The sequence below is a fragment of the Pacificimonas sp. ICDLI1SI03 genome, assembly GCF_054740865.1.
Map to the genome: position 1 here is coordinate 908,778 of NZ_JBSQAU010000001.1, position 114,171 is coordinate 1,022,948.

The 114,171-nt window shown below is 60.5% G+C and carries 108 protein-coding genes (1 of these 108 cut by a window edge); 59 read left to right on the forward strand and 49 right to left on the reverse strand.

Annotation, left to right across the window (positions count from 1 at the left end; genetic code table 11):
- The 11 genes from bamA to ACSMXM_RS04390 all read right to left on the reverse strand — a co-directional run.
- A protein-coding gene (gene bamA / locus ACSMXM_RS04340; protein ID WP_460314269.1) for an outer membrane protein assembly factor BamA crosses the window boundary here: on the reverse strand, positions 1-2,286 show its 5' portion. It extends 462 nt beyond the left edge of the window; the window shows 2,286 of its 2,748 coding nt (coding positions 1-2,286); its start codon is at positions 2,284-2,286; the stop codon falls past the left edge of the window.
- Between the two features lie 65 nt (positions 2,287-2,351).
- Positions 2,352-3,500 (reverse strand): RIP metalloprotease RseP, encoded by a 1,149-nt coding sequence (gene rseP, locus ACSMXM_RS04345; protein WP_460314270.1) that lies wholly within the window; start codon positions 3,498-3,500, stop codon positions 2,352-2,354.
- 4 nt (positions 3,501-3,504) lie between these two features.
- Positions 3,505-4,665 (reverse strand): 1-deoxy-D-xylulose-5-phosphate reductoisomerase, encoded by a 1,161-nt coding sequence (gene dxr, locus ACSMXM_RS04350; protein WP_460314272.1) that lies wholly within the window; start codon positions 4,663-4,665, stop codon positions 3,505-3,507.
- Positions 4,665-5,477 carry a phosphatidate cytidylyltransferase gene (locus ACSMXM_RS04355; protein WP_460314274.1) on the reverse strand — a complete coding sequence of 271 codons (813 nt, stop codon included), beginning with the start codon at positions 5,475-5,477 and terminating at the stop codon, positions 4,665-4,667. The genes dxr and ACSMXM_RS04355 overlap by 1 nt, the downstream gene beginning before the upstream one ends.
- Positions 5,464-6,189, reverse strand: a complete 726-nt coding sequence (locus ACSMXM_RS04360; protein WP_460314276.1) for an isoprenyl transferase — start codon at positions 6,187-6,189, stop codon at positions 5,464-5,466. Before ACSMXM_RS04360 ends, ACSMXM_RS04355 begins: the two co-directional genes overlap by 14 nt.
- Complete coding sequence (gene frr, locus ACSMXM_RS04365) at positions 6,186-6,746, reverse strand: ribosome recycling factor (RefSeq protein ID WP_460314278.1); 561 nt, start codon at positions 6,744-6,746, stop codon at positions 6,186-6,188. The genes ACSMXM_RS04360 and frr overlap by 4 nt, the downstream gene beginning before the upstream one ends.
- A 15-nt stretch (positions 6,747-6,761) precedes the next feature.
- The gene (pyrH, locus tag ACSMXM_RS04370) at positions 6,762-7,478 is read right to left on the reverse strand and encodes a UMP kinase (protein WP_460314280.1); all 717 of its coding nucleotides are present in this window, start codon (positions 7,476-7,478) and stop codon (positions 6,762-6,764) included.
- A gap of 223 nt (positions 7,479-7,701) precedes the next feature.
- Complete coding sequence (tsf, locus tag ACSMXM_RS04375; protein WP_460314282.1) at positions 7,702-8,628, reverse strand: translation elongation factor Ts; 927 nt, start codon at positions 8,626-8,628, stop codon at positions 7,702-7,704.
- A 90-nt stretch (positions 8,629-8,718) separates the two neighbouring features.
- Positions 8,719-9,501, reverse strand: coding sequence for a 30S ribosomal protein S2 (rpsB, locus tag ACSMXM_RS04380; RefSeq protein WP_460314284.1), 783 nt, complete (start codon positions 9,499-9,501; stop codon positions 8,719-8,721).
- Between the two features lie 127 nt (positions 9,502-9,628).
- Positions 9,629-10,816: a class I SAM-dependent RNA methyltransferase gene (locus tag ACSMXM_RS04385; RefSeq protein ID WP_460314285.1), complete on the reverse strand. Its 1,188-nt coding sequence runs from the start codon at positions 10,814-10,816 to the stop codon at positions 9,629-9,631.
- The gene (locus ACSMXM_RS04390) at positions 10,816-12,168 is read right to left on the reverse strand and encodes an NAD(P)H-hydrate dehydratase (protein WP_460314287.1); all 1,353 of its coding nucleotides are present in this window, start codon (positions 12,166-12,168) and stop codon (positions 10,816-10,818) included. Before ACSMXM_RS04390 ends, ACSMXM_RS04385 begins: the two co-directional genes overlap by 1 nt.
- 56 nt (positions 12,169-12,224) lie before the next feature.
- Here ACSMXM_RS04390 and ACSMXM_RS04395 point away from each other — a divergent pair, with 56 nt between their 5' ends.
- On the forward strand, positions 12,225-12,476 hold the full coding sequence (locus tag ACSMXM_RS04395) for a hypothetical protein (RefSeq protein WP_460314289.1): 252 nt from the start codon (positions 12,225-12,227) through the stop codon (positions 12,474-12,476).
- 16 nt (positions 12,477-12,492) lie between these two features.
- Here ACSMXM_RS04395 and ilvD read toward each other — a convergent pair whose 3' ends face one another.
- Together ilvD and ACSMXM_RS04405 are read right to left on the reverse strand one after the other, a co-directional pair.
- Positions 12,493-14,205: a dihydroxy-acid dehydratase gene (ilvD, locus tag ACSMXM_RS04400; RefSeq protein ID WP_460314291.1), complete on the reverse strand. Its 1,713-nt coding sequence runs from the start codon at positions 14,203-14,205 to the stop codon at positions 12,493-12,495.
- The gene (locus ACSMXM_RS04405; protein ID WP_460314293.1) at positions 14,202-14,951 is read right to left on the reverse strand and encodes an N-formylglutamate amidohydrolase; all 750 of its coding nucleotides are present in this window, start codon (positions 14,949-14,951) and stop codon (positions 14,202-14,204) included. Before ACSMXM_RS04405 ends, ilvD begins: the two co-directional genes overlap by 4 nt.
- A 124-nt stretch (positions 14,952-15,075) precedes the next feature.
- Between ACSMXM_RS04405 and argC the strand changes: the two genes are divergently transcribed.
- The 4 genes from argC (at position 15,076) to ACSMXM_RS04425 (ending at position 17,457) form a co-directional block, all read left to right on the forward strand.
- Positions 15,076-16,119: an N-acetyl-gamma-glutamyl-phosphate reductase gene (gene argC, locus ACSMXM_RS04410; protein WP_460314295.1), complete on the forward strand. Its 1,044-nt coding sequence runs from the start codon at positions 15,076-15,078 to the stop codon at positions 16,117-16,119.
- Positions 16,116-16,649 carry a GNAT family N-acetyltransferase gene (locus tag ACSMXM_RS04415; RefSeq protein WP_460314297.1) on the forward strand — a complete coding sequence of 178 codons (534 nt, stop codon included), beginning with the start codon at positions 16,116-16,118 and terminating at the stop codon, positions 16,647-16,649. The genes argC and ACSMXM_RS04415 overlap by 4 nt, the downstream gene beginning before the upstream one ends.
- Positions 16,650-16,657: 8 nt before the next feature.
- The gene (locus tag ACSMXM_RS04420; protein ID WP_460314299.1) at positions 16,658-17,176 is read left to right on the forward strand and encodes a gamma carbonic anhydrase family protein; all 519 of its coding nucleotides are present in this window, start codon (positions 16,658-16,660) and stop codon (positions 17,174-17,176) included.
- 98 nt (positions 17,177-17,274) lie between these two features.
- Positions 17,275-17,457: a DUF1328 family protein gene (locus ACSMXM_RS04425; protein ID WP_460314301.1), complete on the forward strand. Its 183-nt coding sequence runs from the start codon at positions 17,275-17,277 to the stop codon at positions 17,455-17,457.
- A gap of 54 nt (positions 17,458-17,511) precedes the next feature.
- Here ACSMXM_RS04425 and ACSMXM_RS04430 read toward each other — a convergent pair whose 3' ends face one another.
- Positions 17,512-18,513: a YVTN family beta-propeller repeat protein gene (locus tag ACSMXM_RS04430; RefSeq protein WP_460314303.1), complete on the reverse strand. Its 1,002-nt coding sequence runs from the start codon at positions 18,511-18,513 to the stop codon at positions 17,512-17,514.
- Positions 18,514-18,614: 101 nt separating this feature from the next.
- Here ACSMXM_RS04430 and ACSMXM_RS04435 point away from each other — a divergent pair, with 101 nt between their 5' ends.
- The 3 genes from ACSMXM_RS04435 to ACSMXM_RS04445 are packed head-to-tail and all read left to right on the forward strand — an operon-like array spanning position 18,615 to position 21,641.
- Positions 18,615-19,901, forward strand: coding sequence for an MFS transporter (locus tag ACSMXM_RS04435; RefSeq protein WP_460314305.1), 1,287 nt, complete (start codon positions 18,615-18,617; stop codon positions 19,899-19,901).
- Entirely contained in the window at positions 19,898-20,818 is a 921-nt protein-coding gene (gene cysK / locus ACSMXM_RS04440) for a cysteine synthase A (RefSeq protein WP_460314307.1), read from the forward strand. Before ACSMXM_RS04435 ends, cysK begins: the two co-directional genes overlap by 4 nt.
- A 19-nt stretch (positions 20,819-20,837) precedes the next feature.
- The gene (locus ACSMXM_RS04445; RefSeq protein ID WP_460314309.1) at positions 20,838-21,641 is read left to right on the forward strand and encodes an SDR family oxidoreductase; all 804 of its coding nucleotides are present in this window, start codon (positions 20,838-20,840) and stop codon (positions 21,639-21,641) included.
- Positions 21,642-21,698: 57 nt separating this feature from the next.
- Here ACSMXM_RS04445 and ACSMXM_RS04450 read toward each other — a convergent pair whose 3' ends face one another.
- From ACSMXM_RS04450 to carA, 4 genes are all read right to left on the reverse strand, one after another.
- Complete coding sequence (locus ACSMXM_RS04450) at positions 21,699-22,331, reverse strand: rhomboid family intramembrane serine protease (RefSeq protein WP_460314311.1); 633 nt, start codon at positions 22,329-22,331, stop codon at positions 21,699-21,701.
- 123 nt (positions 22,332-22,454) lie between these two features.
- A complete protein-coding gene (greA, locus tag ACSMXM_RS04455; RefSeq protein ID WP_460314313.1) occupies positions 22,455-22,934 on the reverse strand; it encodes a transcription elongation factor GreA in 480 nt (159 codons plus the stop codon).
- 84 nt (positions 22,935-23,018) lie between these two features.
- Entirely contained in the window at positions 23,019-26,276 is a 3,258-nt protein-coding gene (gene carB, locus ACSMXM_RS04460) for a carbamoyl-phosphate synthase large subunit (protein WP_460314315.1), read from the reverse strand.
- An 86-nt stretch (positions 26,277-26,362) separates the two neighbouring features.
- Complete coding sequence (carA, locus tag ACSMXM_RS04465) at positions 26,363-27,520, reverse strand: glutamine-hydrolyzing carbamoyl-phosphate synthase small subunit (RefSeq protein WP_460314317.1); 1,158 nt, start codon at positions 27,518-27,520, stop codon at positions 26,363-26,365.
- Positions 27,521-27,657: 137 nt separating this feature from the next.
- Here carA and ACSMXM_RS04470 point away from each other — a divergent pair, with 137 nt between their 5' ends.
- From ACSMXM_RS04470 to rpoD, 3 genes are read left to right on the forward strand one after another with little or no spacing between them, the layout of a single operon-like run.
- Positions 27,658-28,116 (forward strand): GatB/YqeY domain-containing protein, encoded by a 459-nt coding sequence (locus tag ACSMXM_RS04470; RefSeq protein ID WP_460314319.1) that lies wholly within the window; start codon positions 27,658-27,660, stop codon positions 28,114-28,116.
- A gap of 52 nt (positions 28,117-28,168) precedes the next feature.
- Positions 28,169-30,040, forward strand: a complete 1,872-nt coding sequence (dnaG, locus tag ACSMXM_RS04475) for a DNA primase (protein WP_460314321.1) — start codon at positions 28,169-28,171, stop codon at positions 30,038-30,040.
- Positions 30,041-30,070: 30 nt separating this feature from the next.
- Positions 30,071-32,086, forward strand: coding sequence for an RNA polymerase sigma factor RpoD (rpoD, locus tag ACSMXM_RS04480; protein WP_460314323.1), 2,016 nt, complete (start codon positions 30,071-30,073; stop codon positions 32,084-32,086).
- 61 nt (positions 32,087-32,147) lie between these two features.
- On the opposite strand, the gene ACSMXM_RS04485 is transcribed toward rpoD, so the two are convergent.
- A complete protein-coding gene (locus tag ACSMXM_RS04485; RefSeq protein ID WP_460314325.1) occupies positions 32,148-33,878 on the reverse strand; it encodes a M20/M25/M40 family metallo-hydrolase in 1,731 nt (576 codons plus the stop codon).
- A gap of 97 nt (positions 33,879-33,975) precedes the next feature.
- The gene (locus ACSMXM_RS04490) at positions 33,976-34,068 is read right to left on the reverse strand and encodes a hypothetical protein (protein WP_460314326.1); all 93 of its coding nucleotides are present in this window, start codon (positions 34,066-34,068) and stop codon (positions 33,976-33,978) included.
- On the opposite strand from ACSMXM_RS04490, the gene ACSMXM_RS04495 reads away from it, so the two are divergent.
- The 3 genes from ACSMXM_RS04495 to ACSMXM_RS04505 all read left to right on the forward strand — a co-directional run bounded on the left by ACSMXM_RS04495 (position 34,032) and on the right by ACSMXM_RS04505 (position 36,912).
- Complete coding sequence (locus tag ACSMXM_RS04495) at positions 34,032-34,730, forward strand: DUF6975 family protein (protein ID WP_460314327.1); 699 nt, start codon at positions 34,032-34,034, stop codon at positions 34,728-34,730. The two genes, ACSMXM_RS04490 and ACSMXM_RS04495, sit on opposite strands and share 37 nt — an antisense overlap.
- A 107-nt stretch (positions 34,731-34,837) precedes the next feature.
- Positions 34,838-35,686: an AAA family ATPase gene (locus ACSMXM_RS04500; protein ID WP_460314329.1), complete on the forward strand. Its 849-nt coding sequence runs from the start codon at positions 34,838-34,840 to the stop codon at positions 35,684-35,686.
- 50 nt (positions 35,687-35,736) lie between these two features.
- Positions 35,737-36,912, forward strand: a complete 1,176-nt coding sequence (locus tag ACSMXM_RS04505; protein WP_460314331.1) for a vWA domain-containing protein — start codon at positions 35,737-35,739, stop codon at positions 36,910-36,912.
- Positions 36,913-36,940: 28 nt separating this feature from the next.
- On the opposite strand, the gene ACSMXM_RS04510 is transcribed toward ACSMXM_RS04505, so the two are convergent.
- Positions 36,941-37,789 carry a class I mannose-6-phosphate isomerase gene (locus tag ACSMXM_RS04510; protein ID WP_460314333.1) on the reverse strand — a complete coding sequence of 283 codons (849 nt, stop codon included), beginning with the start codon at positions 37,787-37,789 and terminating at the stop codon, positions 36,941-36,943.
- 189 nt (positions 37,790-37,978) lie between these two features.
- Here ACSMXM_RS04510 and ACSMXM_RS04515 point away from each other — a divergent pair, with 189 nt between their 5' ends.
- Positions 37,979-38,677 (forward strand): extensin-like domain-containing protein, encoded by a 699-nt coding sequence (locus tag ACSMXM_RS04515; RefSeq protein ID WP_460314335.1) that lies wholly within the window; start codon positions 37,979-37,981, stop codon positions 38,675-38,677.
- Positions 38,678-38,683: 6 nt separating this feature from the next.
- Here the strand turns inward: ACSMXM_RS04515 and ACSMXM_RS04520 are convergent, their stop codons facing one another.
- Positions 38,684-38,911, reverse strand: a complete 228-nt coding sequence (locus ACSMXM_RS04520) for a hypothetical protein (protein ID WP_460314337.1) — start codon at positions 38,909-38,911, stop codon at positions 38,684-38,686.
- Positions 38,912-39,020: 109 nt separating this feature from the next.
- Here ACSMXM_RS04520 and ACSMXM_RS04525 point away from each other — a divergent pair, with 109 nt between their 5' ends.
- Positions 39,021-39,659, forward strand: coding sequence for a hypothetical protein (locus tag ACSMXM_RS04525; protein ID WP_460314339.1), 639 nt, complete (start codon positions 39,021-39,023; stop codon positions 39,657-39,659).
- On the opposite strand, the gene gp17 is transcribed toward ACSMXM_RS04525, so the two are convergent.
- On the reverse strand, positions 39,656-40,045 hold the full coding sequence (gene gp17 / locus ACSMXM_RS04530) for a tail completion protein gp17 (protein WP_460314341.1): 390 nt from the start codon (positions 40,043-40,045) through the stop codon (positions 39,656-39,658). The genes ACSMXM_RS04525 and gp17 overlap by 4 nt on opposite strands.
- A gap of 321 nt (positions 40,046-40,366) precedes the next feature.
- On the opposite strand from gp17, the gene ACSMXM_RS04535 reads away from it, so the two are divergent.
- A complete protein-coding gene (locus ACSMXM_RS04535; protein WP_460314343.1) occupies positions 40,367-41,053 on the forward strand; it encodes a S24 family peptidase in 687 nt (228 codons plus the stop codon).
- 36 nt (positions 41,054-41,089) lie between these two features.
- On the opposite strand, the gene ACSMXM_RS04540 is transcribed toward ACSMXM_RS04535, so the two are convergent.
- Together ACSMXM_RS04540 and ACSMXM_RS04545 are read right to left on the reverse strand one after the other, a co-directional pair.
- Positions 41,090-41,335, reverse strand: coding sequence for a hypothetical protein (locus ACSMXM_RS04540; protein WP_460314345.1), 246 nt, complete (start codon positions 41,333-41,335; stop codon positions 41,090-41,092).
- A gap of 110 nt (positions 41,336-41,445) precedes the next feature.
- Entirely contained in the window at positions 41,446-42,417 is a 972-nt protein-coding gene (locus ACSMXM_RS04545) for a bile acid:sodium symporter family protein (RefSeq protein ID WP_460314347.1), read from the reverse strand.
- Between the two features lie 167 nt (positions 42,418-42,584).
- Here ACSMXM_RS04545 and ACSMXM_RS04550 point away from each other — a divergent pair, with 167 nt between their 5' ends.
- Genes ACSMXM_RS04550 through ACSMXM_RS04560 form a run of 3 tightly spaced genes read left to right on the forward strand, consistent with a single transcriptional unit; the run spans position 42,585 to position 45,720 of the window.
- Positions 42,585-43,916, forward strand: a complete 1,332-nt coding sequence (locus ACSMXM_RS04550) for a S41 family peptidase (RefSeq protein WP_460314349.1) — start codon at positions 42,585-42,587, stop codon at positions 43,914-43,916.
- A 3-nt stretch (positions 43,917-43,919) separates the two neighbouring features.
- Entirely contained in the window at positions 43,920-44,903 is a 984-nt protein-coding gene (locus tag ACSMXM_RS04555) for a divergent polysaccharide deacetylase family protein (RefSeq protein ID WP_460314351.1), read from the forward strand.
- Positions 44,875-45,720 carry a precorrin-2 dehydrogenase/sirohydrochlorin ferrochelatase family protein gene (locus ACSMXM_RS04560; RefSeq protein WP_460314353.1) on the forward strand — a complete coding sequence of 282 codons (846 nt, stop codon included), beginning with the start codon at positions 44,875-44,877 and terminating at the stop codon, positions 45,718-45,720. Before ACSMXM_RS04555 ends, ACSMXM_RS04560 begins: the two co-directional genes overlap by 29 nt.
- Positions 45,721-45,723: 3 nt before the next feature.
- Here ACSMXM_RS04560 and ACSMXM_RS04565 read toward each other — a convergent pair whose 3' ends face one another.
- On the reverse strand, positions 45,724-47,376 hold the full coding sequence (locus ACSMXM_RS04565; RefSeq protein ID WP_460314355.1) for a putative bifunctional diguanylate cyclase/phosphodiesterase: 1,653 nt from the start codon (positions 47,374-47,376) through the stop codon (positions 45,724-45,726).
- Positions 47,377-47,526: 150 nt separating this feature from the next.
- On the opposite strand from ACSMXM_RS04565, the gene ACSMXM_RS04570 reads away from it, so the two are divergent.
- Complete coding sequence (locus ACSMXM_RS04570; RefSeq protein ID WP_460314357.1) at positions 47,527-48,669, forward strand: phospholipase D-like domain-containing protein; 1,143 nt, start codon at positions 47,527-47,529, stop codon at positions 48,667-48,669.
- Positions 48,670-48,732: 63 nt separating this feature from the next.
- On the opposite strand, the gene ACSMXM_RS04575 is transcribed toward ACSMXM_RS04570, so the two are convergent.
- Together ACSMXM_RS04575 and polA are read right to left on the reverse strand one after the other, a co-directional pair.
- On the reverse strand, positions 48,733-49,026 hold the full coding sequence (locus ACSMXM_RS04575) for a DUF3297 family protein (protein ID WP_460314359.1): 294 nt from the start codon (positions 49,024-49,026) through the stop codon (positions 48,733-48,735).
- Between the two features lie 17 nt (positions 49,027-49,043).
- Positions 49,044-51,839: a DNA polymerase I gene (gene polA / locus ACSMXM_RS04580; protein ID WP_460314361.1), complete on the reverse strand. Its 2,796-nt coding sequence runs from the start codon at positions 51,837-51,839 to the stop codon at positions 49,044-49,046.
- A gap of 226 nt (positions 51,840-52,065) precedes the next feature.
- On the opposite strand from polA, the gene ACSMXM_RS04585 reads away from it, so the two are divergent.
- On the forward strand, positions 52,066-52,707 hold the full coding sequence (locus ACSMXM_RS04585; protein ID WP_460314363.1) for a PEP-CTERM sorting domain-containing protein: 642 nt from the start codon (positions 52,066-52,068) through the stop codon (positions 52,705-52,707).
- A gap of 48 nt (positions 52,708-52,755) precedes the next feature.
- Here ACSMXM_RS04585 and ACSMXM_RS04590 read toward each other — a convergent pair whose 3' ends face one another.
- A complete protein-coding gene (locus ACSMXM_RS04590; RefSeq protein WP_460314365.1) occupies positions 52,756-53,694 on the reverse strand; it encodes an L-threonylcarbamoyladenylate synthase in 939 nt (312 codons plus the stop codon).
- A 46-nt stretch (positions 53,695-53,740) separates the two neighbouring features.
- On the opposite strand from ACSMXM_RS04590, the gene ACSMXM_RS04595 reads away from it, so the two are divergent.
- Both ACSMXM_RS04595 and ACSMXM_RS04600 read left to right on the forward strand, forming a co-directional pair.
- On the forward strand, positions 53,741-55,522 hold the full coding sequence (locus ACSMXM_RS04595) for an acyl-CoA dehydrogenase (RefSeq protein ID WP_460314367.1): 1,782 nt from the start codon (positions 53,741-53,743) through the stop codon (positions 55,520-55,522).
- A 262-nt stretch (positions 55,523-55,784) separates the two neighbouring features.
- Positions 55,785-56,468, forward strand: a complete 684-nt coding sequence (locus ACSMXM_RS04600; protein WP_460314369.1) for an Npun_F0296 family exosortase-dependent surface protein — start codon at positions 55,785-55,787, stop codon at positions 56,466-56,468.
- A 95-nt stretch (positions 56,469-56,563) separates the two neighbouring features.
- Here the strand turns inward: ACSMXM_RS04600 and ACSMXM_RS04605 are convergent, their stop codons facing one another.
- The gene (locus tag ACSMXM_RS04605) at positions 56,564-57,985 is read right to left on the reverse strand and encodes an FAD-binding oxidoreductase (RefSeq protein WP_460314371.1); all 1,422 of its coding nucleotides are present in this window, start codon (positions 57,983-57,985) and stop codon (positions 56,564-56,566) included.
- A gap of 427 nt (positions 57,986-58,412) precedes the next feature.
- On the opposite strand from ACSMXM_RS04605, the gene ACSMXM_RS04610 reads away from it, so the two are divergent.
- The 3 genes from ACSMXM_RS04610 to tgt are packed head-to-tail and all read left to right on the forward strand — an operon-like array spanning position 58,413 to position 61,429.
- On the forward strand, positions 58,413-59,213 hold the full coding sequence (locus ACSMXM_RS04610; RefSeq protein ID WP_460314373.1) for a peptidylprolyl isomerase: 801 nt from the start codon (positions 58,413-58,415) through the stop codon (positions 59,211-59,213).
- A gap of 15 nt (positions 59,214-59,228) precedes the next feature.
- Positions 59,229-60,257 carry a tRNA preQ1(34) S-adenosylmethionine ribosyltransferase-isomerase QueA gene (gene queA, locus ACSMXM_RS04615; protein WP_460314374.1) on the forward strand — a complete coding sequence of 343 codons (1,029 nt, stop codon included), beginning with the start codon at positions 59,229-59,231 and terminating at the stop codon, positions 60,255-60,257.
- 44 nt (positions 60,258-60,301) lie between these two features.
- On the forward strand, positions 60,302-61,429 hold the full coding sequence (gene tgt / locus ACSMXM_RS04620; RefSeq protein WP_460314376.1) for a tRNA guanosine(34) transglycosylase Tgt: 1,128 nt from the start codon (positions 60,302-60,304) through the stop codon (positions 61,427-61,429).
- Positions 61,430-61,563: 134 nt separating this feature from the next.
- On the opposite strand, the gene ACSMXM_RS04625 is transcribed toward tgt, so the two are convergent.
- From ACSMXM_RS04625 to secB, 4 genes are all read right to left on the reverse strand, one after another.
- Positions 61,564-62,226, reverse strand: a complete 663-nt coding sequence (locus ACSMXM_RS04625) for a DUF4136 domain-containing protein (RefSeq protein ID WP_460314378.1) — start codon at positions 62,224-62,226, stop codon at positions 61,564-61,566.
- Between the two features lie 139 nt (positions 62,227-62,365).
- On the reverse strand, positions 62,366-63,382 hold the full coding sequence (trpS, locus tag ACSMXM_RS04630; protein ID WP_460314379.1) for a tryptophan--tRNA ligase: 1,017 nt from the start codon (positions 63,380-63,382) through the stop codon (positions 62,366-62,368).
- Positions 63,383-63,395: 13 nt separating this feature from the next.
- The gene (gene murJ, locus ACSMXM_RS04635; protein ID WP_460314381.1) at positions 63,396-64,958 is read right to left on the reverse strand and encodes a murein biosynthesis integral membrane protein MurJ; all 1,563 of its coding nucleotides are present in this window, start codon (positions 64,956-64,958) and stop codon (positions 63,396-63,398) included.
- Between the two features lie 42 nt (positions 64,959-65,000).
- Positions 65,001-65,540, reverse strand: coding sequence for a protein-export chaperone SecB (gene secB, locus ACSMXM_RS04640; RefSeq protein ID WP_460314383.1), 540 nt, complete (start codon positions 65,538-65,540; stop codon positions 65,001-65,003).
- 158 nt (positions 65,541-65,698) lie between these two features.
- On the opposite strand from secB, the gene ACSMXM_RS04645 reads away from it, so the two are divergent.
- Together ACSMXM_RS04645 and ACSMXM_RS04650 are read left to right on the forward strand one after the other, a co-directional pair.
- Entirely contained in the window at positions 65,699-66,379 is a 681-nt protein-coding gene (locus ACSMXM_RS04645; protein ID WP_460314385.1) for a Tim44/TimA family putative adaptor protein, read from the forward strand.
- 96 nt (positions 66,380-66,475) lie between these two features.
- Positions 66,476-67,138: an NnrU family protein gene (locus ACSMXM_RS04650; RefSeq protein WP_460314387.1), complete on the forward strand. Its 663-nt coding sequence runs from the start codon at positions 66,476-66,478 to the stop codon at positions 67,136-67,138.
- A 27-nt stretch (positions 67,139-67,165) separates the two neighbouring features.
- On the opposite strand, the gene ACSMXM_RS04655 is transcribed toward ACSMXM_RS04650, so the two are convergent.
- Positions 67,166-68,602: an alanine/glycine:cation symporter family protein gene (locus ACSMXM_RS04655; RefSeq protein WP_460316355.1), complete on the reverse strand. Its 1,437-nt coding sequence runs from the start codon at positions 68,600-68,602 to the stop codon at positions 67,166-67,168.
- A gap of 115 nt (positions 68,603-68,717) precedes the next feature.
- Here ACSMXM_RS04655 and glmM point away from each other — a divergent pair, with 115 nt between their 5' ends.
- From glmM to ACSMXM_RS04685, 6 genes are all read left to right on the forward strand, one after another.
- On the forward strand, positions 68,718-70,055 hold the full coding sequence (glmM, locus tag ACSMXM_RS04660) for a phosphoglucosamine mutase (protein ID WP_460314389.1): 1,338 nt from the start codon (positions 68,718-68,720) through the stop codon (positions 70,053-70,055).
- A gap of 7 nt (positions 70,056-70,062) precedes the next feature.
- Positions 70,063-70,854: a bifunctional hydroxymethylpyrimidine kinase/phosphomethylpyrimidine kinase gene (gene thiD, locus ACSMXM_RS04665; protein WP_460314391.1), complete on the forward strand. Its 792-nt coding sequence runs from the start codon at positions 70,063-70,065 to the stop codon at positions 70,852-70,854.
- Positions 70,851-71,456 (forward strand): ribonuclease HII, encoded by a 606-nt coding sequence (locus tag ACSMXM_RS04670; RefSeq protein ID WP_460314392.1) that lies wholly within the window; start codon positions 70,851-70,853, stop codon positions 71,454-71,456. Before thiD ends, ACSMXM_RS04670 begins: the two co-directional genes overlap by 4 nt.
- Positions 71,457-71,647: 191 nt before the next feature.
- On the forward strand, positions 71,648-72,739 hold the full coding sequence (locus ACSMXM_RS04675) for a DNA methyltransferase (protein WP_460314394.1): 1,092 nt from the start codon (positions 71,648-71,650) through the stop codon (positions 72,737-72,739).
- Positions 72,708-73,811: a dihydropteroate synthase gene (gene folP / locus ACSMXM_RS04680; protein ID WP_460314396.1), complete on the forward strand. Its 1,104-nt coding sequence runs from the start codon at positions 72,708-72,710 to the stop codon at positions 73,809-73,811. The genes ACSMXM_RS04675 and folP overlap by 32 nt, the downstream gene beginning before the upstream one ends.
- Before the next feature lie 57 nt (positions 73,812-73,868).
- Positions 73,869-75,107 (forward strand): hypothetical protein, encoded by a 1,239-nt coding sequence (locus ACSMXM_RS04685; RefSeq protein WP_460314398.1) that lies wholly within the window; start codon positions 73,869-73,871, stop codon positions 75,105-75,107.
- A 4-nt stretch (positions 75,108-75,111) separates the two neighbouring features.
- On the opposite strand, the gene ACSMXM_RS04690 is transcribed toward ACSMXM_RS04685, so the two are convergent.
- Both ACSMXM_RS04690 and ACSMXM_RS04695 read right to left on the reverse strand, forming a co-directional pair.
- The gene (locus tag ACSMXM_RS04690; RefSeq protein ID WP_460314400.1) at positions 75,112-76,026 is read right to left on the reverse strand and encodes a radical SAM protein; all 915 of its coding nucleotides are present in this window, start codon (positions 76,024-76,026) and stop codon (positions 75,112-75,114) included.
- 49 nt (positions 76,027-76,075) lie between these two features.
- Positions 76,076-76,627: a DUF882 domain-containing protein gene (locus ACSMXM_RS04695; RefSeq protein WP_460314402.1), complete on the reverse strand. Its 552-nt coding sequence runs from the start codon at positions 76,625-76,627 to the stop codon at positions 76,076-76,078.
- Between the two features lie 161 nt (positions 76,628-76,788).
- Between ACSMXM_RS04695 and ACSMXM_RS04700 the strand changes: the two genes are divergently transcribed.
- From ACSMXM_RS04700 to ypfJ, 3 genes are all read left to right on the forward strand, one after another.
- A complete protein-coding gene (locus tag ACSMXM_RS04700) occupies positions 76,789-77,436 on the forward strand; it encodes a M23 family metallopeptidase (protein ID WP_460314404.1) in 648 nt (215 codons plus the stop codon).
- Positions 77,433-77,891: a YaiI/YqxD family protein gene (locus tag ACSMXM_RS04705; RefSeq protein ID WP_460314405.1), complete on the forward strand. Its 459-nt coding sequence runs from the start codon at positions 77,433-77,435 to the stop codon at positions 77,889-77,891. The genes ACSMXM_RS04700 and ACSMXM_RS04705 overlap by 4 nt, the downstream gene beginning before the upstream one ends.
- Before the next feature lie 374 nt (positions 77,892-78,265).
- Positions 78,266-79,138, forward strand: a complete 873-nt coding sequence (gene ypfJ, locus ACSMXM_RS04710) for a KPN_02809 family neutral zinc metallopeptidase (protein WP_460314407.1) — start codon at positions 78,266-78,268, stop codon at positions 79,136-79,138.
- 11 nt (positions 79,139-79,149) lie between these two features.
- Here the strand turns inward: ypfJ and ACSMXM_RS04715 are convergent, their stop codons facing one another.
- Entirely contained in the window at positions 79,150-79,518 is a 369-nt protein-coding gene (locus ACSMXM_RS04715) for a ribose-phosphate pyrophosphokinase (RefSeq protein WP_460314409.1), read from the reverse strand.
- Between the two features lie 69 nt (positions 79,519-79,587).
- On the opposite strand from ACSMXM_RS04715, the gene ACSMXM_RS04720 reads away from it, so the two are divergent.
- Positions 79,588-79,809 (forward strand): hypothetical protein, encoded by a 222-nt coding sequence (locus ACSMXM_RS04720; RefSeq protein WP_460314410.1) that lies wholly within the window; start codon positions 79,588-79,590, stop codon positions 79,807-79,809.
- Positions 79,810-79,812: 3 nt separating this feature from the next.
- The gene (locus ACSMXM_RS04725; protein ID WP_460314412.1) at positions 79,813-80,268 is read left to right on the forward strand and encodes a hypothetical protein; all 456 of its coding nucleotides are present in this window, start codon (positions 79,813-79,815) and stop codon (positions 80,266-80,268) included.
- Between the two features lie 54 nt (positions 80,269-80,322).
- Here ACSMXM_RS04725 and ACSMXM_RS04730 read toward each other — a convergent pair whose 3' ends face one another.
- Complete coding sequence (locus ACSMXM_RS04730) at positions 80,323-83,058, reverse strand: TonB-dependent receptor domain-containing protein (RefSeq protein ID WP_460314414.1); 2,736 nt, start codon at positions 83,056-83,058, stop codon at positions 80,323-80,325.
- A gap of 306 nt (positions 83,059-83,364) precedes the next feature.
- Here ACSMXM_RS04730 and ACSMXM_RS04735 point away from each other — a divergent pair, with 306 nt between their 5' ends.
- Entirely contained in the window at positions 83,365-84,831 is a 1,467-nt protein-coding gene (locus tag ACSMXM_RS04735) for an NAD-dependent succinate-semialdehyde dehydrogenase (RefSeq protein ID WP_460314416.1), read from the forward strand.
- 41 nt (positions 84,832-84,872) lie between these two features.
- Here ACSMXM_RS04735 and ACSMXM_RS04740 read toward each other — a convergent pair whose 3' ends face one another.
- Complete coding sequence (locus ACSMXM_RS04740; RefSeq protein ID WP_460314418.1) at positions 84,873-85,436, reverse strand: manganese efflux pump MntP; 564 nt, start codon at positions 85,434-85,436, stop codon at positions 84,873-84,875.
- Between the two features lie 172 nt (positions 85,437-85,608).
- Here ACSMXM_RS04740 and ACSMXM_RS04745 point away from each other — a divergent pair, with 172 nt between their 5' ends.
- Positions 85,609-86,139, forward strand: coding sequence for a PEP-CTERM sorting domain-containing protein (locus ACSMXM_RS04745; protein WP_460314420.1), 531 nt, complete (start codon positions 85,609-85,611; stop codon positions 86,137-86,139).
- Between the two features lie 125 nt (positions 86,140-86,264).
- On the opposite strand, the gene typA is transcribed toward ACSMXM_RS04745, so the two are convergent.
- Positions 86,265-88,109 carry a translational GTPase TypA gene (typA, locus tag ACSMXM_RS04750; protein WP_460314421.1) on the reverse strand — a complete coding sequence of 615 codons (1,845 nt, stop codon included), beginning with the start codon at positions 88,107-88,109 and terminating at the stop codon, positions 86,265-86,267.
- A gap of 192 nt (positions 88,110-88,301) precedes the next feature.
- Positions 88,302-89,828, reverse strand: coding sequence for a glucose-6-phosphate isomerase (gene pgi, locus ACSMXM_RS04755; protein ID WP_460314423.1), 1,527 nt, complete (start codon positions 89,826-89,828; stop codon positions 88,302-88,304).
- A 72-nt stretch (positions 89,829-89,900) separates the two neighbouring features.
- Between pgi and lepB the strand changes: the two genes are divergently transcribed.
- From lepB to ACSMXM_RS04785, 6 genes are read left to right on the forward strand one after another with little or no spacing between them, the layout of a single operon-like run.
- The gene (gene lepB / locus ACSMXM_RS04760) at positions 89,901-90,704 is read left to right on the forward strand and encodes a signal peptidase I (RefSeq protein WP_460314425.1); all 804 of its coding nucleotides are present in this window, start codon (positions 89,901-89,903) and stop codon (positions 90,702-90,704) included.
- On the forward strand, positions 90,701-91,375 hold the full coding sequence (gene rnc / locus ACSMXM_RS04765) for a ribonuclease III (protein WP_460314426.1): 675 nt from the start codon (positions 90,701-90,703) through the stop codon (positions 91,373-91,375). Before lepB ends, rnc begins: the two co-directional genes overlap by 4 nt.
- Positions 91,372-92,274 (forward strand): GTPase Era, encoded by a 903-nt coding sequence (era, locus tag ACSMXM_RS04770; RefSeq protein WP_460314428.1) that lies wholly within the window; start codon positions 91,372-91,374, stop codon positions 92,272-92,274. Before rnc ends, era begins: the two co-directional genes overlap by 4 nt.
- Positions 92,275-92,327: 53 nt before the next feature.
- On the forward strand, positions 92,328-93,062 hold the full coding sequence (gene recO, locus ACSMXM_RS04775) for a DNA repair protein RecO (protein ID WP_460314429.1): 735 nt from the start codon (positions 92,328-92,330) through the stop codon (positions 93,060-93,062).
- Between the two features lie 6 nt (positions 93,063-93,068).
- Positions 93,069-95,336, forward strand: coding sequence for a DNA topoisomerase IV subunit A (gene parC / locus ACSMXM_RS04780; protein ID WP_460314431.1), 2,268 nt, complete (start codon positions 93,069-93,071; stop codon positions 95,334-95,336).
- 52 nt (positions 95,337-95,388) lie between these two features.
- Positions 95,389-97,131 carry a putative bifunctional diguanylate cyclase/phosphodiesterase gene (locus tag ACSMXM_RS04785; protein WP_460314433.1) on the forward strand — a complete coding sequence of 581 codons (1,743 nt, stop codon included), beginning with the start codon at positions 95,389-95,391 and terminating at the stop codon, positions 97,129-97,131.
- Here the strand turns inward: ACSMXM_RS04785 and ACSMXM_RS04790 are convergent.
- Both ACSMXM_RS04790 and ACSMXM_RS04795 read right to left on the reverse strand, forming a co-directional pair.
- Complete coding sequence (locus ACSMXM_RS04790; RefSeq protein WP_460314435.1) at positions 97,109-97,810, reverse strand: DJ-1/PfpI family protein; 702 nt, start codon at positions 97,808-97,810, stop codon at positions 97,109-97,111. The two genes, ACSMXM_RS04785 and ACSMXM_RS04790, sit on opposite strands and share 23 nt — an antisense overlap.
- 29 nt (positions 97,811-97,839) lie before the next feature.
- A complete protein-coding gene (locus ACSMXM_RS04795) occupies positions 97,840-98,901 on the reverse strand; it encodes a beta-N-acetylglucosaminidase domain-containing protein (RefSeq protein ID WP_460314436.1) in 1,062 nt (353 codons plus the stop codon).
- A gap of 99 nt (positions 98,902-99,000) precedes the next feature.
- On the opposite strand from ACSMXM_RS04795, the gene ACSMXM_RS04800 reads away from it, so the two are divergent.
- The 4 genes from ACSMXM_RS04800 (at position 99,001) to ACSMXM_RS04815 (ending at position 101,991) form a co-directional block, all read left to right on the forward strand.
- Positions 99,001-99,732 carry a hypothetical protein gene (locus ACSMXM_RS04800; RefSeq protein ID WP_460314438.1) on the forward strand — a complete coding sequence of 244 codons (732 nt, stop codon included), beginning with the start codon at positions 99,001-99,003 and terminating at the stop codon, positions 99,730-99,732.
- A gap of 41 nt (positions 99,733-99,773) precedes the next feature.
- Positions 99,774-101,135 (forward strand): phospholipase D-like domain-containing protein, encoded by a 1,362-nt coding sequence (locus ACSMXM_RS04805; RefSeq protein WP_460314439.1) that lies wholly within the window; start codon positions 99,774-99,776, stop codon positions 101,133-101,135.
- Between the two features lie 69 nt (positions 101,136-101,204).
- A complete protein-coding gene (locus ACSMXM_RS04810; protein WP_460314441.1) occupies positions 101,205-101,633 on the forward strand; it encodes an OsmC family protein in 429 nt (142 codons plus the stop codon).
- 13 nt (positions 101,634-101,646) lie between these two features.
- On the forward strand, positions 101,647-101,991 hold the full coding sequence (locus ACSMXM_RS04815; protein WP_460314443.1) for an Mpo1-like protein: 345 nt from the start codon (positions 101,647-101,649) through the stop codon (positions 101,989-101,991).
- Between the two features lie 49 nt (positions 101,992-102,040).
- Here ACSMXM_RS04815 and bla read toward each other — a convergent pair whose 3' ends face one another.
- Together bla and ACSMXM_RS04825 are read right to left on the reverse strand one after the other, a co-directional pair.
- The gene (gene bla / locus ACSMXM_RS04820) at positions 102,041-103,054 is read right to left on the reverse strand and encodes a class A beta-lactamase (RefSeq protein WP_460314444.1); all 1,014 of its coding nucleotides are present in this window, start codon (positions 103,052-103,054) and stop codon (positions 102,041-102,043) included.
- A 227-nt stretch (positions 103,055-103,281) separates the two neighbouring features.
- Entirely contained in the window at positions 103,282-104,028 is a 747-nt protein-coding gene (locus ACSMXM_RS04825; protein ID WP_460314446.1) for a class I SAM-dependent methyltransferase, read from the reverse strand.
- 223 nt (positions 104,029-104,251) lie between these two features.
- Here ACSMXM_RS04825 and katG point away from each other — a divergent pair, with 223 nt between their 5' ends.
- Entirely contained in the window at positions 104,252-106,516 is a 2,265-nt protein-coding gene (gene katG / locus ACSMXM_RS04830) for a catalase/peroxidase HPI (RefSeq protein ID WP_460314447.1), read from the forward strand.
- Between the two features lie 163 nt (positions 106,517-106,679).
- Here the strand turns inward: katG and ACSMXM_RS04835 are convergent, their stop codons facing one another.
- The gene (locus tag ACSMXM_RS04835) at positions 106,680-107,774 is read right to left on the reverse strand and encodes a tyrosine-type recombinase/integrase (protein WP_460314449.1); all 1,095 of its coding nucleotides are present in this window, start codon (positions 107,772-107,774) and stop codon (positions 106,680-106,682) included.
- Positions 107,771-108,445, reverse strand: coding sequence for a hypothetical protein (locus tag ACSMXM_RS04840; protein ID WP_460314451.1), 675 nt, complete (start codon positions 108,443-108,445; stop codon positions 107,771-107,773). Before ACSMXM_RS04840 ends, ACSMXM_RS04835 begins: the two co-directional genes overlap by 4 nt.
- Before the next feature lie 105 nt (positions 108,446-108,550).
- Here ACSMXM_RS04840 and ACSMXM_RS04845 point away from each other — a divergent pair, with 105 nt between their 5' ends.
- The 6 genes from ACSMXM_RS04845 to ACSMXM_RS04870 all read left to right on the forward strand — a co-directional run bounded on the left by ACSMXM_RS04845 (position 108,551) and on the right by ACSMXM_RS04870 (position 113,809).
- Positions 108,551-108,733: a helix-turn-helix domain-containing protein gene (locus tag ACSMXM_RS04845; RefSeq protein ID WP_460316357.1), complete on the forward strand. Its 183-nt coding sequence runs from the start codon at positions 108,551-108,553 to the stop codon at positions 108,731-108,733.
- 419 nt (positions 108,734-109,152) lie between these two features.
- Positions 109,153-110,076 (forward strand): hypothetical protein, encoded by a 924-nt coding sequence (locus tag ACSMXM_RS04850; RefSeq protein ID WP_460314453.1) that lies wholly within the window; start codon positions 109,153-109,155, stop codon positions 110,074-110,076.
- Entirely contained in the window at positions 110,073-110,960 is an 888-nt protein-coding gene (locus ACSMXM_RS04855) for a DUF7146 domain-containing protein (RefSeq protein WP_460314454.1), read from the forward strand. Before ACSMXM_RS04850 ends, ACSMXM_RS04855 begins: the two co-directional genes overlap by 4 nt.
- Positions 110,957-112,138 carry an AAA family ATPase gene (locus ACSMXM_RS04860; protein ID WP_460314456.1) on the forward strand — a complete coding sequence of 394 codons (1,182 nt, stop codon included), beginning with the start codon at positions 110,957-110,959 and terminating at the stop codon, positions 112,136-112,138. The genes ACSMXM_RS04855 and ACSMXM_RS04860 overlap by 4 nt, the downstream gene beginning before the upstream one ends.
- A gap of 482 nt (positions 112,139-112,620) precedes the next feature.
- On the forward strand, positions 112,621-113,343 hold the full coding sequence (locus tag ACSMXM_RS04865; protein WP_460314457.1) for a hypothetical protein: 723 nt from the start codon (positions 112,621-112,623) through the stop codon (positions 113,341-113,343).
- Between the two features lie 4 nt (positions 113,344-113,347).
- The gene (locus ACSMXM_RS04870) at positions 113,348-113,809 is read left to right on the forward strand and encodes a terminase small subunit-like protein (RefSeq protein ID WP_460314458.1); all 462 of its coding nucleotides are present in this window, start codon (positions 113,348-113,350) and stop codon (positions 113,807-113,809) included.
- Here ACSMXM_RS04870 and ACSMXM_RS04875 read toward each other — a convergent pair.
- On the reverse strand, positions 113,782-113,964 hold the full coding sequence (locus ACSMXM_RS04875) for a hypothetical protein (protein ID WP_460314459.1): 183 nt from the start codon (positions 113,962-113,964) through the stop codon (positions 113,782-113,784). The two genes, ACSMXM_RS04870 and ACSMXM_RS04875, sit on opposite strands and share 28 nt — an antisense overlap.
- Positions 113,965-114,171 lie beyond the last annotated feature (207 nt).

Below are 114,171 nucleotides of genomic sequence, written 5' to 3' on the forward strand. Positions count from 1 at the left end.
GTCGCCAATGTTGACGGCATTCGGTCCGTCTTCGGTGCCTGTGACATAGCGTGTGCGGATAACGCGGGGGCCAACGCCCCGAATGTCAAAGCCGCGCATCCTTGGTTCGCCGAGGAAATAGCGGTCGTTGATGCGGATATCATCGCCACCGAAGCCGCGAATATAGCCGCCCTCGACCCCGACTCCGAGTACAAAGTTCGTGCGGCCAAAGCGGAAATATTTGTCCGCGTCCAAGCCTGTACGGATATATTTCACACCGCCAAGGCCGGCGACGTCCTGACTGAAGACGACGCGCTGCCCGCGAGTGGGGCGAATCCGGTTGTCGGTATTGTCGAAGGCGATGCTGTAGCCCAGCGCCGACGTCGTTCGCTTGCCGATGGCATCGCACAGGAACCGTCCCGCTCTAAGCGGGTCACACACTGGCTCCAGAGGGCCCGAGGCACCATCCGGGTCTGTGAAGAATGCCCCTTCGTCCAGAAAGATGTCGTCTAGCTGCAAATTGTATCGCAGCGATGCGGACCAGAATTCCGTAATCGGGAAGCCGGTGCGAAGCTGGAAACCGGTCGAAACCTGCTCGTACGTGGTGTCGCGATTGCCACTGCCGTCGAAGCGGAAATTGTTGAAATCGCGGCGGAAGACGTCGAAACCAAGCGCAAGGTTCCGGTTGAACAAATAAGGCTCGGTAAAGCCGACGTCCACGGACCGTGAATAGCTGGACAGGTTCGCCGATGCGCGCAATTCCTGCCCCAGACCTCGGAAATTTCGCTGACGGATCGACGCCGAAACCAGAAAGCGTTCAAGCGAGGAAAAGCCCGCAGACAATTGCAGCTCGCCGGTCGCCTGTTCCTGTGCGTTAACCTCCAATATTACCTTGTCCGGACCGGAACCGGGCTTCTGCTCGATTTCCAGCCCTTCCTGGAAGAAGCCGAGGCTCTGGATACGCGCCTGGCTGCGCTGCACCTTAAAGGTGTTGAAGGCGTCACCTTCGAGAAGACGGAACTCTCTGCGAACGACCTTGTCACGGGTGATGACGTTGCCGTTAATGTCTACGCGCTCAACGTAAACGCGCGGTGCTTCGCGCACGACGAAGGTCACATCCATGGTCAACGATTCGCGATTACGCACGAACTGAGGCTGAACATCAGCAAAGGCATAGCCAAGCAGGCCGGCAGTTTCCTGCAATACGGTAATCGTGTCTTCGATCCGTTTGGCGTTGTAATCATCGCCTTGCTGAATCGAAATCAGGTTACGGAAATTTTCTTCATCGATATCACGAATTTCGGATTCGAGTGCCACCTCACCGAAATTATACTTCTGCCCCTCTTCGATGACATAGGTTAGGACGAAATCCTCATTGTCCGGCGTCAGTTCCGCAACAGAGGACGCGACACGGAAATCGGCGTAACCCTCAGTCAGGTAGAACTGCCGCAGCACCTGCTGATCATAGGCCGAGCGGTCAGGATCATATGTATCGTTGGAGGTAAACAGGCGATACCATTTCGCTTCGCGTGTCGCGATTTCGCCACGCAGCTTGCCATCGCTGAATTCGGTATTGCCGAGAAAATTGATACGGCGGACCTTCGATTTCGGTCCTTCCTGAATCTCGAACACGACATCGACGCGGTTCTGATCCAGTGGCACGATCAATGGCTCGACGGAGGCAGCGAAGCGGCCCTGGCGACGATAAAGTTCGACGATACGCGCAACGTCGCTCCGCGCCTTGGCGCGGGTAAAAATCTGGCGCGGCGCGAGGCGGATTTCAGGAGAGATCTTGTCTTCCTTGACCCGCTCGTTTCCTTCCAGAACGATGCGGTTCACGACCGGGTTTTCCTGGACCTGAACGACCAGATTTCCCGTGTCGGATCCAAGGATGATAACGTCCGCGAACAGGTCTGTGGCGTATAGCGCCTTCAGTGCCTCATCCAGCCGATTGCGATCATACGCTTCGCCAGCCGAAAGACCGACATAGGATGCAACGGTTTCCGCCTCCAGTCGTTCATTGCCCCGTACCGTAATAGAGCGGACACGCCCCGCATTGTTGGGGTCGGTGGCTGTAACGCTGGCTTCGGGATCCGCCTCGGCTGCGGATGTTTCCGGTGACACTGGAGCGGCCGCGTCGGATGTTGGCACTGCCTCTTCCGCCGCTTCCGCGTCGAGAGGATTCACTGCCTCGGTCTCTTGAAGTGGCGCGTCCTGTGCAAAAACAGCTGCCGGGGTCAGAAGCGTCGTGCTGCCCAAAAGCAGCCCCGTCACCAGACGCTGGCGCGCCGCGGAAAAAGCTGACATCTAACCCCTTACCCTTATCATTTTGCGTTCTACGCATGCCGTACGCTGCGTCACCCGCCGCAAGTCTAACCTATTAGTGAGAGGGCATGACGCCAGAGCCCGAAAGAAGCAAGGTCGTTGAATGTCACCACCACCATGAACGAGACCACCAGTGCAAAGCCGCCCATGAACGCCCATTGTTGCGCACGTTCCGGCAGCGGCTTTCCGCCCCTGATGCCTTCGGCTGCATAAAGCGCAAGATGGCCGCCGTCGAGCATTGGAATGGGCAGCAGGTTGATGAAACCCAGGTTGATGGAAATAAGCGCCATAAAGCTGATGAACGCTTCTGGCCCCAAGCTGCCGATCTGCCCCGACATCTGACCAATTTTCAGCGGTCCGCCAAGTTCTGTGACAGACCGTTCTCCCATGATCAGATGGCCAATCAGGTCGAACATGGAACGGACCGTCCGCACTGTTTGCATCGTGCCGATCTGCACGCTTTCGAACAGACCGACTTCGCGAACTTCGGGTGTGGTCGCCGAGTAGACACCCAATTGCCCGACCTTGCCGCGATTGCCGAAGCGGTCGACCATCTCGACGACCTTGGGTGTCAGAACGACGTCGACAGGACGACCGGCCCGCTGGACCACCAGGTCCATGGGAGCGCCGGGGTTCATGCGCACCTCCTGCACCAGCGTTTCCCACTCTGAGATTGAACGACCGTCTATTTCCACGATCCTGTCATCGGGAAGAAGGCCTGCCTCCGCCGCCGCACTTTCCTCCACGACGCCGCCGACGACTGGCGGCACGGTCGAGTGGCCCATGGTAAAGGCAAACCCGGCAAAGATCAGAATGGCGAACAGGAAATTGATCATCGGGCCAGCAAGCACGATCAGGGCGCGTTGCCACAGAGGCTTGAACGCAAAATACTGATCCCGCTCCGTCGCCGGAATGTGGTCGAGGCCCTCCGACCCGGCGCCGGCGGCATTCGCATCGCCCGCGAACTTCACATAGCCGCCAAGCGGCAGCCAACCGAGTGCCCACACCGTCCCCCGTCGGTCCGTCCAGCCAGCCACCTGCTTGCCGAAACCAATGGAAAAGCTGTCAACCTTCGTACCGAACAAGCGGCCCATCAGGTAATGACCCATTTCGTGCACGAACACGAGCGGGCCGATCATCAACACGAACATGATGATGGTAAACAGAAACCCTGGCTGCTCGAAACCGGTCTGCACTCTCTTACCTCCGCTGCCGTGCCGACACGGCGTCCCCGGCCAGTACCCGCGCAGCGCTGTCCGCTTGCTGAACGTCTTCCAGAGTCGCGGCGGCGGCGCCGCTCATGCGGCCCATCACCTCTTCGTTGATGGCGCAGATGTCCAGGAAGCCGATGCGCTTCTTCAAAAAGGCCTCGACAGCGACTTCGTTTGCGGCATTCAAGGCGATGGGGGCACCGCCATCCATCTCCAGCGCTTCTCGGGCCAGACGGAGCGCTGGAAAGCGCTGCGGGTCAGGCGCCTCGAAATCGAGCCGGCCCGCAGATACCAGGTCCAGACGCTCGACCGGGGTGGATATGCGTTCTGGATAGGCGAGCGCATAGGCGATCGGCGTTTTCATGTCTGGCGATCCGAGCTGCGCCAAGACGGAACCGTCTATATATTCCACGAAACTGTGGACGATCGATTGCGGATGAACGACGACGTCGATCTGGTCCGGGCCGACCGGGAACAGCCGCGCCGCTTCGATCATCTCTAGACCCTTGTTCATTAAGGTCGCACTGTCGACGCTGATCTTGGCGCCCATTGACCAGACCGGATGTGCAATGGCTTGGTCCTGCGTCATCGTGCGCATCTGTTCGCAGGAAAGCGTACGGAACGGTCCCCCGCTCGCAGTCAGAATGATGCGCGCGACGCTTTCGGGTGCATCGAAATCGAAGACTTGGAAAATCGCATTATGTTCGCTGTCGACCGGCAGCAGTCGCGCGCCGGACGCTTGCGCCGCAGCCGTTACGAGAGGCCCTGCGCAAACGAGTGTTTCCTTGTTCGCAATCGCGATGATACCGCCCTGCTCCACTGCGCGCAAAGTGGGAAGAAGCCCTGCCGCCCCCACGATGGCTGCGAGCGTGACGTCGGCAGAGCGCATCGCCGCCTCCTCCAGCGCCGCTGCGCCTGCGGCACATTCTATACCGGTACCGGATAAGGCATCTTTCAGCTCCGCATAGGCGCTGTCGGCGGCAACGACCGCCATATGCGCGCCGCAGGCCTTTGCCTGCCGGGCAAGTAGTTGCGCGTTGGAATTCGCCGTCAGAGCCTCGACCGACCAGCGATCCGGCTCGTGCGCGATCAGTTCCAGTGCGGAAACGCCGACCGATCCGGTGGCGCCAAAGATGGAGACGCTGCGCATCAGTTGCCCAGCAGCCAGACCGCACCCGCGACCACCACCGACACAGGCACCAATCCGTCCAGCCTGTCCATCACACCGCCATGGCCGGGTAGCAGATGACCGCTGTCCTTGACCCCGGCCTGGCGCTTCAAGTGGCTCTCATAAAAGTCGCCAGCCTGAGCGATCACTGCGAGACCCGCCCCGAGAAGTGCGGCCTGCACCGCATCGAAGGGGAGAGAAAACAGATGATCGACCAGAGCGCCGATGGCGCCGGCGGCAACCATGCCGCCCGCCAATCCGGCCCAGGTCTTCGACGGGCTGATGGACGGTGCGATCTTTGGGCCACCAATTGTACGCCCGCTGAAATAGGCGCCGATGTCGGTCGCCCAAACCACCGCCAACGTCCACACAATCAGGCCAAATCCACTCTCCTGGAATCTCAGCCAAATTAGCGATATGACGGGAATTCCTGCATAAAGAACGCCCAACGCCGCTCGTCTGTCGCTGAACAGATACCATAAGGCCGCAACAGCAAGTACCACGAAGCCGAACGTCGTCATTGCCTCGTCACCCAGCACGACTGCTGCCGCAATACCGACGAAGCCTACCATCCGCGCATTCCCGCGCGTGGTTCCCACCATGCGGGTCCATTCCCGAAAGATCAGCATGGCGGCGACGCCCATCAGGAAGTTGAAAAACAAGCCCCCCTGCCAGCCGCCGAACAGCGCGATCGCGATCAGCAGTGCGCCGACGATCGCACGCGGCAACAAATCCTTGTAACGAACCTTCAGTCGCTGACGTCGCGTGTCCTGCTGCATATCAAAGGCCACCATAGCGGCGCTCGCGGGCGGCGAAGGTCTCGCACGCCTTTGCCAGCTCTTCCGCGCCGAAGTCGGGCCAAAGGGTCGACGTGAATACGAATTCGGCATAGGCCGACTGCCACATCAGGAAGTTGGACAGGCGCTCTTCGCCCGAAGTACGCACGATCAGGTCGGGCGCCGGCAGGCCCGCCGTGTCAAGCCGCGCCTCTATCGCTTCTTCGGTGACCTCATCGTCAGAAAGGCCATCGGCAAGGCACGCACGCGCGGCACGTACAAGTTCATCGCGACTACCGTAGTTGAGGGCCAATACCAGCGTCAGCCCCTCATTATTCCGCGTTCGATCTATTGCGCCATCGATCAGCTTTACCAGATCGGCGGGAAGCAAGCGCCATTGTCCAATGACCCGGATGCGCACGTCTTTCGCATCCAGTTCGGCGATTTCCGCATGAAGATAGGTTTTGAGCAGGCCGAAGAGGAAGCCAACCTCCTCTTGGGGCCGCTTCCAGTTTTCCGAGGAAAAGGCATAAAGCGTCAGAACATCGATACCGAGGTCCGGCGCAGCGCGAACGACCGCGCGCACCGACTCCATGCCCGCCTTGTGGCCCGCCATGCGAGGCAGGCGGCGCGCCTTAGCCCAGCGGCCATTGCCATCCATGATGATGGCCACGTGCCGTGGCACACTGGCAGCACTACCCGCTAGATCGCTGGCGGGCGCTACGGTCACTGGCTCATAATTTCCTTTTCTTTCGACGCCATGACCGTGTCGACTTCGGCGATCTTGGCATCGGTCAGCTTCTGCACCTCTGCTTCGCCCTTCTTCTGCTCGTCCTGGCTAATATCGCCCTTCTTTTCGGCAGATTTGAGCGATTCCATACCGTCGCGACGCACGTTGCGGACGGCGATTTTCGCTTTCTCACCATATTGCGAGCAAAGCTTCACCAGTTCCTTGCGACGATCCTCCGTCATGTCCGGCAGCGGCAGACGGATATTCTGGCCGTCAGTCACGGGGTTCAGTCCCAGGCCCGCAGCGCGGATTGCCTTTTCCACCGGCTGCAGATTGGACTTGTCCCAGACATTCACCGCCAGCATGCGCGCATCCGGCGCAGTAACCGTCGCGACCTGGTTCAGAGGCATTTTTGCGCCGTAAACCTCAACGACGACAGGATCGAGCAGTGCCGTATTGGCGCGACCAGTCCGCAGACCACCCAGATCGCCCTTCAGGCTTTCCAGGGCGCCTTCCATGCGGCGTTCGATATCGGCTTTGTCATATCCGGCGGACATAGGTCTATCCTTCGATCAATTGCTGACTGTTGTGGAAACGCCGTTGCCGGCAAGAACGCGGGCCAGATTGCCCCGTTCGCGAATGTTGAAGACGACGATCGGGATATTGTTGTCGCGGCACAAGGCCACCGCGGAGGCATCCATGACTTTCAGATTGTCGCTGAGAACCCGATCATAGCTGAGCGTATCGTAGCGGGTCGCGTCATCGTCCTTCTTTGGATCTGCGGTATAAACGCCGTCTACACTCGTCCCCTTGAACAGTGCGTCGCATTCCATTTCTGCAGCACGCAGCGCCGCGGCGGTGTCGGTCGTGAAATACGGATTGCCGGTTCCGGCGGCGAACATGACGATCCGGCCCTTTGACATATGCCGGGCGGCTTTGCGGCGGATATAAGGTTCGCAAACGCTTGCCATTGGAATGGCGGATTGGACGCGCGTATCAACGCCCTGCTGCTCAAGGGCGTTCTGCACCGCCAACGCGTTCATGACGGTCGCGAGCATGCCCATATAATCGGCATTGGCCCGGTCGAATCCCTGTTCGGCAGCCGCCAGGCCACGAAAAATATTTCCGCCCCCCACTACCAGGCAAAGTTCGAATCCCGCCTCGCGTGCCAGTCGAATCTCAGAGGCAATGGCAGAAACGGTTTCGCTGTCGATCCCAAACTGACCGTCGCCCATCAGCGCTTCGCCGCTGAGCTTCAGAAGAATACGCTTATACGGTCGGGACGGCATTTGGCCGGATTGCTCCTCTGAAAGGCGAAGTATGTGGGGGTCTTAGAGCGACGCGCGCACAGCGGCAAGCGCGGCTGCAAGGTCGAAGTTGACCCCGCAATAGCAGGATAGAGAGGTAAAAATCAGCGAATGACCGCAGATGCGCAGCAAAATTCGCCCACGCCGACGAACATTGGATCAGGTCACGCCAGCCGCATCAGGGGCTGGCGTGACCTGACGCAGATCAGCCTCCGACTGCTGCGGCGACCTCTGCCGCAAAGTCGCTTTCCTCGCGCTCAATGCCTTCGCCCAGTTGAAAACGGACATAGTCGGCGATCTTCACCGGCGCCCCAAGTTCCTTTGCCTTCGCGGCCACGACGTCGCTGACGCGGGTTTTGCCGTCGATGACGAAAACCTGGCCCAGAAGGGTGTTTTCGCTAACGAATTTGCGGACCGAGCCTTCCACCATCTTCTCGACGATATTGTCGGGCTTGCCGCTTTCCTTCGCCTTTTCGGTGGCAATAGCGCGCTCGCGCTCTACCGTTGCCGGATCGACGCCGCTTTCGTCCAGCGCCAGCGGCGCGGCCGCGGCGATGTGCATGGCCAATTGCTTCGCGAATGCATCCAGCTCGTCCTTGTCGGCAGGCGATTCCAGCGCGACCAGCACGCCGATTTTGCCGAGGCCCGGTGCCGCCTGATTGTGGACATAGGGCGTTACCACCCCCTGCTCCACAGAGATTGTGGCCGCACGGCGCAGCGACTGGTTTTCACCGATCGTGGCGATATTGTCGGTCAGGACGTCCTCGACGCTCTTGCCATTCGCCATCTGGTCGGTCTTGATCGACTGAATGTCGCTGGTGCCCTTTGCAAGGACCAGATTGGTGACTTCCTCGACAAAGCCCTGAAACCTCTCGTTCTTGGCAACGAAGTCCGTCTCGGAATTCACTTCGACCGCAGATCCCTTTGTGCCTTCGGTTGCGACGCCGATTAGGCCCTCCGCTGCGGTACGCGATGACTTTTTCGCCGCCGCGGCGAGGCCCTTCGTGCGCAGCCAGTCGACCGCCGCTTCGAAGTCGCCATTGGTTTCATTCAGCGCCTTCTTGCAGTCCATCATTCCCGCGCCGGTCTTGTCGCGCAGGTCCTTGACGAGTTTCGCCGTGATCTCGGCCATGGTAATCATCCTTCTCTAAATGCCGGGAGGCGCCGACGACTATGTGCCGCCTGCGCCTGCCACCGGTTTGTTACAAGCGCGTTGGGCAGGTCAGGCAGTCGCCTCCGCCGCAGGTTCTGCGGCTGTCGCTTCGCCTTCTTCACTCGCTGCAGCCTTGGCTGCCATATCGGAGCCAAGATCAGCCTGACGACCGTCGGACCCGCCAGCGCAGGCATCCGCAACCATGTCGCAATACATACGGATGGCGCGCGCCGCATCGTCATTGCCCGGAACCGGGAACGCAATGCCGCTGGGGTCGGAGTTCGAATCGAGAACCGCGATCACGGGAATGCCGAGGACGTTGGCTTCCTTGACGGCGAGGTCTTCCTTGTTCGTGTCGATGACGAACATCAGGTCAGGCAGGCCACCCATGTCGCGAATACCGCCCAAAGACGCCTCGAATTTGTCGCGCTGGCGCGTCATCTTCAGGACTTCCTTCTTCGTGAAGCCCGACGTATCGCCCGCCAGTTGCTCTTCCAGTTCCTTGAACTTACGGATCGATTCCGAAATCGTCTTCCAGTTCGTCAGCATGCCGCCCAGCCAGCGGTGATTGACATAATGCTGGCCTGCACGACGCGCAGCTTCCGCGATCGGCTCTGCGGCCTGCCGCTTCGTGCCGACGAACAGCACCTTGCCGCCCGCCTTTGTCGTGGCCTCGACGAAATCGAGCGCGCGCTGGAACAGCGGCACGGTCTGCGACAGGTCGATGATGTGGACGTTATTGCGGTCGCCGAAAATATACGGCTTCATCTTCGGGTTCCAGCGGTGCGTCTGGTGTCCGAAATGGGTGCCAGCCTCAAGCAGGGCCGACATTTGCACGACGGGTGCAGCCATGGATCAATTCCTTCCAGTTAAGCCTCGGCGCAAGGGAAAGGCGATCACCTGACCGCCCACCGGATATGTATCTCACGCCTGTGGGATGGCGCGCCGACTAACGGCACGCCCTTCTAATTGCAACCTGTCATCGCACGAAACGTGCGGCCAGTTCCACATGGGTGGACCAACGGAATTGCCCTACCGGCCACAGCTCGGCAATGCGAAAGCCGGCTTCAGCCAAAATCTTCGCATCGCGTGCGAACGTGTTCGGATTGCACGAAACATAACAAAACCCCTGCAGCTTTGAGGGGCCGATCATGGCAATTTGCTCCTTTGCGCCTGCCCGCGGCGGATCGAGGACAATGCTGTCAAACTTCGAAAGCTCTGCGGCAGAAAATGGCCGCCGAAATAGATCTCGGTGCTGGGTTTCGATACGAAGCTTCTTCCGCTTGGCCGCCTTTTCCAGCGCCTGGATGGAGGCGCGGGCGGCATCGGCGGCAACAACGCGCGCCCGCTCCGCCAGCGGAAACGCAAAGGTTCCCAGCCCCCCGAACAGGTCGGCAACCGACTTCGCACCTTCAGTTGCAGAAAGAACCGCTCGCACAAGCGCGGCTTCGCCGTCTTCCGTCGCTTGCAGGAATGCGCCAGGCGGAAAGTCGACCTGAGTGCCGGCAAAACGCACGGCCGGCACCGCACGCTGCACAACAGGATCAATGCCGCCGGGGGTTTCCAGCGACACGCGGGCAACGCCTGCGGCCTTTGCCCATTCCGCCAGCCGGGCAATCGTATCGCTATCCGCTTTCACATTCGTCAGCAGCGCATCGAACCCAACGGGCGTCGCCGTCAGGGTAATGCCGCTGACCCACCCCTGCGGCAGCAGGTCAGCCAGATAGGGCCTCAAGGATTGCGCGCAGAAGAACAGGTTCGGCGTCAGGACATGGCATTCATGCAGGTCGACGACGATCCGGCTGCCCTCCTCGTTGAAACCCAGCTCTATTCCGTCAGGCGTCCGTACGGCGCGCAGCGACGCACGCCGCCGCGACAAGGGCGGCGAAAGATGAACGTCGTGCACATGTTCCGGCGCGATCTGCGCGCTGGCCAGCGTGCCCAAAATCCGACCGCGGGCAAATCCGGCCAGCACCTCCTCGTCCGCATGCTGAAGCTGACAGCCGCCACATATTCCGAAATGCACGCATGGCGGAACGACATGATGCGGTCCGGCAGTGATCGTCTCACCCTCGACAATGTCGCCGGGCACGGCGCCCGTAATGAAATCGCCGTCGGCCGAAACACCGTCACCGCGCGCCGCCAGCCTCACGATCTCCTTTGCCATCAGCGGATCAGTTCCAGCAGATCCTCGGCAATCATGCCATCGCGCGCCTTCAGTCCCCCGTCGCCATGCCGCCAAACGCCGGCAGAGGCGGCATCGAACGGCGAGCGGCCCCGGGCGATCTCCGCCGCGATAATGCCTGCGAGAATGTCACCACTCCCCGCGACCGCCAGGCGGGGATGAGCATGATCGTTGACGGCCACATCGCCTGTCGGAGATGCGATCACCGTATCGGCACCTTTAAGGACGATGACATTGCCGCTGCGCGCCGCTGCGGTACGGGCCCGGTCGATCTTCGATCCGGAAAGGTCGCCGAAAAAGCGTCCGAACTCGCCTTCATGCGGCGTCATGACGTCACCTCGGCCGAATAATTGATCAGGCTTGTCAGCAAAGATTGAAAACATGTCGCCATCGATCACCAGCGGCACGCCAAGGTCCAGGAACGGCGCAACCAGTGTCTCCGCCATATCGCCGGTGCCCAGCCCAGGGCCGATGACCCCAGCATCAGTCCGGCGGGCGTCGAGGTCTGTGACTTCCCGCATGACGAGCGAGGAGGGCGGAAAAGGTGAGGTATTTCCCGCCAGCGTGACAAACCCCGCCCCCGCCCGTTGGGCCGCGCGGGCAGCAAGGCCCGCGGCCCCCGGCATGTCACCTGCGGCGACGGCGACCGAGCCACGCTGATACTTATGGGCGGTGGGGTCGACGCTGATCCGTTCGGGCGCGGCAAGAGCGAAAGTGCGGGCATTCGAAGGGTCTATGTCGATCGGCACCACATCGACCCGGCCGCAGAATTGCGCGGCAGGATAGAGCAGGTGTGACGGCTTCAATGCGCCAAATGCGAAGGTGCGGTGGAATTCCGGAACGGATGACAGACACCGTCCAGTGTCGCTGTCCACCCCACTGGGAAGGTCGAACGCGATCCGCTGCTGGCTCCCCTCTGACAGACGCAGAAGTGCCGCATAGGCCGCCCCCTCCAATGGTCGTGACAAACCGGTGCCGAACAGAGCATCGACAAACACCGCGCCGGGATCAGCCCATTCCGGGGAAATGGTTTCGCCGTTCCAGTAATTTGCAGCGGTCTTTGCAGGCTCCCTCTCAGGTTGGCCGAATGCAGCGACACGAACATTGCATCCGATACGGCGCAGGGTTTCGGCAGCGACATAGCCATCACCGCCATTATTGCCGGTTCCGCATAGAACCAAAATCGGCAACCCGTTCGCTGAGGCGGCCATCGCCTGCCCCGCACCCCTGCCCGCCTGCTGCATCAGCACCCATTCCGAAATGCCGTTCTCGGCGGCCTGCTCCTCCGCCGTGCGCATTTCCTGGCCGGTCAATATCGTTCGCTGCCGGTTCATCGCACGGATTTATCTTTGACTGGCGATGTCGGTCGTGAATGTGATAGCTGCGCGGCATGCGTACGATATTCCTGTTGGCTGCGGCCAGTCTCGCAATTTCCGCCTGTGCACCCTCCCCGAACTATGCGGGCGGGCGCTCGCTTACGCCGGGCGAGGTTCCACGCAACGAATATGGAGCGCCTGTGTTCGAGGCGATGGGAGAGGCTCCGCCTGCGGAAGTACGCGCAACCGCCCTTCCGCCTGAAATGCTGGCGGACATTCCGCCGGCAAAGCCACTGCCGACCCAGCCCGATCGCCCGCTGCCTTAGCCGACGGGAGTCGGACTTACGTATCGGCATAAATATGCGTCTCTTGGCGCGCGCCGGGGTGCGTGCATGCTCCAGTGCGGGCGGGCCCAACCCCTTGCGCATATTTCCACAGCGCGCCCGCCTGATAGTCGTTCATACGCGGTTGCCACTCGGCGCGCCGCTGGTCCAGAACCGCCTCGTCCACCAGCAGGTCGATAGTTCCCGCCTGGGCATCAATGGCAATCAGATCGCCATTTTCCACCAGCCCGATGGGTCCGCCGTCCGCTGCCTCTGGCCCGACATGACCTATGCAGAAACCGCGCGTGCCGCCTGAAAAACGTCCGTCCGTGATCAGCGCAACCTTGTCACCCATGCCCTGACCATAGAGCGCTGCCGTCGTGGACAGCATTTCGCGCATACCGGGTCCGCCCTTCGGACCTTCATATCGGATGACCAGGACCTCGCCCTCCTTATATTCGCGCGCCTCGACCGCGGCAAAGCAGTCCTCCTCGCAATCGAACACACGGGCCGGGCCTGTGAACGTCAGTCCCTTCAGACCGGCCACTTTCACTATGGCGCCATCGGGAGCAAGCGACCCCTTGAGGCCGACGACCCCTCCTGTCGGAGAGAGGGGCGCCTTCACGTCGTAAATAACATCCTGATCGGAGTTCCAACGGATCTCCTCCAGATTTTCCGCCAGCGTTTTTCCGGTAACCGTCATGCAGTCACCGTGCAGCAAATTGTTCGCCAGCAACGTCTTCATCAGCATGTAAATGCCGCCTGCGGCATGCATATCCTTTGCCACATATTTACCACCCGGCTTTAGGTCGGCAATATAAGGCGTTGTTTTGAATATCTCTGCGACGTCGAACAGGTCGAAATCAATGCCTGCCTCCGCCGCCATGGCGGGCAGATGCAGGGCGGCGTTCGTCGATCCGCCCGTCGCCGCGACGACACGTGCAGCATTTTCAAAGGCTTCACGCGTGCAGATGTCACGCGGCCTGATGTTTTTCTCCAGCATGTGCATGACTGCCTTGCCGGCCGCGATGGCATAATCTTCCCGGCTTTCGTGCGGGGCCGGAGCCATGTTGGAATTTGGCAGCGAAAGACCAATCGCCTCCGCGACGCATGCCATTGTATTCGCAGTGAACTGCCCACCACATGCGCCATGGCCCGGACAGGCAACCTTTTCCAGCGCGATCAATTCCTGCAACGGGCAGCTGCCGGCGGCATGCGCGCCCACAGCCTCGAAAACGTCGACCACGGTGACATCCTTGTCGTGGAAGCGCCCCGGCAGGATCGACCCGCCATAGACAAAGACCGACGGTACGTTCAGCCGCAACATGGCCATCATCATGCCAGGAAGGCTTTTGTCACAGCCGGCAAAGGCAACCAGCGCGTCGTAACAATGGCCGCGAACGCTCAGCTCGACGGAATCGGCAATGACCTCGCGACTGGCCAGAGACGCCTTCATGCCCTGATGTCCCATGGCGATGCCGTCCGTGACGGTAATCGTGTTGAACCGGCGTGGCATACCACCCGCGGCATTGACGCCCTCCCGACACGCATCGGCCTGCACGTCGAGCAGCGTGTTGCAGGGGGCGGAATCATTCCCGGCAGAAGCAATCCCTACGAAAGGCCGCGCGATTTCTTCCTCGGTCAGACCCATCGCATAATAATAGGAGCGGTGCGGCGCGCGCTCCGGTCCAACGGAGACGTGGCGGCTGGGAAGTTTCGATTTATCGATCACGGAGCGGTCTTTCCTTCTGTCGTGCCGTCGTTCTGCAGCACCTTCTGCGTGTGACGGATCAGCCTCGCAACCCTGTCCGCCCAAATCTCTATGCTGTCATCGTCCTGCAGATGATCGTTCCTCACCTCCAGAAACAGCGACGGAATTGCGTTGTTCTCCGCGTGGCGGATAATGGTGTATCCGGTCAGCGCACCGGAATAGGGCTGATTATCGCCGACCGTCAGCCCCTCGCCGCGCAGGAAATCAATGCCAATTTGAGCGGTGGCGTCATCCTCATTGTATAAAAGACCCGCGTCCCACGGCCGCTGAACTTCGGGGTCGGTCTTCAAGGACTGCGTAAAACTGTGCAGCGACACCAAAAGAGCGGGTCGGCGTTCCGCGATCAGCCGCTCAATCTCCGCATGATATGATTGGTGAAAGGCGATCCTCGCCTCGCGCTCTGCCTCATTCATCGCGCGATTGCCGGGCACGGAGGTTCCATCGCTGATTTGAGGTATCAGGCCCGGTTCGCCCAAGGACCGGTTGGGGTCCACGACAAGGCGTGAAAGAGTGGCAAGGACCGCGCGCGCACGAATCAGCTTTGCCACCCGTTCTGTCAGGGCCGCGATGCCGATGTCCACGGCGATGTGACGCCGCATCTCTTCAACGGACAGACCCAGATTCACCTGCGGCGGCACAGAGGTTCCCGCATGGTCGGCAACGATCAGGGCGTCGCCCGCTGCGTGCAAAGTTCGAAATGCCTTCATGGCGCGCCTGATGGCATGGTGAGCCGCGAGAAAAAAGGCCAGCTGTCATGTCAGACCTCGAACTCAGGGGGCGCCGGGATGCGAAAGGGTTGGTATCGTAGGGCCCCTCGGCTAGTCAGCCGCCATGAGCAGCACCATTCGAATCGCGGTCCTCGGCGCCTCTGGATACACCGGCGCGGATCTCGTGCGTCTTGCCCTCGGCCATCCCAATATCAGCATTGCTGCACTCAGCGCCAATGCCAAAGCTGGAAACAAGATGTCCGACATCTGGCCGCACCTGGCGATGTTTCCCGACCTGCCGCCGCTTCAGCGAGCGGATGAGATCGACTGGGACGGCATCGATGTTGTGTTCGGATGCCTGCCGCATGCCACCAGTGCGGAGCTTCTGTCCGGCCTGAATGGCCCCAGGATTATCGATCTCAGCGCTGATTTTCGTCTCGATGACGCGAACACATATGCAGAATGGTACGGCACGGCGCATCCCGCCCCCGGCCTGATGACGGAGGCCGTCTACGGGCTGACCGAATTTGCGCGTGACGCCTTGCCGGATGCTAAGCTGGTTGCCTGCCCCGGCTGCTATCCGACCGCAGCGTTGCTCGCTCTCCTGCCGCTTCTGGAACGCGGCGATATTTCTGCACGTAATATTACCATCAACGCCCTTAGCGGAGTGAGTGGTGCGGGTCGCAGCCTGAAGGAGGCGAACCTGTTCCCCGAAGTGGCAGAGGCGGTTCACCCCTATGGTCTTGGCGGACATAGGCACATGCCGGAAATCGAGCAGGAGCTTGGTAAGCGCGCCGGGACCGAGGTCACGATCAGCTTCGTGCCGCATCTCGTCCCGATGAACCGTGGCGAGTTGGAAACCATCACAGTTGAACTTGGCGAAGGGCGGTCGGTCTCCGACCTGAGAGACTGCCTTGCCCAAAGCTATGCGACCTCTCCCTTTGTGCACATTCTGCCCGAGGGGATTGCCCCTGCCACACGCATGGTGCGAGGGTCGAACCATGTCGTCCTGAACATATTTGCCGATCGTATTCCCGGCCGCGCAATCATCGTTGCCGCCATCGACAATCTGGTAAAAGGGTCCAGCGGACAGGCGATCCAGAACATGAACCTGATGTTTGGGTTGGATGAAACGGCGGGTCTGACACAGGCGCCCCTGTTCCCGTGATCACGACCGCGCGCCTCGTCTTGCGCGATTGGCGGGACAGCGATCGTCTCCCGTTGAACGCCATCAACAATGATCCCGAGGTCATGGCGCATCTGGGTCCGCCGCAGAGCCTGTCCGAGACCGACGACCTGATCGCAAGGCTGCAGCAATTTACCCGTGAGATGGGGCATAGTTTCTGGGCGCTGGAACGATCCGACACGGGCGAGTTCCTGGGCTTTTGCGGCCTGAAACGCTGCGAACACGGGCCGCCCGCCGGAAAGCTGGAAATCGGGTGGCGGTTGAAGCGCGATGCTTGGGGGCAGGGCTATGCGCGCGAAGCCGCCACAGCCACGCTGGAATGGGCGGCGGAGCGCTATCCGGGCCAAGCTGTTATGGCGCTGACCGTTGTCGGCAATGAACGAAGCTGGGGCCTGATGGAGCGGCTTGGGATGCAGCGCCGAACCGATCTCGACTATATTTTGCCAGACCCCGATGGACGGCATGAGGCGCGCCTTCGTAACATCATCGTCTACTCGACCCACCCTGCCTGAGACCTTTTATGCCGCTACACAGCTTCGACGACACGTCGCCCCGCATCGCACCAGACGCCTTCATCGCACCGGGTGCGCAGATCATCGGCAATGTCGAGGTGAATGAAGGCGCCAGTATCTGGTACAACTGCGTCCTGCGTGGCGACGTGCATTCCATCGTGGTGGGTGCGCGAACCAATATCCAGGATGGCAGCATCGTTCATGTCTCTCGCGGAACACATGGGACATTCATCGGCGCCGACTGCCTGATCGGCCATATGGCAGTTGTGCATGGCTGCACATTGAAGGATCACAGTTTCGTTGGTCTAGGCGCCATCGTCATGGATGGCTGCGTCATCGAAACCGACGCAATGCTGGCGGCAGGCGCGCTACTGACCCCCGGCAAGACGATCCCGTCCGGCGAGATATGGGCGGGCAGACCCGCAAAGTTCTTCGCCAACATGACATCCGAACAGATCAAGCAAAACCGGGCTGGCGTTGACGCCTATGTCGGTCTGGCACAGCGGCACCAGCAACAATTCGGCTAACCCGCTGCGCCCTCAATTTTTGGCCGCATCGCACCGGTGGGAACAAAACTGTTGTAGAAGCGCTGTCCGGGCACTCGTTCACAGAAAAGGCTTCAACGATGCTTAAATGGGCAATCATCCTGCTGATCGCAGGACTTATTCTCGGCGCTCTCGGCTTCGGCGGTATTGGTGGTGCCTTTGTCGGCATTGCGAAAATTCTATTCTTTATCTGTATCGCCCTGTTCGTGATCTTCCTTGTTTTGGGCTTGATGGCAGGAAAGAAGGTTTCCGACTCGCTATAAATTATTGACCGGGACGACCTGTACAGGTCGTCCCGGTCTCTTCTCCAACAGCGTTCAGTTAGACCTTTGGGGTTTCGGCAGAGGAAGTGCACTGCGGTCGATAGATATCGGTGACCAGCCGAGCCCGTCGCTACCTGCTCCCGCAGGCAAATGGCGCAAAACCTCGCCACTTGAAAAATCGATTTCCGCTATCTGCGCCTTCGCTGTTTCCGCCGCAAACAGACGCTCGCCATCCTCTGACCATACCAACGTAACCTGACCGCTTTCTTCGCTGCCGGAAACCTGGATGGTCCGCACATTCTCCCGCTTCTCGACGTCGATGACCGAAATCGATCCGTCTCGCATGTTGCTCGTCACCGCCCACTTGCCGTCTGGCGAAATGGCGAGGCGGATGGGCATGTTGCCCACGTCCATACTGTCCAGCCGTGCGCCGCTGTCGGGGTCGAGGACATAAACCGTGTTCGACGCTCTGTTCGCGACCCATAATTCGCTGCCGTCCGGCGTCAGGTCGATGCCCTCCGGCTCCTCCGCCGCATTAAAGTCACCGATCTTCTTCCCTGATGCGAGGTCCAGCGCAGTGACGCTTTGGTCCTGCAGATTGGACACGTAGGCGCGGTTACGCGCTTCGTCGACGACCAGCATGTGGCTGCCCTTCTGACCTGTCGCAACGGAGGAGGCGCGGCCGCAATCGGGCGTTACCAGTGTCACCGTGGAGCTGCCCTCGGTTGTCGCCAGAATGGCGTTCGATTTCGTCCACACGATGCCGTGCGGGCGCTCATTGGGCGCAAGGGCGCACGTGCCGATCTTCTTCGCCTGCCTTATGTCGAACAGGTCCAGCGTCGTGCCGCCATAGGCGACCACCATCGCACGCGTTCCATCCGGCGAAATCGCCACCTCGTGCGGCTTGGGGCCGGTTTTCACTTCGGCAAGTTCCGTGCCGCTGGCCAGGTCTATGAAGCTGACCGTGTCGGCCTCCTTATTGCCCACGACCAAAGTCGCAGCGGCGGCGGGGGCGGCCAAAGTCGCGGCCATGACGAGCGAGATGCATGTTTTCATAGCGCCATTCATACGCGGCTCCGCCGGCGGCGTCATGGTAATCTTGCCGCCGGTCCTGATCTGAACTTGGCTGCGCGGCAAAACAGCTTAGACGGCACCCCGTGAGCAAACATCCCCACCCCCTTCGCATTCCGAATTACCGCGCCTACTGGTTCGCCCGACTGTCGATGACCCTGGCGCAATATGCCATGCTTCTGATCATCGGCTGGCAGACGTACAATATCGCGCGCGACAGTGGCATGTCCGTCGCCGGAGCCTCCGGGCAATTGGCGCTGATCGGCCTGCTGCAGTTTTTGCCGCTATTCTTCCTGACGCCCTTTTCTGGCCTCGCCGCTGACCTGCTGGATCGCAGGACCGTGGCGAAGGCGACCGTGGCGTTGCAGGCCTTGTGCGCGCTTGCCCTGGCAGGCACCACATGGTCCGGGGACATGGGACTGCCGGTACTGTTCAGCATTGCGGTGCTGCTGGGCATCGCCCGCGCATTCACCGGCCCGGCAGTCAGTTCCCTAGCGCCCAACCTCGTTCCCAAGGCGGTTCTGCCGAACGCGATCGCGCTTGGGTCGATCGCCTGGCAGGCGGGCATGATCGTCGGTCCCGCAATTGGCGGCTATTTCTACGAGGTTGAGCCTGCCCTCCCCTATGGAATCGCATTTCTTCTCTTCCTGCTCAGCTTCATCGCGCTCAGCCGCATCGGCGAGGTTCCGCGCAGCACGATTTCCGGCTCCAAACGGCCCATTGGGCAGATCATCGAGGGACTAGCCTATGTTCGCCATAACAAGATCGTTCTTGGGTCGATAACGCTTGATCTGTTTGCGGTATTCCTGGCGGGCGCAACGGCGCTGTTCCCGGTTTATGCGCGTGACATTTTGCAGGTTGGCGCCCCCGGGCTCAGTCAGCTTGCGGCCGCCCCTGCCATCGGCGCGGCCCTGACGGCCCTGTGGTTCAGCTTTCGCCCGCTGCAGACGGGTGTCGGGCCAAAGATGCTGGCCGCGGTCGCGGCATTCGCGGTTGCCACGATCATCTTCGCCTTTTCGCGAACAATGCCGCTCTCGCTTGCCGCGCTGTTCATTATCGGCGCTGCCGACATGTTCAGCGTCTATATCCGTGGCAGCCTCATACAATTGCACACTCCCGACGAAAAACGCGGCCGTGTCTCCGCCGTGTCACAGTTGACAATCAGCGCCTCTAACGAATTGGGCGACGCATTTTCCGGCGGGCTTGCGGCGCTGTTCGGTCCGGTAGTCGCCGTCGCAAGCGGCGGGGCCGGTGCGCTGGTCGTGGTTGCCGCCTATCTGGGCCTGTTTCCCGAACTCAGACGCGCACGGACCTTCGACCCGCCTGATGAATTGAGTATGACAGACATTGAGCAAAGGGAGACCGCACCATGATCGCCGACAGCATTCTCGACACCATCGGCAATACGCCGCACATCCGCCTGGCCAGATTGTTTCCGGACCACGATGTGTGGGTGAAATCCGAACGCAGCAATCCCGGCGGCAGCATCAAGGACCGCATCGCACTCGCCATGATCGAGGATGCGGAAAAGTCAGGAGCGCTAAAACCCGGCGGCACGATTATCGAACCGACGTCGGGAAATACCGGCGTAGGCCTCGCCATGGTCGCCGCGGTTAAAGGGTACAAGCTGATCCTCTGCATGCCCGAGTCGATGTCCATAGAGCGCCGCCGGCTGATGCTGGCCTATGGCGCCACATTCGATCTGACGGACAAGACAAAGGGAATGAAGGGCGCCATCGAGCGTGCCGAAGAGCTGAAGGCCGAAACGCCAGGCGCGTGGATTCCGCAACAGTTCGACAATCCCGCCAATGTCGAGGTCCATAAGCGTACGACCGCCCCTGAAATCCTGAATGATTTCGACGGGAACCCGCTTGATGCCATCATCACAGGCGTCGGCACCGGCGGCCATATCAGCGGCGTGGCAGAGGTTCTGAAGCCAAAATGGCCTGACCTGGAAATCTGGGCGGTCGAGCCCTCTTTGTCGCCGGTCATTTCCGGCGGTCAGCCCGGCCCGCACCCCATTCAGGGCATCGGCGCAGGGTTCATCCCCGATAATCTGCACACCCAGTCGATCAACGGAGCGATCCAGGTCGATCCGGAAGACGCCAAGGAAATGGCCCGCCGCGCCGCCAGCGAGGAAGGCATGTTGGTAGGCATTTCGTCAGGTGCGACGCTGGCCGCAATCCGGCAGTATATTGAAAAGGCGGAGGGCAAGAAGCGCATCCTCGGCTTCAACTACGATACCGGTGAGCGGTATCTTTCCGTGCCGGATTTCCTGCCGACGGAATAACAAGGATGAAGGACTGCACATGAGCGATTTTACCAATCTTTTTTCAATCGAAGGTAAGGTCGCTCTTGTGACAGGGGGTTCGCGCGGGATCGGAGAGATGATCGCTGCCGGGTTCCTGGCAAAGGGGGCAAAGGTTTATATTTCTTCGCGGAAGGCCGATGCCTGCGAAGAGACGGCCCAGCGCCTGTCACAGAAATATGGTGCGACATGCGTCGCTCTTCCCGCCGACCTGTCGACGGTTGCAGGGTGTGACAGCCTTGCACAACGCCTTTCGGAGGCGGAAGACAAGCTAAATATCCTTGTCAATAATGCCGGCGCGAGCTGGGGGGCGCCGCTTGGTGAATTTCCTGAACAGGGGTGGGACAAGGTGATGGATACCAATGTAAAGGGTGTCTTTTTCCTGACGCAGCGTCTGCTGCCTCTCTTGCGCGCCGCCGCCAGGGAAACTCCCGCGCGTGTTATCAACATCGGCAGCATTGACGGCCTGAAATCCTCTCAGTTTGACGCCTTCAGCTATGGCGCCTCAAAGGCGGCCGTCCACCATCTGACCCGCTTTCTTGCGACACATTTGACGGGGGAACGCATCCTCTTCAACGCCATCGCGCCCGGCCCCTTCCCGACATGGATGCTCTCCACCGGCGTGGGCTTTGGCGGCGAGACGGAGGATGTCGACTGGGATAGCGTGGGCAAGGGCAATCCATCCGGACGTGTCGGCACGGCGGAAGATGTGGCGGGCCTCGCTATATTTCTGTCGTCGCGCGCCGGAGAATATGTCGTGGGGCAGACCATTGCCCTCGACGGAGGCATTGTCGGCACCGCATAGAGCGCAGGCGTAAAGCGACCCATGATCCCTGGGCCTTATTGCGCGGCTGTGCCACCGCTAACGCGAGCGAAGAGCGTCGCGCGCCAGGGGGACGCCCAGCACCAGTCCGGCCAGGAAGCCGCCTACATGCGCCCATATGGCGATTCCGCCCCCTGCCCCGCCGGAATTGAACACAAACCCGATTGCCAGTTGCAAGCCAATCCAGACCAATGCCAATCTCAGCGCCTGGCTGCGTTCAGACGCGTGATCGGCGCGGCGTCCGAATATCATCGCATAGGCAGCAAACACCCCGGCAATCGCGCCGGAGGCGCCCACATGCGGAACGGGTGAGCTTGGCGACAAAGCCACCTCCAGCAAGGCGCCGGCAATACCACTGACCAGGTAGAGCGCGATAAACCGACCCGGGCCGAGCAGCCCCTCTACGAAACGTCCGATGAAGATCAGGAACACCATGTTCAGGAACAGGTGCCCAATCCCTGCATGCACGAACTGCATCGTGACAGGCGTCAGAATGGCGGGCGCGGCGAAGCCCGGGACATAGGATTGGCCCGTCAGGCGTGCCGGGATCAGCGACAGACCGTACCCAAGCTCTGGCCAGACAAGATCGGCAAGCCACAGAATAACGCAGGCCGCCGCCAGCATTGTGGTCGCAGGGGCGATCCGGGTCAGCGGTGGGGAGGGATTACGCATCGAATCTATTGCTTTCCCGCACAGGGCAGGACGACCGATAAATGTTCACCCGCCGACCATCGAACGTCCATGGTCGAAGCGAGTGAACACCATTTCTGAATAGCGTCGACCTGACCTGGCAAACTATTTGAATTCGATTTCGGCAATCTCGTAATATTTCTCACCCGACGGGGTGGAAACCTCGATCTCGTCACCGACGCGCCGACCGATCATGGCACGGCCCAAGGGCGAGGTATAGGAAATCCGGCCGCCCTTGGCGTCCGCCTCATAGGGGCCGACGATCTGATAGGTGACGGGCTTGTCATCCTCGTCGAGCAGCTTCACGGTGGCGGCAAAGACCACCTTGTCGCCGCTCAAATCCGCGGGATCGATGATCTGCGCGCGGCTGATCTTGTCCTCCAGATCGGTGATCTGTGCCTCGATCTGGCCCTGGCGTTCCTTCGCAGCGTGATATTCTGCATTTTCGGAAAGGTCGCCATGAGCGCGCGCCTCCTCAATGGCCGCAACGACCTGATGGCGTTCGGTGGATTTCAATCGCGTAAGTTCGGCGGTCATGCGATCATAACCCTCACGCAGCATTGGCGTCTTTTCTAGCGTTGCCATGCGCTTATCATCCCTCGCAAATATGAACAGCGAAGCCACCGGTGCAACCCACACCGCATTCAGGGCATCGACTGTCGGAAAACCTCAGGTCGCTGAATAATAGGATTGCAGAGAGCGGACTTCAAGAGGTCCCGCGCGCAGGGCGGCGATCGCGCCCACTGCGGCGCGGCTGGCGGCAGCAGTGGTGTAATAGGGGATCTTCCCATAAACCGCTGAGGATCGGATCGATTTTGAATCAGCCATGGCCTGCGCGCCTTCGGTGGTGTTGAAGATCATCGCAATCGCGTCATTCTTGATCTCGTCGACGATATGCGGAGACCCTTCCAGCACCTTGTTTACCGCCGTGACTGCGAGGCCAGCCTCGCGCAGGAATGACGCTGTGCCACTGGTGGCAACCAGGTCGAAGCCCAGATCGAGAAGCTGCCGCGCAGCGTCCAATATCTGCGGCTTGTCTGTATCCTTTACCGAAATGAAGACGGAGCCGCTGTCTGGCAGTTTGGTGCCAACGGCAAGCTGAGACTTTGCGAAGGCGATCGAGAAATCCATATCGATTCCCATGACTTCGCCCGTCGACTTCATTTCCGGTCCCAACACCGGGTCAGTGCCGGGGAAGCGCCCGAATGGGAAAATAGCTTCCTTCACTGCGATATGTGGCGTCGCGCGCGGCGGCATGTCGAAATCGGCCAGCGATTCACCCGCCATCACGCGCGCGGCAATTTTCGCCAGCGGCGTTCCCTTCGCCTTTGCCACGAATGGGACGGTGCGGCTTGCGCGCGGATTCACCTCGATCAGGTAAACGTCGGTGTCCTTCACCGCATATTGCACGTTCATCAGTCCGCGCACGTTGAGTGCCCTTGCCAGTGCCTCGGTCTGGCGCTCAATCTCCGCAATCACCTCGTCCGTCAGGGAGTAGGGCGGCAGTGAACAGGCACTGTCACCGGAATGGACCCCCGCCTCTTCGATATGCTGCAAAACGCCGGCAATGTGGACATTTTCGCCGTCGGACAGGGCATCCACGTCTACCTCTATCGCGTCGCGCAGATATTGGTCGACCAGGACTGGCAATCCGTCTTCCACCAGCATGGCGGCCTTCATGTAGGTTTCCAGCTGGCGGTCGGAATCGACCACTTCCATGCCGCGTCCGCCCAGGACGTTTGACGGGCGCAGCAATACGGGGAACCCCACCGTGGCGGCTTCACGCTGCGCCTCCTCCAGCGTGCGGGCAATGCCATTGGCCGGCTGTTTCAGGTCCAGACGGCGAACGAGCGCCGCAAAGCGTTCGCGATCCTCCGCCTCGTCGATGGCGCTGACCGCCGTTCCCAGGATAGGGATCCCTGCCGCCTCCAGCGCCGGGGCCAGCTTCAATGGGGTCTGGCCGCCATATTGCACGATGACGCCTTTCAGCGTCCCCGCCTGCTGCTCGCCGTGCAGGATCTCCAGCACATCTTCCGGAGTCAGCGGCTCGAAATAAAGTCGGTCCGAGGTGTCATAGTCGGTTGAAACCGTCTCCGGATTGCAATTGACCATGATCGTCTCATAGCCTGCATCCGCCAGCGCAAAGGCGGCGTGACAGCAGCAATAGTCGAATTCGATCCCCTGCCCGATCCGGTTTGGTCCACCGCCCAGAATAACGACCTTCTCCCGGTCTGTCGGGGCGGCCTCGTTTTCCGGCTCCCCGAAGATCGGGGCTTCGTAGGTCGAATACATGTACGGCGTTTTGGCTTCAAATTCAGCGGCACATGTGTCGATGCGCTTGAAAACGGGCCGCACGCCCAGGGCGCGGCGCTGGCGAGCTACCTCGCTCTCACTCGTGCCGGTCAGCGTGGCGAGCCGCGCGTCGGAAAAGCCCATGGCCTTTAAAGCCCGCATTCCAACCGCGTCGCCTGGTAGGCCTGCCTCGGCAATCCGGGCCTCCGCTTCAATGATTTCCCGAATGCGGGCCAGAAACCAGGGATCATAGAAGCTCAGCCGGTGAATCTCTTCATCGGGAAATCCGCGCCGCATCGCCTCTGCAACGACCAGCAGGCGATCTGGCGTCGCATGTGCCAGACGCGCGGCAATTCCACCATCTCCCTCGCCTTCTAGCTCCGGCAGGGGATCGAGCCCGGTAAGACCGGTTTCGAGGCCGCGCAGCGCCTTTTGAAAGCTCTCCGCGAAGTTACGGCCAATGGCCATCACCTCACCCACCGACTTCATCGCGGTCGAAAGGCGATTGGATGCGCCACGAAATTTTTCAAACGCAAAGCGGGGAATCTTCGTGACGACATAATCGATCGTTGGCTCGAACGATGCCGGCGTAGCCCCCGTAATGTCATTCTCGATTTCGTCGAGTGTATATCCGACGGCCAGTTTCGCGGCGACCTTGGCGATGGGGAAACCCGTCGCCTTCGATGCCAGCGCAGAACTGCGCGACACCCGCGGATTCATTTCAATGACGATCAGCCGGCCTGTTTTCGGATCGACGGCGAACTGCACGTTCGATCCCCCGGTTTCGACGCCAATCTCGCGCAGCACAGCGATGCTGGCATTGCGCATGATCTGATATTCCTTGTCGGTCAGCGTCAGCGCCGGGGCGACGGTTATGGAATCGCCGGTGTGCACGCCCATCGGATCGACATTTTCGATACTGCAGATGATGATGCAATTGTCGTTCTTGTCGCGAACGACCTCCATCTCATATTCTTTCCAGCCGAGAACGGATTCCTCGATCAGGACCTCGTTCGTGGGGGAGGCGTCGAGGCCGCCGCGCACGATGTCGAGGAAATCTTCCTTATTATACGCGACGCCGCCGCCTGTGCCGCCGAGCGTAAATGAAGGACGGATGATCGCGGGCAGCCCCACCGCCTCAAGCGCCTCCAGCGCCTCCTGATCCGAATGGGCAATGGCGGAGCGCGGACTCTCAAGTCCGATCTTGTCCATCGCCGTGCGGAATTTCAGTCTGTCCTCGGCCTTATCGATCGCCTCTGCATTGGCACCGATCAACTCAACGCCGTATTTATCCAGCGTGCCGTCCTGCGCGAGAGCGAGCGCGGTGTTGAGTGCCGTTTGGCCGCCCATCGTGGGTAGAACGGCCAGCGTCTCTCCCGGATGAAGATCGCGCTCCTTAGCGATCACCTTTGCGACGATCTCCGGTGTGATCGGCTCGATATAGGTGGCGTCGGCCATATCCGGATCGGTCATGATCGTCGCCGGATTGGAGTTGACCAGAATGATCCGGTATCCCTCCTCCTTCAACGCCTTACATGCCTGCACGCCCGAATAATCGAATTCGCATGCCTGCCCAATAATAATGGGACCGGCGCCAATGATGAGGATCGAGTCGATATCGGTACGTTTAGGCATGAAGTTTCCGGTTACTGAAGCCTTGCCCTGCCCCAAAGGGAGGATTGGCGTTGTCCATCAATGTCAATTCTGCTCGGGCCTGCAGGTCAAACCAACCCACCGACAAATTTCTCGAACAGATAGTCGCTGTCCATCGGACCGGGGCTGGCCTCCGGGTGATATTGCACACCAAATGCCTTTTTGCCGGTCAGTTCGATCCCGCACAGCGTGCCGTCGAACAGGCTGGTATGCGTCGACACCACGCCCTCCGGCAAAGAGTCGGCATCGACGGCGAAGCCATGGTTCATGCTGGTGATTTCCACGCGCCCGTCACTCAGTCGCTGCACGGGATGGTTCGCGCCCCTGTGGCCCTGGAACATCTTTGCGGTTTTTGCCCCTGCAGCGAGGCCGAGAAGCTGATGACCCAGGCAAATGCCAAAGACCGGCACGTCTGCATTCAATAGCTGCTTGATGACCGGCACGGCATATTCGCCTGTCGCTGCCGGATCGCCCGGACCGTTGGACAGGAAAACCCCCGCCGGTTCCAGCGCCATGATCTGCTCGAATGTCGCCTTTGCCGGAACTACCGTGACGCGCGCGCCGGCGTTCACCAGCCGACGTAGAATGTTCTTCTTCGTGCCATAATCTATCGCGACCACATGCGGGCCGTCACTGGGGCCGATGCCGAAGCCCTGGCCCAACTGCCAGGGGCCGTCGTTCCATCCGCCCGTTTCTTCGCGGGTCACGTCCTTCGCAAGGTCCAGCCCTTCCAGGCCGCTCCAGTCCCTTGCGGCGGCCAGCAGCGCGTCCATGTCGAACTTGCCATCCGGGGCATGGGCGATCACCGCATTGGGCGCCCCCTGCAGCCGAACCTTGCGTGTCAGCGCACGGGTGTCGACGCCGGAAATGCCGATGCGGCCGTTCTTCGCCAGCCAATCGTCGAACCGACCGACAGAACGGAAATTGGAGGGAGCAGTGACGTCCTCGCGCACGACGCAACCGATGGCGTGGGGGGTGTCCGCCTCCACATCCTCCTCGTTGACGCCGACATTGCCGATATGGGGAAAGGTGAAGGTCACGATCTGGCGCGCATAGCTGGGATCGGTCATGATCTCCTGATAGCCGGTCATCGCGGTGTTGAAGCAAACCTCCCCCACCGCATGACCCGCCGCGCCAAAGCCGCGACCCCAGATCACCTCTCCCGACGCCAGAATCAGCGCGCCCGTTGCTCCGGATGGGGGACGCGCAAAATCGTTTGTGGCCACGCCGGGGGCGCTCCTTCAGGGTTTAATCAGGCTGTAAGCTAAGTGGGCGTGCTACGCACCGGATGGATTCGCGTCAATTGCTGTTAAACGGCGTCCACCCGCATTATCTGGCGTGCGACGCATTCAGGAGAGACATTATGATCGCCGAAAAGGTGAAGACTGCCCAGATCGCCGCCATGAAATCGGGCGACAAGGACAGGGTGGCGGCCACGCGGGCCATTCTGGCCGCCATTAAGCAGAAGGAGATCGACGAGCGTCTCGAACGCGGCGGCGCCACTGACGAACTGGCGGCAGGCGTGCTGACAAAAATGGCGAAGCAGCGGCGCGAATCGATCGACATGTACGAAAAGGGCGGCCGCCAGGAACTCGCCGATGCCGAGCGTGACGAGTTGACCGTCATCGAGGAATTCATGCCCCAGATGATGGCCCCGGCAGAAGCGCAGGCGGAAGTTCGCAAGATCGTTGAAGAGCTTGGCGCCGAGGGACCGAAGGATATGGGCCGGGTCATGGCGGTGTTGAAGGAACGCTTCGCGGGACAGATCGACATGTCGCAGGCCAGCGCCATGGTGAAACAGGAACTGGCACCGCGCGGGTGACGACGGCACGTCAGGATAAGGTCGCAGCGGCGCCACTCGTTGCGGCATTGTCGTGACGATCCCGCCCGCCTTTCTGGAGCAGCTTCGCGCCCGCGTACCCCTCAGCGAGGTGGTCGGGCGGCGCGTCAAGCTGATCCGCGCGGGCCGGGAAATGAAGGCATGTTGTCCCTTCCACAACGAAAACACGCCCAGTTTCTATGTGAACGACGACAAGGCATTCTATCATTGCTTTGGCTGCGGCGCCCATGGGGACGTCATCGAATTCCTGATGGAACAGGGTGGGCAGGATTTTCGCGGAGCCGTTGAGGAACTGGCCGGCATGGCAGGACTCGACCTGCCAGAAGAGAGCCCGGAACAGCGGGAGCGGGCAAAGGCCGCCAAGGGGCTCCACGATGTCGCCGCCATGGCAGAGGAATGGTTTCGAAAAAAACTCGGTTCGATCGAAGGAAAGGATGCCCGCGCCTATGTCGAGCGGCGCGCACTGACCCCCGAAACCGTCTCGACCTTCGGAATAGGTTTCGCACCGGACAGTCGCGGCGCGCTTGCCAATGCAATCGACGCGCCTGTGGAAAAGCTGGTCGCGGCGGGCCTTTTGGTTCAGCCGGACGACACCGCACGCGATTCCTATGACCGGTTTCGTGGTCGGCTGATGTTTCCCATCCATGACATGCGCGGCAGAACCGTTGGTTTCGGCGGGCGCATTCTGGGTCAGGGGGAGCCGAAATATCTCAACTCCCCCGACGGACCTTTGTTCGACAAGGGGCGCCTTCTTTACAATCTCAACCGCGCTGCTCTGCCCGCGCGGAAATCCGGTCGGCTGGTTATTGTCGAGGGATATATGGACGTCATCGCACTGGCACAGGCGGGCCTTCCAGAGGCGGTGGCCCCCATGGGCACCGCCATGACAGAGGCGCAAATGCAATTGGCGTGGCGAACGGTGCCGGAACCCGTGCTTTGCTTTGATGGCGATGCAGCGGGCGTTCGGGCATCGCATCGTGCGGCGCTGAGGGCATTGCCGCTGCTGGAGCCGGGCAGGTCGCTTCGCTTTGCCCTGCTACCGCAAGGCAAGGACCCGGACGATCTGATGCGCGCGGAGGGCCTGAGGGCCTTTGAGACCTTGATCGACGGGGCGGCCACGCTGATCGATCATCTGTGGCAAATGGAAACCGAGGGGGTGGATCTGACCACGCCAGAGCGCCGCGCGGCCGTTCGCCAGCAACTTGGTGAACATGCTTCAGCGATCCAGGATGGCAGCGTTCAGCAGCTGTACCGCAGCGAATTCAAAACAAGATTCGACGCTCTTTTCGTGGCGCGAAGCGGTTTCCGGCCCGATGCGAAACGGGCGCCATGGGCACGCACGCAGGTCGGCGCCTCCGCGGGTGTCAGGCAATCGGCCGAGCGCTCCCCCCACCAGCGCGAGATCAACGCAATCCTGGTTGGCCTGCTTACCTTTCCGCAGCTTGTCGACACTTGTGGAGAGGCGGTGGCGCAGCTGCACATCGCCGATCCCGAACATGCGCGCCTTCGCGCGGCCATTTTTCGTGCTGTTTCAGGCAATCCGGCGCTTGACAAATCGCAGCTGGCTACCGACTTGACATCCAGAGGGCTCGGTCACCTCGCGGAACAGGTCACGGTATCGAACCGGTTGGACTTTTCATTCACGCGATCCCGGACGCCCAGTGCCCGTGCGGCAGAAGACTTGGCTTGTGTGGCCGGCCATCTTATGGCGCTGGCTCACATTGAGCTTGAGGAAGCGGATCTGCGCGCGCGCTATGACACGCTTTCTCAAGAAGAATTCGACCGCCGCAGCGCGCTCACCTATGAGAAGCTGCGGATCGAGGACGAACTAAGGGCACTCGCGCTGGGCAGGCGTATCGAGGCCGAGGAAGCTGCAGCAGCAGTTGAGGCGGCATCACAGAATTGATTTCTCAAGACGGTTTTGGATCGAGAACATATGGCAACGGCGGCAAAGAACAGGGAAGCGGACGACGGCACACCCCTTATCGACATGAATGATTCGGGTGTAAAAAAGCTGATCGCCGCGGCGAAGAAGCGCGGATGGATCACCTATGAGCAGCTGAATGAAGCGCTGCCGCAGGATCAGATGTCGTCGGAACAAATCGAGGACGTGATGGCTGCCCTCAGCGAAATGGGGATCAACGTCACCGAATCGGACGAGGTCGAAGAGGATGACGGCACCCCTGCCCCCGCCGACATGAAGACCAAGGACGATGGCACTACGCCGGAAAAATTCGTCGCGTCCCGTTCCAAGGAAAAACTAGACCGAACCGACGACCCTGTTCGCATGTATTTGCGGGAAATGGGCGCCGTAGAGCTCCTGTCCCGCGAAGGCGAGATCGCTATCGCGAAGCGTATCGAGGCCGGGCGCGACATGATGATCGTCGGCTTGTGCGAAAGCCCGCTGACCTTCTCCACAATCATTTATTGGGCCGAGGCCGTGAAGGCCGGTGAGATGCAGCTGCGCGAGATCCTGGATCTCGACACAATGCTCAACCAGGGCCCCACCGACGAGGAAGTCAAATCGGGCGGCAGCGAAAGCGATCTGCCCAAGGGCGTCGAACTTAAGGAAGACGACGACGCGGTCGAGAACGAATCCGCCGACGATGATGATGACGAGGACAATCTTGGGCCCCGGTCGGCAAAATCCGCATCCAAGGATTCTGACGATGATGACGATGCCAACGTCTTGTCCCTGGCCCAGATGGAAGAGCAGCTGACGCCGCAGGCGCTGGCTCAATTCGACGAAATCCAGAACGTATATGCGAAATTCGCAAAGCTGCAGGATGCCCGCCTTGAGGCGATGCACGCCGGCGAAGATTACGACACCAAACTGGAAACCAAATATCAGAAGCTACGCGCCGACCTGACCGACAAGGTCGAGGCCGTTTTCTTCAACAATGCCAAGATCGAATTCCTGGTCGAGCAGCTTTACAGCTACAATAAGCGCCTGATGTCGCTGGGCGGCCAGATGCTGCGGTTGGCGGAGCGGTACAAGATTCCGCGTCGCGATTTTCTGGAAACCTATGTCGGCAACGAGCTTGATGAAAACTGGCTGGACGAGGTGAAGTCGCGCGGTCCGAAATGGGCCAGCTTTGCCGAGGGCGAGACGCAAGCGGTTGAGAATATTCGCATTCAGGTTACTGACATTGCGGCCCAGACGGGCGTTTCGCTGAACGAATTCCGTCGCATCGTGAACATGGTGCAAAAGGCGGAGCGCGAAGCGCGCATTGCCAAGAAGGAGATGGTCGAGGCGAATCTGCGCCTGGTGATCTCCATCGCCAAGAAATACACCAATCGCGGGCTGCAGTTCCTCGACCTCATTCAGGAAGGCAATATCGGCCTGATGAAGGCGGTGGATAAGTTCGAATATCGCCGCGGGTACAAGTTCTCCACCTATGCGACCTGGTGGATTCGCCAGGCGATCACACGCTCGATCGCCGATCAGGCGCGCACCATCCGTATTCCCGTGCACATGATCGAAACGATCAACAAGCTGGTGCGTACCAGTCGCCAGTTCCTGCACGAATTTGGGCGGGAGCCGACGCCGGAGGAAATGGCCGAGCGCCTCGGCATGCCGCTCGACAAGGTGCGCAAGGTGATGAAGATCGCCAAGGAGCCGATCAGCCTTGAAACGCCGATCGGTGACGAGGAAGATTCCCAGCTGGGCGACTTTATCGAGGACAAGAACGCGATCATTCCGGTGGATGCGGCCGTTCACGCCAATCTTAAGGAAACCGTTACGCGCGTCCTCGCTTCCCTGACCCCGCGCGAGGAGCGCGTGCTTCGCATGCGCTTCGGCATCGGCATGAACACGGATCATACGCTGGAGGAAGTCGGCCAGCAGTTCAGTGTGACCCGCGAGCGTATTCGTCAGATTGAGGCAAAGGCGCTGCGCAAGCTTAAGCATCCCAGCCGCAGCCGCAAGATGCGCAGCTTCCTGGACGTATAGATCCGGTCATGGGCTGGGGCCCGCTTGGGCGGCCCCTGCCCCACCGCCCCTCCGATCGAGCTCAGTCGGCGCCGGGAACGTATCCCTCCAGGCTGTAGACCGCTGCTGAGGCAGCGATGGGATCAAGCCGCACCCAAAACGCAATGGCCAGCGCGACGAGAAATAGCATTGCTGCGATCGGGAATGTCAGTCTGCGGGACAAGGATTGTCCGGCGATGGCAGGCCACAAGCTGACGGCTGCGGCGAACAGCGGCAGTGCTGCCACATAGGGATGGTCTTGTCCCACAGCCTGGAAAAGCTGATGGCCGAACATAAACATATATCCTGTCACCAGAATTGCTGCGACCGAGGCTGCGGCCCGCCCCGCTCTCCCGTCAAACAAGAAGGTACCCACCATACCGATACCGGTGAGCAGCACGGTCAGGACCAGCGGGTATGCTGCGGTTGGCGCCAATATCTTGGCAAGCAACGTGACCAGCATCAGCGGCACGGCCGCCCCGACGCACACCGCCGCCGCTATCTGACGCCGCCCGGAGAAAGTGCCTGTAATTGCCAGAAAGCAGGCGCTGCAGATCAGCAACGCCTGCACCTCCAGCCGTGGTATCGCGGCCAACCGATCATAATAATTGGTCGCCCCACCGGCGCCGGACAGCAGGTTCGCGCCATATAGTGCCGCGGCGGCCAGATGCGGCAGCGCGATGCCAGCGCTCAGGCCGCGCAGCAGATCCCGTACCGAAGCTCCCCCCGCCGCGATCCCCGCATAGCAGCCTATGCCGATGGCCAGCATGATCCACCCGAATACCGGCGCGTATGTCACCATGAAGAGTCCGAACGCGTCGAAGAAAACCACATCGGGCATCGGGGCGGGCAACGGCTCGCCGCCGCTCAGCGAGCGGACCAAATCTAGTGTCTGATCACCCATGTCCTGCAGAGAACCCCGGTCCAGCCGATCGGGCGTCGCGAAGGGTGAATGATAGAGGCCGGGCCGGCCGATAAATGCCAGATTATAGGCCGCATAACCCTTCTGAAAGGCCGGAGTGAGATCGGTATTGTTCGGCAGAACACGATAGATGAACACGCTGAGCGACGTCCCCGCCGGGCGCTTCACGGCATCGGCGAAGCGTTCCGCCGTGGCCCCATTTGCCTGGGAAGTCTCGAAAAGCGAGACACGACCGCCGCCACCGCGCGCCTCCATGTTGACGATGGCACCAATGCGCGCACTCAATGGATGGTCTCGGAAAAAGCCCCGTGCCCCAATAAGGCCGGCCTCTTCGGCATCGGTCAGCAGCACGATTATGTCTCTCTGTGGGATACCCCTTGCGTTTACCGCGCGCAGGATCTCCAGAATGGCGGCAACACCTGTTGCATCGTCGGATGCACCCGGTGATCCCGGCACGCTGTCATAGTGCGCCATCAATGCCACCGCAGGCAGGCTGCGATCCCGCCCTGCTAAGACGCCGAGCACATTTACTGCCTCCGCAGGTGCGCGCCCCTTGCCCAGCCAGGTTTCAAGGCCCTCAACAGCGTCGTCGTCGAGCGTGATCCGGGGAGTCGTTACGGTCAGGCCCAGATCGCCCAGTCTGCCGACAAGATACGCGCGCACCCTATCGTTTTCAGCGCTGCCGCTGGGGTGAGGCGCCCTCGCTATCTCGCGCACGTCATTCATCGCCCGCTCAGCCGAAAAATCGTTCGCGGGTGCATCCGCCGCCACTGGCGATGGCGGCGTCGTTCCGATGATCGCAAGAGCGACCGCAGCGGCCAGTATCAGCAGCAATTTCAACCAGGCCGCCATTCTACACCCCCAATGTCGCCACTGATATCGGCTCTCACCCGGGATCTTGCGCGGAAGGCGCCGTAAAGACAACTCAGCCAAGCGCGTCAGAAGTCTCTTAACGGTTCGTAAGGCGGCACGGCGTATATTCCCGCCACGACCCTCGTGAGGAACATGATGCTCGCACCCGCACCTTCTGCCCTACGGCCAATCGAAGCCGCCGACGTGCGTGACCTGCTCGGCATCGTGCAGGCATCACTGACAACGGCACGCGCGCCGCTGCATTCTACCGTCGAGGGCGATAATAGCGAACCGGATGCGCTGGTCGCCGACGTCGCGCATTTCCTGACCATCATACATGGTGAACTGCCAGGCCTGATGGACCTTGTGGCGAAAGAGGTTCCGGCATTCCGGCTGCCGCTACAGCCTGCCATCGCCGCGTTTCAGGATGACAGGCAATGGCTCACCTCCCTGTGCCTCGAAAGCGGCCCCCGCAGGGATCGTCGTGGCCTGACGGAGGCGGAGACGGTCGTACGCGGTCTGCGCGAGGCCATGCTGACACTGGCGCGTTCCAGTCGAGAAGGATGCGCGGTCGGCGCCGTTCTTGCTTTCCTTTCCGATTGGCCCGGGCTTCGCTCAACACTGAATGACGCCGGCAGGCTTGCCTTCGCGGCGCGTTGGCCCGCCGCCAGGCCGGGCACATGGCCCACCGACGTCATGGCGGCGTGCACAGCCTCGGCCGACCCACTTTATCAGGATCGCTCCGGTGCCCGGGCAATTGCCTTCGGCGCTCAGCAATTCTCGCTGTTCCACGCGCAGCTATTCGAAATGATCGCAGCGCGGGCGAAGGCCCGCCACCTCGGCGCCCGCTAAACCCCCGCCAGGCGACAAGGCGCTCATCCCGGTAAAAGCGACTGGTTGCCCCTGGGTCCAGCGGGCTTTAGCGTGTCCCCATTCTCCCTCGATAAGGATGATTCAGGATGCGTTTCGACGGCACGCGGGATTATGTTGCCACCGAAGATTTGAAAGTTGCCGTCAATGCCGCCGCGACGCTTCGGCGCCCCCTTCTGATCAAGGGCGAACCCGGCACCGGCAAGACCGTGCTGGCGACCGAGGTGGCAAAGGCAATGGGCGCGCCGCTGATCGAATGGCACATCAAATCCACGACAAAGGCGCAGCAGGGCCTCTACGAATATGACGCCGTTTCCCGGCTGCGCGACAGCCAGTTGGGCGACGAGCGTGTGCACGACATTTCCAACTACATAAAACGCGGCAAATTGTGGGAAGCCTTCACCGCCGAGCAGACCCCGATTTTGCTGGTGGACGAGATCGACAAGGCGGACATCGAGTTTCCGAACGACCTGCTGCAGGAACTCGATCGCATGGAGTTCTTCGTTTACGAAACCGGCGAAACAATCAGGGCGAAGGAACGCCCGATCATCATCATCACGTCGAACAATGAGAAGGAATTGCCCGACGCATTTCTGCGCCGCTGCTTCTTCCATTATATCCAGTTTCCTGACGCCGAGACGATGCAGGAAATCATCGACGTACACTTCCCCGACATCCAGAAGGAATTGGTGAAAGAGGCGCTGTCGATCTTTTTCGATATGCGCGAAGTGCCCGGCCTGAAGAAAAAGCCCTCGACCAGCGAACTTCTCGACTGGCTGAAACTCCTGATGCACGAAGACCTGCCGCTGGAGGTATTGAAATCGCGCGATCCCAAGAAGCTGATCCCGCCGCTACATGGCGCGCTCCTGAAAAACGAGCAGGACGTGATGCTGTTCGAAAAGCTCGCCTTCATCAATCGGCGCGAAGGGCGGCAATAGCGATCAAGCGAAGGAATTAGACAAACGAATTTAGCGCCGGACACTCATCCATGTTTCTAAACTTCTTCACAGAATTACGGGCGGCGCGGATTCCCGTATCTCTAAAGGAGCATCTGACGCTGTTGGAGGCGCTGAAGTCCGACGTGATCGGCAAGCGCGTGGAGGAGTTCTATTATCTGTCCCGTTCCACCTATGTGAAGGACGAGGCGATGCTGGATCGTTTCGACCAGGTCTTTGGCAAGGTGTTCAACGGACTGGAGACGAGTTTCGATCAGGAAGCCGCCGAAGTTCCGGACGAATGGTTGAAGCAACTCGCGGAGGCAGTTTTCTCGGAAGAAGAGATGAAGGCCATTGAGGAAAAGGGCTTCGACGAGATCATGGAGGAGTTGAAGAAGCGCCTCGATGAGCAGGAAGGGCGCCACGAGGGCGGCAATAAGTGGATCGGAACGGGAGGCAAATCGTCCTTCGGCAATTCCGGTTATAATCCTGCCGGCGTTCGTATCGGTGGCAAGGGCGGCCAGGGCCGCGCAATCAAGGTGTGGGAAAAGCGCGCCTTCAAGGATCTGAACGACGATGTCGAAATCGGCACGCGTAACATCAAGGTCGCGCTGCGCCGATTGAGGAAGTTCGCGCGCGATGGCGCGCAGGAAGAACTCGATCTGGATTCGACCATCCGCGGCACCGCGAACAAGGGCTACCTGGACATTGTGATGCGCCCGGAGCGGCGTAACGCTGTAAAAGTGCTGATCTTCTTTGATATTGGCGGATCAATGGATGGGCACATTCGTACCTGCGAAGAATTGTTCAGCGCCGCGTCTTCAGAATTCAAGAACATGGAATATTTCTATTTCCACAACATGCCCTACGAGGCGGTGTGGAAGGACAATAGGCGCCGCTGGTCGGAGCGTATCCCCACCTTCGACATTCTGCACAAATACCCGCACGACTATAAGCTGATCTTCGTCGGCGACGCCTCCATGAGCCCCTATGAAGTCAGCTATCCCGGCGGCAGCGTGGAACATTGGAACGAAGAAGCGGGCGAAGTCTGGCTGCGCCGGATGACCGACGTCTATCACAGCGCGGTCTGGTTAAATCCGATCCCGGAAAAGCACTGGCAATATGGCCAATCGGTGCAGATGATTAAGACACTGATGGAAAACCGCATGTACCCGCTGACCCTCGGCGGCATCGAGGAGGCGATGAGGACCCTGACCCGGTCGCACTAAGTGATCGGATCATCTGCTGCGAGACCGATCAACTGCCCGGCAGCAAGCCCAGGGCGACGCTTTCGCCCTCATAAGAGACCAGAATGTCGGCATCGTCCGACAAATTTATGGTCGTGGGGCCGGTCAGGTACAGCACCTCCCCCGCATCGGCCGCGACCCCATCCGACGAAACAGAGCCCGCCACCACGGTCAGCCAAACCGGTCGCCCCGCCTCCGGCGCGACAGCTTGATCGCCGCGACGTAACAGCCGCTCGACGACGAACTTCTTCCCCTCGCAAAGGACCGTTCGCCCCGGCGAAACAAGCCGAGAATGGTCCTCTATGCTGAACGGCTTCGCCTCCGCGACCGCCACGCCCTCGTCAAGATGCAGTTCCCGGGGTCGTCCATAATCATAGAGCCGATAGGTCAGATCGACATTCTGCTGCACCTCGATCAGCGTCACGCCGGGGCCGATGGCGTGGACCGTGCCGGCAGGCGAATATATGAACTGACCGGCCTTGGCAGGCTTCCAGTCGATCAAATCCTCTATCGATCCATCTAGCGCGGCGGCGCGCAACTCTTCCGAGGTTAATGGCCGGGTCGTGCCGATTCCCACCGTCGCATTCGGCTTTGCATCGAGGATCAGCCATGCCTCCTCCTTGCCGCGCGCATGGCCCGCTGCGCGCGCTGCTGCGTCGTCGGGGTGCACCTGCACACTCAGCTTTTCGCTGGTGAACAGATATTTGATCAGCAGCTCGGCGTCCGAACCGTCCGGCATCTGGTACCATATCTCGCCCAGCTTTTCGTCGCTGTCCGGTACATCGGGAAAGAAGGGCTGCAAATCGCGGCGACCCCACACCTTGTCGACACGGTGGGTAGTGAGTTTGGTGACGGACATTGCTGAATCTCCGGTGGAAAGGCCACTTCACGCGGCCTCTACGCGATTAGCTGAAATTTACGAACGGGTCATTCCTGGCATGTGAGGTCCTTATAATCCCTGCTAGATGCCAGCAAACGTTCAAGGATGAGCTATTTCGCCACGGCATCTATCCCTGACAGGCCAGCCGATTAAGGTGCGGATTTGCGTATGCGTACCGTCATTCACCTCCTTCTCTTTGCCCTGCTGATCGTCGGCGCATGGCAGGCAAAGATTTACGCAGAACGCGAATTCCCCGAGGACCTACCGTGGACACCTCTTGTTATCGAGCAGTCCGTCGGGGCGGCGACGCAGACGAAAATCTCGCAACTCGCCGGCGACAAGCCAAGATGTCTGGCGCTCTTTTCGGAAAGCGAACTCTCCGTAGTTCCGCGCGACGACGAACGCGTGAATGAAACCTGCGCACAGGTCGACTCGGTCAGCCTGGAGCAGATGACCGCAGGCTATGCCCCCGGAACGGTACGGCTCGCATGTCCTTTGGCCGCTGCGCTCGCCATTTGGGAAACAAACTTCGTGCAGCCTGCGGCCGAACGAACGCTGGGCAGCGCGGTTGCGCGGATAGATCATCTTGGCACTTATAGCTGCCGCCGGATGTACGGCGCGGCAGAGGGCCGCTGGTCGAAACACGCAACGGCCGAGGCAATCGATATTGCCGGGTTCAGGCTGGAGGACGGACGGCGGATTTCGCTCATCGAGGACTGGGGGGCAGACTCGGACGCGGGGGCGTTCCTGGAAGAAATCCGGACCGGAGCGTGCGATATCTTCGGCACGCTTCTCGGCCCGGATTACAATGCCGCTCATCGCGACCATTTTCACTTGGAGGCGACAGGCTTCGGGACCTGCCGCTAGCCAAAGCTAGGCATTCGTTGAAGGGGGTGCCTTTTTCGGGTCCTTTGGCTGGGGCTGCGTCTCTGATGGCACGTCGCTCGCTGGATAGGTTTCTTCCAGACCCTCTTCCAATTGCGCTTCATCGTCGTCCAGCTTTTCTGGAACATGATCCGCATCCTGCGCGGGGCGCATTTTTGAAGGAGTCGTCGGTGGCGTGTCAGCCTTCGTTCCTGCGGTTTTATTCTGTTCGGTCATTCTGACGGTCCCTTCTTGATGTTTCCGCGTCAACCGATGAGCGTGCGCGGCGTTCCCCTTGCAGCCGCTGTCTTATACAACTAAATCACCAGCAGAGGAGAACGGCGCCATGACAAAGCTCAAAGACGATCATTCCGACAAGAAGAAATCGAAGCGGAAACGCGACCGGGACGAGATGGAGCTTGAGCGCGCATTGGCAAAGGCTGAAAAAAAGCTGGCGAAAGCGGAGGCCGCGTTGGCAGCGACGAGACATGATGCCGCCGGGGCAGACCCTGGTGAGACCGGAAAAGAAACCTTCGCAGAGGAAAAGGCACCGAGGCCCGGTCTTCCGCCGGAACTCTCTCAACTTTTGAAGGCCACCGGCAAGAGCTGGCAAGGCAAGGTAGAAGCCTCCCTTGCCCTATGGCTGGATGAGGCCAGTCTCGCTCTGCGGAAAGACGGCCTCGATGGTCTTTCCAACGTTCTGAAAGCAAAGACTGGCCGGGCCAAACTGAACGTCACCTCCGGTGCTTCCGAGGCGCGCATCGAATCCGCCGTCCGCACTGCCGTCGACGGTATCGGTCGGGATATTGCCGGAGCAGCCCTTGCAGCGGCCTTTGCCACATTCACCGCCGGTAAGGGCGCTGCACCCGGCGAAGGAAAAGCCGCCGGGAAGAGTGAAAACCCCGATAAGCCGAAAGGCAGTGAGGGCGGAGGTCCCGTCGCTACGCAGGCGCCGGAACGCGACATGGAAAACAGCAACTCTTAATCCAGAACGCTGAGAGCGGTAAATTCCAGCAGGCTGATTGCATTTCCTTTCCCGTCGACGCTTTTGTCGGTGTTCGTTCTCACGATCTCGATCAAAGTTCCTCCGCCGAATTCAAGATCCGCTGCGGAAAGATCGCCTTCGACAGCGGCGGCAAGTGCATCCACGTCGGCCTCCCGCCCGCTGATCGAAAGGCAGATACGGTGCTGCGTTCCTTCAAACGTGGCGCTTGCCCAGGGTGAGGAGGTGACATCGACCACATCCATGACAGGAAAGTTCCTATCTCCACCGCGCGAGCGGGTGATTATGTGGCCGTCTCTGGATCGATCGGGTACGCTGCGAAGCACGGATGCGATAGACGCTGGTACGATTTTGCGGCGTCGCACCATTACTCCCCCTGCCCCGCCTGGCTTTCGACCGCGCTGAGATAAGTGAGTAATTTCTTTTCAGTGTGTGGCCTTAGTTCACGTCCGCGGCGAATATCGGCAATCAGCCGGGGATCCCCCAGTGCCTCCCTACCAATGCGCGTTGCGCTGACACCTGTTTGCTCGATGCACCGATTTATGAGCGTTAAAAGAGTCATTGTGTTCTCCTATTATCGTAGGCACATAATGATCCCATCCCAAATCCTACATTGAAAGGGGAAAAACGATCGCGTTGATTATGTTCCTTTTTTGTTCTAATGTGGCGCAGCGAATCGGGAGTGAAATGTGAACGACTCGACCATGGTCAGGGAGCGCCTGGACGCGCTGATCCGCGCTGGCGGCGGCGATTACACGTCCTTGTCGCGTCTATTGGGACGCAATCCTGCTTATATTCAGCAATTTATAAAGCGCGGCGTACCGCGCAAACTGGATGAAGAGGACCGGCGCAGGCTGGCAGCGCATTTCGACGTCCCTGAGTGGCAGCTGGGCGGGCCGCGCAGCTTTGCCGGGCGCGCCGTTCGGGCCGGCGAAGCGCATAGCGCGGACGATTATGTTCTGGTGCCGTATTTCGCTGCCATCGGTGCGTCCGCAGGTGCCGGTGCGCTGACGGAGGAGGAGGAAGCGGCAGAAAGCTCCCTCGCGTTCCAGGATCGGTGGGTCAGAAGCATTTCGTCGAGCGGCCCTGAACTGTTGTCGGTCATTAAGGTTCAGGGAGATTCCATGTTGCCCACGCTGGGCGACGGAGATCCGATCCTCGTCGACCGGGGCGATGGCGTCGATCGGCTGCGGGACGGAATTTACGTCATGCGGACCGAAGATACGCTGATCGTAAAGCGTGTGACGCGCAGCCCCGCATCGCGCAATATACGCATCACCAGCGACAATAATATGTATCCGGACGTCGGCGATTGCTCACCCGACAGTGTCGACATCATCGGTCGCGTGATCTGGGTGGGGCGGAAGCTGAGGTAGCGTCCGGCAGGCCGGGCTTGCCCATCCGGGCGCCTGTCATCCGGCTTGTACGGGACTCCTCAATCGTGCCCACCCGGCGCTTGCTTGTCGCTCTGCCTCCTCGAAGCGGCGACGCTCGATATATCCGTTAAGACGAACGCCAAAGCCCACGGCAAGGAAGCAATTCAGCGCAACAGAGGGCGGGCCCCACGCATAGGTGGCAACGCCCGTCACGACGCATATGAGAGTAAGTATCGGGAAGGCGCGGCAGTAGAATGCGTCGCCCGTGGTAAAGCCGGTCATATCCAAATCTCGATCAACGTGCCCCTGATCGCCGCTAACTAAGCACCGACAAGGTTAATTCCGCGTCAGGGAACAAGGTAAACGCCGCCGATTGTCATGAGGATTTGTCCTCAAAAAGAGCGCATATTGCCGTCCCGCAGAAGCCGCGAAGAGAGAATAGCGGCGAGCACCAGCTGCGCCTGATGATAAATCATCAAGGGCAACAGCAATTCACCCGCCGCCGATGCCGCGAACAACAGGCTGGCCATGGGCGCTCCGGCGGCGAGAGATTTCTGCGTGCCGCAAAACAGCATCGTTACGCGCTGATCGCGCGGAAGGCGCACCGATACCAGCCAGGCAAGTGCGTTCATAACCGCCAGTAGGACCAGGCAAATTGCAATCAGCATGAAAAGGCTGACGGGCCCCAGCTTCGTCCATATCCCCTGCAGCACCGCGGCGGAGAATGCCGTATAGACAATCAGGACGATCGCACTCTTGTCTGCCAGCCCCAGCAGCCTTTTTCGCTTGGCGGCCCAATCGGCCAACCAGCGCCGCGACAGATGCCCAAGCAGAAACGGCGCCAGCAGCAGCGCGACGACCTTCATCGTCCCGTCGGCGCCCATCCCCGCCCCATTTGCCCCCAGCAGCACACCCACTAAAAGCGGGGTCAGCCCAACGCCCAGAATGTTCGACGTCGCCGCCGATGCGACACCCGCTGCCACATCGCCTTTGGCGACGGCGATGAAAGCGACCGACGACTGGATCGTCGACGGTACCAGCGAAAGATACAGTAAACCAGCCGCAATTCCCGCTGGCAGCCAATATGTCGCTACACCGGAAATCAGCAGGCCGACGATCGGAAACAGAACGAACGTCAGCACCAGGATCAGGCCATGCAGGCGCCAGTTGGTTACCGCGCGACGGATGGCGTCGAACGGCAGCCGTACGCCGTGAAAGAAGAACATGAACATGATCAAGGCGTAAGCGAGAATGTCCATCGCATCGGCGAGCGCACCGGAAACCGGCAGCAGCGAGGCGGCGACCACCGCGCTGGCCAGCGTCATGACGAAGGGATCTAACTTCGGAATGTCAGCTTCCTTCACTTAGGGCTGATGGACGACGGCAGCAGTTCGACAGTGCGGCGGACAGCCGCACTGTTCCGACATGGACCAAGGGGACGGTCGATAAACCGACGTAAGAGGCTATGTCACGTTCATCCTTCTCCTGTTATAAGCAGAGCCTGTATTTTTCCGGAGGCTAATTCGCCGCTATGAAACACCGCATCCTCTATGCGTTCCTGCCCATTGGCATGGCCGCGCTCGTGCCCACTCAAACGAGTGTACAGGCCGCCAATACATCATCCGAAACTTTCCGGCAGCTGGACCAGCTGATGGATATCTTCGAACGCGTGCGTACCGAATATGTTGATGAGGTGACGGAGGAGCAGCTGATCGAAGGCGCGATTGACGGCATGCTGGCCAGCCTTGATCCGCACTCCAGCTTTCTCGCGGCCAGCGACTTCGACCGCATGCGGACGCAGACCGACGGTGAATATGGCGGCCTCGGCATGTCCGTTTCCCTGGAGGAGGGCGTCGTCAAGATCATCGCGCCCATGGACGACACGCCGGCTCAAAAAGCCGGGATCAAGGCGGGCGACTACATCACCCATATCGACGACGAGCTGATCTACGGTCTTTCGCTGGAGGAGGCCATCGAACTTATGAAGGGTCCGCCGGGAACCCCCGTCAGCATGACGATCGTCCGTCAGGGCGAGGAAGAACCCCTGGAGCTGACCCTGACCCGCGCGATCATCGAATTGAAGCCGGTGAAATGGGAAACGCAGGACAATGTTGGCGTCATCCGCATTTCAACCTTCAACAAGCAGACCGGCCCGGCCACGCGCGACGCCATCGACGCGATCGAGAAGGAACTGGGCGACAATCTGCTGGGCTTCATCGTCGATCTGCGGTCCAATCCGGGTGGACTGCTCGATCAGGCCATAGAGGTCAGCGACGCATTCATGGACGATGGTGGAGAGATCGTTTCCCAGCGCGGCCGCGGCAAGGATAATATACAGCGCTATTTCGCGCGAGATGAGGACATGACCGATGGAAAGCCAGTGATCGTTCTTGTCGACGAGGGGTCGGCTTCGGCTTCGGAGATCGTCGCGGGAGCGCTGCAGGATCATCGCCGCGCGCTCATCCTTGGGGCACGCAGCTTCGGCAAGGGTTCGGTGCAGTCGCTTATCCCGCTGTCGACAGACACGGCCCTGCGCCTCACCACCGCGCGCTATTATACCCCGTCCGGCCGATCGGTTCAGGAAGCGGGCATCGAACCCGACATCATCGTGCCGCAATTGTCGGACGAACATGTTCGCGACCGCCGCGTCGTGCGCGAAAGCGACCTTCGCCGCGCACTTCGTAACGAGAAGCTGGACGATGACAGCGTGATCGAGAGCGACGACAAGGACAATCCGCGGTTCGATGTCAGCGCCGAGGAATTGGAAAAGCAAGGCGTTGAGGATTATCAGTTGGACTATGCGGTGAAGATGCTCGGCCGACTGGGCGGCGCTGAGGTAAAGACGGCCAGCGCGGAACGCTGACCCTTGCCCGCACGCCGTTCACCTGCGCCCGGACGCGTGGCCCTGATCGTGCTGGGCGGCGGAATATTGTTTGCCGGTTTATCCGCGTTGTTCGTGCAATTGTTGCAGCCCTTCCCTCTCACCGCTTCGGAAGGTGCAGGGTCGCGTGACTTTCTCGCTTCGAATGAAGAGGCGCCGGTGCCAGATGTGCAGTCAGATGCAGGCCCCCGCGCTTTAGACCAAAACGCCGTTAGCCAAGGCACGCGCGCAGCCGCTGGCACGTCGGCACCGGCGGCGGACCCCATGGCAGAACCTCTGCCCGAGGGCGCGCTGGTTGCTATCGTGATGACTGAACTCGGTCCCGATGCGGCCGCCTCTCGCCGCGCCATCGAAGATCTGCCGGAGGGCGTCACATTAACCTTCTCGCCTTATGCAGAAGTGTCGCCAAACCTCGCCGTGAAAGCACATGCGGACGGTCACGAGGTTTTCGTGTCAGTCCCTATGGAGCCACAGCGTTATCCGCGCATCAATCCGGGTGAGAACACCCTGCTGCGGAATTCAGGCGCTTCGGAAAATCTCGAGCGACTGGCATGGGCGCTTGACCGGTTCGACGACATGGACGGAACGACCGGAATGATGGGCAGTGCCTTTACCCAGGATGCAGCGGCGCTGCGGCCTGTCATGAAGGCGCTTCACATGCGCGGCCTGACCTATATCGATGCCCGTGCATCGGCGCGCAGCGTCGCTGCCGAGACTGCGCGCGACGCTGGCGTACCCGCGCAGTCAAATGACCGGTTTCTGGACGAGCCGGCGACTTCCGCCAATATAGAGACGAACTTGTCTGCATTGTTCGCCACGGCAAAGCGCCGTGGCTATGCCATTGGCTATGCACGCCCCACCGCCGCGACGATAGATGCGCTGTCAGATATTGACGCGCGCGCCGAGCAGGCAGGCATAAGCCTGGTGGGGGCATCCCGGCTTGCGCGCGGATTGCAGGATCAGCCATGAAGCGCGCCGCTGGCGATACGGCCAGACGCTGAACGGTCAGGTGCAGGCGCTTCCCATCTTCGTTACCGTGCGCGATCGCCCCGTCCTGATGCGCGGCGATGGCGATGGCGCGGGCCCCAAACGGCGCCTGCTGGAGCTTGCGGGTGCGCTTATCGTGGACGAACCTACCCCCGCGACCAGACTGGCGGTACTCGCCATCGACGATCCGGAGGAAGCTGCCGAGGCGGCGGCGAAACTGCGTGACCAGGGCCTGCTCGTGAATGTCGTCGACAAGCCAGCGTTGTGCGACTTCAGTTTCCCCGCGATTGTCGATCGGGCGCCCGTTACCGTGGCCATCGCAACGAACGGCGCATCTGCAACCCTTTCAAAGGCCGTCCGCGAACGGCTGGAGGCCTTGTTGCCCTCTACCTTGGGCGCGGTTGCCGCTGCGGTGAAGGCGGCGCGACCTGCGGTAAACGCACACCTTACCACCGCTTCCGCCCGGCGCCGCTTCTGGGACGCATTGATGGCACCCGGCGCCGCGCTGGACCCGCTGGCCCCTGTCACGGATCCTGCCGCCGCAATCATGGGCCACCTGGCGGGTGAAACCGGTGCAGCCCCCACCCCATATTCCCTGAAGCCGCTGTCCGACGATCCCGACGATCTCACCTTGCGTGATCTCAGGCATTTGTCGCAGGCAGATCGGATCTATGTGCAGGACGGAGCCAGCCGACTGATCGCCGAACGCGCGCGCCGCGACGCGGAGGTCGTGCACTTTTCCTCCGACACGGATATCCAGCCCACAGGCAGGTGCGTCATTCTCTATCGACGGATTTGAGCGTCAGGCGGCGGCCTTTTCTCCCACCGTCCAGGCGATGAACTGCTCTTCGGTCATGGGGCGTGCGAGACCATAGCCCTGCATGGTGTCGCAGCCCATGATGGTCAGCACGTCCTGCTGGATGGTAGACTCAACTCCTTCCGCAACGCTTTGATAGCCGAGGCCCCGCACCAGGCCGATAATGGCCTGCACAATGGTCCGGGCGCTGCCCGACACCCCGATGTCACGTACAAGCGACCGATCGATCTTTACGCGATCGATGGGCAGCGTTTTCAAACGCGCCAGATTGGAATAACCGGTGCCGAAATCGTCGACGGCGATGCTGATTCCCAGGGAGCGCAGATAGGCCAGTTTAGGGGCAATATCTGACAGATCCTCCATCACGAGGGATTCCGTAATCTCGATCTCCAGGCGCCGTGGATGAACCCCATGTTTCGTCAAGGCATTTTCAACAAACTCGAGGAAATCCGGGGCCTCCATCTGTCGCAGGGACACATTGACCGACAGCCGGAAATCGGGGCCGATACCGTGCAGGCGACCGATCATCGCCAGCGATTCCTCCAGCACCCAGCAACCGACATCCAGAATCATGCCCGTATCTTCGGCAACGGCGATAAATTCAGCCGGCGACAGCAGGCCACGCTCTGGATGGTTCCAGCGGATCAGCGCCTCGGCACCGCTCATCTCGCCCGACTGACAATCGATCTGCGGTTGCAGATGCAGGACGAACTGCCCCGCTTCCGATGCCCCGCGCAGGCAGGTTTCCAGATCCAGCCGCTGGCGGGCGTCCTCATGCATCGTCGGTTCAAAGGTCTGCGCCCGGTTTCGCCCCAACGCCTTTGCGCGGTACATGGCGGCGTCAGCATTTCGCATCAGAATGTCGAAATTGTCGCCGTCTCTTGGCGCCTTGCAAATGCCGATACTGGCGCCGATCGTCAGTTGATGTTCGCCGATACGAAACGGGGCGTGCAGCGCCTGTAATATGTTTTCCGCCACCTCCTCCGCCGCGTCTACGCCCGCCATCCCGGGCAGCAGGATGGTAAACTCATCCCCCGCAAACCTGGCAAAGATGGCATCCTCCTGCGTCAGCAATTTTCTGGTGCGGCGCGTGAACGCACGCAGCAGTTCATCGCCCATGGCATGCCCCAGGCTGTCATTGACAGATTTGAACCGGTCAAGGTCAAGGAACAGCAGTGCGCACCCCTCCCCGTCCTGGCAGGGCAGATATTTGCTTGCTAGGTCAACGAAGTGAAGCCGGTTCGGCAGGCGGGTGACTGTGTCGGTCCAGGCGGCACCCATCATCTGCACGTAGGAACGACCGATGCGCTGAACCGCCCGGTCAATCGCTGCGGTCATTTCCGGCAGGATCTTGCGCGTGCCGGCACGGAATTCCGGTGGGTGGATTTTACGGCCCGCATCTCTGATGATGCCCTCGATATCTTCGACGGCACCGCTCATTCGTTGCGACCATTTCCCGATGATCAGGTAGGACGCTATTGCCGCAGAGAGGCCAGTGGCCCCCAGCCCTGCCAAGACAGACCAATAGGCAATAGAGGGGTTCGCCGGCGCGTCAGCCATTACTGCCGCGGTGAAGACAGCCGCCAGGAATATGCCCTGCAGCAACAACAGGCGGAGTTTCAGCCACTTTGCGAACACCAGCTATTGTCCCGTAAGCCCCCCTTGTGGAAAACCCGTGGATCGGCCTTTCCTCCGCCCGCTCTTCGTCCTTATGAGTAAAGAAGCAGTTAGTCTCAACGACCGGAAAGCGCAGCAATGGATGTTTCGGGCCGAAAAGGCGAAGCCACTTTGCACGCGGATCAAGAGAACTCCGCGCATGAACGTCAGGACGATGCGCTGCGACTGCTGCACGACGGCCCGGCCGCTTATGATGCGCTGATCGAGTTGATCGAGGGCGCTCGCGAAAGCCTGAAGCTGCTATTCTACACATTCGCCAGCGATAAATGCGGGAAGCGTGTGCTGGAGGCTCTCGTCGCTGCGCAAAGACGCGGCGTTGCGGTCGAATTGGCCGTCGACGATTTCGGTAGCCTGGAGACCGACGACGATTTCTTCGCGCCGCTTGATGATGCCGGCGCACGCTTCAACGAGTTTCAGAGTCACTTGCTACGCGCCTACCTCCTCAGAAATCATCAAAAGGTCGCTATCGCGGACGGGGCACGCGGGATCGTCGGCAGCTTCAACGTCGCAGACCCTCATCTTCTGGGAGAGGAGAGCGGCTGGCGAGATATTGGCGTCTATATCGAAGGCCCGGCGGTTGGGCGGCTGGCGGTCTATTACGACCGGCTGATGAAGTGGATGTGTTCGGAAAAACCACGAACGCGCGAGTTGCGCGAGATCTTGGAGGATTGCAACGAAACCTCGGGCAAGGTGCGCTGGATTCTTGGCGGGCCGGCACGAGGCGACAATCATTACGTTCAGGCGATCGAAGGCGCTTTTCGGGAAAGCAACGCCGTCGACATGATCATGGCCTATTTCTCACCCCCCGGCCACGTCCTGAAAGCCGTTCGCGCCCTGGCAGCGCGGGGCAGGTTAAGGCTGATCGCAGCCGGAAAAACAGACGTAGGCATTTCCCGCCTGGCTGGGTGGCACACGTTCGGCCGTCTTTTGAAATCGGGCGCCGAGGTTTGGGAATACCAGCCGTGCAAATTGCACACGAAACTGATCGTTACAGACGACGCCGTCTTCATCGGCAGCGGCAATTTCGACGTGCGCAGCCTTTATGTGAATCTGGAAATCATGCTTCGCGTTGAAAATGCCGATTTTCGCAAGCAGGTTTGCGACATGTTCGACGAGGAACTAAAGGAATCCACGCGCGTCGACATGCAATTATACAAGTCGCGCGATAGCCTCCTGCGGCGCGCGATCTGGGGTGTCAGTTACTGGGTGATGGTATGGCTGGACCGCAGGCTCTCGCGCTTCTTTGCGCAATAGCCCCTTGTCAAAGTCGTAAAGGCACCCGCGACCAGCCTTTGGTCACCACGGCCCTCCAACCGCCTAACTCTCGTAATAGGGCTCGACCGTGCCTTTCAACTTTATGGTCATCGGATTGCCCTTGCGATCGCGGCTGTTGCCGGCGGCCACTTTGATCCAGCCTTCCGACACGCAATATTCCTCTACATTGTGCTTCTCCACCCCATTGAAGCGGATGCCGATGCCACGCTGCAGATGCTCCGGTTCATAATGATCGCTGCCCGGGCTGACCGACAGGCGGTCCGGCGGCGTGTCCGTCTGGGCGGCGGTTTCCGCCCCCGTCTCTGCTGCGGTCTCGATTTCGCTGTCTTCGGTCATCTTACTCTCCTGTCCTGTCAGTGCGCCTCGCCCCAGGTCGTGCCGGTGCCGACGTCAACCACCAAGGGGACATCCAGCTCCAGCACGGGGGCACAGGCCGTTTCCATCGTCTTCGCGATAATCTTGCCGGCCGCTTCTGCATCGCGTTCCGGAACCTCGAATACCAGTTCGTCATGCACCTGCAACAGCATCTGCGCGCTTTCCAGCCCCGCTTCGGCCAAGGCAGGTTCGATGCGCACCATGGCGCGGCGAATAATATCCGCGGCCGTTCCCTGAATGGGCGCATTGATCGCCGCGCGCTCGGCAAAGCCCCTCTCATTCTGGCGAGCGGACTTGATGAAGGGCGTATGTGTGCGGCGCCCGAACAGGGTTTCAACATATCCCTTTTCGCGCGCATGCAGCTTCGTTTCGTTCATATAGGCTTTAATGCCGGGAAAGCGTTCGAAATACCGCTCGATATAAGCTGCCGCCTCTGACCGTTCGATGCCGAGATTGCGCGCCAGTCCAAAGGCTGAAATACCATATATGATGCCGAAATTGATCGCCTTGGCCTGTCGCCGGATCAAGGGCTGCATGCCCTCCACCGGCACTCCGAACATCTCGCTCGCCGTCAGGGCGTGAATGTCGATCCCGTCTGCAAACGCCTGTTTCAGTTGCGGTATGTCCGCAATGCAGGCCAGCAGCCGCAGCTCGATCTGGCTATAGTCCGCCGCCAGCAGAACCTTGCCGTCTTCTGCGACGAAGGTTTCGCGGATCTTTGCGCCCTCCTCCGTCCGAATGGGAATGTTCTGCAGGTTCGGATCGGACGAGGACAGCCGCCCTGTCGTGGTCGCGGCCATCTGAAAACAGGTGTGAACGCGATTTGTGTCCGGATTGATCGCCGCCACCAGCGCGTCGGCGTAGGTTGACTTCAGCTTCGACAATTGGCGCCAGTCGACGATCTTCTGCGCGATGCCGACGCCCTCGGCCGCCAGACGCTCTAGAACATCAACGTCTGTTGAGTACGCACCGGTCTTTGACGACTTCTTGCCACCCTCCAGGCCCATTTCACCGAACAGGATTTCTCCCAATTGCTTGGGTGAGCCGACGTTGAACTCCCGGCCGGCGAGCTCGTAAATTTCCTTCTCGAAACCCGTCATCCGCTCCGCATAGTCCGTGCTGAGGCGGGACAGGGCCGCGCGGTTCACGGCAATGCCGCGCCGTTCCATACGCGCGATTACGGGAACGAGGGGGCGTTCCAGACGCTCGTAAACCTTCGTCAGGCGCTCTCGCCACAAGCGGGGTTTCCAGGCGCGATGCAGGCGCAGTGCCACGTCCGCGTCCTCGGCGGCATATTCGGTCGCGCGGTCCAGCGGCACCTTGTCGAAGGTCACTGCTGATTTTCCGCTTCCTGCGACGTCCTTGAATTTCAGGGTGGTATGATCGAATTCGCGTTTCGCGGCAGCATCCAGGCCGTGGGCACCGCCGATATGGCGTCCAGCCTCCAGCGCATATCCGATCAGCATCGTGTCCTCGACCGGCGACAGTTCCACGCCCTCCCGGTTCAATAGGACAAGCATGTCATATTTCAGATTATGACCGATTTTCAGGACCGATGGGTCCTCAAGCAGCGGTTTCAGCCGGGCGAGCGCGTCCGCCTTGGCAATTTGCTTCGGCGCCTCCCCCAGCAATCCCTCATCGGACACATGGGCGATGGGGATATAACATGCCTTGCCCGGCGCAACGGCGAGGGAAAGCCCGACGAGTTGCGCCCGCATGGCGTTCAGATCGTTCGTCTCTATGTCGAAACCCACCTGCCCCGCCTCGCGCGCGGCAGCGATCCAAGCGTCCAGCGCTTCCACGGTTGTCACGGTTTCATAGGCACCAAGGTCGAATGGCACCTGCTCGACCCGCACCGGCGCCTCGGGAGAGGCAGGCTTTGGCGTTCCGGCGGACCTGACGCCCAGCTTTGCCAGCATGGTCTTGAAGCCGTGATGTTCCAGGAATTCCTGTAACGGCCCCGCGGCGGGTTCGGCAAGCGCCAGCGCGTCAAGCGGCTGGGATAATTGCCAGTCGCAATAAAGCTCTACCAGCTTGCGGGAAATGCGAATGTCCTCGACGGAATTCTGTATGTTCTCCCTCAGCTTGTTTTGCTTGATATTGTCGGCATTGGCGATGACGCCTTCGACGTCGCCATATTCCACGATCAGTTTTGCCGCCGTCTTCGGACCGACGCCCTTCACCCCGGGAATATTGTCGACACTGTCGCCCATCAGCGCCAGCAATTCGCCGATCTTCGCCGGCGGCACGCCGAACTTCTCTTCGACCTCCGCAGGGCCGATGCGGGCATTCTTCATGGTATCAAGCATGTCGACATTCTCGCCGTCGACCAGCTGCATCAAATCCTTGTCGGACGATACGATGGTGGTTTTCCACCCTGCCCTTGTCGCGGCATGGGCGTAGCAGACGATGATATCGTCGGCTTCGATACCCTCCTGCTCGATACAAGGCACGGAAAAGGCGCGCACCGCATCGCGGATGATGGGAAACTGGGGGACCAGGTCTTCGGGCGGATCGGGCCGCTGCGCCTTGTAATTCGCATACATGTCATTGCGAAAAGACCGCGACGAATGGTCCAGGATAACCGCCATATGGGTCGGCCCGTCGGCATCGTTCAGCTCGTCGATCAGCTTCCACAGCATGGACGTAAAGCCGTAGACCGCCCCTGTCGGCTGCCCATGCTTGTTCGTCAGGGGCGGCAGACGGTGATAGGCACGAAAAATATAGCCCGAACCGTCGACCAGATAGAGATGGTTTTGCTTTGAGGTCGCCATGTCAGGTCCCTAGCCGCCCGGCGGGAACTACCCAAGAGCGAAAGTCGGGGTGGAGACCGTCGGAATTCTTAACACATTTTAAACTTTCGAATTGGCTGGTCAGGAAATTTGTCATAAATTCTTCTGATTACGGATTTGGCATGCGTCGTGCATGGCGTCACCCGGCAGCAGTGTTTCGCTGAACTCATCCCCAGTTTCATACGAATACAAAACCGGGAGCATCATCGTGACCAAAAAAATCCTTCCTTTTCTGCTTGCATCTGCGATTGCCGTGCCAGCAGCCGCCGTTCCTGTGGAAATCGGCAGTTTCGACGTAGATACCCAGTCTTCCGATCCGGGTCTCGTTATTCAGACGGCGCCACTCGCAACTCCTCTGCCATATTTTGTTGGCAACCTCGCACAGGGTGAAAGCACAGTTGTCGAACTCTTTGGTATCTGGACCGACGAAAGCTCGATCAGCCTCGACGATTACTTGCCTGGCAGCGCCTCTTTTAGCATTACGCTGAGCCAGCCAGGTGGTTCGGGTAGTATTGGTGGCACAAGCCTCGCCATAACGATCCCGTTTTTGTTTTCCGAAGGCGTCCTGACGTGGGACAACAACGGCATTTTTGATATTGCTTACGGTAATGGTGGCATAATCCAGGTCGACCTGACCGATGCAACGTTCAACCGGCAGGCTTGCAGTGGCTTCTTCAACCTCAATTGCGGTGAGCTCAACGAGGGTGAACTATTTGGCGATATCGTCGACGGCAAGTTTACCAATCTAATCGACGGCGGTCCGCTCGAACTGGTTCCCGCGCCTGGGGCGCTTGGTCTCCTCGGCGTTGGCCTTCTTGGCCTCGGCGCGGCTCGCCGACGGCGCGCATAAGTGGCTTTTTAGTGGCCAAAAAGGGCGGCTCCTTCGGGGTCGCCCTTTTTATTTGTCGTTCACCGTCGAAGCGCGGTGAAGCCGGTCGTTTATAGCCAACCCTAACCCCTGCTTGGGCACAGACGCTACGGCAATTGCCGCCCGCTCGCTGGCATCGGCCGTGTGAAGGGCGGCGAAGAGTACCGCTGCCGCTTCAGTAAGGGAGCCGGCCACGCTCAGGTTAAGATCTCCCGCAACCTCTCCGAACCCGATGTGAAATTCGTCATCACGCGCAGTCGTTGCGTCCAGTCTCACCGGCTTGGCCGGGGCATAATGGCTCTTCAACTGCCCGGGCGCGGTGATCGGATCATGCTTCGCGGCAAGGCTGACCGGAGCAAAATTGGCCAGTTCTTCGAAGGAGACGCTGCCAGGGCGCAGCAGCCGTATACCTCCGTCCGCCACGGCGATAATCGTGGATTCCAGGCCGATCCCGCACGCCCCCCCATCCAGGATCAGGGGCACGCGCTCACCCAGGCTCGCCGCCACGTGCGCGGCCGTCGTCGGGCTTATCCTGCCAGATGTATTGGCGCTCGGCGCCGCCAAGGGACGCCCCAGCCGCTCGATCAATTGTCGCGGTACGGGATGATCTGGGGAACGCAGCGCAACCGTCGCCAATCCGGCGGTCACGATGTCCGCTAAATTACCGCTCGTCCGTTTCGGCACGACCAATGTCAGCGGTCCAGGCCAAAACCTCTCCATCAACAGGGATGCCAGATCATCAATATGAGCATAGCGCGCCGCCATCTCGGCATCGTAAACATGCGCGATCAGCGGGTTGAACGACGGGCGCCCCTTCGCCGCATATATCTCGGCGACCGCTTTCCCATTGGTCGCGTCGGCCGCCAGACCGTAAACCGTTTCTGTTGGAACAGCGACGAGGCGGCCCTGTCGCAGAAGCTCGACGGCGTCATCAAGGGCAGAAGTGTCGGGAAATCGAATTTGCGGCATGTTGCCGGTCTAGCCCGCCCGCCCTTGTGGGGGTAGTACTTCGCGCATGACCTATTCCGCCCCTATCATCGAACAGCGTTTTGCCCTCGAAACCGCAGGTCGGATGTCGGAGCTTGCGGCGCTTCCAAAATTCTCGTCCGTCGATGACGATTTGCTGGACGCGATCCTGACGGAATCGGGCAAGTTCGCTGCCGAAGTGTTCGCGCCGCTGAACAGACTGGGTGACCAGCAGGGGGCCGTGCTGGAAAATGGCGTGGTGACGCTGCCCGAAGGGTTCCGACAGGCGTATCAGCAATATGTGGATGCCGGTTGGGGCTCCCTGGGTGCCGACCCCGAATTTGGTGGCCAGGGCCTCCCCTTTGCGCTCGCCACTGCGTGTCAGGAGCAGCTGACCGCCGCCAATATGGCGTTTTCGCTGTGTCCCATGCTAACCCTCGGCGCGATCGAGGCATTATCGGCTCATGCCTCGGCGGAGTTGCAAGAAACCTATCTGACGAAACTCGTTTCCGGCGAATGGACCGGGACCATGAACCTGACCGAGCCGCAGGCGGGATCCGACGTGGGCGCGCTGAGGACGATGGCCGCCCCTGCCGACGACGGCACGTGGCGCATCAAGGGGCAAAAAATCTATATTACCTGGGGCGAACATGACGTCGCCGATAATATCGTGCATCTGGTGCTGGCCCGCACCCCGGACGCGCCCGCCGGTACGAAGGGCATAAGCCTGTTTCTCGTACCCAAATTTCTACCCGCTGACGATCGCGCCTTTACCGTTCGGAACGACCTGCGCTGTGTGGGCCTTGAGGAAAAGCTGGGGATTCACGCCAGCCCCACCTGCACCATGTCGTTCGGCGACAATGACGAGTGCGTCGGCTTTCTGGTGGGTGAGGAGATGGCGGGAATGCGCGCCATGTTCACCATGATGAACCACGCCCGCATCAATGTCGGCCTACAGGGGCCCGCCATTTGCGAGCGCGCATATCAGGCGGCGCTCTCCTATGCGAAGGAGCGCGTGCAGTCGGCAAGGATCGGCGGCACACGCGAAGCGGTTGCCATCATAGAACATGCCGACGTTCGACGGAATCTGATGGTAATGAAGGCAGTGACGGAAGCGACACGCGCCTTGGTTTATGCCAATGCCGCCGCCGTCGACCTCGCGCATGGCGCCACCGACGAGGCAACGCGCCAAAACGCACAGGGCCGCGCCGATCTGCTGACACCCATTACAAAGGCTTATGCCACCGATATGGGCGTCGAGATCGCCTCTATCGGCGTGCAAATCCACGGTGGGATGGGTTTTGTCGAGGAAACGGGCGCTGCCCAGCATTATCGCGATGCCCGGATCGCGCCCATCTACGAGGGCACGAACGGCATTCAGGCCATGGACCTCGTCGGGCGCAAACTCCACATGAGAGGGGGGCAATATTGGCGCGCCTTGGTGGCAGAGATGCGCAGCGACATCAGCGCCCTGCCCGCCACCGGCGATTTTGCCGCGATGAAAGCGCCCCTGACGGAGATTGCCAATGCCGTCGCTGCAGGCGCAAACTGGCTGTCGGAGGCGAGCCGGGATCCCAACGATGCCGCCGCCGGCGCGCAACCGTTCCTCAGGATGTTCGGCATTGCCATAGGTGGCTGGCTGCTTGCCTCTCAGGCGAGAGAGGCGCAGTCGCGCCTGGCGCTGATGAAGGGCGACGCCGAATTTCTCCGGGCGAAAATTGCCACGGCACGCTTCTTTGCCGAACAGATAGTCCCACCCGGCGCCGCTCTGCTTGCGCCGGTTATGAGCGGGCAGGAAACGCTTTATCTGATTGCCGACGACGCGATGTGATCGGCTGCTGATCCCCGCCCGGATCAAGCAGAGATAAAAACCTTAGATCGCCTTGCCGATTTCGCGGCATTTGGGCGGCTACCTCATCGGCATCCTTAGCAGACGCAGGCAGATCGTTACGGCGTCGGAAAATCTTACACTCTCGAAACGATGGCCCGACTGTTAACTAATATACTGCCTGTCTTTGCTGCAAAATTATTATTTGGCATGGCCCATGCATGGTATTTTTCGAGAATTTAAACATCGCTTGATGGAGATTAACGTGAAAAAATTGTTTGTTGGTGCGCTTGCTACCGCAATGGCTTCGACCGCTGGACATGCTGTCGTCATTACAGAGGGCGGCACCGCTGATGCAGCCTCTGGTCTGACCACGTCGCAGAGCGGCCCGAACATTTCGGTCGAGACCTTTGATCTTGGTGGTGGCGCTGGCTGCGGCCCGACGCTGGGCGAGACAATCTCCGGCGATTTTTCGATCTCGAACACGAGCGTAAGCGGTGTCCGCGCTGCACCTGCCGGTGACTCGACCTGCTACTTTGCCGTTCCCAGTGCCGCTTCGTCCGGCCAGGCATCCGTGGATTTCACGCCGACTTTCAATACTGGAACGGAACGCGTTTCCTATCTGGGCCTTTATTGGGGTTCGATCGACCTCTTTAACGCCATCGACTTCTATGATGGATCGGATCTGCTGCAGACGATTACTGGCGCAGACGTGCTCGACGCCCTGTCGCTGTCGGGCAACCAGAGCGCTCCGGGATCGAACAAGTATATCAACCTGTTCTTTGAGGATGGTGAAGAGTTCACCAGCTTCACGGTTCGCAGCACGTCCTACGCTTTCGAGATCGACAATGTCGCCCTCGGCGTGATCGAAACGCCGGAACCTGGCGCGCTGGGTCTGCTGGGTCTTGGCCTTCTCGGCATCGCTGGGTATCGTCGCCGCAAGGCCTGATCCCAGACCGCCTTACTGGCACAGAGAAAGGGTCTGTCCTCTGCGGCAGGCCCTTTTTTGTTGCCTGCTTGGGCCGACTGGCAACTCAGCCGGACCTAAGCGGCAAAAATTTTCCCCGGATTCATGATACCGTGTGGATCGAGCGCTGCCTTCACTGCTCGCATGGCCGCAAGTTTCCCGGGATCTCCCAGCCGTAACAACTCACCGGCCTTCAGCGTGCCGATGCCATGTTCGGCGCTGATCGAGCCGCCGAAACTCGCAACCTCATCATAGGTGAATGCAGCGACCTCGTCCTTCAATTCCATCAGGCGATCTCGTGGCAGTCGCTCGTCAGAACGGACATTGAAGTGAATATTGCCGTCGCCCAAATGTCCGAAGGCAAGAATCCGTGCGCCCGGCCAGCGCGTCTCGATGCGCTTCGTCGCCTTGGCCATGAATGCCGGCATGTCGGTCACGGAAACCGAAACGTCGTGTTTCAGGCTTAGGCCGTCGGCCTTTTCCGCCTCGGCTATTGATTCCCTTAAACGCCAGAATTCTTCGCGTTGGCCTTCCGACTGCGCGATCGCCGCGTCCTGAATACCGCCCTTCTCCAACTCCTCCGCAAGCGCAGATTCAAGTGTTTCGCGCAACTGCGTGCCAGCGACGCTGCTCGTGGTCTCGACCAGCACATACCATGGCTGGGCCTCTTGCAGGGGATCGCGCGCACCGTCGACGTGCCGGAGGACGAGGGTAATCGCATCGCGTGGCATCAATTCGAAGCTGTCCAACTGGTCACCCGTGGCCTGCCGCAGCCGGCTCATCAGCGGCAATGCCGCAGCCGGACTTTCTAGCCCGACGAGTGCGGTCGCAATTTCGCGGGGGGCGGGCAAGAGCCGCAGGCTTGCAGCAGTTACGAACCCCAATGTTCCTTCCGCACCGATCAGCAGCTGCTTGATGTCATAACCGGTATTATCCTTCCTCAATGGCGTCAGCTGGTTCAGAATACTGCCATCGGGCAGCACGGCCTCCAGCCCCAGAACCTGAGCTCGCATCGTTCCGTAGCGCAGCACCTGCGTCCCTCCCGCATTGGTGGAAATCAGGCCGCCAATTGTTGCGCTGCCCTTCGCGCCCAGCGACAAAGGGAACATGCGATCCTCTGCGGCGGCGGCTTCGTGCAATGCCTGCAGGATAAGGCCGGCCTCGACCGTCGCTGTGTTGCCCGCCGGATCGATGCTGCGGATGCGATTCATGCGCTCCAGGCTGACCAGAACGGCGCGGCCGTCGGCCTCCGGAATTCCGCCGCCGACCAAGCCCGTATTGCCCCCCTGGGGAACGAGCGGCGTACGGGTTTCCCCCGCCAGCTTCACGATGGCGGCAAGGCTGGCCGCACTTGCCGGTTGCAGCATCAGGCGCGACGCACCGCGAATCCGACCGCGCCAGTCCGTCAATTTTGGTGCCAGGTCGACAGCATCGGTGACGGCGCGATCATCGTCGGACAGCACGTCCTTGAACAATTGAACAATCTCGTCGGAAATCATGCCTGCCCCCTGCCGGATATTCCAGGATGTTGCAAAAAAATCACGGGAGGGCGGCGAATTGCATTCCTTCCGGCGGATATGTTCCTTGCGCTCTGGACAATGCCATATTTTGCGGCTCTTATCCCCTTCTTCCGGGAGCGCAAAGGGGGGTTTCCCGGACAGGTCCGCAGCGGCCTGAATCAAATGGCCGCACGGAATGCATAGTCCTTTGGGGAGGATCGCATCTTGAAGGTGGCACGGGACGCGCGCGACGTCCGTGCCACCTTTTCCCCTTTTTTACCGACATTTGCTGCATATCGCTGCCGGTGACTTGCTTGGAAGCAAACCCATCACCGCCGCTATCTGCCGCTTTGTCGTTCATGTGGGTGCAAGTGACACTGCTTTAGGTTAGGGCAGCATCAAACAATCTCTTCGAATGGCTGCCTTCATGAAGCTTCTTGCCGCCCTGTTCGCTTTTCTGCTCGCCGGAAGCGCTTTTGCTCAGACAACACCTTCGCCTGCTTCGCCTGCCGGTGATGCGGAAAATATCTGGAACCTCGACTTGTCGACGGGGGGGCGCGTGACGATCCAGCTTCGCCCTGACATCGCCCCCAATCATGTCGAGCGCATCCGTACACTTAGTGAACAGGGCTTTTACGATGGCCTGATCTTTCACCGTGTCATCCCCGGCTTCATGGCGCAGGGTGGCGATCCCCAGGGAACGGGCCAGGGGGGCAGCCAATTGCCAGATTTGGAACCCGAGTTTACCAAGACCCCGCATTTGCGGGGGACGGTTTCGATGGCACGCGCCCAGACGCCCAACAGTGCCAACAGCCAGTTCTTTATCGTCTTTCAGCCACGCACGCAGCTGGATGGCGAATATACTGTTTTCGGCCGGGTAACCGGCGGCATGCAATATGTGGATGCGATCAATGTGGGCGAGCCGCCGGAAAATCCCAGCCGCATCATAAAGGCGCGGATAGGCGCCAACGTCCCCCTGCCCGACTTCACGCCTGAGAATGACGCCATTTCCGAACTGCAATCACAACTGCCGCCGGGCGCAGCAGCAGCAGCGACCTCGGGTGAACCCGACGAGGCAGCAGGAACCGAGAGCGAGAACACCGCGCCGATCGAAGGCGACGCTGAGCCGGCTTCACCCCTGCCCGATACGCCGCTCGATGCGCCGACCGAGGACGTGTCGCCCGAGGATGTACCGGTTGACAGCGAAGTAGACATGCAGTCCCGCTAACGCGATAGGCACGCCATGCGTGTCTCAGATTTCGATTTCGACCTGCCCGAGGCGCGCATTGCGCTGCGCCCCGCCAGTCCCCGGGATTCCGCCCGCCTGCTGATCGTCGGTCCGGACGAAATGCGCGATGGTGTCGTCTCCGATCTTCCCGCCTGCCTTTCTCCCGGCGATGTTCTCGTCTTCAATGACACGCGCGTTATTCCCGCGCAGCTGCACGGTCGCCGGGGCGACGCCCGCATCGGCGTGACGCTGCACAAGCGCGAGGGGCAAAGCGAGTGGCTCGCCTTTGTCAGAAATTCACGACGGCTCCGTGAAGGCGACCGGGTCGGATTCGGCGCCGGACTTTCGGGCGAGGTGCTGGCGAAAGGCGAAGGCGGCGAAGTCCGCTTCGGCTTCACAGCCGATCAGCCCATAGAAGCAGCGATCGCAGCGGCGGGCACCATGCCGCTGCCTCCCTACATCGCCTCCAAACGCCCGACCGATGAACGCGATGCCGAGGATTATCAGACGATGTTCGCGCGTGAGGATGGCGCAGTCGCCGCCCCCACCGCCGCCCTGCACTTCACGGACGCGCTGATGCATGCCCTTTCGGAAAGAGGCGTCGCGACGGAAACGCTGACCCTGCATGTTGGCGCTGGCACCTTCCTGCCCGTGAAGGTGGAAGATACCGACCAGCACCGTATGCACAGCGAATGGGGGCGCATCGATGCTGCGGCGGCAAATCGCCTGAATGAAGCGCGCGCTGCGGGCGGTCGGGTGATCGCCGTCGGTACGACCAGTCTGCGCTTGCTGGAAAGCGCGACGGGCGAGGATGGCATTATTCGGCCATTCGCCGGCGACACCGATATCTTTATCACGCCCGGCTACCGTTTTCGCGCGATCGACGGCCTGATGACGAATTTCCATTTGCCGCGTTCCACGCTGTTCATGCTGGTCAGCGCGCTTATGGGCCGCGATCGTATGCAGGCCGCTTATGCCCATGCGATCCGGCAGGAATATCGTTTCTACTCATATGGTGATGCCAGTCTTTTACTGCCCCGCTGACACATGCTTGCGAAGGCGGCATTGCGCCCCCTAAGAGCGCGTTCATGCCCCCACGCTTTTCCTTCTCGATTGCCGCAACGGACGGCGCCGCCCGCACAGGAACGATCGCCATGCGGCGCGGCGAAATCAGGACCCCGGCCTTCATGCCCGTCGGCACCGCTGCGACGGTAAAGGCGATGAAGCCCGGCGATGTTCGCGCCCTTGGCGCCGACATCATCCTTGGCAATACCTATCATCTGATGTTGCGTCCTGGGGATGAGCGCATCGCCCGGCTGGGCGGACTACACGAATTCATGCGCTGGGATCGTCCGATCCTGACTGATTCCGGCGGTTTTCAGGTGATGAGCCTGTCGGAGCTAACCCAGCAGAGCGAAGAGGGTGTCGCCTTCAAATCTCATCTGGACGGTTCGCGTCACATGTTGTCACCCGAACGGTCGATGGAGATCCAGCGCAATCTGGGCAGCGACATCGTCATGGTTTTCGACGAATGCACGGGCTGGCCGGTGGAAAAGGATGCCGCCGCCGCCAGCATGCACCGCTCCATGCGCTGGGCGCGGCGCAGCCGCGATGCCTTCGATTCCGGCGTGGAACATGCAGCAGGCGCCGCCCTGTTCGGAATTCAGCAGGGATCAATGTGGCAGGATCTGCGGCAACAAAGTTCGGAGGCGCTGCAAAATATAGGTTTTGACGGTTACGCCGTCGGCGGCCTCGCGGTGGGCGAAGGGCAGGAGCAGATGTTTGCCGTCCTCGATTACGCCCCACAAATGCTGCCCGAAGACCGGCCGCGATATTTGATGGGCGTGGGCAAGCCCGACGACATTGTCGGCGCAGTTACGCGCGGTATCGACATGTTCGACTGCGTCTTGCCAACGCGCAGTGGCCGCACTGGGCAGGCATTTACCCATGACGGTCCGCTCAACATTCGCAATGCGAAGTTCAAGGAGGACACCGGCCCTCTGGACCCGGATTGTTCATGTTCGGTTTGTGGTGAATATAGCCGCGCCTACCTGCACCACCTCATCCGCTCTGGCGAAATCCTTGGCGCCATGCTGATGACAGAACATAATCTGGCTTTTTATCAGCAGCTAATGGCGGCGTTGCGCGGCGCAATCAGCAAAGGCCATCTCGCGAAATTCGCTACGGAGTTTGTGTCGCGCTATCGCCGAGAATAAAATACCGGGCATCCTGCCAGCCCGGCTAAGCTCCTGCCACAATGAAAAGGCCCCGGTTGCTTTGTTAACGAACCGGGGCCTGTCTTGGAGAAGGGAAAAGGCGCCTCGCGACCCCGCAGCGCGCTTCCGCTCAGTTATTCGCCGCCGTCACCTTCCGGCACTTTCACGCGCACGGTCTTCCCGTTCATACCCGGAAAATCGGTGAACATGGCGGTCACGAGGTTGGGCACCAGTTCGGGCAGATTATCGTCTTTCGAGTTTGCCTCTGCGCGGCCTTCGAAAACCGGCTGTCCGTCAGGACGCTTTATGTCCATGTCGAGGTAGGCATTATAGACGGTGTAGCTGTAAACATCGTTATTGAAGCCGCCGCCAAAGCCGCCGAACCCACCATATCCGCCGTAAAAGAACGGATCGTAAAAGGCTGAGCGGCGATAATATCCGCCGCCATAATAGGGGAAACCCCATCCGCTAAACGCGCCGAAACGGGTTCCGGGGCGGCTTGCGATCTTTTCGCGCCCGTCGTTCACGCCATAGTCCAGCGACACGATCAGCGTGGCTGCGGCCGGATCGGAAACCTCCGTATAGCCCTGCTCATTCATCTGCGCCGCCACGTAGCGGGCATAATTCTGAAATTCCAGGCTGTTCGTTTCGCCATTATCCATCGCGACGATGGAATAGCTTTCGCCTTGTGGCGCGGGCAGCTGCTGAAAGCGGCTAACGTCCGCAGTGAAGGGCGTCGTGCACGCCGCCGTCAGTAGGAGGGCGCCGGCTGCGAAGGTTACATTCAAAAACTTCATGGTCTAATTCCCTTACGTCAGGGATATAAACGCTCGATCCCTGTCCTTGGTTCACGGGACATTATGCGAACATCGCTGAATGATCGCTGAATGTACGCGCTAACCTAAATAGAGTGCCGGGATGACAATTACATCCACCCTACGCTTTCAGAAATCCGACAGCGCGTTTGGCATCTTTCAGGATCGGTTCCGCAATTGCGTTCGCTCGCTCCGCACCCTGGTACAAAATGCCATCGAGCATGGTGCGGTCGCCTTTCAGCTCGCGGAACCGCGCGGCGATTGGGGCAAGCTTTTCGACGGCAAGATCAGCAAGTGCAGGTTTGAAGACGCCGAACCCCTGCCCGCCAAAGTCGCGCAGCACGGTCGGTGCATCGCTGCCCGACAGGGCGGCATAAATGTTCACCAGATTGGCAGCCTCCGGCCGACCGGCCAGCCCTGCCGGTTCGGACGGCAGGGCATCCGCATCGGTCTTTGCCTTTTTTATTTTCCGCGTGATCGTATCGGCGTCGTCCGCCAGATTGATGCGGCTCATTTCCGACGCGTCCGATTTCGACATTTTCGCCGTTCCGTCGCGCAGGGACATGACACGCGTCGCGGCCCCCTGGATCATCGGTTCCGGCAAAGGGAACAGCTCCTCGCCAAAGGTGCGGTTGAATCGCTCCGCAATGTCACGGGCCAGTTCCAGATGCTGTTTCTGGTCCTCACCCACGGGCACATGCGTTGCCTTATATCCCAGAATGTCAGCCGCCTGCAGAACAGGATAGGCATATAGGCCGACAGACGCGCCTTCCTTGTCCTTGCCCGATTTGTCCTTGAACTGCGTCATGCGATCCAGCCAGCCGACGCGCGCCACGCAATTCAGTATCCACGCGAGTTGCGCGTGCATCGGCACGGCGCTCTGGTGGAACAGGACCGCCTTGTCCGTTTCGATGCCGGAGGCGATCAGGCCCGCCGTCAGCTCTCGTGTCGCCTTTGCCAGCGCCTTCGGATCATGCGTCATGGTAATCGCATGCATGTCGACGATGCAGAAAATGCACTCATGCGTCTCCTGCATGCGGACCCAGTTGATAAGGGCGCCCAGATAATTGCCCAGATGCAGGTCGCCCGTCGGCTGGATGCCGGAAAAGACGCGATTGGAACTGTTGGTAACTGTCATGTGAACTCCGGGGTCAGGCGGCGGGACGCTTGAACTTTGCGATCTGCGCCTTGTCAAATCCACCGATCAGGAAAAGCGCACCAAAATAGACGAGCGCGCCCGTCCCTACCAAAACGGCAATGCTCCAGATACGGGTCAGCACCCCGGCGGCGAAATGTCCATCGAACTGCTCCGTCACCCACCAGAGGGCCGCCCCCATGATCAGCGCAGCAATGATCTGCCGTGCCACACGCTGCGCCGACGCGCCTTCGATACGAAAAAGCTTCGCGCGGGCGAGGCCGATATAAAGGAGCGCGCAGTTCAACCAGGCGGCAATGGCGCTGGCCAGCACCAGACCGACAATACCAAAAGCCTCGATCAGCAGGAATATCAGCGCGACATTGACGATCAGGGAAACCAGCGCAGTTTTCACAGGCGTCTTGGTATCGCCGCGGGCGAAATATCCGGGGGTGAACACCTTGATGAGAACATAGGCCGGCAAACCGAGGGCAAGCGCAGCCATGACGTTGGAGGTAATGGCCGCATCGCCAACATCGAACCGGCCGCCCACAAAGAACGCCGTCACAAGCGGGCCTGCACAAATGACAAGGCCGACGGCGCTGGGGATGGTCAGCAACATCGAAAGCTCGAGAGCAGTTCCCATCAGACGCTGTGCGCCCTCATGATCATCGCGCCCGATCAGACGGCTGAGCGCGGGCAGGATCGCCGTGCCCAGCGCAATTCCAATTACCCCCAGGGGCAATTGGTTCAGCCGGTCGGCATAATTGAGGAAGCTCATCGCCCCCTCTCCCAGCCTCGTCGCGAAAAACACGTCCACCAATTGGCTGATCTGATAAATGCCTGCGCCGAACGTCGCCGGCAGAATGATGGTCAGCAGCCGCTTCACCTGTGGCGTCATCCGCGGGCGCGACACGCGCAGCACCAGCCCTGCACGATGAACCGCCCATAGCAGCCACAGAAACTGAAGAATGCCCGCGACACTGACAGCAACGGCAAGGGCGCGCGCGGTCGTAAAATCCGGGTCTGGATCGGTCGATCCAAATATGACGACCGCCGTGATCAGGCAGATATTCAAGAGAATGGGTGCCGCCGCCGCCGCCGCGAAACGGCTGAGACTATTGAGGATACCGGCCAGCAAACTGACCAGGCTGACCAACATCAGATAGACGAACGTGATCCGGCTTAGGTCGACGGTCAGTTCGAACTTGCCGGGCACCTCGACATAGGCAGAGGCCATGGCGCTGACGATCCACGGCATGAAAATTTCCGCAACCGCCGTAAACAGGAACAGGATCGGCAGAAATACCGAAAGCACCTGACGCGAGAATGTCAGCGCCGCCTGACGTCCGCCCTCACCATGATATTCCTTCGAAAACATGGGCACGAAGGCGGCGCTGAACGCCCCCTCCGCGAACAGCCGCCGGAATATGTTGGGCAATTTGAACGCGACGAAGAAGGCGTCCGCCCCGGTGCCCGCCCCCAGGAAACGCGACAGCAGCATATCGCGGGCGAACCCGAACACGCGGCTGACCAGCGTCAGGCCACCAATCGTGCCGACGGATTTTACAAGGGACACCGGTGGTTGCTGCCCGCCTTACCGTCGCGCACTTGGCCTGTGTCAGTTCGGCAGGATGATGTTCGGCGTATCGCCGTCGGTCTCGTTCGGCTTTGCGTTACCCTGAGCCTGCTGCGCCTTCTGCTGCTGCGCCATGTACAGCTGCGCGAAGTCGATCGGATCGAGCATCAGCGGCGGGAATCCGCCGTCGCGCACGGCATCGGCAAATATCCGCCGCGCGAAGGGGAAAATCATGCGCGGCGCCTCGACGATCAGGAACAATTGCAGATGCTCCTGCGGCACGTTCTGCAATGCGAAAAGGCCGCCATAGGCCAGTTCCGCGATGAACGCCGTATCTTCGCCTGCCGTGGCCTTGCCGGTCAGGTTCAACACGACCTCGTAGACATTGTCCTGGGACTGCTGATTGACGGAAACATTCACCTGCAGGTCGATATTTGGCTGCGGCTGACCCGTCTGCAGGCTTTTCGGTGCATTCGGATTTTCAAAGCTCAGATCCTTCACATATTGTGCCAGGATATTGATCGCGATCTGTCCCTCGGGGCCTTGCGCTGCGCCGGTCTCGGGCGTTTGTTCTTCTGCCATATCTGCACCTGTATCATAAGGAAGTGGGTCGTTATGCGAAACGCGGGTAGCAGGGGTCCCCCCCGCCGCGCAAGCGCCTCACTCATGGATGCGCCTTGTGAAAGGCGCGGCGCAGCCTATGTTGGCACTTTAGCGGGATTTACGAGTCCCCCGTAATTGTGAAACTCGCCCCCAGGGAGGCAGAATTGGTCGAAATCGTCGTACTGGCACTATTGGCCGGATTCATCGCGCTGAGGCTCATTGCGGTTCTCGGCCGCCATGATGAATCGTCTGAGCCCGCCCAGCCGATGATGCGCCGTGCGGATGCCGCTTCGGAAGGATCCAACGTGGTCCCCCTCGTACAGGCGGAACGGCCTCCCCTCAGCCTGCCTGACAATCTGAACGACACGGCGCGTGGCGGGCTTGAGGAGATCGCCGAGGCGGACCCCTATTTCGATCCCCCCGCTTTCATCGAGGGCGCGCAGGCCGCGTACCGCATGGTGCTGGAGGCGTTCTGGTCCGGCGATAAGGATGCGCTGAAAGAGCTGGTGTCCGACGATATCTATGACGATTTCTCTGCGGCGATCGACGCTAGGTCGGCAGATGAGATGAGTTATGACAACAGGCTCGTAAGCATCCATGATGTCGAGATTCTTGGTGCCGAACGTCGTGGCCATATGGCGGAGGTCACCGTGCGGTTCGACGCTGAATTGATTACCGTCACCCGCGACGCGAATGGCGCTGTCATCGACGGTTCGGAGGACGAAGCCGCCCAGACGCATGACGTGTGGACATTCAGCCGCCATCTCGGCTCCGACGATCCCGCGTGGCTATTGATCGAAACGGACGGCGCCGACTGAATCGCCGTCCGCGCGGCACCCCGCGCGCAAAATCTCGACCTGGAGCGTGGGCGGGCCTAGACTGTCTCTCGTCACCGGCAGAGGCGAGGCGCTGTTATGGCTGAATTGATTGTGGCGATGGCACTATTCGTCGGCACGCATTTTCTGATGAGCCACCCATTGCGCGCGCGCCTGGTCCGAAGCCTTGGTACGAACGGCTTTCTTGGCGCTTATTCGCTTATATCAATCGGCCTCTTTGTCTGGGCGATCCTGACCTATGGCAAGGCGCCGGATGCGCCACCGCTCTGGTTCGTCTATTTCCCTACCGTGATCGCCGCCCACATCCTCATGTGGCTTGCCTCGATCCTCTTCATCGGCAGCTTCCTGGTGCGAAATCCCGCACTGGTGGGCGCGGAAGGCACGCTGTCGCGGGTTGAAGGGCCCAAGGGCGTGTTGCGGATAACCCGCCACCCCATGATGTGGAGCTTTGCCCTTTGGGCTGTCGCCCATATCGCCGTATTGGCGACCCCGGCAACTATCGTCCTCGCAGGAGGCGTCGGCTTTCTCGCGCTTGTCGGCGCATGGGCGCAGGACCAGAAGAAGCGGGCATTGATTGGCGAAGCATGGGCCGCTTACACCGCGCACACCACCTATTGGCCCCGTCCCCGCTGGCCAGGCCTCGCGGCTATTGCGGCGGGCACCCTGCTCTACATCTTTCTGGTCTGGCTGCATCCCCTCGCCTTCGGGGCTAGCACCAGGCTGTGGACATATATTCTTTAGGCAAACTGAGCAGCAACCGCCCCACCCTCAATCGTGCCGGGGCAGCGCGTTCTCATCCGTAACCTTGTCGCCGTATATTTCGCCAGACCGAACTGCCGCCAAAAACCCGTTCACCTCTCTCCTCAGTACGGGTGCCAGCAGGAAAAGACCGACGACGTTAGGCAGGACCATCAGGAAGAAGACGCTGTCGATCAGGTTGACGACCGCATCCGCGGTCAACACGGACCCCACGGGGGTCAACAGGCAGAAAAGGATACGCGCGAACAGGTCACGCTTTGGACCGTGTCCAAAGACATAGCCGAACGCGCTGGTCAGATAATATCCCCACGCCAGCAGCGTCGAATAGGCAAACAGCAGGACCGCAACCAGCAGCACATAGGGGAACCAGTTGACGACGCTGGCAAAGGCGGCGCTTGTCATCGAGATGTCGTCATATCCCTGCGTATGAACGCCCGTGACGACGATCATCAGGGCAGTCGCCATACAGACGATCATCGTGTCCAGCATGGGTTCCAGAAGCGCCACCATTCCCTCGGACGCCGGATGATGTGTGCGCGCGACACTGTGTGCCATAACCGCGGTACCGATTCCCGCTTCTGAAGAGAATACTGCTCTTCGCATACCCACGACGAAAATGCCGACCGCGCCACCGGCGACGGCATCGGCTGAAAATGCCCCTGACACTATCGTGGCCAGGGCGGCCGGCACTGCATCCGCATTGACAACCAAAATGACGAGCACTGCAACGAGATAAAGCACGCACATCAGCGGGACGATCTTGCCCGTGACGCGCGCAATCGACTTGACCCCGCCAATGATGACCACGGCCAGCATGGCGCCGAGGACCAGGCCATAAATCAGGCCGCCAGTGGGCGTCGCTTCGAACCCGCCGACCTCGGCTAGCGCGACGAAACTTTGGTTTGCCTGCATCATCGGCAGTGTTCCGCACAACGCCAGGATTGCATACAGCGCCCCAAGATTCCGCCCCGATTTTGGCAGGCCGATAGAGGCCAGACCGTTCTTCAGCGTATACATGGGACCGCCGCGCACCTCTCCGTCCGGTGTGAACTCGCGAAATTTCAGGCCCAGCGTGACTTCGGCGCACTTCAACGCCATGGCGAAAAAGCCGATCACGAACATCCAGAAGGCGGCGCCGGGACCGCCCATGCCGATGGCGATGGCGACGCCGGCTATATTGCCCAGCCCGATCGTCCCCGACAACGCCGTCGACAGCGCCTGAAACTGGCTGACCGAGCCCGGTGCCGTCGGATCGTCATGACGTCCCTTCAGCAGCTGCAGACCGATGCCAACGCCGCGCAACTGCGGCACGCCCAGCCAGAATGTGAAGAACAGCATCGCAAACGCCAGGAAGATGACGACCACCTCTACCTGGACACCGAATATGGCGACCTGCGCGAACACTCCGGCGCTCAGCGCCTCTATCCAGCGTGTCATGGTTTCCAGCAAAGCGCGTCCCCCGACTTGCCGCGCGACACCCCCAGGGGCTAAAGCGCGCGGAATATTGTAAGAACGTTCAGGCCTTCGCGCCGAACGCCACAGTGTCAAGGGCGGAGAGGTTATGGGTCGATCCTATTTTGGAACCGACGGTGTTCGGGGCCTGACGAATACCGGCGCATTGACGCCGGATATGGTGATGAAGCTGGGACAAGCTGCGGGGGCGAAGTTCCTGCGCGGCGATCATCGCCACCGCGTCGTCATTGGCAAGGACACGCGCCTATCCGGCTATATGTTCGAATCGGCCTTGATCGCGGGGTTTACCAGCGTTGGCATGGATGTCGTCATGGTCGGGCCGCTGCCCACACCTGCGGTGGCGCTGCTGACCCGTTCCATGCGCGCCGATCTCGGCGTCATGATCTCAGCCAGCCACAATCCTTTCCATGACAATGGCATAAAATTCTTCGGACCCGACGGCTTCAAACTGTCCGATGATGATGAAGACGAAATCGAAGCGCTGCTGACGGCGGACCCGCAACTGGCCCGGCCAGAGGAAATCGGCCGCGCCCGCAAAATCGAGGATGCGCGCGGACGTTATATCCACGATGCAAAGATGACTTTCCCGGAACATTTGCGCCTCGATGGCCTGAACGTCGTTCTCGATTGCGCCCACGGCGCATCGTATACCGTTGCCCCCTCCGCGCTGTGGGAATTGGGCGCTGACCTGACCACCATCGGCGTGTCGCCTGACGGCTTCAATATCAACGCCAATGTCGGATCCACCTCGCCACGGCTGATGCAGGAAATGGTGAAGGATACCGGCGCGGACATCGGCATCGCCCTTGATGGTGACGCCGACCGGCTGATCATCAGCGATGAAAAGGGGCGGATCGTCGATGGCGACCAGCTGATGGCGCGCATCACGAAAAGCTGGGCCGACACCGGCCGTTTGAAGGGCGGCGGCCTGGTTGCGACGGTGATGTCGAACCTCGGGCTGGAACGCTTCCTGGAGGGCGAGAAGCTGAAGCTTGAACGCACAAAGGTCGGCGACCGCTATGTCGTCGAGGCAATGCGTGCCAAGGGCTATAATGTCGGCGGCGAACAATCGGGCCACCTCATCATGTCCGACTATGCGACGACGGGCGACGGGCTGATCGCGGCGCTGCAGATCCTCGCCTGCCTGGTGGAAAGCGGCAAACCGGCATCGGAGGTGCTGAACCTGTTCGAACCACTGCCACAGATTCTGAAAAATGTTCGCTATAACGGCGGCCAGCCCCTGGAGCAGGAAAGCGTCCAGGCCCAGATTGCGGCAGCCGAAAAACGGCTTGGCAATTCCGGTCGTGTGCTGATCCGGAAATCGGGAACGGAGCCGCTCATTCGCGTCATGGCGGAAGGCGACGACCCGGCATTGGTGGAATCGCTTGTCGACGATATCTGCGACGCCGTTTCAAAGGCGGCATAGCCAGACCGTGACACCCCGCATACTTGCCATTGCAGGTTCCGATTCATCTGGCGGTGCCGGTATCCAGGCGGACATAAAGACGATCACGATGCTGGGCGGATATGCGATGACCGCCATCACTGCGGTGACCGCGCAGAACACGAAGGGCGTACGGCGCATCGACGCCCTGCCTATTGAGGGCGTCACCGCACAAATCGCCGCCTGTGTGGACGATATCGGCGTCGACGCCATCAAGACCGGCATGCTGGGCGACAGCTTGCTGATCGACGCCATCGCCACGGCCGTAACGGATTGCGGCGTGCCCCTGATCGTCGATCCCGTGCTTGTTGCCAGCAGCGGCGACCGCCTGGTCGCTGACGAGGCGGTGGCAACGCTGCTCCGCTCATTATTGCCGCTCGCCACGGTCATCACACCGAATTTGCCAGAACTTGAAGTGCTGTCCGGCAGGAGGATTGCCGACGAGAATGCGATGCTTGCAGCGGCGGTGGACTGTTCGAAGGAATGGAACGTCGCTGTACTGGCAAAGGGCGGCCATCTGGGCGGGGAACGCGTCACCGACTTCGTGGTCATGCCCGACGGCACCTCCCGACGCTTCGGCGGTTCGCGCATCGACACTAACCACACACATGGCACAGGCTGCACGCTCGCATCGGCGCTTGCGACCCATATCGCCCGGGATATGCACTTGTTCGACGCGGTGGAGGCCGCCCGTACTTATGTTCGCAGCGCGATACAGGCCGCACCCGGCTTTGGCGGAGGCCACGGCCCGCTGGGCCATTGGTGGCCACTCACCCGATGATACCCACCTATGAGGAGGAAAGCCGGGGACCGCACCCGGTGTGCGGTGTCGATGAAGCAGGGCGGGGTCCGCTGGCCGGACCCGTGGTTGCCGCAGCGGTGATCCTCGACGCCGATGCCCTGCCCGACGGAGTGGCAGACTCAAAGGTGCTGACTGCGGCCCGTAGAGAGGCATTGTTCGACCTGATCATGACGCGGGCGCATGTGGGCGTCGGTCGCGCCGAGGTGGCTGAGATAGACCGCCTGAACATATTATGGGCCACCATGCTGGCGATGGAGCGCGCGGTGGCCGCCCTTCCCCGGCAGCCGACCATGGTCCTGATCGACGGCAACCGTGCGCCGAAATGGCACCGTGCGTGCCGCACCATCGTTAAGGGGGACGCGAAATGCATTTCGATCGCCGCCGCCTCCATCGTGGCAAAGGTAACGCGGGATCGCCTGATGAAGGATCTGGCGCGCCATTACCCGGCCTATGGGTGGGAAACGAACCAGGGCTATGGCACGCCGCCACATCACCGCGCGCTGACGGCGCATGGCGCCACCATGCATCACCGCCGCAGTTTCGCCCCTGTCCGGGCGGTTTTGAATAAGGCCTGTAGTTGAGTCTTTTGGGCAACACCCACTAGGGGTGGTGTTTATCTTCGCGGCGGCGACTCCATAAATTGTGCCCGCGGTTTTTGTTTCCTTAATGTTTCAGCGACTCAGCGCAACACACTGGATTCGCGCGACTTGACCTGCCGAGTCCGGTCGACGCAGGGTCCGCTCCATCAGATAAAGGGGCGAAGAAAACGATCATGTCAGCAGCAATGGACAGCGAGCCGACCAGCCGCATCATCAAGGGCGACTGCATAGAGCAAATGGCGTTGCTGCCGGCGAAATCGGTCGATCTGATCTTTGCCGACCCGCCCTATAATCTGCAGCTGAACGGCGACCTGACCCGGCCAGAGGGCAAGACGGTCGATGCAGTAGATGACGCCTGGGATCATTTCGACAGCTTTGCCGCCTATGACGAATTCACGCGCAACTGGCTGGCGCAGGCCCGGCGCGTTCTGAAGGACAATGGCGCCCTGTGGGTGATCGGCAGCTATCATAATATATTCCGCGTCGGCACCGCCGTTCAGGATGCCGGACTGTGGATTCTGAACGATGTCGTCTGGCGCAAGTCGAACCCCATGCCCAATTTCAAGGGGACGCGCTTTACCAATGCGCATGAAACCCTGATCTGGGCGGCGAAGAGCGACAAGGCGCGCTATACGTTCAATTATCACGCGATGAAGGCCATGAACGACGACCTGCAAATGCGGTCCGACTGGCTGATCCCCATCTGCAACGGGGCGGAGCGCGCCAAGGTCGACGGCGCGAAGGCACATCCAACGCAGAAACCCGAGGCGCTGCTCTATCGCATTCTGGCCGCATGCAGCGTGCCGGGGGCGGTGGTCCTGGATCCTTTCATGGGGTCTGGCACCACCGGCGCGGTCGCGCGGCGTCTCGGGCGCAGCTTTATCGGCATGGAGCGGGAACAGGGCTATATCGACGTGGCACAGGCGCGGATCGACGCTGTCGAGCCGCTGCCCGCCGACGCGCTGGAGGTCAGCCAGGGCCGCCGCGCCCAGCCAAAGGTGCCGTTCGGGACGCTGGTCGAAAACGGCTTCATCAATCCGGGAACGGTTCTTACCGATCCCCGCCGCCGCTGGCAGGCCCGCGTTCGGGCGGACGGTTCGCTGGCAATCGGCCGGGAAACCGGGTCGATCCACAAGCTGGGTGCGCTGGTGCAAAAGGCGCCGTCGTGTAACGGCTGGACGTTCTGGCATACGGAAAAGGGTGGCACGCTACAGCCGCTGGACGCGCTTCGCGATGCCTATCGCAGCCGCGCCGCTGCCCACTGAGCCGGTGACGCAGGACAGCTATTTGCGGCCCACGGGCTTCGTCGATGCTCCTTTCGGCTTCGACGGGCTGGTAGCCCGGTTGGCAGGGGGTGCGCTTTGGTTCTCTCAGATCGAGATACTGTCTCGAAATGAGCCCGCGCGGCTCGTTCCCGTGGCAGAACTGGGCGCTCTTCAGGATCATCCGGACTGGGCGCGTCTCACTGCCCCGCGCCCTCCCCTATTGCTCGGCCCGCGCACATTGCGTTTCGAGGAACCGCAGGTGATGGGCATTCTCAACATGACGCCGGACAGCTTTTCTGACGGCGGCGCTCATGCAGACCCGGCTGCCGCGGCCGGGGCCGCGTTCGATATGGCGGCGGCGGGTGCGGCGATCATCGACATTGGCGGCGAATCCACCCGTCCGGGCGCGGAGCCAGTCTGGGAACAGGACGAAATCGCCAGGGTCGCGCCGGTCCTCGATCACCTTGCCCATGCCGAGATGCTGATCAGTATCGACACCCGGAAAGCCAGCGTCATGCAGGATGCACTTTCGCGCGGAGCACGCATCGTCAACGACATCAGCGGCCTGACCCACGACGACCGCAGCCTGGGTGTCGTTGCCGACAGCGGTGCACCCGTCATCATCATGCACGCACAGGGCGATCCGCGCACGATGCAAAACACCCCGCGCTACGATCACACCCTGCTCGATATTTACGATTGGCTGTCGGAACGCATCGCAATTGCGGAGGCGGCGGGTATTCCCCGCGCGCGCATCATCGCCGATCCCGGAATCGGCTTTGGCAAGACGGTACGCCACAATCTGGAATTGCTTAACGGCCTCGCCCTGTTTCACGGTCTCGGCGTTCCGCTGCTATTAGGTGCCAGCCGCAAGCGATTCATCGGCGCGCTGGCTGGCGAGGCGCCGGTTGAACAGCGGCTCGGCGGTTCGCTTGCAATTGTCTCTGCCGGTCTGACCCAGGGCATTCAATTGTTCCGAGTTCACGACGTGCCGGAAAGCGTTCAGGCCGTGCGCGTCTGGCGCGGCCTGCGCGATGCTGCACTCTCCCCGCCGGGGTCTCCGCACGTCTGATCGACGCGGGCACCGGAAACCATATACCGGACAGCAATGCTGGGATATGGCAGCGCCGTGATCCGCATCCTCTTTCGTTTGTCGCTGTTCTTCACAGCAGCCCTTGCCTTCCTGGGGGCGAGCCTGCTCTCGTCGCAGCCCATCGCGTCGGAAACGCCGGCACCGCGCGCCGTGGACGTGGGGGCATCCCGGATGCTGGCGATCAGAAGCATCTGGGCGGTGCGTCAGAACAAGCCGACTGACGTTTCCATCCGCAAGGAGGAAATTGCCAGCGCGGCACGGCTTATTTCCCACAGCGCGCCCGAACTGGACTTCAATGCTGCAATTCTCGCCGACCGGCTGCGTGCGCAGGCGTCGCTCAGACTTGCGGAGCACACTTGGCTGAATCTGTCTGCGCATATCGCTGCGCAGACCCCCGACGGCACGGCCCGCATCCATGCCCGCGCGGGTAAAGTGGCCCTGCCCCCGCAACTGTCGGAGGCGGCAGCGAATTTTCTGCTGGCATGGCTCTGGGCGGATCAGCCGCAGCCTCCGCCAACGCTGGACAGCATGTTCACGGGCGTGCAGTTCGATCCGAAAAAATTGCAGATGACGGTCGACGTCCCGCAGGAACTGACCCGCGCGCTTCGCCGTCTATCGGGCCATGCGTCAGAGGTCAGCACAGAGGCTGCCTGGGACACCTATGCGCAACTAACGGAAAAGGCGGATTTCCTGGCGGAGCAGCCGACCCTCCCCGCCCTTTATCGCATGACTTTTGCGGATTCACCCGTCGCTGCGGAGGTGGCTGTTGGCCGCACGGTGGGAATGGCAGCGGCAATTGTAGGACCGGGTGTTATGCAAATGGCCGGTGCCGCATCCGCCACGACACAGGTCGACGCTCCCACCATATTGATGGCACAGCTTGGCGGGCGGAACGATCTTGCCAAGCATTTCACACTTTCCGCGGCGCTCGCGACCAGCAATTCAGGCCTGGGATCGGCACTGGGCGAATGGAAAGAACTGGATGACAGCCTACCGGGTGGCAGCGGCTTCAGCTTCGTCGATCTTACGGCCGATCGGGCAGGTTTGCGCCTGGGCCAGGCCTTGGCGGACCCGGCACGGACGGCACGTGTTCAGGCCCTCCTCGCGCGTGCAGAGCCAGGCGATTTGCTGCCCCCAACCGCACTTCGGAGGGTGGAGGGGCTGACGGATTCTGAATTCGAAGAAGACATGGGCACGATCAACAGCGAACGATTTCGGGCCGTTAGAGAGCAGATAGATAAGGAGCTGGATCAGCTGCCACTCTACGCCGAATAGCCTGTCAGCCGCAGCTTCCGCCACCCAGAACGCAGAATTGCGCGCACCATCGATGATTCAGCGCGACACTGCCGCTGGCGCCGCGAATGGTCGGTCCCAGATCGAACTCCGGATCATAGGGCAGCAGCGTACAGGCGGCGAGCGTCGCCTGCTCCGCGCCCTTGCGGCGAACCAGCATTCTCTGGCTGGCGCACATCAGGTCGTCCGGATTCTTGCCCAGGATTTGCCAGCAAGCAGTGGTGATCTCGGGGACCTTACTGCTATCGTCCATTTCCGGGAACAGGACCAGACGCTCAGGATCGTACGCGTCTATGTCGATCGACTCGCGCGCAAACATGTCGGCATAGCCTGAACGCATTCCCGCTTCGTCACCACTGTCGAACAGGCGCCCGGCAACGGCAACTTCAAATCCTTCGTCGGACAGCCATTTCAATCCTTCCATGGCAGGGCGAAAGGAACGCGGCCCCCTCTCCTTTTCGTGTCTCACCGGATCATAATGGTCCAGACTGACCCTTAGCGTCAGCCGCGGCGAACGCATCCGCCTCAGTGCATCTCTGTGATGGCGCATCGGCGTCATGGCGTTGGTCAGGATCAGCACGTCGACACCCGTGCCCAGACAATCGGCGATAATATCGTCAATGTCAGGATTCATGAATGGCTCGCCGCCGGTAATGCCGATCTCGCTTAGCGGATGGCCGCCTGCCGCGACCTCGTCCAACATACGGCGGACGTCGCTGCGATACAGATACACCAGCCGGTCATTCGTGGGGGAACTTTCGATATAGCAGTGCTCACAGGCAAGGTTGCAAAGCGTACCCGTGTTCAGCCACAGCGTATCCAGGCCACGAAAATCAACTGAGGCGCGCGCCTCTCCACGCGCCGTGACGGCAGGGCTCGTGAAGGGCGCCGGTGCATCCATGCCCCGATAGCTACGGTCGCCGGTCCCGCCTGGCAATGCAGATGCGGATCTACCAGTAGCGTACGCGCCCCGTGTCCACATGGATGAACTGGCTGCTTTCATAATAGCCGACGCCACCCGCCTTCATCGCCATGGCGGCATTGCGCAATTTCGGCAATTCCGTCCCCGGCAGGCGGATGTCGATCGCCTTTCCCTGCTGGTGCAGGCTCTTCTTCGCCACGCCGGATGACTTGCCCCGCAGCATGTTGTTGGTTTTCGGACTGCGATAGCCCGAAATAATGTGCAATTCCTCCTCTGCGCGCCCTACTTTGGCCGTCAGGCCATGCAGCAGGTCCAGAAGACCCCGGTCCATGATCTCTACATCGCCGGTGCGCCAATCCCGCAGGATGTGATCGATCTCCTTCAGGCCCTCGGCAATCGGCTGGCCGTCTGCCCAGAACAGCGACCGTGTCTTTTCCGAGGTATGTGTATTGAAAAAGCTCAGCCGCTTTTCACTGGCAGCGACCACATCGGCCCGTGCAATATGCGGAAATGACAGCACCGCCGCGCTGCCGGCCAGCGCCTTCGCCCCGGTTGAAAATATTTGACGTCGATTGATCATAAAAACCCCAAATCTATTCCGCGCCATCCTTTGATCGCGCTTGCCTTCGCGCAATCATAAGAAATTACGCCTGAAACTACCATGAACCATGGGTACCGCTCATCGCAGCGCGTGCACGGGACGACTTGTGAAGCGCGCCATTCGGCGGCAGACATCCCGCCATGCGTACGTTCGGTATCATTCTCGCCACAGCCATTCTGACTGCCTTGGCGACCAGCGCAGCCTGGCTGTTCCTGTATGAGCGCACAGACCGCGCGGCACCGCCCCCGCAAATGGTCGACACCCCGACTAATGCTATTCCGCCCGAAGAAATCGCCACCGACCCGCCAGAAGATATCGTGTTTTCGCCTTCTCCATCTGCGACGCCGGAGCTTATGGCGAAGGAACTGACACTCCCCGTGGCCGGCTACGATCTGTCCGACCTGACGCCGCAGTTCGACGATTCCCGCGGCGAGGGGCGTGCCCACCAAGCCCTGGACTTCATGGCCGCGCGCGGCACGCCCGTGCGCGCTGTGGACGATGGCGTTCTTGTGAAATTCTTCGATTCGGATCAGGGCGGCATCACCATCTATCAGTTCGATCCCACCGAAAGCTGGGTCTATTATTACGCCCATCTGGATAGCCGCGCCGACGATATCGAAGAGGGCGATGCCGTGCGGCGGGGGCAGGTGATCGGCACCGTGGGCTCAACAGGGAATGCCGACGACGACGCCCCGCACCTTCATTTCGCAATCGAACAACTCGGCCCAGAAAAAAACTGGTGGCAGGGCGAGCCGGTCGATCCCTACCCGGTCTTTGCCGTGCAATGATACGAATCGTGGTCGATGCCGATGCCTGCCCGGTAAAAGACGAAATCTACAAGGTCGCGTGGCGCCACGAGGTTCCCGTGGTGATTGTCGCGAACCAATATCTTCGTCTGCCCGATCATCCGCTGATTTCGCTAAACGTCGTCAGCGACGGTTTCGACGCCGCGGACGATTACATTGCAGAGCAGGCAGGCGAGAATACCATCGTGACCACCGCCGATATCCTGCTGGCGGATCGCTGCATAAAGGCAGGCGCGACGGTTATCGGAAATAACGGCAAGCCCTTCACCAGCGCGTCGATCGGCGGCGCTATCGCGACCCGCGCCATCATGGCCGACCTCAGGGCGGGCGCGGAAACGACGAATATTGGCGGCCCCCCGCCCTTCCGAAAGGAAGACCGGTCACGCTTCCTGTCCGCTCTCGACACCGCCATCACGCGGTTAAAGCGCACAAATTAGAACGCGGTCCCCCGCGGAAAACAAATGCCAAACCCGCCAATACGCAGAGGGGCCGCCTGCCCCCTCGGGAACAAGCGACCCCTCTAACATGGTCAGCGGCCGGACGTACGACCCGGAAGACCCGAATGGCTACCGTTCAGGCAGCGATCCTCCGAACAGACTGAACCGACCTCTTTTCTGAACCATGAGACATCGGATCACCTCCCTTCGCTTACGTTGAACTTGCCCATATATATGAATCGGCGGGGGCACAGCGTCAACCCTTCGGCTAGGTTTTCGGCACAACACCATGACGGCACGCTTTCCGGGTGCTTAATCAACAGGGAACCGCGCTCCATTGTCGCGCGTCATCCTGCAAAAGGGAGGGCATTCAAATGAAATGGCGCGGCCGCAGACAGAGCAGCAATATAGGCGACCAGACGGGACGCAGCGGCGGCTTTCGCATGGGCGGCGGCGGCCTTCCCATCGGCGGCAAGGGCGGCCTCTCAATCGGAACCATCGTCATTATCGGCATCGTCATTTGGGTGATGGGCGGCAACCCGCTTAGCGTCCTGGGCATGGGCGGCGGTGGCCAGCCTGTTGCCGACCCCGTAGCAACCGCCGGAGCTGGCACAGGCTGCGACCGCAGCGATATCCACGCGTTCACCTGCGTGGTCCTCGCCGATACGGAGGATGTCTGGAATGCCGAATTCGCGCAGGCTGGGGAAGATTATCCCGAACCGACGTTGATTTTTTACGCCGGTCGGGGGCAATCCGGATGCGGCGCCGCGCAATCGGCCACAGGCCCCTTCTACTGTCCCGCTGATCAGCGGATCTACATCGACACTAGCTTCTTTGACCAGCTGGCGCAGATGGGCGGCGTCGGCGATTTCGCCGCCGCTTACGTCGTCGCGCACGAGGTCGGCCATCATGTGCAAACGGTGACCGGCATGTCGGAAGAAATACGCCGTCAGCAGGCGCGCGTGGGGCGCAGCGAGCAGAATGAGTTGCAGGTACGCATGGAATTACAGGCCGATTGCTACGCGGGCGTATTTGCGTATGGCAATCAAGAGAATCTCGATCCCGGCGATCTGCAAGAGGCTCTGGCCGCCGCGAATGCTATCGGAGACGACCGCCTGCAGCGGGAGGCGCAAGGATATGTGACGCCCGACAGCTTCACCCACGGTACGTCGGCCCAGCGGCAACAATGGTTCCAGCGTGGCATGGAAACGGGCGACCCCGCCGCATGCGATACGTTCCAGACCTGAGGAACGGCCTGTCAGGCGTTGGTGGAGGACGCGCGCGACGCCCAATAGTCAAACGCACGTTTCTGCAGGCGCTTCACATGCCGCTTGGCCGCCGGCCCTTCCCACGGCCCCGCATGTCCCTCTGCGCCGCCGGACGCCCACCAACCCTGCCCCGGCAGACCGTCGGATTGCCGTACCACCAGCACGGCCAGCTCCGGCTCTCCTCGTGCGCGTCCTCCGGCGTCCAGGTCACCAAGCAGGGCGCAAAGCGCACGCATCTTCGGCCGTGTGAAGGCGTAACCCTGACTAGCCAGCGTCTCGGAATAGGTCACCGGTTGCCGCGCACGCGCTGCGGCGACCAAAAACGCATGAAGCTGGTCGGCGTCCATAAACATATTCATGCCTTGCAACCTCCTCACCGACGTCTAAATAAGTGTATTGCATAACCAATACAGCCCGGAGCCGACTTTATGTTGAATATGGTATCGATCCTGCTCGGTCTCGTCGCTCTGTCTGTTGCCATTCTTGGCCTGTTCCCCTTCATCGGCATCGTCAATTGGCTCGCGCTTCCCATTGCGGCGCTGGGTGGCGCGATAGGCGCGATGTCCAGTTCCAATGCCGGGCGGAACCTCAACATTTTCGTCCTCATTCTGGCGGCCTTGCGCCTTTCGCTCGGCGGGGGCATCCTCTGAAATATGAACGCGCGGTTTTTCCTGCCTGCCCTCACGCTTCTGGCCGCCTGCTCCGCTCAGGAGCCCGGCGCCGAGCCAACGGATGAAGCGGTCAGGGCCGCTTCGACAGGCCCCGGTGCGGTCGTAGAGGCATATTACGCCGCCATTTCCAGCCGCGACTATGCAACCGCATGGCAATTATGGGGGCAGGAGCCGGAGGAAGACACCGACGCCTTCGAACGCTTCAAAAGCGGATTTACCGACACCGAGCTCACCGCAGTTGAAATTGGCCGCATTTCTCCCCACTCGGTCAGCAACGGCGTCGCGACAGTCTCGGTTGATGTCGAAGTGGACGACCTGCTGAGCGACGGCACGGGCCGCTCATATGACGGTATCTACAGACTTCGTCGCCCCGTCGATGGAACCGGCGATTGGCACATCGTATCCGGCGATCTGGGCGTAGTCCCCGCCCGCGATTAGACGGGTGCACTGCGTTGCCGGCATGGTCTAGCCAACCGGCAACGCAGCGGAATCTCAGAAATTAGCCCTTACACCGAACGTGTAATAGCGCCCGATCAAGTCAAAATAGGCAGAGCTGACCGCAGCCAGCGGCGGATCCCTGTCGAATAGGTTCTGCACATTCCCGAACACCGTAAAGCGGTCACCGTCGCCGAACGGCACATAAGCCCGCACCCCCAGATCGACGTAGGTACGGCTGGAAATATCATTGTCGCCTATATTGGCCAGCACTTCCGCCGGAGCATAACCTCCACCATCGATATAGCGCACCCGGGTATCAAGGCCGATATGATCAGATTCAAAGGTCGCTGTCAGCGTGCCCCGCCATTTCGGCGCCAGGAATGGTGCCTGCGAACCCAGGAATCCCGATCCGTCAATTGTGATGATGCCATTATCGGTTTCCAGGCGGTCAACATAATTGGCGAGGGCACGCAGATCGAGCTGCCCCGGGATCCCGAGACCGTCCGTGCTTGTGCGATACGAAGCTTCAAAATCCAGGCCGGTATTCTTGAATTCAGCCACATTGATAAATGTCGCTGTAATTTCAGAAATATCGCCTGAGCTGCCTCTGCTGATTTGCGCGCACGCAGCATCATTACCCTGCAAATAGCAGCTGTTCACGATCTGCTGCGCATTCAGCGTCGTGATCACATCCTCAATTTCGATGTCGTAATAATCGACCGAAAAGGCAAATCCAGGCATGAATTGCGGCGTTAACACGACGCCAGCAGTCAATGTATTGGCGATCTCCGGGGCAAGATCCGGATTACCACCCGTGTAGAGAATGATTTGCCTGGTTGGCTTGTCACCCTGCCCCTCGTCGACGACGTTGGTGAAGAACGTGGATTGATTGCTGAACAGTTCGTTCAACGAAGCGGCGCGGATGTCCCGCGAGCGAGTTGCGCGAAACTTTATGTCATCGCTGACCTCCCAGACACCCCCGACTTTCCACGACCAGATTGATCCGCTCGTACTATAATCCGAGACACGTGCGGCACCATTCAAGGTAACCCTTTGCGCAAACGGAAGGTCGACAAGAACAGGAGCGGCGACTTCGACAAAGCCCTCCTTCACATTATTGCCGGTCTTTTCAATATTCACGCCATTAATGGTCGTGAAGTTGCCAGCTAGGGAATTCGCATCGTACAATGTCTCGAACGACTCTTCGCGATATTCCACACCAGCGGCGAACGCGACCGGCTCATCCCACAGATTGAACAAATCACCGCTTACCGATGCGCCCGCATTATCAAGCCAGTTCGTAGTAACCGCGTTCCAATTGTCGGTGACGTAATCCTGAGCGGCAGCCGTCGCATTGCCCGATCCGAACAGGTTGAGCGGACGGCAATCGGTGCCCGGATTCGTCAATGCCACCCTGCACACGATCTCCCCCGAAATGGGGTCACGCACCGCGTCCACTGCGCTGAAAAAATTCTCGCGCAGCGTTAGACCGATCAGCGTCTGATCCTGCTCCTGCTCACCATGGCTGTAGTAAACATTGTAGCGCCATGTGCCGTCAGCGAAGTTCCCGTCCAATCCCACGGTTCCCTGGAAAGTCTGGCGGGTGAAATCATACTCGGTCAACGATACGTCGGTAACCGCACGGCCAAAGGTGAATTCCGTTTCTCCGGCGGCGGCAAGCTGGGACTGAATATTCTGGTTCAGATAGGGGTTGGTGGCCGATACCGTGATTTGATTGATGGCCAGATCGGGGAAATAAACGCGACGGTCGGACACTTCATTGAAGCCCATTTCCGCCCAGATTTCCAAATTGTCCGAGACCTCATAGCTGACCCGGCCAAAGACGTTCGCACGTTCGATCGGTGCGGACAGCGACCTGAACTGGTCGATATTATAACCTTCCCCGCCCTGCATCAGCGTGGGCGCGCCCGGGCGGCGAATGCCGTATTGGAAGGGACGCAGCGTGCCATCATTGTTGAACGTCTGGCCTGCCAAGACGCCGGTATTGATCAGGCCCGTCTCGTTTCGGACGGCATCGCGAACATCGGCGGTGGGATAAAGTTGTCCATCCTCACCAGGAAAGAAAAGCGCCGACCCTATAAGGGGACGGGCATTGCCTGGAATAACGCCCTCATCCTTCAAATAGTCGCCACCAATCATAAAATGACCGCGACCATCTGCGAAGTTCAGACCAGCCGATGCTTCAAACAACGACTTCTTGCCATCGCCGCGAGAAGAAATGCCTGTCTGAGCGCCGAGCTCGAATCGTTCCAGTTCATCATCCAGAATAAGATTGACGACGCCGGCAACTGCACCCGAACCGTAAGCAGCAGAGGCGCCGCCTGTCACGATTTCGATATTCTTGACCAGAGAATAAGGAACCGTCTGCAAATCGTTCGAACTGACATAGCGTCGGCTGTTGATCAGCACGAGAGTGCGCGCATTTCCCAGACCACGCAAATCGGCGGGCGACTGGCCGGAAGACGTAACCGTATTGGTCGACGTGGCACTTTGCGTTCTGCGGAATTGCGGTAAGTCGGCCAGGGTCTCGGAAATATCCGTTCGGCCCGCCTGTCGTAACTCATCCTGGCCCACGACCGTCATCGGCGTGGGGGCGTCAAAGCCGGAACTGACGATGCGAGACCCCGTAATAACGATTTCTTCGGGCATATCCGATCCCGCATCCGTCTGGGCAGCGGCTGGCACCGATGCGGTCAGGATGGCCATGCCAAGCGCCAGAACACTTCCGCCGGAAAAATCGGCGCGACTCATTTTTGACGTGAAAAACATCTAATTCCCCCTCCTGTGCTTACGAATAGGATCCCCGGTCCTATCGCCTCGACACTCTGCTCCACCATTTTTGGTGGCCCTCATGCAAGAGCGCGTCCCGCAAACGTAGACTGTACGCTGTATAAGTCTAGAAAAAATTTCTATTTGAGACTTTTTCGGCGGATTTCTCTTATTAGAGAATGACCTGCCTGGTGTGCGGAGTGTCTTATCGAACGCGATTGGACCTTGTGCCTTGCCCCTTCGTATCGTTCGCCGGCAACCATGAAGGCCCCACATGCGTATGCAAGGGGAAAGCGAGGCCCTTCCATGACGAAACTCAACCTTTCCCGCCCGGATCTTCTTCGCGAGGACTGCTACCTTGCCGGCGAATGGACGGGCGCGGATGAACGCATAGCAGTTACCAATCCCGCCACGGGCGAAACGATTGCCAACGTCCCAAAAATGGGCGCTGCCGAGACGCGAAAGGCGATAGACGCCGCGCAAAGGGAGATGAGGCTCTGGGCCGCCCGAACAGCAAAGGATCGCGCTGTTGTCATGCGCAAATGGGCCGACCTGATGATGGAGCATCAGGAGGATCTCGCGCATTTGATGACGGCGGAGCAGGGCAAGCCGCTGGCGGAATCACGCGGCGAGATCGCCTATGCCGCCAGCTTCATCGAATGGTTCGGGGAAGAGGCAAAGCGCGTTTATGGCGACATGATCCCGGGGCATCAGCCGGACAAGCGCCTTCTCGTGATGAAGCAGCCCATTGGCGTCTGTGCCGCCATCACGCCATGGAACTTCCCCGCCGCGATGATCACGCGAAAATGCGGTCCTGCCCTCGCCGCTGGCTGCGGCATGGTCATAAAGCCCGCCACCGCCACCCCGCTCAGCGCCTTCGCCCTCTGCGTGCTTGCGGAGGAGGCTGGCATCCCAAGGGGGCTGCTGTCCTGCCTGACCGGCAGTGCCGGAGAGATCGCCGGCGAGCTGACCAGCAATTTTGCCGTTCGGAAACTGTCCTTTACCGGCTCGACCGAAATCGGCCGAAAGCTGTACGAACAGTGCGCCGGTAACATCATGAAGATCAGTCTGGAACTGGGGGGCAATGCGCCCTTCCTGGTGTTCGATGACGCCGATCTGGATGCCGCAGTCGAGGGCGCCATTTCCTGCAAGTTCCGCAATGCCGGTCAAACATGCGTCTGCGCCAACCGCATTTACGTGCAGGATGGCATCTACGACGCGTTCATGGAGCGTTTCGAACGCGCGGTCGGAGACCTGACAGTCGGCGACGGCATGGCGGAGGGGACGGACATCGGCCCGTTGATCGATGCCGATGGCCTGGAAAAGGTTAAGGCGCACAAGGCAGATGCGGTAAAGAAGGGCGCACGCGTTGTCGTGGAGGGCGGTCCGTCTGACAAGGGAGACCTGTTCTACTCACCCACTCTCCTTGCTGACGTGCCGACGGACGCAATCGTCAGTCACGAGGAAACATTCGGCCCGCTCGCCCCCGTATTCCGCTTCAAGACCGAAGAGGATGGGATCCGACTGGCCAACGACACCATATTCGGCCTCGCCGCCTATTTTTACGCGCGCGATTATGCGCGGATTTTCCGGGTCGCAGAGGCGCTGGAATATGGCATCGTCGGCCACAATACCGGCATTATTTCTACCGAGGTTGCGCCCTTCGGCGGTGTCAAGCAGTCCGGCCTGGGCCGCGAGGGCTCAAAATACGGTATCGAGGATTATCTGGAGATCAAATATCTTTGCATTGGCGGGGTCGAACCTACCTCCTGACAGGCGGGATCACGCATTCGAACAGCGCTCGACCTGAGGGGTCATCCGCCGAAAAACTGGTGGCGAATAAAAATATCGAGGCCGAGGAGAATAAGCACCGCCCCGCCAAATAGTTCCGCAGGCGTGCCCAGACGTGCGCCCATCAGTCCGCCTACCCGCACACCAATGGCGCAAAGCACCGTGGTGGCAACACCAATGACGAGGCAGGTCAGGAGTATGGGAAGTCCCAAGGTGGGAATGGTAATTCCTGCAACCAGCGCATCGATGCTTGTGGCGATCGCCGCGGTCAGCAACGTCCAGCCGGAAAGGGCCGGTGGAACCTCCCCTTCGTCCCGCGTCATGGCTTCACGAATCATGCGCAATCCCAGGAAGGAGAGCAGGATCAGCGCGATCCAATGATCCACTGTCTGGATCAGGGACGCAAAACCCGTCCCCAGCAGCCATCCGATCAGCGGCATTACGGCCTGCGCCACACCAAATGCCAAACCCAAGCGGACCGCCGTCAGGCTATCCGTTCTGCCGGATGCCCCCTGCGCAAGCGCGACGGCGAACGCATCCATGGCGAGCGCAAGCGCGAGCGCGCTCATTGCGATGAATATTTCCATGGTCGGCCCTCTCGCGCCTCAGGCGCCGGAACGCAACGCCATCGATCCTTGCTATCAGACAATTTGCGGGGCCCTCTTACGGCAGGCAATCGAAACCGCTGATCATTCGGGGCCGTATATAATTAACGACCTGAAAGGGTTTCTTCCCTGTTCCCAATATTGGACCATTTTTATGATCTGTAAGACCCTCATCTCCTCCGGTGCCGCGATAACCGCGCTCCTCCTGACGGCACCTGCCAGTGCTGCGCCCCTGCAATTCGAGCTGACCGGATCGCGGCAGGCCAGTTTTATTCTGGATTCCATGCCGACTCCCGACCGGGCGAACAGCAGCACGCTGATCGGTGATCAGATTTTCTTTGACGATTTTGCGGGCGTTTTCGGCGGTGTGCCGGGCACAGCCGATATCAGCTTCGGAACCGGCGTGATTGCTAGTCTGAATATCCAGTCCCCAGACCTTGGTTTCACTCAATTTGCCGGACCCGACCTCTTTACCGGCGGCGCCGGTGGACCAGTCTTCTCGACCGGCACATTCAATCTGACCAGTCTCGTATCGGGGGCAAGTACGCTCACGATCAGCGAGATCATGCCCGGAGAGCAGGTGTCTGAACCTGCGACGCATGGCCTTCTTCTTGGCGGCCTTGGCTTCACCGCCGTAGCGATACGGCGGCGCAAATCGGCCGCCGAAAAGGCCACGAACGCCTAGGACTTATCCTTCGTGAGGGTGGAGTTTAACCCTCTTCAGAGAACGCAAAAGGGTAGAGCCGGATCAGGAATCCGGTTCTACCCTTTTTCAATTCACGCACGCAGAGCTTGCGACGCGTCGACAGCTCAGTCTTCAGCCTTGCGCGAGGCCTTCTTCCGCTCGTGCGGATCCAGGTGCCGCTTGCGAATACGGATTGCCTTCGGCGTTACCTCGACCAGCTCGTCATTCTGGATATAGGCGATCGCCTGTTCCAGCGTCATACGACGCGGCGGGGTCAGGCGAATGCCGTCATCCTTGCCGCTGGCGCGGAAGTTGGTCAGCTGCTTCGACTTGAGCGGATTGACCTCCAGGTCCTGCGGCTTCGCATTCTCGCCGATGACCATGCCCTGATACAGCGCCTCACCAGGGCCGATGAACAGAATGCCGCGTTCCTCCAGCGTGTTAAGCGCATAGGGAACTGCCTGTCCCTGCTCCATCGAAATCAGGACGCCGACGGGGCGGCCGATAATCTGGCCCTTATAGGGGCCGTATTTTTCGAACAGGCGGTTCATGATGCCGGTGCCGCGCGTGTCGGACAGGAATTCGCCATGATAGCCGATCAGGCCGCGCGACGGCGCACTGAACGTCAGGCGCGTCTTGCCACCGCCCGACGGGCGCATGTCGGTCATCTCTGCTTTCCGCAGCGCCATTTTTTCGACGACCGTACCGGAAAATTCATCGTCAACATCGACGACCACGGTTTCATAGGGTTCTTCACGCCCCTCCGGCCCTTCGCGGAACAATACGCGGGGACGGCTGATGGACAGTTCGAAGCCTTCGCGGCGCATCGTTTCGATCAGGACGCCCAGCTGCAATTCGCCGCGCCCCGCCACTTCGAACGCGTCGCGCTCGTTCGATTCGGTGATGCGAATGGCGACATTGCCTTCCGCTTCGCGCTCCAGACGTTCGCGGATGACACGGCTCTGCACCTTGTCGCCATCCTTGCCGGCAAAGGGGCTGTCATTGACGGCAAATGTCATGCTCAGCGTCGGCGGATCGATTGGCTGCGCGTCCAGCGGTGCGGAAACTTCGGGATCGGCGATGGTGTTGGAAACCGTCGCGGTGGTCAGACCGGCAATGGCGACGATGTCACCCGCCTTCGCCTCATCCACGGGGACACGGTCCAGGCCATCAAACGCGAACACCTTCGTCGCGCGCCCGGTCTCGACGATCTTGCCGTTCACGTCGATCGCCCTGATCGGCATACCGGTTTTCAGCGTACCCGATTCGATACGTCCGGTCAGGATACGGCCAAGGAAATTATCGCGGTCCAGCAGCGTTGCGAGCATTGAGAATTTGGCGTCGATGTCCAGGCCCGGGGCCGGAACATGATCGCGGATCAGCTTGAACAGCGGTTCCAGCGTGCCCTCATGGATGGTGGGGTCTTCATTGGCGAACCCACCGCGGCCAGAGGCGAACAGGTGCGGGAAGTCCAGCTGCTCGTCGGTCGCTTCCAGCGCCATGAACAACTCGAAAACTTCGTCCAGCACTTCGGCCGGGCGTGCGTCGCCACGGTCGATCTTGTTGACGACGACGATGGGCTTCAGGCCCAGCGCTAGCGCCTTGCTGGTGACGAATTTCGTTTGCGGCATCGGCCCTTCAGCGGCGTCGACCAGCAGGATGACGCCGTCCACCATGGACAGGATGCGTTCGACCTCGGCCCCGAAATCGGCGTGGCCCGGCGTATCGACGATGTTGATGCGGATGGCCTCGCCGCCCTCATTGGTCTCGGCATTGCCGGTCCAGACGACGCTGGTGCACTTGGCCAGAATCGTGATGCCACGTTCCTTTTCCAGGTCGCCCGAATCCATCGCGCGTTCCTCGACGCGCTGATTTTCGCGGAACGTCCCGGACTGCTTGAACAGTTCATCGACGAGGGTGGTCTTGCCATGATCGACGTGCGCGATGATGGCCACATTGCGTAGCGCCATGGGCGGGGCATCCTAGAATATGGGAAAGTATCGAATGCTCCCATATAGGCATTTGTGCAGCGCAACAAGGTGGCAGCGACTTTTCCATTGGCTGCCAATGCAAGGCCTGGAATACGGATCCCCGGCAAATTCCCCCGCTGGGCAGGGGTAATTGCACCTAATTGCCGGGCCCGACCCTTCCCGGCGCGTCCGCTACAGCCCAACCCGCGTCAGTAGATCCCGGCTCGACGGGTCGAGATCGCCCAGATCTCCGTCGGCGATTGCACGGGCGACATCCTTGCCCAGTTCGACCCCCATCTGGTCGAAACTGTTGATGCCAAGCAGGGCACCAAAAGCAAATGTGCGGTGCTCGTAAAAGGAGAGCAGTGCCCCGAGCGTACGCGCGTCGAGGCGATCGAGCAGAATCGTCGAGGATGGCTTGTCGCCGGGAAACGTCTTGGCATGCGCCAGTGCATCGTCGGCACCCTTCGCCTTCGCTTCTTCAAAACTGCGCCCGCGCAACAACGCCGCCCCTTGTGCGATACAATTGGCAAGAAGCTGGGCATGGTGATCACCGCCGATGGAATGCCCCGGCTCCTTCACCGCCAAAAATTCTGTCGGGATCAGGTGCGTGCCCTGATGCAGCATCTGGAACACGGCATGCTGCGCATCGGTACCGACCCCGCCCCACACTACGGGCGCGCTACCCCTCTCAAGCGTCTCGCCGTCCCGGTCGACGCGCTTGCCGTTCGATTCGGTCTCCAATTGCTGCAGAAAGGGCGACAACAAAGCCAGTCGCTCGTCATAGGCAAAGACGGCGCGCGTTTCCGCCCCGATGACACTCGCATAAAGCAGGTCCATGCACGCCGCCACGAAGGGTACGTTTTCGGTCAGGTCGGCGTCGGCGAAATGACCATCCATTGCTGCCGCACCGGACAGCAGCGCCTCATATTCCTCCCAGCCAAGCGCAAGCGCGGCGGCAAGGCCAACGCCGGTCCACAAGGAATAGCGCCCACCGACCGTCTCTGCGAAGGGAAGGACGTTTGCGGCGTCCACGCCAAATTCCGTCGCCTTGTCGGGGGCGGCAGTGACCGCGATCAGGCGCGATTTCGCGTCCTGCCCCAGCGCCTTCAACGCGCTCTCGGTGTTCATCATCGTCTCAAGCGTCGTGAAGCTCTTCGATACGGTCACGATCAAGGTGCGGGTGCGGTCAACATGCATCAGCGCGCGTTCCAGGGCGCGCGCGTCGATATTGCTGACGATCTGCACGTCATAGCGCGGCTCCTTCGGCAACAGCGCGTCGATCACAAGCGCGGGCCCCAGAAACGAGCCCCCTATGCCGATATGGATGATGTGACGGACGTCACCGAACGCGCCGCCCTCGATCTGGTCATATAGCGCGCGCATCTGCCGGCGGGCCTCGTCGGCGGCGTGGACGTCTGCCTCCGCGCCCATGCCACGCTCCGCCGTGTGAGAGGCTGCCCGGCCTTCGGTGGGATTCACCGTGTCTCCCGACAGAAGGCGCGCGCGCAGGCCCTGAAAATCAGTCTGCTTGGCCAGCGCCAGGAAAGCATCGACCACGCCAATATCGAGATGCGTCCTAGAAAGGTCGAAATGCATGTCGGCCACATCGAACGTCAGGCGCTGCAGTCGGCTCTTTTCCTGATCGAATTTTGAAACCAGCGCGGATGCCTTCGCCGCCTCCACCGCTTCTTCAACCGCCTGCCATTCAGTCTTCATCGATGTCGCCTTTCGAAAGAACGCGCCTCGCTTGACACTGTTACGGCGCACTGAAAAGTGCCAAGACGAATGATGACCGCGCCCCTCACCCTGGACACTGCAACTTCGCAAAGGATCAGCCGCGCGCCGACATGGCTGGCGGCGCTGCGCACGATCCTTCTGGCCGTGCTCTTGGCCCTCGGCGTACGGACATTTGTGGCGGAGCCCTTTTCGATCCCGTCTGCGTCCATGCAGCCGACATTGATGGCGGGCGATTTCATTCTCGTGGCGAAATACCCCTATGGCTATAGCCGCGCGTCATTCCCCTTTCGAATTGCGCCGATAGAGGGCCGCATCGGTGCGACCCTGCCCAGCCGCGGCGACGTCATTGTCTTCACGGATCCCGCAGGTGGCGAAATGAACTTCGTGAAGCGGGTCATCGGACTTCCCGGCGACCGGATCAGGATGGCGGCAGGCGTTCTCTTTCTGAACGACGAGCCCGTACCGCGGCGGCGCATCGCGGACAGCGTCGTACCCATCTCTCCCAACACCCCCTGCGAGGCAGGCCGTCAGGTCGGCGACGAATGCGTTTTTCGGCAGTATGTCGAGGAACTGCCCGGGCATGGGCCGATCCGCACATTGCATGGCCCCTACATGGCCGCCCTAGATGATACCGACACCTTCATCGTCCCCGATAACAGCCTGTTCGTAATGGGTGACAATCGCGACAATAGCGAGGACAGCCGCGCACCGCAGGGGTTCGGCATGGTGCCGTTACAGAACCTTGTCGGGCGCGCCAGCATTTCCTTTCTCTCGTTGGACGGTTCCGCTCGGCTCGATGATCCGGGCAGCTGGATACCGGCGGTGCGCTTCGATCGCATCGGCCGCCGCCTGTGAACGCGCTGGCCCAATGGGCGGAGCGCGAATTGGGCCACAGGTTCACAAATCCCGACCTCGTCCGTACCGCCCTCACCCATTCCAGCGGCGGCAGCGGGCGCGGCGACAATTATGAAAGGCTGGAATTTCTCGGCGACCGCGTCCTCGGCTGTGTGATGGCCGAATGGCTGTATCGGGATTTCCACGAATCCGAGCGTGACATGGCCCGCCGCTTCGCGACGCTCGTCGACAAGAAAAGCTGCGCTGCCGTGGCCCGCCAGATCGGTGCGGCCGACCATGTCCTGATCGACGCGTCGGCACGCAATGCGGGCGTACACCAGTCCGACAATCTTCTGGGCGACGTGTGCGAGGCGCTGATCGGCGCCCTTTATCTGGACGGCGGCATGCCCGCCGCGACGGCATTCGTCCGCAGGCAGTGGACGGGCAGGATCGGGGAGGACAAGGCGCCACCCCGCGACCCCAAATCGCAATTGCAGGAATGGGCGCAGGGTCGCGGCCGTCCGCTGCCGACCTATCGGGTGACATGGCGGGAGGGGCCGGATCACGCGCCCAGCTTTCGCGTCGAGGTTGCAGTGCGCGGCGTCGAGCCCGTAGAGGCGCAAGGGTCAAGCAAACAGGAGGCGGAGAAGGCAGCCGCGCTCGCAATGTTGAATCGAGAAGGCGCACTATGAACAGCGAGACCGAACAGCGTTGCGGCGTCGTGGCCGTCGTCGGGGCCCCTAATGCGGGTAAATCGACCCTCGTAAACACGCTGGTGGGTCAGAAGGTCGCCATCGTCAGCCCAAAGGTTCAAACCACCCGTGCCCGCCTGATGGGCATTGCCATCGACCGGAACGTGCAGGTCATTCTGGTCGACACACCAGGTATCTTTGCGCCGAAAAAACGGCTGGAACGCGCGATGGTAAACGCGGCGTGGGAGGGGACGTCCGGCGCGGATATCGTCCTGATGCTGGTCGACGCAAAGCGCGGCATGACGGATGACGTCGAGGCGATCATGGAAACGCTCGCCAAACGGAACGAACCGCAGATGCTGGCGCTGACAAAGGTGGACATCGCATCGAAGCACGGCCTGCTGCCGCTTGCACAGCAGTTGAATGCAAAGATCCCGTTCGTCGAAACCTTCATGGTGTCCGCCGAAACCGGCGACGGCATTGACGACATAAAGAAAACGCTGTCGGCGGCGATGCCGCGGGAGCCGTGGCACTTCCCTGAAAATCAGGTGTCCAACATCACCAGCCGCCTGCTTGCCGCCGAAATCACGCGAGAAAAGCTGTTCCTGCAACTTTACCAGGAGGTGCCCTATGCCTCCACGGTTGAGACGGAAAGCTGGACCGAGGGACCGAACGGCATTTCCATCCACCAGACGATCCTTGTCGAACGGGAAAGCCAGAAGGGCATTGTTCTGGGCAAGGGCGGCGCGCGCGTGAAGCAGATCGGATCGGAATCCCGCGCCGAACTTGAAGATATTCTGGGCGAACGCGTACACCTCTTCCTGACCGTGAAGGTAAAGGAAGACTGGGCGGACAGTCGCGAAAGCTACGACCAGATGGGACTCGATTGGACGAAGTGACCATGGGGGCGTCTTTCGTCGTATCCGGTGGATAGCCGAAGCGGTCGCCAGCCATGCATCTGACCACTACCGCCATCATGTTGACCGCCCGCGCGCATGGCGAGCATGGCGCGGTCATACGCATGCTGACGGAAACCAACGGCCTGATCGCCGCCTATGTCCATGGCGGCCGGTCGCGAAAGTCCAAACCGCTTCTGTCGGCTGGCAATATGGTGATGGCGCAGCTCGACAGCCGCGGCGAGACCCAGCTCGCGACAGCACGGATAGAGCTGATGGCCAGCCGCGCCGCACTGGCGCTCCATCCCCTTACATTGTCCCTTACCGAGTGGCTGACCATGCTGGTGGCCGACGTCCTGCCTGAGGGGGAAGCCTTTGCTGAGCTTTTTGAGGCGCTGGCCGCTTGCCTGGCTCTGATGGAGGCCGACGCCGACGCTTTGCAAATGGGGCAAGCGCTCGCTCGTTTCGAACTCAAGCTGCTTCGCGATCTGGGTTTCAGGCTCGATCTGGACAGCTGTGCGGCGACGGGAGATTGCGACGATCTGATCTATCTTTCGCCCAAATCCGGCCGGGCCGTCAGCGCCAGTGCTGGCGCGGCGTACAAAACCCGCCTGTTCGCCCTGCCCGCCTTCATGAAGGATCCCGCCGCCGCCACGGGCGGAGACGACATTCTTGCGGCCTTACGCATCACCCGGCACTTCATCGAACGCGATCTTTTGCCCCCGCATCGTGCGGAAAAGACGCTTTTGGCGAGGACGCGCGTTGACGTGCAGCTCCAGAAGCGGTTCTAGGGCGTTATGCTCGACGAGAACGATCCCCACATTATCGACCGCAAATTCGCCGACGAGCTTAGCGAGAAGTATCTCGTCTATGCGATGTCGACGATCACCGCCCGCTCCCTGCCCGACGTGCGGGATGGGCTGAAGCCTGTTCATCGCCGCTTGCTGTGGGCGATGCGCCTTTTGAAGCTGGACCCGGGTTCCGGCTTCAAGAAGTGCGCGCGCGTCGTCGGTGACGTGATCGGTAAGTATCATCCACACGGCGATCAGTCCGTTTATGACGCCATGGTCCGCCTCGCGCAGACCTTTGCCCTGCGCTATCCGCTGGTCGACGGACAGGGCAATTTCGGCAATGTCGACGGCGATAATGCAGCGGCGATGCGCTATACCGAGGCGCGCCTGACCGCCGCCGCCGCCGCGCTGATGCAGGGCCTTTCCGAAGGCACGGTCGAATTCCGCGAAACCTATAATGGCGAGGATGAGGAGCCGGAGGTCTTTCCCGGCCTGTTCCCAAATCTGCTCGCCAACGGATCTGCGGGTATTGCGGTCGGCATGGCGACCAACATCCCGCCGCACAATGTTGCCGAAATCGCCGACGCGGCGAAAATCCTGATCGACAATCCCGACGCGACCACCGCGCGCCTGCTGAAGAAGATCAAGGGGCCGGACTTTCCGACCGGCGGCGTCCTGGCAGAGGACGAGGACACGATCCGGCGCGCCTATGAAACCGGGCGCGGTTCATTCCGCGTGCGCGGTAAGTTCTCCGGCGACAAGACCGCGTCGGAAGGCGAACGGGATATTCCGTACGAGGATCTTGGCGGCGGGCGCTGGCAATTGGTCATTTCCGAAATCCCCTATGGCGTGCTGCGCTCGAAAATCATCGAGCAGTGCGCGGCGCTGGTGAATGAAAAGCGTCTGCCGATCCTCGAGGATGTGAATGACGAAAGTGCGGAGGATACCCGCATCGTCGTCACGCCGCGGTCGAAAAACGTGTCGAAGGCGGTGCTGGTCGACAGCCTCTTCAAGATGACCGATCTGGAGGTTCGCTTCGGCCTCAACATGAATGTCCTCGACAAGGACAGGACGCCCGGCGTCATGTCTCTGGCCGAGGTGCTGAGCGCCTGGATACGGCACCAGTTCGACATGCTGCAGCGGCGCACGCGCTTCCGCCTGGGCAAGATCGAAGATCGGCTGGAGCTCGTCGCGGGCTATCTGATCGCCTATCTGAATCTTGATCGCATCATCGAGATCATCCGCACGGAAGACGAGCCGAAGGCCGTGATGATGGACGAATTCGCGCTGAACGACCGCCAGGCCGAGGCAATCCTTAACATGCGCCTCAGGAGCCTCCGTAAGCTGGAGGAAATGCAGCTTCGCACCGAGGATGCGGAACTACGCGCCGAAAAGGACGAGCTGACGGAATTGCTTGGATCCGACGATCTGCAAAGGCGCCGGCTGAAAGATGACCTTTCCGAGTTGAAAAAGGCATTCGCAGACGGCCGGCGGACGCTGATCGAGGCTGCGGGGCCCACGCAGGACATTCCGCTGGAGGCGATGATCGAGCGCGAGCCGGTCACGATCGTCGTGTCGAAACGCGGCTGGGTGCGTGCCATGAAGGGGCATATCGACGCGGACACGCTGGCCGCACAGAAATTCAAGGAAGGTGACGAGTTCGCGCAAGGCTTCCCCGCGCAAACGACCGACAAGGTGATCGTCGCGGCGGATAATGGACGGTTCTACACGTTGGGGGCCGACCGGCTGCCCGGCGGCCGTGGGTTCGGCGAGCCGGTACGTGCGATGATCGACATAGACGCGGACGCTGGCATTACCTCCATGTTCGTCGCCAGCGAGGCCTCATCATATCTTCTGGCCGCCAGTGATGGCCGTGGGTTCGCCGTGGCGGCCGCCGATCTTGTCGCGGAAACCCGCAAGGGCAAACAGTTGATGAGCTTCAAGCCCGGCGCAAAGCTGAAGGCGGTGCGCCCGATTCCCCCGACCGACGATCATGTCGCCATTATCGGACGGAATCGAAAACTCCTGATATTCCCCCTCGTCGATCTGCCACAGATGCAGCGCGGACAGGGTGTGATGCTGCAACGATACAAGGATGGTGGTCTGTCGGACGTGACAACGCTCAGAAAAGAGGATGGCCTCAGCTGGGCGATGGGCGGTGACAGTGGTCGTACACGGTCGGAGCCGGACCTGACGCCATGGCTCGGCAGCCGTGGGTCCGCCGGGCGTCTGCCGCCGATGGGTTTCCCGAAATCGAACCGATTTGACGGATAACGCGGCCTTAAAGGTAACGCGTTCTTAAGCGCCGGCGGGCTAGGCGGGTGCAATGGCAGGTGCACTGATAAGAGGCGGATTGGCGCAACTGGATGCGCCCGCACCCGAAATGGGTCTGACTCTTGCTGACCGCGACGTTGCTGACGCCCTGCCATTCGGCCTTTTGCTGTTCCGCACGGGTAGCGGCGGTACACCCGTCTGCTCGGAAGTGAATGTAACGTTCACCCGCTGGGCAAATCGGTCTGCGCAGAGCCTGACTGGTGTGCCAATTCCGGACGTGCCGCTGCTCAACGAATGTCGGATCCTTGTTCGCTACATAGCTTCCTGCCTGGCCGGGGGTGCCGTCCCGACGGGCGAACTCGCCTGGACCGTAAAACCCGAGGACGAATCGACAGGCGGGGACCGTTATTTCTCGGCAAAACTGGCCGTCCGCTCCGGATATGTCCTGGTCAGCGTCCGCGACCGTTCCAGTGAGATAAAGGCAGAATCCCATCTTCGCATGACGATGCTCAGCGATGATCTGACAGGTTTGCCAAACCGACTTCAATTCAGCGAGTTGGTCGAAACGGCTCTGACAGAGCGCGAAGATAGGGAGGTGGCGGTCCTTCTTCTCAACATCGACCGCTTCAAACGTATCAATGACAGCCTCGGCCACACCGTCGGCGACGAATTCCTGATCGCGCTGGCGCGGCGTCTCAGTTCATGCATTCGCGGGTCGGACCGCCTCGCCCGCCTGGGCGGTGACGAATTCGCCATGCTGCTGACCGGCCTGACGGACGAAATGGACACCCGCGACATCATTGCGCGTGTTCAACGCCGACTGGTCGACCCGTTCCAGCTGTCTGGCGGAGAGGTGCACGCCAGCGCCACCATAGGAATCGCCACCACCATCTCGTCAACGACGAAGATGGAGGATCTGATGCGCGACGCCCATTTCGCGCTGACGCAGGCGCGCAACGCGGGTGCCAGCGGCGTCGAACTTTACAAGGCGCAGGACCATTCGAAGGCGCGCGCGCGCTTCGCCATGGAGACGGATCTGCGCCGCGCACTCGACGCAGGAGAGCTTAGCCTCGCCTTCCAGCCTCTTGTCAGTTTGCGCGATGGCATGATTTGCGGGGTGGAGGCACTGTCACGCTGGAAATGCCCCAAACGTGGCCTTGTCCCGCCCGACGAGTTCATTCCCATTGCCGAGGAGAGCGGCCTGATCGTCCCCCTGGGGCGTTGGGCGCTGCAGGAGGCCTGCACGCAAATGGCGAAGATTCGCGGCGACTTGTTGGAGGCGCAGAATATCCACCTGGCCGTAAATGTATCCGGTGTTCAGTTGCTTCGCGACGATATTGTAGAAGCGGTCTCAACCGCCCTGGCCACTTCGGGCCTGCCCGGCACTGCCTTGAAGATCGAACTGACGGAAAGCGCCATTGTCGGCAATCCCGAACGGGCGCGCCATGTCTTTGCACGGCTGAAGGCGCTCGGCTGCATGATTGCCATGGATGATTTCGGGACCGGCTATTCATCCCTCAGCTATCTGCAAACGCTCCCCATCGATATTCTTAAGATCGACCGCAGTTTCGTCGATGGCATGCTCGAATCGGCGGACAGTCAGAACATCGTCCGCGCCATCCTGTCGCTTTCCCGCGCCCTCAACATGACCACCGTCGCGGAAGGAATCGAAACGGAGGGACAGAAGCAGGCGCTTGCACTTGCCGGCTGCGAAGTTGGCCAGGGTTTTCTCTTCGCCCGCCCTCTCGACGCCGACGGCCTCGTTGCGCGGCTCAGGGAGAAGAAGGGGCGTTAGCGCCGCGCGCGATCGCCGCCACGTCCGCCAGGCGCCCCGCTATTCCCTTGCCCGTCATCGCGGCGTTGGCCGCGGCGACAATTTCCGGGCGCGCAGTCTCGGGCGTTCCGCCACCCAGCGGCGCCGGATCATATTCCAGCGCCAGTTGCACCATTTCCGCTACGTCGCGCCCTCTCAGCCGTTCTATGATGCGAAACCCGAAATCTATCCCCGCCGTGACGCCCCCGCCGGTGATGAACTTGCCATCCTCGACCACGCGTTCAGCCACCGGGATGGCGCCGAACAGCGAAAGGCTGTCACGCCACGCCCAATGGCACGCCGCGCGCTTCCCCCGCAACAGACCCGCCGCCGCCAGAATCAGGGAGCCGGTGCACACGCTCGTCACCAATGTGGCCGTCTCCGCACGCTCGCCCAGCCAGTCGAGTACCGCCGCATCCCGCATGACCTCAGTGCACCCAAAGCCGCCGGGAACGCAGATCATATCCAGCCGGGGGCAGTCTGCAAACGTGACTGTCGGCACGAACGCCAGTGTCAGATCGCCGATCACCGGATCCAGCGTCTTGCCGATGAAATGCAGGCTGGCACCCGGCATCCGCCCCAACACCTGAGCGGGACCGGTCATGTCCAATTGAGTCATGCCGTTGTAGGGCAGGAAACCGATGTGGAAGCTGTCGGCCATGAAGCTCGTCTCCTATTCGCCGTGTGGTTTTACTGCGTTTGCACCTCTTCGGCGCTCGTCGAATAATATCCCTGCAGGAACTGTCGCACTTCCTGCGCGGCGGGATGGTCGAACGCGGCATATTTTTGCAGCAGCCGTTCGCGGTTCAGTCTTTCCCGGCCCGCATCCTGCAGGCTCAGCAGGTCCGCCATCAGCGCATCGCCTACATCCTTTGGATATAGAAGGGCTGCAGCGGCATGGGTCGCCGCCAGATAGTCGTAGGTGTCGCCCTGTCGGTACGCCATGGCGAGCGTCACCGCAGGCAATAATGACAGGTTCGGCTGCAATGCCGGGTTTATGAAATGCCCCGCACATAGGGCCCCTATGTCGCCGCGCCCGGTAAATCCGCGCAAGTGCAGATGGTTCGACATGCGCGGGCCGTCGTTCACCGGGTAATTATCCCACAATAACGGCTTCCGGCCCATCTCGCGCGCGACGCGGTCCATATGGCCCACGGAAATCTCCCGGCTGCAAACCTCCGGCCCCGTCCAGAACAGGCCAACATCGTTCGGCAGTCCATGCCCCAGGCCGCGCAGGTAATTTTCCGGACGCTGGCCAAACACCCGGTCCAGCACGGGATCGTCGCTGTAATAGCTGGGACATATGCTCATGCGTACCTGATGAGTTTCCGCGACGGCAGCGGCCATGTCTGCCTGCACCGCCGCCAGATCCTCGAAATCGCCGCGCATGTCATCGAACAGCAGGGCGATGTGTACCGCCCCCAGATCCAGCAGCCTTCCCGTCCGCTCGATCAGCTTGCGGCGGCCAGCGGCATTCCAGTCAGCATGAAGTTCGAAGGGGGTAAGACCAATGCCGAACTCGACACCCAATTGCTGGCATAGTTTGGCAAAGGATCTGATTGCGGCTGCCTCAGACGGAACGTGGGGCGCCATCCAGTCGCGACGCAAATGGGCGTCGCCCTTCGGCGCATAAATGAAACGCGAATAGCCATGGGGTGAAAGGGTCCGCACGACATGCGCCCGCTCGTCCCACGACCAGGGCTTGCCGAAATATCCTTCCACGATGCCAAGCGGCGGGCTGACGTCATCCATGGCATGGCTATGCGCCAGCGGGGCGGATCATGCCAACCCTCCATCCGATTTGCCGCACCGGTCTCGACCGACGGTATCGGAGCGCTTATCAGTAGCGCCATGATTTGTAATCGCGCACGCCAATGGGCCCTTCCCTTCGTTCTTTCTCTCATATCGTTCGCCGGCCCTGCGCATGCACAGGCCACGACTGAGGTGCCGGGCGAGCCTGTCGAATGGTTTTCGCAAAAAGTGGAGGAGGCATCGTCGCTGGCGCCCACCCTTGCCGACCTTCAGGAAGAGGCGCTGCTACGCGCGCGCTTTTCCGTGACCACGCGGGTTTGCGATAATCCCCCCAAGACAATGCGGCTTTACGGTCTGCAGCCGGCTGTCGCGGACCGCACCGTTGCGAACGGTATTCTGGAGGAGGCGTTCGTTGGCGCCTGGACCTTCTATGCGGAAACGGATTGCCCCCAGACGCCGCTCCTTCGTTACCTGTACGTGCTGGAGGCGGATGGCGGCCACATCATGCTGATCGTCAACCGGGGTCAGTCCATCGCCACCCCGACGATGATGCAGGAAACGAGCGAACTGGCCGCGACCGAAGCTTTCGACAAGGCGCGGGCGCGCCAGCCTGGCTGCGACGTGTCCAGCGTCGGAATGCGCGCGACGCGTATCGAGGCGACCGACAATGCGCTCGGCCCCGACATTGGCGGCGCCCGCTTTACCGGTGGCTGGTCGGAAATCTGGAATTTCCGCGCCTGTCAGCAGGATGTCGAAGTCCGTATCCGTTTCGATACCGATGGCAAGGGCGGCACGAACGCCCGCATTCTGGATACCCGCATCACCAGCTAGGAACATCGCTCGGGCCTCCTGGGGAGGAATAAACAAAGTCCATGGATTTCCTGTTTGCCCATGTGACCGCCGTCATCGTGACCCTGGGCGTGGTGATGGCGACCAGCCTGCTCCTCAGGCAACGGCGCGCGCCGCAGGCATCCATGGCCTGGCTGTTGTCGATCCTGCTGCTTCCCTATGTTGCCCTACCGCTTTTCCTTCTCTTCGGGCTCAGCCGGACAGCACAGCGAAAGATGCTTCCGGAAATCAGCAGGAGCCAGGTTCCGTCCGGCCTGCCCCCCGGCCCCGCTGCCGCGCTGCTGTCCAGCTATCGCGTCCCGCCCGTTTCCGGCGGCAACCGGATCGTCTTTCACGGCGATGGTACCGCAACGTGGGATGCGCTGATCGAAATGGTCGAGGGGGCGGAAAAGTCCGTCTGGCTGGCAACCTATGTCCTGCGCGACGGACCCGTCGGCGGCGAAGTATTGAAGGCGCTGGGCCGTCGCGCCGAACAGGGCCTAGACGTCCGGCTGCTGGTCGATGCCGCCGGCTCACTCTTCCTGCCGGAAAAATCGCTTGCCCCGCTGCGCCGCGCGGGCGGTCATGCGATCCGCTTCTCGCCCATCTGGCGGTTGCCGTTCCGCGGTCGTCCGAACCTCCGCAACCACCGAAAATTGCTGCTTTGCGACGAGCGGCAGGTTCTTGCCGGCGGCTATAACATCGCCGAGGAATATCTCGGCCCCGGTCCCGACGAGGCACGCTGGCGAGAATTGGCCTTCCGCCTGGAGGGGCCGGCGGCGCTCGATTATGCCGCCATGTTCCGCGCCGACTGGCAGGATGCGAAGGGTTCACCCCTCCCAGCCCCGTCCCCGCCCCTTCAGCGGATGGGCAGCTCCTCCGTCCAACTCGTGCCATCGGGACCCTATGCCGAAGATCAGGTGCTTTTCGATTTGATCCTGTCGGTCATCTTCGCGGCGCGGGAGCGGGTTTGGATCACCACACCCTATTTCATTCCGGACGAGGCAATCGCCCGCGCACTGGAGCTCGCTGCGCGGCGGGGAGTAGATGTCCGCATTCTCGTCCCCTCCAGATCGAACCACCGCATCGCCGATTTCGCGCGCGGCGCCTATTTGCGAGAGCTCGAAAAGGCCAATGTGCGGATCTATCGCTACGCTGATGGCATGGTGCACGGAAAAGCGGTGATCGCGGACGATGCCGCGCTCGTCGGCTCTCCCAATCTCGATTTTCGCAGCCTTTTCCTGAACCGGGAAGCGACCCTCGTCCTCTACAATCCGGACGACGTTGCGATCGTGGCTGACTGGACAGCCGCGTTGCAGGCCAGGTCCAAGATCGGACCGCACAGGCCCGGCGTGGTTCGCGAACATTTGGAGGGCGTTGCCCGCTTGGCGGCCCCGCTTCTCTAACTCGCCGAAACTGTCCGGCCCCTCGGGCGTTAACCCTTCACACCCTGCCCCCGAAAAAGGATCACGCCCATGACAGTCAACACCGCCTCCGCACGATATGAGGGTCTTGGAAAGTCCGGCAAGGGCCACATCTCGACGGAGTCCGGCGCCCTCGACGCACAGCCCTACGGCTTCAACACCCGCTTCGAAAACGCGCCCGGCACCAACCCCGAGGAACTGATTGCCGCCGCGCACGCAAGCTGTTTTACGATGGCTTTATCTTTCAAGCTGGCCGAGGCCGGGCATGAAAACGGCCGGCTCGACACCAAATGCGCCGTGACTCTTGAACAGGGCGACGACGGTTTTTCGGTAACAAAGTCCGACCTGGCTTTGGTTGCCAGCGTCCCCGGTATTGATGCGGACGAATTCGAAAAGATCGCCGCGGATGCAAAGGCGAATTGCCCCATATCCAAACTGCTCAACTGCGAAATAAGCTTGAAGAGCGAACTAAACGGCTAGGATACGGGGCGCGATGCTACGCGAGTACAAGACGTTCGGCGAATTCTGGCCATTTTACCTGCGGGAACATTCCCGGCCTCGCACACGCGCCCTACATTATTTCGGCACCAGCCTGGTCGTCATCCTCGCCGTCGCGGCGGTGGCGACAGGCACTTGGTGGCTTCTGATCACCCTCCCGCTCGCCGGGTACTTCTTCGCCTGGATCGCCCACTTCGGCGTCGAGAAGAACCGGCCCGCTACCTTCACATACCCGCTTTGGTCGATCTACGCCGACTTTCGCATGTGGGCACTCTGGCTAACGGGGCGGTTACGCCCTGAACTCGAAAGGGCGGGTCTCACGAAACCGGAACGGGCCTGAGCATTCCGGTTATAGCGTGTTTAATGGAGCCCAGGCGCGTTACAGAGATTCAATTCTGCGGGGCGGTAAACAGAAAATAATCATGGGCCGCGCGCGCAACCTCGGCAATTGCCCGCTCGCGATCCGCCGGCGGCATTGCGCTCTCCTTGACGAACGTCACGATCACCAACTGATCGCCACGGGGCAAAGTGATCACGCCAACGTCATTTACCGTTCCACCGATCGTGCCGGTCTTGTGCGCGACAACCGTCTCCGGCGGCAATTGTCCCTTCAGCCGCCCGGCGCCGGTGCGACACCGTTCCATGATCCCCGCAATGACCTGCGTGCTTTCCGCGGATAGCGCCTCACCATTGAAAATGCGCGTCAGCAAAGTCGCCATGGCGGACGGCGTGGAGGTATCGCGCGGATCCGCATCGAACGCCGGATTGGGCAAATAGGCTTTTTCTCCCATTTCTTCCTTGTCCGGTGCTGCCTCATACGCCTCCATGAACGTACCGGTTGCGGGCAGGCTGTAGAATTCGCGCAACAGCCCCGCCGTATCCCGGTCGATCCGCTGATCCATGACCCCCTGGTCGCGAACCCATTTCGTCACCGCGGCGGGCCCGCCCGCGGCGGCGGTCAGGACGTCAGTGGCCGTATTGTCGCTCTGCGTCAGCATCAGCTCCAGTAGATTATAAACCGACATGGACAGGCCGGGATGGACGAACCTGTCGGCGATGACTTCCGAGGCGACATGCATCCCGGGGTCCACCCCGATCATCTGGTCCAGCGTCAGCTCGCCTTCATCTACCATTTCCAGAATGCGTCCTGCGACAGCCACCTTGAAGGTGCTGGCCATGGGGAACGCCTGGTCCGCGTTCAGCAGCAGCTTCGGACCGGTGCCGTCCAGCCGCCATGCCGCAACCCCCATGACGCCACCCGCGCCTGCTGCCAGTTTGGTCACTTCCTGCATCAGCGCCGCGCTTGACGCACTCGGCACCTCCGCCGACTGGGCCAAAGCGGCACCAGGCGAGCCGGCGCCCGCAAGCAGAAGCGCAGCGATTCCCACGGCACGAACGAACATATTTCTTCCCCATTAAACGCGAGCTGCCCTTGCAGGCGGCGGCTGTCTCCGAAACTCATAATGCCGCCCGTTCAGAAAACCGCAAGCTCGTTAGGGAAATTACGTCCTATCCGGCAAACTACATTGGCCGGGATCCATATATCCACACCTGCGCCATCTCCGCTCCCCAAGGCGAACATCAGCAGCGGAGATGCCAGTGGCCTCCAAAAATCTTCCGCCTCCCGCACCTATCCCAGGCGGGCCGTACCTATCAAAGTGCCTTTGGCACCCCCCGTGTCCAGATGAAATTCGACACCCGGGTGGTCGCGGCGCCACCTGCGCGTGATGATCCGCTCGCCGGGCCGCGCCGCGTCGTCCAGCAGCAGGGTGCCATCGGGGGCAAGCCGATCGAACAGTTGCTCCGCCGCTCCTCTTACATAGGGGTGGACGGTCCAGGGCGGGCCGTCGACGATCAGCAGGTCGATCTTATCGGGAACCCCGCTCAAATCGTACCATCGACCTGGCCATGGTGAGGCGCGCACACCGAGAGGCGCATGAATAAAATCCGCGTGCAGATCATATTCCCCCAGCCAGACCGACATCTCTGCGACGAAGGGGGCGTGCTGATCATAGCTGACCAGTCGGCCGCCACCATTCTGCTTCAGCGCCTGCGCGATCACGAGCGAACTCGCACCTGACCCTAGTTCGACGACAACCGCCGGTCTGTCCCTGATGATGATGTCGACGACGGTGTGCAGGAAAAACGTATCCGCTTTCCAGCTGCCCAGATGCGGCAACGCAGTCTCCGGCAATCCAATCTTCTCCAGCAAGGCCGCCTTGCTGGCCTTCGTACCACCGTAAAGGCTCTTTAAGAGCCACGGCCACTGAACGAGGGCGAAAGCCAATTGGAACAGTCGCTCGCCCAACTGATCAGAGGCCGTGTCGGTACCGGCAGCCTTAAGCGGCAGAAACGCAGTCTGATTTCGTGTGGTCACACAAATGTCTCTCGAACCGTGGCCCTGTCCCGCCTGACATAAAGACAAGCTGCGCAGATGACAGACCTAAAGCGGCGTCAGGCATAGGCGCTGATCCAAAATTACACGCTAATCGCTTTTATAGATTATACTGATGAAGTTTCATTCGTAGAATAAATCAGCGTCAGAACTTAGAAGAAGCGTGGACCCCAAAAGGTCCGAAAAAATAACAGGAGGATAAATCATGACCAAAGGCCACAAGCGGGTGATTGCAGCAATGCTGCTGGGCAGCGCGATTTCGACAATGTCGGTTTCTGCGCACGCTCAGGTAGAAGCCGAAACTGTCAGCCAGTCCGGCGAACCTACAGGGGTGAAACCCGGCGGCATGACGAATGAGGACTGGTGGCCGCAACGCCTGGACCTGACGGCCCTGCGCCAGCACGAGGCTCAGTCAAATCCCTATGGGTCGGATTATGATTATGCGGCAGAATTTGCCTCGCTCGATCTCGATGCCGTGAAGGAGGATATCCGCACGGTTCTCACGACCTCGCAGCCCTGGTGGCCGGCCGATTATGGTCATTATGGCCCCTTCTTCATCCGCATGGCGTGGCACAGCGCAGGCACCTACCGCGTCGGCGACGGTCGCGGCGGCTCCGATGGCGGCGAGCAGCGCTTCGATCCGTTGAATTCCTGGCCGGACAATGTCAGCCTCGACAAGGCGCGGCGCCTGGTATGGCCGATCAAGCAGAAATATGGCCGCAAACTGTCCTGGGGCGACCTGATGGTCCTGGCCGGCAATGTCGCGCTTGAGGATATGGGCTTTAACACCATTGGTTTTGCCGGCGGCCGCATCGATGCGTGGCAGCCCGACATGGTATTCTGGGGTCCTGAAACAAAGATGATGGCGTCTGAACGCACGGGCGCTGACGGCAACATCAAAGGGCCATTGGCAGCTACGACGATGGGCCTGATTTACGTCAATCCAGAGGGGCCGAACGGCAATCATGACCCCGTCTCGGCTGCTGCCGCCATCCGCAAGGCATTCGGCAATATGGCCATGGACGATGAAGAAACGCTGGCCCTGATCGCCGGCGGCCACACTTTCGGCAAGGCCCATGGCGCGCGCAAGCCCGACGAATGTCTGGGCGACGAGCCGACGATAGCCGGGGTGGAACAACAGGGTCTCGGCTGGCAGAACAAGTGCGGAAAGGGCAATGCCGAGGATACGATTACCTCCGGCCTTGAGGGTGCATGGACTTCCGCCCCGACCCAGTTCACCACGCAATATGTCGATAATCTGCTGAACTTCGATTGGGTGACCACAAAGAGCCCGGCCGGCGCCACGCAATGGATCCCCACGGATCCGGCCGCGGCCAACATGGTTCCGGACGCGCACATCCCCGGAAAGACGCATGCACCGATCATGTTCACCACCGACATCGCCCTGAAGCGCGATCCGGAATTCCGCGCAATTCTGGAACGGTGGCAGGATGATCCCGACCTGTTCGCCCAGGCTTTTGCCCGCGCGTGGTTCAAGCTGACGCATCGCGATCTGGGACCGGAAAGCCGCTACCTTGGTAAGGACGTACCCACCCAGTCCTTCTCCTGGCAGGATCCGCTGCCACAGGCCGATTATGCCGTCATTGACGAGGGCGACGTGGCGACCTTGAAGAACGCCATCCTCGCCTCCGGCCTGACGACACCGCAATTGGTACGCACCGCCTGGGCCTCTGCATCGACCTTCCGCAGCACGGACATGCGGGGCGGCGCGAATGGCGCGCGCCTGCGTCTTGAACCGCAACGGGATTGGGCAGTGAACGACGGGGATGAACTGGAGCAGGTCCTGTCCACGCTGGAAGGCATTCAGGCTGACTTCAATCACACCGCAACGGGCGGCAAGCGTGTCTCCATGGCCGACCTGATCGTGCTGGGCGGCAATGCAGCGATTGAACAAGCCGCTGGCAAGGCAGGGCACAGCGTTACGGTGCCCTTCACCCCGGGCCGCGTCGACGCCACACAGGCCGAGACCGATGTGGCGTCCTTTGCCTATCTGGAGCCAAAGGCCGACGGTTTCCGCAATTACTATACGGAGGACGCTTATTTTCCTCCTGCGGATGCCTTGGTGAACACGGCCGACAATCTGAACCTGACGGTCCCGGAAATGACCGCGCTGGTCGGCGGTATGCGCGTCTTGGGTGCCAATGCGGGCAATTCCGCACATGGCGTGCTCACCGACCGCCCCGGCAATCTGTCCAATGACTTTTTCGTCAATCTGCTGACGATGGACACGGTCTGGGCGAAGTCCGAGGGCACTCCGGGCCTCTACGAGGGGACGGACCGCGCCACCGGCACGGCAAAATGGACGGCGACGCCTGTCGATCTGATCTTTGGATCGAATTCCGAACTGCGCGCGGTGGCGGAAGTCTATGCCTCTGCCGATGCGGATGAAATGTTCGTCAGCGATTTCGTCGCTGCATGGACGAAGGTGATGAACGCCGACCGCTTCTGAACGGCGACACCCTTACAATGTCCGGCGGCGGGACTTCTGCCGCCGGGCATTTTCGCGATGGTAGCGGAGGAGGGATTCGAACCCCCGACACATGGATTATGATTCCTAAAAACGCCTTTGTAAAAGCTAGGAAATGTTTCCCTATGCAGCACCTATGTTGCGTTTAGCTCCCCAGACCCGCTTCCATCGCTGCCGCGACGGCCTGATCTTTTACCTCGTCGCTGAACAGGTGCCCGTATGTATCGATGGTCACCTGGACCGATGAATGCCCCATCCAGATTTGCAGGCGCTTTAGGTCGAGGCCCTGCTCGATCCAGAGCGACGCAGCAGCATGGCGGAGAGAATGCAGGCCATATGACTGCGGAACCTCGGCGAGCTTTTTGAGCGGGCCGAACTGGCGGCGCACAAGGTTGTTATGCGCTACTGGCCGCCCTGCCCCGTTGGGAAATACCAGATCCAAATCTGAAGGCCGGCATGCGAGCTTCCAGACCTTCAGCGCCTGCACTAAGCCGGGAGGCATCGGAAGCTCGCGCGCGCCCGCATCGCTCTTCGGTGAACCTATCACACCCCATTCGTCGGCACGCTGGGTGACGCGCAGTCGTCCTTTCTTCAGATCGACATCCCGCCAGGGCAGCCCGCGCAGTTCCGATGCCCGTAGGCCGCAATATATCGCCACCATGACAAGCGGCTCCATCATCCCGTCGGCTTTGCTGATCAGCGCCCGCAAATCGTCCTTGGACGGAATTTCGATGCGTTTGCGATCACGCTTCGGCTGACGCACCTTAACGTCTCTGGCGACATTCTGGGCGACCAGTCCGAGACGCTGAGCATTATCCAGTATGGATGACAGCGCACGTAGCGCCTTCGATGACATGGCGCGGGTGCGGGTCTCTACCAGACTATCGCGATACACCTCGACGCGCGGCCGGGTCAGTTTGGATAGTTTCTCCGCACCCAGCAGAGGCGCCACATGGAGGCGCGCGGCGGAATCGTAAGCACGAATAGTCGAGCGTTCCAGATCCTCGGCGCGGCAGCGGGCGAGCCATAGGTCTATTGCTTGATGCACAGTCACTGTTGCGCTGTCCGGCGTGTGGATGCCGTGGGCCACCTCCCAGGCGGCAGTGGTCATCCAGGCTTCTGCATCACGCTTCCGGCTGAATTGTTTTGAGCGTCGATTGCCGCCGCTGTCCCGATAGTCCACGACCCACGCGGCGCGCGTCTCGCCCTTGGTGGTCCAGGATCGCTTGCGGATGCTCACGACTCTTTCAGTCGCTTCCACTCAGCAGCATCATCGGTGTCTAGATGATGCACAACATCTTCATGCAGCGCATCGATAAACGCTCCAGTCCCGCTAAAGCCGAATACCTCATCACAAAGATACATGGCCTCATTAATCAAATCTGTAGCATCAATTAGAAGGCGGCGACGGAATTGGAACAGACGCAAGTCTCCTTCCGCGTTTTTACTTACAACTCGATCTTGATCAATATCCTCTACGAGATCCAGCATAGACACGGGCAAAATCAAGGGGCTCTTGAAATCTTTGTCTCGCGAGTAAAGTGTCATGTCGTGAAGCGAATTAGGCTGAGAGATGAGGAAAAGGCGGTCTTCGCGAGCAACATAAATGGGATGGTGCCGACAGACTTCTGCCGCCATGCAAACGCTTAGCGATATCGAAGGCCAGCCCTCCTCAACAGCGGCGGCAGCAACTGATGGGGTAATGCCTACCTGTAAAAACTCCACCGCAATCGCCAACTTTAAAAGATGCACGCTGGTGTAAACCGCGGCTTTCCCTCGCCCTGTATTTGTTCCTTTCGGAAAGCCAATGCGCTGAAAGTTCTTCAAACGGTTCGTGAATGCCGAGCGACTGCTCGGTTTGATCGCGTTCAGGCGCGCGATGATTTGGTCGGTCTGGGCAAAGGTGAGCATCGGAACCTGACAACGATAAATGCAAAGTTGCGATTAGCACTTGCAAGTAGGATTTGTCAAAGTTAATGAATGCAACGTCGCACTTGCAATCATATGGAAATCTCGATGCTTGGAAACGATTTGCTGAGGGGCGCGAAGGCAGCTGCAGAATATACGGGACTGCCTATGCGCACGATCTATCACCTCGCCGAAATTGGCGAGATCCCATGTCGTAAAAAGGGTGGCAACCTCTTCTTCCGTAAGTCCGAAATGGACCGCGCATTCAGCGCCGAAGTGGAGACGAACTGATCATCAACCTGGCCTTCCGGTGTCCCGATAGGGACCGGCTGTGAACAAACACCGAGGGTGCCACCATCGGACGGCCAAACGAAGTGAGATCTAATTATGACCGTTGGCACCCATTTGTGCCGTGACCGCCAGCGCGCGGAGACATGGCACCCGAAATCCCCAGAATGCTGGAGCGCGCCCACGAAAAAGGGCGATGCCCAGGCAGACACCGCCCTCCTCGCAATCACCCGAGGCACCCCTGCCACAGGAAGATGCTATGCAGGGTAACCTCACACCGGCCAAAGCAAGCCCGCATTCAGCGCCGATTTTAGGCAAATGCTCGCTGCAGCGCGCGGTCCTCTGCTTCGCCGATACGCTCTTAGTGGTCGGGAGATTCTGTTTATCGGCTGGAAGCCGTTCGCGAAGATCGGTGGTGCTCGATGAGCATTTCTACAGCTAGCCGTAAAACCACTCGACCACGCGGATACATTGTCAATTACACCCCCCAAACCCGCACGCGCGAGTTGCTGGAACAGGTCGATGAAATCCTCGAGGCAAACCGTGAGCATTGGCCACTGACCTGTCGCCAGATATTCTATCGTCTGGTCGCAGCCTACGGCGCGGAAAAGACTGAACGCAATTACGGCCGCATTTGCCACCACCTCAATCTGGCACGACGCGGACGATATATTCCGTTCGAGGCGATCCGCGATGACGGCGTCACGACGATCCACTTCAGTCACTATGCAAGCACCGACGATTTCTTGGCATCATACAAAGCTGAGGCCCGTCGATATCGTCGCGACATGTTGGCTGGGCAATCCTTTCACGCAGAAGTCTGGTGCGAAGCGAAGGGGATGATCGAACAGCTGGCAAAGGTCACAGAACCCTATTCTGTTCCGGTTTTCTCAACCTCGGGGTTCGACAGCACGACAGCGCGCAAAGGGCTTGCTGAGCGTATTTGCAGGCGCGGAAAACATGCCGTCATCATGCACCTGGGCGACTACGACCCGTCTGGTGAAAGCATTTACGACGCGCTTGCAGAAGACGTAACCGAGTTCGTGGAGGCAGATCGGCCGCACGGCATGGTCAGCTGCGAATTCAGACGCATTGCCCTGACGGCTGAACAAGTCGCTGAATATCGTTTGCCAACTTCACCTGCGAAGAATTCCGACAGCAGGGCGAAATCATGGTCGGGCGGCACATGCCAGCTTGAAGCACTAACCCCCGCTCAGATTGCCGATATTCTCCGCAATCAGATCGAGTCCCTGTTCGATCCCGCTCTTTTTGCCAATGATCGGATGCAGGAACGCGAGGACAGGCGTGTTCTTAACCAACTGCTTCTTGCGGGACCAAAGACGTGAGCCTGGCAGAAGCAATCACGCGCCGTCGCGGTGGCGACTGGCATGGGAGCTGGGGCAGCTTTGCCACTCCAGGCCACAGCCCGCGCGACCGGGGATGCACCGTGCGCGATGCGCCAGGGGCGCCGGACAATGTGCTGTACCACTCTTTTAACGGCGCAGATCCGCTCGCCCTGAAGGACGAAGATCGGCGTGCTGGTATCCTGCCTGCTTTTAACGGGTCGCAGCGTCGACCGACTGTTGTCGATCACGCCGCAGCGGAGAAGGCGCGAAAAGCTCGCGATTTGCACCGCCAAGCAATGCGTAAACTCGCCCTCGAGGTAGCGAAAGAAACCCAGCCTCTATGGGGGACGCTCGTTGAGCCGTACCTTCGAGAACAGCGCGGCGTCGATATTCCTGCTGATGCAGATCGAGTTCTTCGTTTCCACCCCGCATGCATGTTCGGGGAAGGTGTTCGCCTCCCCTCGATGGTGGCGATTATGCGCAATCCCATCACCGGCAAGTTCTCTGGAATTCATCGCACCGCCATCGATAAAGATGGAGGGAAAGTCGGGCGCAAGATGCTCGGCGACCCCGGCGCGATCATGCTCACGCACTCTGCGGACGTAACATCGGGGCTCGGCATCTGCGAAGGTGTCGAAGACGGCTTGGCACTCCTCCAGGCGGGATTTGCTCCTGTCTGGGCGATGGCGACTGCAGGCGGGATTAAGCGGCTACCTGCCCTTCCCGGCATCGAAGCGTTGACGATATTCGCGGACCATGACGACGCCGGCATCGATGCAGGCCGTCACTGCGCGCGGCAATGGGCCGATGCAGGCAAAGAGGTTGCCCTCCGCATTCCAGACACCCCCGGCGCCGACTGGGCTGACACCTGGAGGCATAGATGATGGACATCGACACCGCTGGCATCTCGGAACTTTACCCCGCTTCATCTCCAGACGAACGCGAAGAAGGCAGCGAGAGAGACCGCCGTGAGACTGGATCAAACCCACTGCCGATAGAATTCGCAGACGATGTAGGCCCCATCCTCATCGCTTTGTGGATCATAAAGGGTGTTCTTCCGGCCAACGCCTTCTCAGTCATTTACGGCCACCCCGGCAGCGGAAAGACGTTCCTAGCGCTCGACATGGCTATGCATGTCGCGCTGGGTTGGGATTGGCATGGGCGCAAGGTCAATGGCGGAGCGGTCGTATATATAGGGGCAGAGGGCCAGAACGGCCTTCGCAACCGAATTGTCGCTTTCCGCCAGCACCATGGCGTCAAGAACATACCCTTCGCGCTGATACCCGCACCGGTAAACCTGCAGGATCCCAATGCTGACCTGCCGCGCCTGATGGATGCCATCTCGTCAGTTGAACGAAGATTCGGGAAAGTCGCTCTGGTTGTAATCGACACGCTCTCCAAGACATTTGGCGCGGGTAAGGAAAACACCGACGACATGGCCATCTACATGGCCAACTGCGAGCGCGTTAAATCCGAGTTCGAGACGTCGATGATCGTAGTTCACCATCGACCTAAAGATCAGGAATCCGAAGACCCTCGTGGCCATAGCAGCCTCAAGGGTGGCGCTGATGCCATTATCCTAGTCGAGGCAGGCATCACCAAACGCGCACGTTTTACAAAACAGAAGGACGCCGAGATTGGCGAGCCGATCCTGTTCGACCTGAGGCAGGTAAAGCTCGGCAAAGACGAGGATGGCGATGATGTCACCTCCTGCATTGTCCAGCCGACCGATGTCGACATGAACCCCGCGAACGATCCGAAACTCAAAGCCATCTCAAGGCTCACTGACATTCAACGGATTGTCTGGGACGTCATCGGCGAGGTTGCCAAGTCAGATGGTGTTCCAGGCGCAAATACCGACGTTCCCGCCAGCCAGCTGAGCGGTCTCGAATTGGGCCGTTTTGCACCCTTCGGACAAGTCTCGGACCACTGCATCGCAAAACTCGGACAAGGCGCGGACGTAAAGACGGACACGGCTCGCCGGAACTTTGATCGGATCAAAAAGCGGCTTCAAGCCCTAGGACTGATTGATTTTTACGGGGATTGGATATGGCGAAAATGAGATACCCTCGGACAAGCCCCGGACCATTCCTCGGACCACCTACACAAGTCTCGGACCAGTTCGGACAACCCTCTTTAGAGGGTGTCCATTGGTCCGAAGTGTCCGGTCGGGGAAAAGGGCAGACGACTGACCGGGTCGCAACTCCGCTCAACCTGACGTGGGCAGCAAGGGGATGGGATAGACCTACCTTTCCGGCCTCTCGCTTTACCTCGCACGCGCGCGCGAACGGGCATGGCTCCCGAACCGCACGTCCAGCGCTCGGCCAATTTAACATAATGTCTCTTATCAAGTTTATTTCGAAGTTGCTTGGAAGTGCTCAAACACCTTCCCGCACCACCCATAAATCACGGCTGCAAACGGGCTGCCGGATACTTGATCAAATCCGGACCGATCAGCGTGATTTTACTTCCCCTCTTCTTACCGACTTCGGACGCGCTCGCCGTCCGCAGATCGCCCCTTCGCGAGCCTAGGAGCATCACCACATGACTACGAACATCATCGCCGACAAGAAGGCTGCCAGGACAGCGCAAGAGGCCGTCCAGGCATTCGACGACGCCGACCGGAACCTGACCCTCGCCAAAGCCGAACTCGAGACGCTGAAGGTCAACAAGGACCGCCTGGCCGCCCGCCTCAACGCCGTACGCGAACATAATCCCGGCAACACGCCTGATGCCAGCAATGCGGCACTGGATGAACTGATCGCCAACCCCGACGCTGCGGCTGGCGGCAATCTGCTCACCAAGTTGGGTAAGGTTCTCACTGGCGACCGTGAAGCCGTCCGCAAGCACCGCGAAGAGGCTGCACCGCTACGCGCGGCCACCACTCGCGCTGAAGGCCAGATAGCCGCTCTGGAGGCTAAGATCATCGACCTCGAGGGAGTGCGCTCCGATGCGCGCATAACCGCCCTGAACTGCTCTTGGCAGGCGCTCTACGCACAATACGAGATCGAAGCCGAAGCCATGGTGAGCAACCTGCTGGAACCAATGTTCTCGCTCAGCCTGGCGAAGGATCAGGAGTGCAGGCGGTGGTCGACGAACCCGGCAAATGAGAACTATCGGGAAACTCCCCAGCTTGGCGCGATATGGAACCCGACGGCATTCTCGAAGCTGGCCGTCCGCGATGGTCGTGACTTCAAAGACCTGTTCCCGGCTCGTGAATGGCCGGACGCTCTGGACCGTGCCCTAGACACGTTCAGGCAGGGATAGGACGATGGCCAGGGCAAAGGCAAAACCCCCGGTTCACTACACGCCGGAACTCGCGGATGATATCCTGGCGAGGGTGGCCGAGGGCGAGCATATCACCAAGATCCTGACCGGGGAGGGAATGCCCACCCTTCCCGGTTTCCTTGGCTGGACACGACGAGAGGAAGGGCTTGCCGAGCGGTACGAGATCGCAAGGGAGGCATGGGCCGAGCATCGCATTGGCGAGGTTCTAGATACGCTGGAGAAAGCCAGCAATGACCCACGAGCTGCGGACGTTCGGGCCAAGCATCTGCTGCGCCTCGTGGAGATGCACTCCCCTCGTTACTCACGAATGATGCAGGTGCAGGGACAGGTCGAACACAAGCACAGCCATACCCTCTACCGGGAACGGGCGCTCGCTGCGGCGGATATGCTCGGCTTGCCGCAACAGTTCCTTCCCTCTCAGACTATCGAGGGGGAAAGGTCGTGAGCTTCGTCGGGAATGCACAGGAACTGCGGGATCTGTGTGGCGAGGAAGGTTTTCGCAGCCTTGTCGCCCATTATGGCGGCAATCGGTTCTATGTCCCTATGCCCGGTAGCAGATCCGACGTTGCGCGCCGGTTCGGGATCCAGTTCGGTGAACATGCCGGCGCCCTCCAGGCCGAGTACGGGGGCAACTGGCTGCGGATTCCGAAACGTCCCGGTCCTGCCTGCGTCGAGGTACCTAGATTGGAGGCGAAGGGGGTCGATTTAGGCGAAATCGCACGCCGTTTGCGTTTGTCCCCCACCACCGCTGCACGTTTTGCCCTAAATCGTCACGGTTCGTAGGCGTTACAGACACTTACCGCTCGG

Excerpts from the sequence above, each read along its gene's own strand:
- dxr (WP_460314272.1), bottom strand. The coding sequence starts at position 4,665 with ATGCGCAGCGTCTCCATCTTTGGCGCCACCGGATCGGTCGGCGTTTCC.
- ACSMXM_RS04355 (WP_460314274.1), bottom strand. The coding sequence starts at position 5,477 with ATGGTGGCCTTTGATATGCAGCAGGACACGCGACGTCAGCGACTGAAG.
- frr (WP_460314278.1), bottom strand. The coding sequence starts at position 6,746 with ATGTCCGCCGGATATGACAAAGCCGATATCGAACGCCGCATGGAAGGC.
- pyrH (WP_460314280.1), bottom strand. The coding sequence starts at position 7,478 with ATGCCGTCCCGACCGTATAAGCGTATTCTTCTGAAGCTCAGCGGCGAA.
- tsf (WP_460314282.1), bottom strand. The coding sequence starts at position 8,628 with ATGGCCGAGATCACGGCGAAACTCGTCAAGGACCTGCGCGACAAGACC.
- rpsB (WP_460314284.1), bottom strand. The coding sequence starts at position 9,501 with ATGGCTGCACCCGTCGTGCAAATGTCGGCCCTGCTTGAGGCTGGCACC.
- ACSMXM_RS04385 (WP_460314285.1), bottom strand. The coding sequence starts at position 10,816 with ATGGCAAAGGAGATCGTGAGGCTGGCGGCGCGCGGTGACGGTGTTTCG.
- ACSMXM_RS04390 (WP_460314287.1), bottom strand. The coding sequence starts at position 12,168 with ATGAACCGGCAGCGAACGATATTGACCGGCCAGGAAATGCGCACGGCG.
- ACSMXM_RS04395 (WP_460314289.1), top strand. The coding sequence starts at position 12,225 with ATGCGTACGATATTCCTGTTGGCTGCGGCCAGTCTCGCAATTTCCGCC.
- ACSMXM_RS04405 (WP_460314293.1), bottom strand. The coding sequence starts at position 14,951 with ATGAAGGCATTTCGAACTTTGCACGCAGCGGGCGACGCCCTGATCGTT.
- argC (WP_460314295.1), top strand. The coding sequence starts at position 15,076 with ATGAGCAGCACCATTCGAATCGCGGTCCTCGGCGCCTCTGGATACACC.
- ACSMXM_RS04420 (WP_460314299.1), top strand. The coding sequence starts at position 16,658 with ATGCCGCTACACAGCTTCGACGACACGTCGCCCCGCATCGCACCAGAC.
- ACSMXM_RS04425 (WP_460314301.1), top strand. The coding sequence starts at position 17,275 with ATGCTTAAATGGGCAATCATCCTGCTGATCGCAGGACTTATTCTCGGC.
- ACSMXM_RS04430 (WP_460314303.1), bottom strand. The coding sequence starts at position 18,513 with ATGAAAACATGCATCTCGCTCGTCATGGCCGCGACTTTGGCCGCCCCC.
- cysK (WP_460314307.1), top strand. The coding sequence starts at position 19,898 with ATGATCGCCGACAGCATTCTCGACACCATCGGCAATACGCCGCACATC.
- ACSMXM_RS04445 (WP_460314309.1), top strand. The coding sequence starts at position 20,838 with ATGAGCGATTTTACCAATCTTTTTTCAATCGAAGGTAAGGTCGCTCTT.
- ACSMXM_RS04450 (WP_460314311.1), bottom strand. The coding sequence starts at position 22,331 with ATGCGTAATCCCTCCCCACCGCTGACCCGGATCGCCCCTGCGACCACA.
- greA (WP_460314313.1), bottom strand. The coding sequence starts at position 22,934 with ATGGCAACGCTAGAAAAGACGCCAATGCTGCGTGAGGGTTATGATCGC.
- carB (WP_460314315.1), bottom strand. The coding sequence starts at position 26,276 with ATGCCTAAACGTACCGATATCGACTCGATCCTCATCATTGGCGCCGGT.
- ACSMXM_RS04470 (WP_460314319.1), top strand. The coding sequence starts at position 27,658 with ATGATCGCCGAAAAGGTGAAGACTGCCCAGATCGCCGCCATGAAATCG.
- rpoD (WP_460314323.1), top strand. The coding sequence starts at position 30,071 with ATGGCAACGGCGGCAAAGAACAGGGAAGCGGACGACGGCACACCCCTT.
- ACSMXM_RS04485 (WP_460314325.1), bottom strand. The coding sequence starts at position 33,878 with ATGGCGGCCTGGTTGAAATTGCTGCTGATACTGGCCGCTGCGGTCGCT.
- ACSMXM_RS04495 (WP_460314327.1), top strand. The coding sequence starts at position 34,032 with ATGATGCTCGCACCCGCACCTTCTGCCCTACGGCCAATCGAAGCCGCC.
- ACSMXM_RS04500 (WP_460314329.1), top strand. The coding sequence starts at position 34,838 with ATGCGTTTCGACGGCACGCGGGATTATGTTGCCACCGAAGATTTGAAA.
- ACSMXM_RS04505 (WP_460314331.1), top strand. The coding sequence starts at position 35,737 with ATGTTTCTAAACTTCTTCACAGAATTACGGGCGGCGCGGATTCCCGTA.
- ACSMXM_RS04510 (WP_460314333.1), bottom strand. The coding sequence starts at position 37,789 with ATGTCCGTCACCAAACTCACTACCCACCGTGTCGACAAGGTGTGGGGT.
- ACSMXM_RS04515 (WP_460314335.1), top strand. The coding sequence starts at position 37,979 with ATGCGTACCGTCATTCACCTCCTTCTCTTTGCCCTGCTGATCGTCGGC.
- ACSMXM_RS04520 (WP_460314337.1), bottom strand. The coding sequence starts at position 38,911 with ATGACCGAACAGAATAAAACCGCAGGAACGAAGGCTGACACGCCACCG.
- ACSMXM_RS04525 (WP_460314339.1), top strand. The coding sequence starts at position 39,021 with ATGACAAAGCTCAAAGACGATCATTCCGACAAGAAGAAATCGAAGCGG.
- gp17 (WP_460314341.1), bottom strand. The coding sequence starts at position 40,045 with ATGGTGCGACGCCGCAAAATCGTACCAGCGTCTATCGCATCCGTGCTT.
- ACSMXM_RS04540 (WP_460314345.1), bottom strand. The coding sequence starts at position 41,335 with ATGACCGGCTTTACCACGGGCGACGCATTCTACTGCCGCGCCTTCCCG.
- ACSMXM_RS04550 (WP_460314349.1), top strand. The coding sequence starts at position 42,585 with ATGAAACACCGCATCCTCTATGCGTTCCTGCCCATTGGCATGGCCGCG.
- ACSMXM_RS04575 (WP_460314359.1), bottom strand. The coding sequence starts at position 49,026 with ATGACCGAAGACAGCGAAATCGAGACCGCAGCAGAGACGGGGGCGGAA.
- polA (WP_460314361.1), bottom strand. The coding sequence starts at position 51,839 with ATGGCGACCTCAAAGCAAAACCATCTCTATCTGGTCGACGGTTCGGGC.
- ACSMXM_RS04590 (WP_460314365.1), bottom strand. The coding sequence starts at position 53,694 with ATGCCGCAAATTCGATTTCCCGACACTTCTGCCCTTGATGACGCCGTC.
- ACSMXM_RS04595 (WP_460314367.1), top strand. The coding sequence starts at position 53,741 with ATGACCTATTCCGCCCCTATCATCGAACAGCGTTTTGCCCTCGAAACC.
- ACSMXM_RS04605 (WP_460314371.1), bottom strand. The coding sequence starts at position 57,985 with ATGATTTCCGACGAGATTGTTCAATTGTTCAAGGACGTGCTGTCCGAC.
- ACSMXM_RS04610 (WP_460314373.1), top strand. The coding sequence starts at position 58,413 with ATGAAGCTTCTTGCCGCCCTGTTCGCTTTTCTGCTCGCCGGAAGCGCT.
- queA (WP_460314374.1), top strand. The coding sequence starts at position 59,229 with ATGCGTGTCTCAGATTTCGATTTCGACCTGCCCGAGGCGCGCATTGCG.
- tgt (WP_460314376.1), top strand. The coding sequence starts at position 60,302 with ATGCCCCCACGCTTTTCCTTCTCGATTGCCGCAACGGACGGCGCCGCC.
- ACSMXM_RS04625 (WP_460314378.1), bottom strand. The coding sequence starts at position 62,226 with ATGAAGTTTTTGAATGTAACCTTCGCAGCCGGCGCCCTCCTACTGACG.
- trpS (WP_460314379.1), bottom strand. The coding sequence starts at position 63,382 with ATGACAGTTACCAACAGTTCCAATCGCGTCTTTTCCGGCATCCAGCCG.
- secB (WP_460314383.1), bottom strand. The coding sequence starts at position 65,540 with ATGGCAGAAGAACAAACGCCCGAGACCGGCGCAGCGCAAGGCCCCGAG.
- ACSMXM_RS04650 (WP_460314387.1), top strand. The coding sequence starts at position 66,476 with ATGGCTGAATTGATTGTGGCGATGGCACTATTCGTCGGCACGCATTTT.
- glmM (WP_460314389.1), top strand. The coding sequence starts at position 68,718 with ATGGGTCGATCCTATTTTGGAACCGACGGTGTTCGGGGCCTGACGAAT.
- ACSMXM_RS04670 (WP_460314392.1), top strand. The coding sequence starts at position 70,851 with ATGATACCCACCTATGAGGAGGAAAGCCGGGGACCGCACCCGGTGTGC.
- ACSMXM_RS04675 (WP_460314394.1), top strand. The coding sequence starts at position 71,648 with ATGTCAGCAGCAATGGACAGCGAGCCGACCAGCCGCATCATCAAGGGC.
- folP (WP_460314396.1), top strand. The coding sequence starts at position 72,708 with ATGCCTATCGCAGCCGCGCCGCTGCCCACTGAGCCGGTGACGCAGGAC.
- ACSMXM_RS04690 (WP_460314400.1), bottom strand. The coding sequence starts at position 76,026 with ATGGATGCACCGGCGCCCTTCACGAGCCCTGCCGTCACGGCGCGTGGA.
- ACSMXM_RS04695 (WP_460314402.1), bottom strand. The coding sequence starts at position 76,627 with ATGATCAATCGACGTCAAATATTTTCAACCGGGGCGAAGGCGCTGGCC.
- ACSMXM_RS04700 (WP_460314404.1), top strand. The coding sequence starts at position 76,789 with ATGCGTACGTTCGGTATCATTCTCGCCACAGCCATTCTGACTGCCTTG.
- ACSMXM_RS04705 (WP_460314405.1), top strand. The coding sequence starts at position 77,433 with ATGATACGAATCGTGGTCGATGCCGATGCCTGCCCGGTAAAAGACGAA.
- ypfJ (WP_460314407.1), top strand. The coding sequence starts at position 78,266 with ATGAAATGGCGCGGCCGCAGACAGAGCAGCAATATAGGCGACCAGACG.
- ACSMXM_RS04715 (WP_460314409.1), bottom strand. The coding sequence starts at position 79,518 with ATGAATATGTTTATGGACGCCGACCAGCTTCATGCGTTTTTGGTCGCC.
- ACSMXM_RS04720 (WP_460314410.1), top strand. The coding sequence starts at position 79,588 with ATGTTGAATATGGTATCGATCCTGCTCGGTCTCGTCGCTCTGTCTGTT.
- ACSMXM_RS04725 (WP_460314412.1), top strand. The coding sequence starts at position 79,813 with ATGAACGCGCGGTTTTTCCTGCCTGCCCTCACGCTTCTGGCCGCCTGC.
- ACSMXM_RS04730 (WP_460314414.1), bottom strand. The coding sequence starts at position 83,058 with ATGTTTTTCACGTCAAAAATGAGTCGCGCCGATTTTTCCGGCGGAAGT.
- ACSMXM_RS04735 (WP_460314416.1), top strand. The coding sequence starts at position 83,365 with ATGACGAAACTCAACCTTTCCCGCCCGGATCTTCTTCGCGAGGACTGC.
- ACSMXM_RS04740 (WP_460314418.1), bottom strand. The coding sequence starts at position 85,436 with ATGGAAATATTCATCGCAATGAGCGCGCTCGCGCTTGCGCTCGCCATG.
- ACSMXM_RS04745 (WP_460314420.1), top strand. The coding sequence starts at position 85,609 with ATGATCTGTAAGACCCTCATCTCCTCCGGTGCCGCGATAACCGCGCTC.
- typA (WP_460314421.1), bottom strand. The coding sequence starts at position 88,109 with ATGGCGCTACGCAATGTGGCCATCATCGCGCACGTCGATCATGGCAAG.
- pgi (WP_460314423.1), bottom strand. The coding sequence starts at position 89,828 with ATGAAGACTGAATGGCAGGCGGTTGAAGAAGCGGTGGAGGCGGCGAAG.
- lepB (WP_460314425.1), top strand. The coding sequence starts at position 89,901 with ATGACCGCGCCCCTCACCCTGGACACTGCAACTTCGCAAAGGATCAGC.
- era (WP_460314428.1), top strand. The coding sequence starts at position 91,372 with ATGAACAGCGAGACCGAACAGCGTTGCGGCGTCGTGGCCGTCGTCGGG.
- recO (WP_460314429.1), top strand. The coding sequence starts at position 92,328 with ATGCATCTGACCACTACCGCCATCATGTTGACCGCCCGCGCGCATGGC.
- parC (WP_460314431.1), top strand. The coding sequence starts at position 93,069 with ATGCTCGACGAGAACGATCCCCACATTATCGACCGCAAATTCGCCGAC.
- ACSMXM_RS04785 (WP_460314433.1), top strand. The coding sequence starts at position 95,389 with ATGGCAGGTGCACTGATAAGAGGCGGATTGGCGCAACTGGATGCGCCC.
- ACSMXM_RS04790 (WP_460314435.1), bottom strand. The coding sequence starts at position 97,810 with ATGGCCGACAGCTTCCACATCGGTTTCCTGCCCTACAACGGCATGACT.
- ACSMXM_RS04795 (WP_460314436.1), bottom strand. The coding sequence starts at position 98,901 with ATGGATGACGTCAGCCCGCCGCTTGGCATCGTGGAAGGATATTTCGGC.
- ACSMXM_RS04800 (WP_460314438.1), top strand. The coding sequence starts at position 99,001 with ATGATTTGTAATCGCGCACGCCAATGGGCCCTTCCCTTCGTTCTTTCT.
- ACSMXM_RS04805 (WP_460314439.1), top strand. The coding sequence starts at position 99,774 with ATGGATTTCCTGTTTGCCCATGTGACCGCCGTCATCGTGACCCTGGGC.
- ACSMXM_RS04810 (WP_460314441.1), top strand. The coding sequence starts at position 101,205 with ATGACAGTCAACACCGCCTCCGCACGATATGAGGGTCTTGGAAAGTCC.
- ACSMXM_RS04815 (WP_460314443.1), top strand. The coding sequence starts at position 101,647 with ATGCTACGCGAGTACAAGACGTTCGGCGAATTCTGGCCATTTTACCTG.
- bla (WP_460314444.1), bottom strand. The coding sequence starts at position 103,054 with ATGTTCGTTCGTGCCGTGGGAATCGCTGCGCTTCTGCTTGCGGGCGCC.
- katG (WP_460314447.1), top strand. The coding sequence starts at position 104,252 with ATGACCAAAGGCCACAAGCGGGTGATTGCAGCAATGCTGCTGGGCAGC.
- ACSMXM_RS04840 (WP_460314451.1), bottom strand. The coding sequence starts at position 108,445 with ATGCTCACCTTTGCCCAGACCGACCAAATCATCGCGCGCCTGAACGCG.
- ACSMXM_RS04845 (WP_460316357.1), top strand. The coding sequence starts at position 108,551 with ATGCTTGGAAACGATTTGCTGAGGGGCGCGAAGGCAGCTGCAGAATAT.
- ACSMXM_RS04850 (WP_460314453.1), top strand. The coding sequence starts at position 109,153 with ATGAGCATTTCTACAGCTAGCCGTAAAACCACTCGACCACGCGGATAC.
- ACSMXM_RS04860 (WP_460314456.1), top strand. The coding sequence starts at position 110,957 with ATGATGGACATCGACACCGCTGGCATCTCGGAACTTTACCCCGCTTCA.
- ACSMXM_RS04865 (WP_460314457.1), top strand. The coding sequence starts at position 112,621 with ATGACTACGAACATCATCGCCGACAAGAAGGCTGCCAGGACAGCGCAA.
- ACSMXM_RS04870 (WP_460314458.1), top strand. The coding sequence starts at position 113,348 with ATGGCCAGGGCAAAGGCAAAACCCCCGGTTCACTACACGCCGGAACTC.
- ACSMXM_RS04875 (WP_460314459.1), bottom strand. The coding sequence starts at position 113,964 with ATGTTCACCGAACTGGATCCCGAACCGGCGCGCAACGTCGGATCTGCT.